The 114503-nt window shown below is 63.3% G+C and carries 108 protein-coding genes, 3 tRNA genes and 1 pseudogene (1 of these 112 running past the window's edge); 47 read left to right on the plus strand and 65 right to left on the minus strand.

The window, feature by feature from the left end; genetic code table 11:
* From J7347_RS08880 to J7347_RS08890, 3 genes are all read left to right on the plus strand, one after another.
* Positions 1-690 (plus strand): TrbI/VirB10 family protein (locus J7347_RS08880; protein WP_280635700.1); only part of this gene is annotated, 690 nt, incomplete at its 5' end.
* On the plus strand, positions 687-1664 hold the full coding sequence (gene virB11 / locus J7347_RS08885; protein ID WP_209161746.1) for a P-type DNA transfer ATPase VirB11: 978 nt from the start codon (positions 687-689) through the stop codon (positions 1662-1664). The genes J7347_RS08880 and virB11, both read left to right, overlap by 4 nt.
* A 2-nt stretch (positions 1665-1666) precedes the next feature.
* Positions 1667-2008, plus strand: coding sequence for a TrbC/VirB2 family protein (locus tag J7347_RS08890; protein WP_209161747.1), 342 nt, complete (start codon positions 1667-1669; stop codon positions 2006-2008).
* Between the two features lie 113 nt (positions 2009-2121).
* Here J7347_RS08890 and J7347_RS08895 read toward each other — a convergent pair.
* The 5 genes from J7347_RS08895 to J7347_RS08915 all read right to left on the minus strand — a co-directional run bounded on the left by J7347_RS08895 (position 2122) and on the right by J7347_RS08915 (position 5316).
* Positions 2122-2197: transfer RNA gene (locus tag J7347_RS08895), tRNA-Lys, on the minus strand.
* Entirely contained in the window at positions 2188-2688 is a 501-nt protein-coding gene (gene folK, locus J7347_RS08900; protein ID WP_245173981.1) for a 2-amino-4-hydroxy-6-hydroxymethyldihydropteridine diphosphokinase, read from the minus strand. Before folK ends, J7347_RS08895 begins: the two co-directional genes overlap by 10 nt.
* A gap of 35 nt (positions 2689-2723) precedes the next feature.
* Positions 2724-3599 carry an N-carbamoylputrescine amidase gene (gene aguB, locus J7347_RS08905; protein WP_209161748.1) on the minus strand — a complete coding sequence of 292 codons (876 nt, stop codon included), beginning with the start codon at positions 3597-3599 and terminating at the stop codon, positions 2724-2726.
* A gap of 10 nt (positions 3600-3609) precedes the next feature.
* Positions 3610-4377, minus strand: coding sequence for an SIMPL domain-containing protein (locus J7347_RS08910; RefSeq protein ID WP_209161749.1), 768 nt, complete (start codon positions 4375-4377; stop codon positions 3610-3612).
* A gap of 72 nt (positions 4378-4449) precedes the next feature.
* Positions 4450-5316: a class I SAM-dependent methyltransferase gene (locus tag J7347_RS08915; protein WP_209161750.1), complete on the minus strand. Its 867-nt coding sequence runs from the start codon at positions 5314-5316 to the stop codon at positions 4450-4452.
* 115 nt (positions 5317-5431) lie between these two features.
* Here J7347_RS08915 and msrA point away from each other — a divergent pair, with 115 nt between their 5' ends.
* Positions 5432-5971 (plus strand): peptide-methionine (S)-S-oxide reductase MsrA, encoded by a 540-nt coding sequence (gene msrA / locus J7347_RS08920; protein WP_209161751.1) that lies wholly within the window; start codon positions 5432-5434, stop codon positions 5969-5971.
* A gap of 2 nt (positions 5972-5973) precedes the next feature.
* Here the strand turns inward: msrA and J7347_RS08925 are convergent, their stop codons facing one another.
* Complete coding sequence (locus J7347_RS08925; protein ID WP_209161752.1) at positions 5974-7215, minus strand: RsmB/NOP family class I SAM-dependent RNA methyltransferase; 1242 nt, start codon at positions 7213-7215, stop codon at positions 5974-5976.
* 122 nt (positions 7216-7337) lie between these two features.
* Here J7347_RS08925 and J7347_RS08930 point away from each other — a divergent pair, with 122 nt between their 5' ends.
* Entirely contained in the window at positions 7338-7496 is a 159-nt protein-coding gene (locus tag J7347_RS08930; RefSeq protein WP_082851519.1) for a DUF1674 domain-containing protein, read from the plus strand.
* 30 nt (positions 7497-7526) lie between these two features.
* Here the strand turns inward: J7347_RS08930 and J7347_RS08935 are convergent, their stop codons facing one another.
* The 4 genes from J7347_RS08935 to J7347_RS08950 are packed head-to-tail and all read right to left on the minus strand — an operon-like array spanning position 7527 to position 13218.
* Positions 7527-8909 carry a cytochrome P450 gene (locus tag J7347_RS08935; RefSeq protein ID WP_067684353.1) on the minus strand — a complete coding sequence of 461 codons (1383 nt, stop codon included), beginning with the start codon at positions 8907-8909 and terminating at the stop codon, positions 7527-7529.
* Between the two features lie 38 nt (positions 8910-8947).
* Positions 8948-9976, minus strand: coding sequence for a ferrochelatase (gene hemH / locus J7347_RS08940; protein WP_067684351.1), 1029 nt, complete (start codon positions 9974-9976; stop codon positions 8948-8950).
* A gap of 9 nt (positions 9977-9985) precedes the next feature.
* Entirely contained in the window at positions 9986-12277 is a 2292-nt protein-coding gene (locus J7347_RS08945) for a molybdopterin cofactor-binding domain-containing protein (RefSeq protein ID WP_209161753.1), read from the minus strand.
* Positions 12256-13218, minus strand: a complete 963-nt coding sequence (locus tag J7347_RS08950) for an Mrp/NBP35 family ATP-binding protein (protein WP_209161754.1) — start codon at positions 13216-13218, stop codon at positions 12256-12258. Before J7347_RS08950 ends, J7347_RS08945 begins: the two co-directional genes overlap by 22 nt.
* Before the next feature lie 135 nt (positions 13219-13353).
* Between J7347_RS08950 and J7347_RS08955 the strand changes: the two genes are divergently transcribed.
* The 3 genes from J7347_RS08955 (at position 13354) to J7347_RS08965 (ending at position 17105) form a co-directional block, all read left to right on the plus strand.
* The gene (locus J7347_RS08955; protein ID WP_245173982.1) at positions 13354-14535 is read left to right on the plus strand and encodes a protease modulator HflK; all 1182 of its coding nucleotides are present in this window, start codon (positions 13354-13356) and stop codon (positions 14533-14535) included.
* A gap of 1 nt (position 14536) precedes the next feature.
* Positions 14537-15388, plus strand: a complete 852-nt coding sequence (locus J7347_RS08960; RefSeq protein ID WP_209161756.1) for a protease modulator HflC — start codon at positions 14537-14539, stop codon at positions 15386-15388.
* 193 nt (positions 15389-15581) lie between these two features.
* The gene (locus J7347_RS08965; RefSeq protein WP_082851524.1) at positions 15582-17105 is read left to right on the plus strand and encodes a Do family serine endopeptidase; all 1524 of its coding nucleotides are present in this window, start codon (positions 15582-15584) and stop codon (positions 17103-17105) included.
* Positions 17106-17201: 96 nt separating this feature from the next.
* Here J7347_RS08965 and J7347_RS08970 read toward each other — a convergent pair whose 3' ends face one another.
* From J7347_RS08970 to J7347_RS08990, 5 genes are all read right to left on the minus strand, one after another.
* Positions 17202-19307, minus strand: a complete 2106-nt coding sequence (locus J7347_RS08970; RefSeq protein WP_209162073.1) for a PBP1A family penicillin-binding protein — start codon at positions 19305-19307, stop codon at positions 17202-17204.
* A gap of 223 nt (positions 19308-19530) precedes the next feature.
* A complete protein-coding gene (gene msrB, locus J7347_RS08975) occupies positions 19531-19929 on the minus strand; it encodes a peptide-methionine (R)-S-oxide reductase MsrB (protein ID WP_209161757.1) in 399 nt (132 codons plus the stop codon).
* Between the two features lie 174 nt (positions 19930-20103).
* Positions 20104-20775, minus strand: a complete 672-nt coding sequence (locus tag J7347_RS08980; protein ID WP_209161758.1) for a glutathione S-transferase family protein — start codon at positions 20773-20775, stop codon at positions 20104-20106.
* 83 nt (positions 20776-20858) lie between these two features.
* Positions 20859-21353, minus strand: a complete 495-nt coding sequence (locus tag J7347_RS08985) for a hypothetical protein (protein WP_209161759.1) — start codon at positions 21351-21353, stop codon at positions 20859-20861.
* Positions 21354-21427: 74 nt separating this feature from the next.
* The gene (locus J7347_RS08990; protein WP_245173983.1) at positions 21428-21799 is read right to left on the minus strand and encodes a hypothetical protein; all 372 of its coding nucleotides are present in this window, start codon (positions 21797-21799) and stop codon (positions 21428-21430) included.
* Positions 21800-21920: 121 nt separating this feature from the next.
* On the opposite strand from J7347_RS08990, the gene J7347_RS08995 reads away from it, so the two are divergent.
* From J7347_RS08995 to J7347_RS09015, 5 genes are read left to right on the plus strand one after another with little or no spacing between them, the layout of a single operon-like run.
* Entirely contained in the window at positions 21921-23030 is a 1110-nt protein-coding gene (locus J7347_RS08995) for an S-(hydroxymethyl)glutathione dehydrogenase/class III alcohol dehydrogenase (protein ID WP_209161760.1), read from the plus strand.
* Positions 23030-23383: a cupin domain-containing protein gene (locus tag J7347_RS09000; protein WP_209161761.1), complete on the plus strand. Its 354-nt coding sequence runs from the start codon at positions 23030-23032 to the stop codon at positions 23381-23383. Before J7347_RS08995 ends, J7347_RS09000 begins: the two co-directional genes overlap by 1 nt.
* A gap of 26 nt (positions 23384-23409) precedes the next feature.
* Positions 23410-23805, plus strand: a complete 396-nt coding sequence (locus tag J7347_RS09005; RefSeq protein ID WP_209161762.1) for a VOC family protein — start codon at positions 23410-23412, stop codon at positions 23803-23805.
* On the plus strand, positions 23805-24659 hold the full coding sequence (gene fghA, locus J7347_RS09010) for an S-formylglutathione hydrolase (RefSeq protein WP_209162075.1): 855 nt from the start codon (positions 23805-23807) through the stop codon (positions 24657-24659). Before J7347_RS09005 ends, fghA begins: the two co-directional genes overlap by 1 nt.
* Positions 24660-24676: 17 nt before the next feature.
* Positions 24677-25294 carry a hypothetical protein gene (locus J7347_RS09015; protein ID WP_209161763.1) on the plus strand — a complete coding sequence of 206 codons (618 nt, stop codon included), beginning with the start codon at positions 24677-24679 and terminating at the stop codon, positions 25292-25294.
* 6 nt (positions 25295-25300) lie between these two features.
* On the opposite strand, the gene metW is transcribed toward J7347_RS09015, so the two are convergent.
* Both metW and J7347_RS09025 read right to left on the minus strand, forming a co-directional pair.
* Positions 25301-25894, minus strand: coding sequence for a methionine biosynthesis protein MetW (gene metW, locus J7347_RS09020; RefSeq protein WP_209161764.1), 594 nt, complete (start codon positions 25892-25894; stop codon positions 25301-25303).
* Positions 25891-26979: a homoserine O-acetyltransferase gene (locus J7347_RS09025; protein ID WP_209161765.1), complete on the minus strand. Its 1089-nt coding sequence runs from the start codon at positions 26977-26979 to the stop codon at positions 25891-25893. The genes metW and J7347_RS09025 overlap by 4 nt, the downstream gene beginning before the upstream one ends.
* Before the next feature lie 77 nt (positions 26980-27056).
* On the opposite strand from J7347_RS09025, the gene J7347_RS09030 reads away from it, so the two are divergent.
* Positions 27057-28172, plus strand: coding sequence for a histidinol-phosphate transaminase (locus J7347_RS09030; RefSeq protein ID WP_245173985.1), 1116 nt, complete (start codon positions 27057-27059; stop codon positions 28170-28172).
* Between the two features lie 6 nt (positions 28173-28178).
* On the opposite strand, the gene J7347_RS09035 is transcribed toward J7347_RS09030, so the two are convergent.
* From J7347_RS09035 to ftsE, 4 genes are read right to left on the minus strand one after another with little or no spacing between them, the layout of a single operon-like run.
* Positions 28179-28859 carry a lysophospholipid acyltransferase family protein gene (locus J7347_RS09035; RefSeq protein ID WP_209161766.1) on the minus strand — a complete coding sequence of 227 codons (681 nt, stop codon included), beginning with the start codon at positions 28857-28859 and terminating at the stop codon, positions 28179-28181.
* Positions 28856-29386: a YdcF family protein gene (locus J7347_RS09040; RefSeq protein ID WP_209161767.1), complete on the minus strand. Its 531-nt coding sequence runs from the start codon at positions 29384-29386 to the stop codon at positions 28856-28858. Before J7347_RS09040 ends, J7347_RS09035 begins: the two co-directional genes overlap by 4 nt.
* Entirely contained in the window at positions 29383-30351 is a 969-nt protein-coding gene (locus tag J7347_RS09045; protein ID WP_348521597.1) for an FtsX-like permease family protein, read from the minus strand. The genes J7347_RS09040 and J7347_RS09045 overlap by 4 nt, the downstream gene beginning before the upstream one ends.
* Positions 30348-31091: a cell division ATP-binding protein FtsE gene (ftsE, locus tag J7347_RS09050; RefSeq protein ID WP_245173986.1), complete on the minus strand. Its 744-nt coding sequence runs from the start codon at positions 31089-31091 to the stop codon at positions 30348-30350. The genes J7347_RS09045 and ftsE overlap by 4 nt, the downstream gene beginning before the upstream one ends.
* 144 nt (positions 31092-31235) lie before the next feature.
* Here ftsE and J7347_RS09055 point away from each other — a divergent pair, with 144 nt between their 5' ends.
* Positions 31236-32219 (plus strand): zinc-ribbon domain-containing protein, encoded by a 984-nt coding sequence (locus J7347_RS09055; protein ID WP_209161768.1) that lies wholly within the window; start codon positions 31236-31238, stop codon positions 32217-32219.
* A 116-nt stretch (positions 32220-32335) separates the two neighbouring features.
* Positions 32336-32422, plus strand: a tRNA-Leu gene (locus J7347_RS09060).
* Between the two features lie 60 nt (positions 32423-32482).
* On the opposite strand, the gene J7347_RS09065 is transcribed toward J7347_RS09060, so the two are convergent.
* The 3 genes from J7347_RS09065 to J7347_RS09075 form a co-directional block, all read right to left on the minus strand.
* Positions 32483-34555 (minus strand): EAL domain-containing protein, encoded by a 2073-nt coding sequence (locus J7347_RS09065; RefSeq protein WP_209161769.1) that lies wholly within the window; start codon positions 34553-34555, stop codon positions 32483-32485.
* A gap of 246 nt (positions 34556-34801) precedes the next feature.
* Positions 34802-36043 (minus strand): MFS transporter, encoded by a 1242-nt coding sequence (locus J7347_RS09070; RefSeq protein WP_209161770.1) that lies wholly within the window; start codon positions 36041-36043, stop codon positions 34802-34804.
* On the minus strand, positions 36040-38643 hold the full coding sequence (locus J7347_RS09075) for an alpha/beta fold hydrolase (RefSeq protein ID WP_209161771.1): 2604 nt from the start codon (positions 38641-38643) through the stop codon (positions 36040-36042). Before J7347_RS09075 ends, J7347_RS09070 begins: the two co-directional genes overlap by 4 nt.
* Positions 38644-38704: 61 nt before the next feature.
* Here J7347_RS09075 and J7347_RS09080 point away from each other — a divergent pair, with 61 nt between their 5' ends.
* Positions 38705-39343: a TetR/AcrR family transcriptional regulator gene (locus J7347_RS09080; RefSeq protein WP_209161772.1), complete on the plus strand. Its 639-nt coding sequence runs from the start codon at positions 38705-38707 to the stop codon at positions 39341-39343.
* Between the two features lie 107 nt (positions 39344-39450).
* Positions 39451-39825: a DUF4440 domain-containing protein gene (locus J7347_RS09085; protein WP_209161773.1), complete on the plus strand. Its 375-nt coding sequence runs from the start codon at positions 39451-39453 to the stop codon at positions 39823-39825.
* A 76-nt stretch (positions 39826-39901) separates the two neighbouring features.
* Here the strand turns inward: J7347_RS09085 and J7347_RS09090 are convergent, their stop codons facing one another.
* Together J7347_RS09090 and J7347_RS09095 are read right to left on the minus strand one after the other, a co-directional pair.
* Positions 39902-40138: a DUF2171 domain-containing protein gene (locus J7347_RS09090; protein ID WP_067684679.1), complete on the minus strand. Its 237-nt coding sequence runs from the start codon at positions 40136-40138 to the stop codon at positions 39902-39904.
* 241 nt (positions 40139-40379) lie between these two features.
* On the minus strand, positions 40380-40730 hold the full coding sequence (locus tag J7347_RS09095) for a hypothetical protein (protein WP_209161774.1): 351 nt from the start codon (positions 40728-40730) through the stop codon (positions 40380-40382).
* Between the two features lie 178 nt (positions 40731-40908).
* Here J7347_RS09095 and J7347_RS09100 point away from each other — a divergent pair, with 178 nt between their 5' ends.
* The 6 genes from J7347_RS09100 (at position 40909) to J7347_RS09125 (ending at position 44428) form a co-directional block, all read left to right on the plus strand.
* Positions 40909-41961 (plus strand): ribonucleotide-diphosphate reductase subunit beta, encoded by a 1053-nt coding sequence (locus J7347_RS09100; protein WP_067684683.1) that lies wholly within the window; start codon positions 40909-40911, stop codon positions 41959-41961.
* A 166-nt stretch (positions 41962-42127) separates the two neighbouring features.
* Positions 42128-42277, plus strand: coding sequence for a hypothetical protein (locus tag J7347_RS09105; protein WP_209161775.1), 150 nt, complete (start codon positions 42128-42130; stop codon positions 42275-42277).
* A 183-nt stretch (positions 42278-42460) separates the two neighbouring features.
* On the plus strand, positions 42461-42769 hold the full coding sequence (locus J7347_RS09110; RefSeq protein WP_209161776.1) for a zf-TFIIB domain-containing protein: 309 nt from the start codon (positions 42461-42463) through the stop codon (positions 42767-42769).
* Positions 42770-42895: 126 nt separating this feature from the next.
* Positions 42896-43462 carry a hypothetical protein gene (locus tag J7347_RS09115; protein WP_067684689.1) on the plus strand — a complete coding sequence of 189 codons (567 nt, stop codon included), beginning with the start codon at positions 42896-42898 and terminating at the stop codon, positions 43460-43462.
* A complete protein-coding gene (locus J7347_RS09120; RefSeq protein WP_209161777.1) occupies positions 43459-43752 on the plus strand; it encodes a PRC-barrel domain-containing protein in 294 nt (97 codons plus the stop codon). The genes J7347_RS09115 and J7347_RS09120 overlap by 4 nt, the downstream gene beginning before the upstream one ends.
* A gap of 151 nt (positions 43753-43903) precedes the next feature.
* Positions 43904-44428, plus strand: coding sequence for a hypothetical protein (locus J7347_RS09125; protein ID WP_209161778.1), 525 nt, complete (start codon positions 43904-43906; stop codon positions 44426-44428).
* A 23-nt stretch (positions 44429-44451) separates the two neighbouring features.
* Here J7347_RS09125 and J7347_RS09130 read toward each other — a convergent pair whose 3' ends face one another.
* Positions 44452-45090 carry a hypothetical protein gene (locus J7347_RS09130; RefSeq protein ID WP_209161779.1) on the minus strand — a complete coding sequence of 213 codons (639 nt, stop codon included), beginning with the start codon at positions 45088-45090 and terminating at the stop codon, positions 44452-44454.
* Between the two features lie 108 nt (positions 45091-45198).
* Here J7347_RS09130 and J7347_RS09135 point away from each other — a divergent pair, with 108 nt between their 5' ends.
* From J7347_RS09135 to J7347_RS09160, 6 genes are all read left to right on the plus strand, one after another.
* Positions 45199-45501, plus strand: coding sequence for a hypothetical protein (locus J7347_RS09135; protein WP_209161780.1), 303 nt, complete (start codon positions 45199-45201; stop codon positions 45499-45501).
* Between the two features lie 75 nt (positions 45502-45576).
* The gene (argB, locus tag J7347_RS09140; RefSeq protein ID WP_067684699.1) at positions 45577-46509 is read left to right on the plus strand and encodes an acetylglutamate kinase; all 933 of its coding nucleotides are present in this window, start codon (positions 45577-45579) and stop codon (positions 46507-46509) included.
* 74 nt (positions 46510-46583) lie between these two features.
* The gene (locus tag J7347_RS09145; protein ID WP_067684701.1) at positions 46584-46877 is read left to right on the plus strand and encodes a YggT family protein; all 294 of its coding nucleotides are present in this window, start codon (positions 46584-46586) and stop codon (positions 46875-46877) included.
* Positions 46877-47770: a bifunctional methylenetetrahydrofolate dehydrogenase/methenyltetrahydrofolate cyclohydrolase FolD gene (gene folD / locus J7347_RS09150; RefSeq protein WP_067684703.1), complete on the plus strand. Its 894-nt coding sequence runs from the start codon at positions 46877-46879 to the stop codon at positions 47768-47770. The genes J7347_RS09145 and folD overlap by 1 nt, the downstream gene beginning before the upstream one ends.
* A gap of 4 nt (positions 47771-47774) precedes the next feature.
* Positions 47775-48560, plus strand: coding sequence for a hypothetical protein (locus J7347_RS09155; RefSeq protein ID WP_156502168.1), 786 nt, complete (start codon positions 47775-47777; stop codon positions 48558-48560).
* A gap of 1 nt (position 48561) precedes the next feature.
* Complete coding sequence (locus J7347_RS09160; RefSeq protein ID WP_067684707.1) at positions 48562-49197, plus strand: MarC family protein; 636 nt, start codon at positions 48562-48564, stop codon at positions 49195-49197.
* A 4-nt stretch (positions 49198-49201) separates the two neighbouring features.
* On the opposite strand, the gene J7347_RS09165 is transcribed toward J7347_RS09160, so the two are convergent.
* Together J7347_RS09165 and J7347_RS09170 are read right to left on the minus strand one after the other, a co-directional pair.
* Positions 49202-49807 (minus strand): LON peptidase substrate-binding domain-containing protein, encoded by a 606-nt coding sequence (locus tag J7347_RS09165; protein ID WP_067684709.1) that lies wholly within the window; start codon positions 49805-49807, stop codon positions 49202-49204.
* A 10-nt stretch (positions 49808-49817) separates the two neighbouring features.
* Positions 49818-50732 (minus strand): tetratricopeptide repeat protein, encoded by a 915-nt coding sequence (locus J7347_RS09170; protein ID WP_067684711.1) that lies wholly within the window; start codon positions 50730-50732, stop codon positions 49818-49820.
* Positions 50733-50990: 258 nt separating this feature from the next.
* On the opposite strand from J7347_RS09170, the gene J7347_RS09175 reads away from it, so the two are divergent.
* A tRNA-Gly gene (locus tag J7347_RS09175) sits at positions 50991-51065 on the plus strand.
* A 377-nt stretch (positions 51066-51442) separates the two neighbouring features.
* Here the strand turns inward: J7347_RS09175 and J7347_RS09180 are convergent.
* Complete coding sequence (locus tag J7347_RS09180; RefSeq protein WP_209161782.1) at positions 51443-52708, minus strand: hypothetical protein; 1266 nt, start codon at positions 52706-52708, stop codon at positions 51443-51445.
* A 271-nt stretch (positions 52709-52979) separates the two neighbouring features.
* Here J7347_RS09180 and J7347_RS09185 point away from each other — a divergent pair, with 271 nt between their 5' ends.
* From J7347_RS09185 to J7347_RS09215, 7 genes and pseudogenes are all read left to right on the plus strand, one after another.
* Positions 52980-53555, plus strand: coding sequence for a hypothetical protein (locus tag J7347_RS09185; protein ID WP_209161783.1), 576 nt, complete (start codon positions 52980-52982; stop codon positions 53553-53555).
* Between the two features lie 2 nt (positions 53556-53557).
* Positions 53558-54244: a recombinase family protein gene (locus J7347_RS09190; protein WP_209161784.1), complete on the plus strand. Its 687-nt coding sequence runs from the start codon at positions 53558-53560 to the stop codon at positions 54242-54244.
* A gap of 262 nt (positions 54245-54506) precedes the next feature.
* On the plus strand, positions 54507-55472 hold the full coding sequence (locus tag J7347_RS09195; protein ID WP_209161785.1) for a hypothetical protein: 966 nt from the start codon (positions 54507-54509) through the stop codon (positions 55470-55472).
* A gap of 284 nt (positions 55473-55756) precedes the next feature.
* Positions 55757-56239, plus strand: a complete 483-nt coding sequence (locus J7347_RS09200; RefSeq protein ID WP_209161786.1) for a hypothetical protein — start codon at positions 55757-55759, stop codon at positions 56237-56239.
* A gap of 117 nt (positions 56240-56356) precedes the next feature.
* Positions 56357-56531, plus strand: a pseudogene (locus J7347_RS13310) (50S ribosomal protein L7/L12); the annotation flags it as partial.
* A gap of 137 nt (positions 56532-56668) precedes the next feature.
* The gene (locus J7347_RS09210; RefSeq protein ID WP_209161787.1) at positions 56669-57934 is read left to right on the plus strand and encodes a cell envelope integrity protein TolA; all 1266 of its coding nucleotides are present in this window, start codon (positions 56669-56671) and stop codon (positions 57932-57934) included.
* 89 nt (positions 57935-58023) lie between these two features.
* Positions 58024-58557 carry a hypothetical protein gene (locus tag J7347_RS09215; protein ID WP_209161788.1) on the plus strand — a complete coding sequence of 178 codons (534 nt, stop codon included), beginning with the start codon at positions 58024-58026 and terminating at the stop codon, positions 58555-58557.
* A 1117-nt stretch (positions 58558-59674) separates the two neighbouring features.
* On the opposite strand, the gene J7347_RS09220 is transcribed toward J7347_RS09215, so the two are convergent.
* The 9 genes from J7347_RS09220 to J7347_RS09260 all read right to left on the minus strand — a co-directional run bounded on the left by J7347_RS09220 (position 59675) and on the right by J7347_RS09260 (position 71916).
* Positions 59675-60055, minus strand: a complete 381-nt coding sequence (locus tag J7347_RS09220) for a very short patch repair endonuclease (RefSeq protein WP_209161789.1) — start codon at positions 60053-60055, stop codon at positions 59675-59677.
* 83 nt (positions 60056-60138) lie between these two features.
* Positions 60139-61401: a hypothetical protein gene (locus tag J7347_RS09225; RefSeq protein ID WP_209161790.1), complete on the minus strand. Its 1263-nt coding sequence runs from the start codon at positions 61399-61401 to the stop codon at positions 60139-60141.
* A complete protein-coding gene (locus J7347_RS09230; RefSeq protein ID WP_209161791.1) occupies positions 61391-62932 on the minus strand; it encodes an AAA family ATPase in 1542 nt (513 codons plus the stop codon). Before J7347_RS09230 ends, J7347_RS09225 begins: the two co-directional genes overlap by 11 nt.
* Positions 62929-64098: a DNA cytosine methyltransferase gene (locus J7347_RS09235; protein WP_209161792.1), complete on the minus strand. Its 1170-nt coding sequence runs from the start codon at positions 64096-64098 to the stop codon at positions 62929-62931. Before J7347_RS09235 ends, J7347_RS09230 begins: the two co-directional genes overlap by 4 nt.
* A 1024-nt stretch (positions 64099-65122) precedes the next feature.
* A complete protein-coding gene (locus J7347_RS09240; RefSeq protein WP_209161793.1) occupies positions 65123-67615 on the minus strand; it encodes a DUF5906 domain-containing protein in 2493 nt (830 codons plus the stop codon).
* Positions 67616-67707: 92 nt separating this feature from the next.
* The gene (locus J7347_RS09245) at positions 67708-67938 is read right to left on the minus strand and encodes an AlpA family phage regulatory protein (RefSeq protein ID WP_209161794.1); all 231 of its coding nucleotides are present in this window, start codon (positions 67936-67938) and stop codon (positions 67708-67710) included.
* Between the two features lie 143 nt (positions 67939-68081).
* Positions 68082-68831: a hypothetical protein gene (locus J7347_RS09250; protein WP_209161795.1), complete on the minus strand. Its 750-nt coding sequence runs from the start codon at positions 68829-68831 to the stop codon at positions 68082-68084.
* Positions 68804-69493: a site-specific integrase gene (locus J7347_RS13315; protein ID WP_245173987.1), complete on the minus strand. Its 690-nt coding sequence runs from the start codon at positions 69491-69493 to the stop codon at positions 68804-68806. The genes J7347_RS09250 and J7347_RS13315 overlap by 28 nt, the downstream gene beginning before the upstream one ends.
* A gap of 884 nt (positions 69494-70377) precedes the next feature.
* On the minus strand, positions 70378-71916 hold the full coding sequence (locus tag J7347_RS09260; RefSeq protein ID WP_209161797.1) for a DASS family sodium-coupled anion symporter: 1539 nt from the start codon (positions 71914-71916) through the stop codon (positions 70378-70380).
* 169 nt (positions 71917-72085) lie between these two features.
* Between J7347_RS09260 and J7347_RS09265 the strand changes: the two genes are divergently transcribed.
* Positions 72086-74302, plus strand: coding sequence for a TonB-dependent receptor (locus J7347_RS09265; RefSeq protein ID WP_209161798.1), 2217 nt, complete (start codon positions 72086-72088; stop codon positions 74300-74302).
* Positions 74303-74371: 69 nt separating this feature from the next.
* On the opposite strand, the gene J7347_RS09270 is transcribed toward J7347_RS09265, so the two are convergent.
* Genes J7347_RS09270 through acs form a run of 8 tightly spaced genes read right to left on the minus strand, consistent with a single transcriptional unit; the run spans position 74372 to position 84872 of the window.
* Complete coding sequence (locus tag J7347_RS09270; RefSeq protein WP_067678674.1) at positions 74372-74830, minus strand: DoxX family protein; 459 nt, start codon at positions 74828-74830, stop codon at positions 74372-74374.
* 44 nt (positions 74831-74874) lie between these two features.
* On the minus strand, positions 74875-76059 hold the full coding sequence (locus J7347_RS09275) for a saccharopine dehydrogenase NADP-binding domain-containing protein (RefSeq protein WP_209161799.1): 1185 nt from the start codon (positions 76057-76059) through the stop codon (positions 74875-74877).
* Positions 76060-76105: 46 nt separating this feature from the next.
* Entirely contained in the window at positions 76106-76660 is a 555-nt protein-coding gene (dcd, locus tag J7347_RS09280; protein WP_067678668.1) for a dCTP deaminase, read from the minus strand.
* 55 nt (positions 76661-76715) lie between these two features.
* Positions 76716-77243 (minus strand): hypothetical protein, encoded by a 528-nt coding sequence (locus tag J7347_RS09285; protein ID WP_209161800.1) that lies wholly within the window; start codon positions 77241-77243, stop codon positions 76716-76718.
* 49 nt (positions 77244-77292) lie between these two features.
* Positions 77293-80505, minus strand: coding sequence for a bifunctional proline dehydrogenase/L-glutamate gamma-semialdehyde dehydrogenase PutA (gene putA, locus J7347_RS09290; protein WP_209161801.1), 3213 nt, complete (start codon positions 80503-80505; stop codon positions 77293-77295).
* Between the two features lie 50 nt (positions 80506-80555).
* Positions 80556-82043: a glycerol-3-phosphate dehydrogenase gene (gene glpD, locus J7347_RS09295; protein WP_209161802.1), complete on the minus strand. Its 1488-nt coding sequence runs from the start codon at positions 82041-82043 to the stop codon at positions 80556-80558.
* A 1-nt stretch (position 82044) separates the two neighbouring features.
* The gene (mtnP, locus tag J7347_RS09300; RefSeq protein ID WP_209161803.1) at positions 82045-82926 is read right to left on the minus strand and encodes an S-methyl-5'-thioadenosine phosphorylase; all 882 of its coding nucleotides are present in this window, start codon (positions 82924-82926) and stop codon (positions 82045-82047) included.
* On the minus strand, positions 82923-84872 hold the full coding sequence (gene acs, locus J7347_RS09305) for an acetate--CoA ligase (protein ID WP_209161804.1): 1950 nt from the start codon (positions 84870-84872) through the stop codon (positions 82923-82925). Before acs ends, mtnP begins: the two co-directional genes overlap by 4 nt.
* 126 nt (positions 84873-84998) lie before the next feature.
* Here acs and J7347_RS09310 point away from each other — a divergent pair, with 126 nt between their 5' ends.
* Positions 84999-86474 carry an ATP-binding protein gene (locus J7347_RS09310; protein WP_209161805.1) on the plus strand — a complete coding sequence of 492 codons (1476 nt, stop codon included), beginning with the start codon at positions 84999-85001 and terminating at the stop codon, positions 86472-86474.
* 1188 nt (positions 86475-87662) lie between these two features.
* Here J7347_RS09310 and J7347_RS09315 read toward each other — a convergent pair.
* The 4 genes from J7347_RS09315 to J7347_RS09330 all read right to left on the minus strand — a co-directional run bounded on the left by J7347_RS09315 (position 87663) and on the right by J7347_RS09330 (position 93722).
* Positions 87663-89612, minus strand: coding sequence for a ribonucleoside-diphosphate reductase subunit alpha (locus tag J7347_RS09315; protein WP_245174015.1), 1950 nt, complete (start codon positions 89610-89612; stop codon positions 87663-87665).
* Positions 89613-90208: 596 nt separating this feature from the next.
* On the minus strand, positions 90209-91108 hold the full coding sequence (locus J7347_RS09320; protein WP_209161806.1) for an alpha/beta hydrolase: 900 nt from the start codon (positions 91106-91108) through the stop codon (positions 90209-90211).
* 24 nt (positions 91109-91132) lie between these two features.
* A complete protein-coding gene (nadB, locus tag J7347_RS09325) occupies positions 91133-92716 on the minus strand; it encodes an L-aspartate oxidase (protein ID WP_209161807.1) in 1584 nt (527 codons plus the stop codon).
* 43 nt (positions 92717-92759) lie between these two features.
* On the minus strand, positions 92760-93722 hold the full coding sequence (locus J7347_RS09330; RefSeq protein WP_209161808.1) for an ABC transporter ATP-binding protein: 963 nt from the start codon (positions 93720-93722) through the stop codon (positions 92760-92762).
* Positions 93723-93804: 82 nt separating this feature from the next.
* On the opposite strand from J7347_RS09330, the gene J7347_RS09335 reads away from it, so the two are divergent.
* From J7347_RS09335 to J7347_RS09350, 4 genes are all read left to right on the plus strand, one after another.
* Positions 93805-94089, plus strand: a complete 285-nt coding sequence (locus J7347_RS09335) for a zinc-finger domain-containing protein (RefSeq protein ID WP_067683674.1) — start codon at positions 93805-93807, stop codon at positions 94087-94089.
* 62 nt (positions 94090-94151) lie between these two features.
* A complete protein-coding gene (tldD, locus tag J7347_RS09340; protein ID WP_209161809.1) occupies positions 94152-95573 on the plus strand; it encodes a metalloprotease TldD in 1422 nt (473 codons plus the stop codon).
* 88 nt (positions 95574-95661) lie between these two features.
* Positions 95662-96066, plus strand: a complete 405-nt coding sequence (locus J7347_RS09345; RefSeq protein ID WP_209161810.1) for a hypothetical protein — start codon at positions 95662-95664, stop codon at positions 96064-96066.
* A 6-nt stretch (positions 96067-96072) separates the two neighbouring features.
* The gene (locus J7347_RS09350) at positions 96073-96624 is read left to right on the plus strand and encodes a DUF924 family protein (protein WP_209161811.1); all 552 of its coding nucleotides are present in this window, start codon (positions 96073-96075) and stop codon (positions 96622-96624) included.
* On the opposite strand, the gene nth is transcribed toward J7347_RS09350, so the two are convergent.
* The 3 genes from nth to J7347_RS09365 are packed head-to-tail and all read right to left on the minus strand — an operon-like array spanning position 96614 to position 99170.
* Positions 96614-97270 (minus strand): endonuclease III, encoded by a 657-nt coding sequence (nth, locus tag J7347_RS09355; protein ID WP_209161812.1) that lies wholly within the window; start codon positions 97268-97270, stop codon positions 96614-96616. The two genes, J7347_RS09350 and nth, sit on opposite strands and share 11 nt — an antisense overlap.
* Positions 97271-97273: 3 nt before the next feature.
* Positions 97274-98407 carry an alkene reductase gene (locus J7347_RS09360; protein WP_209161813.1) on the minus strand — a complete coding sequence of 378 codons (1134 nt, stop codon included), beginning with the start codon at positions 98405-98407 and terminating at the stop codon, positions 97274-97276.
* Positions 98408-98465: 58 nt separating this feature from the next.
* The gene (locus J7347_RS09365; protein ID WP_209161814.1) at positions 98466-99170 is read right to left on the minus strand and encodes an endonuclease III; all 705 of its coding nucleotides are present in this window, start codon (positions 99168-99170) and stop codon (positions 98466-98468) included.
* A 77-nt stretch (positions 99171-99247) separates the two neighbouring features.
* On the opposite strand from J7347_RS09365, the gene J7347_RS09370 reads away from it, so the two are divergent.
* Positions 99248-100006: a carbonic anhydrase gene (locus J7347_RS09370; RefSeq protein WP_245173988.1), complete on the plus strand. Its 759-nt coding sequence runs from the start codon at positions 99248-99250 to the stop codon at positions 100004-100006.
* Positions 100007-100057: 51 nt separating this feature from the next.
* On the opposite strand, the gene J7347_RS09375 is transcribed toward J7347_RS09370, so the two are convergent.
* The 4 genes from J7347_RS09375 to J7347_RS09390 form a co-directional block, all read right to left on the minus strand.
* The gene (locus tag J7347_RS09375) at positions 100058-100282 is read right to left on the minus strand and encodes a hypothetical protein (RefSeq protein WP_209161815.1); all 225 of its coding nucleotides are present in this window, start codon (positions 100280-100282) and stop codon (positions 100058-100060) included.
* Positions 100273-101847, minus strand: coding sequence for a glutamine-hydrolyzing GMP synthase (gene guaA, locus J7347_RS09380; RefSeq protein WP_209161816.1), 1575 nt, complete (start codon positions 101845-101847; stop codon positions 100273-100275). Before guaA ends, J7347_RS09375 begins: the two co-directional genes overlap by 10 nt.
* 381 nt (positions 101848-102228) lie before the next feature.
* Positions 102229-103794 (minus strand): class I adenylate-forming enzyme family protein, encoded by a 1566-nt coding sequence (locus J7347_RS09385; RefSeq protein WP_209161817.1) that lies wholly within the window; start codon positions 103792-103794, stop codon positions 102229-102231.
* Between the two features lie 92 nt (positions 103795-103886).
* Complete coding sequence (locus tag J7347_RS09390) at positions 103887-105272, minus strand: L-serine ammonia-lyase (protein ID WP_209162081.1); 1386 nt, start codon at positions 105270-105272, stop codon at positions 103887-103889.
* A 122-nt stretch (positions 105273-105394) separates the two neighbouring features.
* On the opposite strand from J7347_RS09390, the gene gyrB reads away from it, so the two are divergent.
* Complete coding sequence (gyrB, locus tag J7347_RS09395; RefSeq protein WP_209161818.1) at positions 105395-107950, plus strand: DNA topoisomerase (ATP-hydrolyzing) subunit B; 2556 nt, start codon at positions 105395-105397, stop codon at positions 107948-107950.
* Between the two features lie 7 nt (positions 107951-107957).
* Complete coding sequence (locus J7347_RS09400) at positions 107958-108695, plus strand: M50 family metallopeptidase (RefSeq protein ID WP_209161819.1); 738 nt, start codon at positions 107958-107960, stop codon at positions 108693-108695.
* Between the two features lie 3 nt (positions 108696-108698).
* On the opposite strand, the gene J7347_RS09405 is transcribed toward J7347_RS09400, so the two are convergent.
* From J7347_RS09405 to J7347_RS09435, 7 genes are all read right to left on the minus strand, one after another.
* On the minus strand, positions 108699-109364 hold the full coding sequence (locus tag J7347_RS09405) for a hypothetical protein (RefSeq protein ID WP_209161820.1): 666 nt from the start codon (positions 109362-109364) through the stop codon (positions 108699-108701).
* Positions 109365-109451: 87 nt separating this feature from the next.
* On the minus strand, positions 109452-110066 hold the full coding sequence (locus J7347_RS09410) for a hypothetical protein (protein ID WP_209161821.1): 615 nt from the start codon (positions 110064-110066) through the stop codon (positions 109452-109454).
* Positions 110050-110712, minus strand: a complete 663-nt coding sequence (locus J7347_RS09415) for a lysophospholipid acyltransferase family protein (RefSeq protein ID WP_348521600.1) — start codon at positions 110710-110712, stop codon at positions 110050-110052. The genes J7347_RS09410 and J7347_RS09415 overlap by 17 nt, the downstream gene beginning before the upstream one ends.
* Complete coding sequence (locus tag J7347_RS09420; RefSeq protein WP_209161822.1) at positions 110700-111515, minus strand: hypothetical protein; 816 nt, start codon at positions 111513-111515, stop codon at positions 110700-110702. The genes J7347_RS09415 and J7347_RS09420 overlap by 13 nt, the downstream gene beginning before the upstream one ends.
* A complete protein-coding gene (locus J7347_RS09425) occupies positions 111512-113119 on the minus strand; it encodes a carboxyl transferase domain-containing protein (RefSeq protein WP_209161823.1) in 1608 nt (535 codons plus the stop codon). Before J7347_RS09425 ends, J7347_RS09420 begins: the two co-directional genes overlap by 4 nt.
* A gap of 253 nt (positions 113120-113372) precedes the next feature.
* Positions 113373-113678, minus strand: a complete 306-nt coding sequence (locus J7347_RS09430) for an alkylphosphonate utilization protein (protein ID WP_209161824.1) — start codon at positions 113676-113678, stop codon at positions 113373-113375.
* Positions 113675-114503 carry the 3' portion of an isovaleryl-CoA dehydrogenase gene (locus J7347_RS09435; RefSeq protein WP_209161825.1) on the minus strand. It continues 341 nt past the right edge of the window, so the window shows 829 of its 1170 coding nt (coding positions 342-1170); its start codon lies beyond the right edge, outside the window; it ends in the stop codon at positions 113675-113677. Before J7347_RS09435 ends, J7347_RS09430 begins: the two co-directional genes overlap by 4 nt.

Consider the following 114503-nt stretch of genomic DNA (forward strand, 5'->3'; position numbering starts at 1 on the left):
CCCCGCCCCGCCGACCCCGCACCCTATCGCGAAGCCTTCGCGCCCCGGCAGACACCACCCGCGCCCGCTGCCACACCCACACCGCCGGATGCCCCGGTGAATACCTCGGGCGAGGCCGCCGATCGCATCATCGCCGGACGCTTCCGCAACCCGTCCTTCACGGTGCCGCAGGGCACCGTCCTCCCCGCCGTACTGGAGACCGCGCTCGATTCCACCCGGCCCGGCGCGGTGCGCGCGCTGGTCCAGCGCGATATCCATTCCTTCGACGGATCGCGCGTGCTGATCCAGCGCGGATCGCGCCTCTACGGCGAATATGAAGGCGGGATCGAACAGGGCCAGAACCGGGCGCTGATCCGCTGGACCCGGCTGATCCGGCCCGACGGCGTGACGATCGCGCTCGATTCCCCCGCGTCGGACCCGCTCGGACGCGCAGGCGTGAAGGGGAAGGTCGACGGGAAGTTCCTGCAACGGTTCGGCGGCGCGATCCTCCAGTCGGTGCTCGATATCGGCGTCGGCGTCGCCACCCGCGAGGCGACGGGAGGCGTCGTGGTGGCGCTTCCCGGAAGCAGCCAGACTGTCACCGGGCGCAGCGGACCGCAGGAAATCAAGCCAATCCTCAAGGTCCACCACGGCACCAGCGTTTCCGTGTTCGTCGCGCGCGATCTCGATTTCTCGAGCGTCGATTCGTGACGGCAGAGACCGGCTATTACCTCGACAGCTTCCTCGCACCGCTGGCGCCGGTGCTGGCGCGCAGCGACGTCACAGACATCTACGTCAACCGCCCGAACGAGATCTGGGTCGAGAGCCTGGGCGGCAGGATCGAACGGCACGAGGTGACAGGCCTCGCCGAACCCGACCTTGCAAGGCTGGCGCGCCAGATCGCGGCGTTCGGCGCGCAGGGCATCAATCGCAGCCATCCGCTGCTGTCCGCGACCCTCCCCGATGGATCGCGCGTCCAGATCGCCGCGCCGCCCGCCACGCGCGGCGGCCATGCGCTCGCGATTCGCCGCCACATCGCTTCCGACATGGCGCTGGCCGATTGGGCCGATAGCGGGGCGTTTTCTGCGCTGACCGGCGGCACCGAGGTCGAGCCCTTCGCCGGGCGCACGCATCGCACGATCGCGTCAGACGAAGCCGAGACGGTCCTGCGCGATGCAGTGCTGGCGCGCCGCAACATCCTGGTTTCGGGCGGCACCTCCACGGGCAAGACCACGTTCCTAAACGCCCTCCTCGCCGAAGTCCCCATGACCGAGCGCCTGATCCTGATCGAGGATGCCGAGGAACTACGGATCGCGCATCCCAACGCGGTCGGCCTGATCGCCGTGCGCGGCAAGCTGGGCGAAGCCGATGCGAGCGCGGAGGACCTGCTGATCGCCGCCCTGCGGATGCGGCCCGATCGCATCATCCTCGGCGAATTGCGCGGCCAGGAAGCCTTCACCTTCCTGCGCGCGGTCAATACCGGCCATCCCGGATCGATCACCACGATCCACGCCGACAGCCCCCATCGCGCCATCGAACAGCTGGTGCTGCTGGTTCTACAGGGAGGCTCGCCCTTGAGGCGAGAGGATGTGGGCCATTACATCCTCCAGAGCGTGGACGTCTTCGTCCAGCTCGAACGGCGCGACGGAAAGCGGCGGGTCCAGCAGATCATGATGGCGGAATAGGGATGTTCGACGCGCCCGCGACCAGTCCGCTTGCCGATGCCGTGGCCTGGGCGACCGATCTCGTATCGGGCAGCCTCGCCGTCGGCCTGTGCGTGATCGCCGTGGCGCTGGTCGGTTTCGCGGCGCTGACGGGCCGCATGCCGATCCGAATGGGTGCACGCGTGGTGCTCGGCTGCTTCGTCCTGCTGGGCGCGCCGGTGATCGCGAGCGGGCTGTCGGGGTTCTGGCAGGATACGGCATCCGCCCCGCCCCCCGCGCCGCAAGCCATTCCCACCGACCAGCGCGAACCGCTGCCGCAAGCGACCTATGATCCCTATGCGGGCGCATCGATCAGGCGGGACTGACGGCCCGCGATCTAACGGCACGGCGGACCGAGGCAGCCCTTCGTCTATCGTAGTGCTGTGGAGCGGCTCGCAAAACCTGCGGCGCACTCCTCGTGATGACGGGGTCAGAAAAATGGTGAGCCCTGCTGGGTTCGAACCAGCGACCTACTGATTAAAAGTCAGTTGCTCTACCGACTGAGCTAAGGGCCCACGCGCGCGGCTTCGACGCGGTTGGTATGGCGCGCCCTAGGGAGCGGGCGCGGGGCGGTCAAGCGGGTCGATAGCTGACGCAGCGTTCGGCCCGAAAAAGGATCGCGCCAGTGGGGGGCGATCGCGGCTGCGGGGGCGAGCACGAAGGGGCGGGTGCGATAGGCCGGATGGGGTATCGTAAGCCGATCGGAAAGGAATACGCCGCCGTCCCAGAGGATCAGATCGATGTCGAGCGGGCGGGCCCGCCAGCGCTGGCCTTGCCGGCGGCGTCCAAAGGCGCGTTCGATAGTCTGAGCCCGTAACAGCAGATTTTCCGGGTCCAGATCGCTCGACACCACGGCTGCGGCGTTGGCGTAGCGGCGCTGCGACGGGCCGATGGGTGCGGTCGAGAGAATGGGCGACACGGCCTCCACCCCGATGCCCGCATCTCCGAGCGCTTCGAGCGCAGCCCTGATGACCGCATGCGGGCCGCCGATGCCCGGCACGCGCATGTTCGATCCCAGCGCGACAAGGTAGCGATGCGCGCTCAGATATCCTCGCAGAGACGCCCGTAGAGCTGCGGGCGGCGATCGCGGAAGAATCCCATGCCCGCACGATGAGTCGCCGCCCGGTCGAGATCGAGCCGCGCGGTCAGCACGCCGGCTTCATCCCTGCCGTATTCGGCAAGGTAATCGCCCCATTCGTCGGTAATGAAGCTGTGGCCGTAGAAGCTCTGGCTGCGATCCGCCGGGCCTTCGTGGCCGATGCGGTTGGCGGCGGCGACGGGCATGCAGTTCGACACCGCATGGCCCACCATCGCGCGCCGCCACATGCGGCTGGTGTCGAGATCGGCGTCATAGGGTTCGGACCCGATCGCGGTGGGGTAGAGCAGGACTTCGGCCCCCTTCAGCGCCATCGCCCGCGCACATTCGGGATACCATTGGTCCCAGCACACGCCGACGCCGATACGTGTCTTTCCGCCCTCACAAGCGATGTCCCACACCTTGAAGCCGTCGTTCCCTGGGCGGAAATAATATTTCTCCTCGTATCCCGGCCCATCGGGAATGTGGCTCTTGCGATAAGTGCCCATGATCGCGCCATCGGGGCCGATCATGGCGAGCGTGTTGTAATAATGGTGCCCATCCCGCTCGAAGAAGCTGGTCGGAATGGCGACCTTGTGGCGCGCGGCAAGCTCGCGCATCGCGGCGACGCTTTCGTCCTGATCGGTCGGACGTGCGCGAGCGAACAGCGCCTCGTCCTCCTCGCGGCAGAAATAGTCGCCTGCGAACAGTTCGGGCGGCAGGATCAATTGCGCGCCTTCGCCCGCCGCCTTTTCGACCAGTTCGGCGACGGCGGCGATGTTGTCGGCAGGCTCGGGCCGGGCCAGCGGCAATTGCAGGACGGACAGGGTCAGCGCTCTCATGCGCGCCGAATTAGGTTTCGCGCAGCGCGAAGTCCACCTGGATATAGACGTCCGAGCGCGTGGTGCCGACCATCATCGAGGGCGAGCGGGTGGGTATCCGCGATCGCGGCGGCGGAGGCAGTGCGACCGGCGGCGGCGCAGCGGTTTGTTCTACCATGGCGTCGCTCATGGCTTCCGCCCCGCGCAGATAGGTCTGCCCCTGCATGCCGCCCGCATCGCGGATGTAGAGCACTCGGCTCACCTCCATCCCCGCAGCCTTGGCATAGGCTTCGGCCCTTTTGCGCGCGGCCTTGTAGGCGTCGGCATAGGCGAGATTGGCGGTCGCCTCGGGATCGGTCATCGACAGAGAGGGGCCGGAGACGATGTTCGCGCCCGCTTCTGTCACGGCCGTCACCGCCTCACCCGCGCGATCGGGATTGCGCATGGTGACTTCGACCACATTGGCGGCCTGATACTGGCCCTTTCGGTCGCCATATTCGACGCGCCTGACAGTGACGGCGCGGGTCTGGATGTCCTTTTCCGCCACGCCGAGCTCGCGCAGGGCCGTCACGATTTCGGCGATCTTGTCCTGATTGGCCTCGCTGGCGGCGCGGGCATTGGCGGCAAAGGTTTCGATTCCGGCCTGGAACTGCGCCTGGTCGGGCCGCGATTCGGCCTGGCCACTGGCGCTGACGGACAGCAGCGTTTCGCCATGATCGACGCCGCGCGCTTCATCAGACCGATCGCCGCAGGCCGCCAGAGCGAGCGGTGCAGCGGCCACGAAAACAAGGCGTTTCATACAAAATCCCCCAATGTGATAGTGTCACACCGGGGGATCTGCACTCGGTTTACTGAACGATGGCTGACAGGATCAGCGCTTGCGGAACAGCAGCGTCATCCGGTCGCTCTCGCCGATATTCTCCAGTTCCGGCTTCTTGCCGCCCCAGCTCGGCGGCATCTGCCAGACACCGCCTTCGTGATCGGCGCTGTCTTGCGGATTGGCATTGATGTCGCTCATGCCGACGAGTTCGAAGCCGTGCGCTTCGACCAGCGCGATCACGTCTTCCTGCCGCAGATAGCCGTTGGCGCCGGTGGTGTAATCGCCCGGCGCATCGGATTTGGCGCGGTGCTGGACGATGCCGAGCATCCCGTCATCCTTGAGAAGGCCCCGCATCCGCATCAGCTCGGTATACATCGCGCCGGAGCGCAGAAGATTGTGCATCTCGCGAAAGACGAGGACGCGGTCGACCTGGCCCTTCAGCTCTTCGGGCACGTCCTGCGAACCATAAATCGACATCTGCGCGCCCGCGCCATCCAGACTCGCGGTAGTCTCCGCCGCGACCTTCAGAAACGCTTCGGGAAGCCCGCCGAAATAATTCGCGAAGCGCTCGCCATCGGCGGCAGCGGGATCGGGCGTCAGGCCGATATAGTTCCCCTCCGCACCCAGATAGGGCACCAGCACGCGCGTGTACCAGCCGCTCGCGGGCATGTAGTCCACCACGGTCATGCTCGGCTTCACCTCGAAGAAATCGAGCGTTTCGAAGGGGTGGCGGTATTGGTCACGGGCGCGATCCTCGGCCCGGTTCTCCATGGCGAGGGCGCGGGTCAGCGCGGCGGGATGGGCGTGGTCCATCGCCATCGAACTAGCGTGCGAGCCCATTTCGTGGCCGGAATGGTCCTGAGCGGCAGCGGGCGCGGCAAACGCCGCGAAAGCGCAGGCGGCGAGGTGAATACGCATAGAAATCTCTCCCTGATCGATGGGTTCGGCTTGTGCCTGCCGCGCCGCCCTCTGACAAGCGCCCCCTGACAAGCGCGGCTGGCGTTCCTATCTCCCTTCGCGAAGGAGATTACGAATGGCAAAGCAACAGGCGATCATGGCAGGCGGGTGCTTCTGGTGCACCGAAGCGGTGATGAACGACGTGATCGGCGTGGACGAGGTCGAGAGCGGCTATATCGGCGGCGACGTGGCCGACCCGACTTACAAGCAGGTGTGCAGCGGCAATACCGGCCATGCCGAGGCGGTGCGGGTGACGTTCGATCCCGACCGGATCACGCTGGCCGACCTTTACGACGTGTTCATGGGCACGCACGATCCGAGCCAGCTGAACCGGCAGGGCAACGATGTCGGCACCCAGTATCGCAGCGCGATCTTCCCCTTGGACGATGAACAGCGCAGCGAAGCCGAAGCCGCGATCGAACGCTGGAATGCCGAGCACGACAAGGACGCGGTGACCACGATCGAAGGTCCGGCCGAATGGTATCCGGCGGAAGACTATCACCAGGAATACTGGACCGGCGAAGGCCAGCGCAATCCCTATTGCCAGGCGGTGATTCCGCCCAAGCTGATGAAATTGCGCAAGAGCTTCCAGAAATATCTGAAGGAAGATGCCTGAGGCTATTGGGCCGGGGCGCGCCAGCGGGCGATGAAAAACCCGTCCATCCCGCCCTGGTCCGACAGCATGCCGGGATCGGTGCGCAGCCAGCCTTCTGAGGTCGGCTGCACACCATCCGGTAGCTCGTCCGGCGTGATCGGAACCGGATCGAGCGCGACGCGCGCGGCCTGATCCTCGCCTTCCTCGCGCTCCAGCGAGCAGACCGCGTAGACCAGCGTTCCGCTGGGTTTCAGCCAGCTCTGCGCGCGCTCCAGCAATGCCGTTTGCAGTTCGGTCAGTTCCTCGATCTGGCGCGGGCCGATGCGGTGGAGCACATCGGGATGGCGGCGCGCGGTGCCGGTGGCGGTACAGGGCGCATCGATCAGAATCGCGTCGTAACGGTGCTTCGGCTCCCATTTCAGCGCATCGGCGCGGATCGTCCCGGCGGAAAGACCGGTGCGTTTGAGGTTGGCCTTGAGGAGATCGAGCCGCCGCTTCGAAATATCGAGCGCGGTCACTTTCCACCCCTGCGCCGCGAGTTGCAGCGTCTTGCCCCCCGGCGCAGCACACAGGTCGAGCGCAGTGCGGCCCTCCCCTGCCCCGAGCAGGCGCGCGGGCAGGGATGCCGCCAGATCCTGCACCCACCATGCACCGTCCTCGAAACCGGGTAGCGTCTCGACTGCAGCACCGCGCGGCAGGCGCAGATGGCCGGGCATCAGGCTGTCTGCGGCGAGCTGGGTCTTGAAATGCTCGGTTTGGGCGGAATCGCGCAGCGTCAGGTCGAGCGGGGGCGGCTCGGCCAGACCGGCGGCGATGGCTTGCGCCCGCTCGCCCCAGCGCGCGGCGACTGCATCGGGAAGCGTCGGCGCCTCGGGCAGTTTCGCTTCGCGCTTGGTCAGAGTCGAGAAGACGCCGTGCGCCAATCGGCGTGGTCCGCCAGACAGCAGAGGAAGCCCGGTCGCGATCACGGCGTGGAGCGGCGTACCCAGTCGCAGCCATTGCGCCAGCATCAGCCGCAGGACCTGCCGCGCTTTCGCATCGTCGGGCAGATTCTGGCGCGTGGCGCTGTCGATCAGCGCGTCGAAATCGATCGCCCAGCGCAGGGTTTCGCTCGCAATGGCGCGGGCGAGCGCCTTGTCCTCGAACTTGCGGATGTCGGAGGTCGCCGCGCCGAAAGCGACATCGAGCGTCTCGCCCCGCCGGAGAACGGCATCGAGCAGGCGAAGCGCGGCGCGGCGCGCGTGGATACCGGGGGGTTGAGCCATGGCGCTGCCCCTAAAGCATCGCGCGAATAAGTGGGAACCGGTTTTTCGCGCAATGCTGTAAAGCCGATGCGGCACCAGGGGCTACGCTTGAAACTTCGCGCCAGCCTGCGCATTTCACCATTATGGAAAAGCGCGCCACCAAACGTCCCGAAGCTTTCGAGAAGCCCGCCCACTGGACGAGCGAACCGCCGCCCAAGCCGGAAAAGCCGGAGATGGACGAGGAACTGAGCCCGACGCGCTATGGCGATTGGGTAAAAGACGGCATCGCGATCGATTTCTGATCGCTTGCAAGAAATCCGGGGTCTTCGGGCCTAAAGCGGGCGAAGCGTGATCTTCAGGCCGTCCTTGGGCTGCGGGATCGGCCAGGCCTGCCATTCCGGCTCGTAACCCGGCTCGACCTCCACGCGATACCGCGTCAGCATCTGCGCCATCAGGATCTTGATCTGCATATAGGCGAAGTGGAGCCCCAGGCACATATGCGCGCCGCCGCCGAAGGGCACCCAGGCGTATTTGTGCCGCGCCTTCACCGCCTCGGGCGTGAAGCGCAGCGGATCGAACCGGTCCGGATCGGGCCAGTGTTCTTCCATGTGGTGGACAAGGTGCGGATTGATCCCGACCCGCGCGCCCGCCGGGATGGTGTAGCCGCCGAATTCGAAGCTCTTCAGCGCGCGGCGCGGGATCGAAGGCACCGGCGGGACCATCCGCAGCGCTTCCTTGAACGCCATTTCGGTCAGCTCGGGCTTGGCCAGATCCTCGTAGGCCAGACCGCCGCCATCGTTCGTGATCGCGCGCAATTCCTCGCGCAGCCTGTCCTGCCAATCGGGATTTTTTGCCAGCAAGTGCACCAGAGACGTCGCACTCGACGTGATGGTGTCGTGCGCCGCCATCATCAGGAAATTCATGTGGTCGACGACCGCTTCGACGCTCATCAGGCTGCCGTCTTCGAATTCGGCGGTGGCGAACTGGCTGAACATGTCCTGCCCGCCTCCCTCGGCCCTGCGGCGTTCGGTCTCGCGGGTGAAATAGTCGACGAGGAAGGCGCGGCCATCGACGCCCTTCTTCATCTTCGTGAAGGGCAGCGGGCGGCGCACCGGCGCGATCGAGGCCTGGACCATGTCGATGAAGGCCTGATTGATCCGGTCCGCTTCCGGCCCGAACGGCAGGCCGATGAAACTGTCCGCCGCCAGATCGAGCGTCAATTGCTTGATGGCGGGATAGAACTCCATATCCCCCGCACCCCACTCGTCCATCCGCGCGGAAATCCCGCGATTGAGGCTGTCCGCATAATGCCGCATGGGGCCGGGCTTGAACGCGATCGACAGCGCGCGGCGATCGGCGCGGTGATGGTCGAAATCGAGCAGCATCAGCCCGCCGGGAAACAGGCGATGCAGCACCGGGCTCCACCCCTGATCGCTGGAAAAGATCTTCGCCCGGTCGAACAGCATCAGCTCGTTCGCCTCCGCCCCGATCAGTGCGACGTGCCAGCCGCCCATGGTATGGACCTTGTAGACGGGGCCATAGGTCTCATACATCCGCCGCGCGAAGGCATGCGGATCGGCAAGCTGATTGAACGTGTGGCCGACCAGCGGCCAGCCTTTTTCGCCCTGAATGTGGTCGAGCGCTTCTTCCGGCAGGCTGTCGCGCCAGCTTTGTGGCGTGAATTCGACCGGCTGATGCGGTGCTATGGTGGCCATGGCTCTCTCCGGATTACTTACACATGTGTAAGCACCTCTCAGCCGGGAATCCACCCCGCCAGTTCGCGCCGCAACAGCCCCTCCAGCATCGTCAGCCCGGCATCCGAGGTGTTGAGGCAGGAAAGCGCCGCGAAATGCTCGCCCCCCGCTTCCTTGAACTGATCGCGCCCCTGCATCGCCAGTTCCTCCAGCGTTTCGAGGCAATCGGCGGAAAAGCCCGGCGCGGCGATGGCAATGCGCCTGGTACCCTTCGCGCCCTCTTCGGCCAGCACCGTGTCGGTCGCGGGTTCGAGCCATTTGGCGCGCCCGAAGCGGGACTGGAAGGTTGTGCGAAACCTTAAGTCAGGCCGGTTCATGCGCGCTTCCAAAAGCCGCGCGGTCTTCTGGCAATGGCAGTGATAGGGATCGCCCAGATGCAATGTCCGCTCCGGCATGCCGTGAAAGCTCAGCATGAGCAGTTCGGGTTCGAAATCGAGCGCATCCAGCTGGCGCGCCAGATCATCGGCCAGGGCATCGATATAGAGCGGATCGTCGTGATAGGGTGGCAGCGTGCGCAGGCTCGGCTGCCAGCGCATTTTCGACAGGGTTTCCCCCGCCTTGTCCACAACCGTCGCCGTCGTCGCCGCGCAATATTGCGGATAGAGCGGGGCCAGCAGAATGCGCTCGCAGCCCGCATCTTTCATGGCGGTCAGCCGCTCGGGGATCGAGGGATTGCCGTAGCGCATCGCCCAGTCGACCGTGACGCCCTCGCCCAGCCGCGCCTGCATCTTTTCGGCCTGCGCCTTGGTGATCGCGGCCAGCGGCGATCCGTCCTCGGTCCACACCTGTTGGTATGCATGGGCGCTTTTCTTGGGACGGGTGTTGAGGATAATGCCGCGCAGGATCGGCTGCCACGCGATCGCGGGAATTTCGACCACCCGCTTGTCGGACAGAAATTCGCCGAGATAGCGCTTCACCGATTTCGCATCGGCTCCGTCGGGCGTGCCGAGATTGACGATCAGGACGCCGATTCTGCCGGAACGGACGGGGGGATGGTCTGCGGGGAGGGTTTGGGGCTGCCAGGTCATGGCCTCGCTCTAGAGCCCTTCCGACAGGAGCGGAAGCCGTCGGAAGCGCAGGCCGGTCGCCGCGTGCAGCGCATTGGCGATGGCGGGCGGCGCCACTGCGACGCCGAGCTCGCCCGGATCGAAAGGCGCTTCCTCACTGGCGAGGAAATCCACGCGCAGGTCCGGCGTATCGCCAAGCGTCGGCAGCATCAGCGCGCCGAGGCGGCGATTTTCCGGCATGCCGTCGCGATAGACCGCGCTCGCCCCGGTGGCGAGCGAGAGGCCGAAGATCAGCCCGCCCTCGATCTGCTGGCGCGCGAGATCGAGATTGGGAATGCGGCCGATATCCGCGACCGCCGACAGGCGATCGACGCGCACGCCGCCCTCGCCCAGCCGCGCCTGCGCGACGCAGGCGATGAAGCCGCGCGCTTCGCCAAACGCCATGCGGATCAACGCCAATCCCTGCGAGGTGCCTTCGACGCCGCCATCCCACTCGCCGAGCCGCGCCGCCGCGCGCAGAACCGTGGCGGCGCGCGCATCCTGGCCGAGCAGCGACAGGCGATAAAGCAGCGGATCGCGCCCTGCGATTTCGGCCAGCTCGTCGAGGAAGCACTCGGTGGCAAAGCCGGTATAGGCGGCGGAATTGCCGCGCATCCGGGTGGTGGGCAGGTCGATCGTCACCGGGGCGTGATCGACCACGACATTCGGGATCGCATAGGGCGGCACCGCCCCTTCGCAGGCGAGCGGATCGGCCTCGCCCGCCGCCGCCTCGATCGCGGCCTCGACGGTGCGATCGTCGAACAGGCGTGCGCCGAATTCGCGCATGGTGGCAGGCATTGCCAATTTCGCGCGCCACGCTACCGGCTGGCGATCCGTATTGGGGTCGAGCCGGGCGCTGAGCGCGATGGCGGCAGGCGTGCGCGGCGGCACTGCCTTGAATTCCTCGCCGCGCGGCCATGTCAACTGCACCGGGCGGCCTACTTCGCGCGCGATCAGCGCCGCCTCAATCGCGTGCATGCTCTCCAGCCGCGCATCGAAGCTGCCGCCTGCCGCCACCGGATAGATCGCCACGTCGCGTTCGGACAGGCCGATCGCCTTCGCCGCGACCCGGCGCGCGGCGGCAGGAGCCTGGCTGGCGATCCAGAGTTGCAGCCGTCCGTCGCGATACAGCGCAGTGGCGCTTGCAGTCTCGACCGGCGCGTGGAGCGCGGGCGCGATGTCGTAACGGCGGGTGAGCGTGGGCGTCTGCATCGCCTCGGTATCGCCCAGCACCGTAAGACGCTCGACATCCGTGCGCTCGAGCGCCTCGCCCAGGGTGGTCTCGACCGCGTCGCTTTCCACGCCACCCGGCCCCGCAAAACGCGGTCGCAGCCTGTCGAGCGCCCTGTCCGCCTTCCACCAGCTATCCGCCACTGCCGCGAGCCAGAATTTCGAGCGCACGAGCGCCACCAGCCCTAGACCGCGCGCGGCCTCCTCCTCGAACCCGACCAGTTCGCGCATTCCCCAAGCCCCGTGCCTGATCGAGACATAGACCATGCCGGGCAGGCGTATATCGCCCGCGAAGGGGAAGCTGCCATCGACCTTGGCGGGCAGGTCGAGGCGGGGATAGGCGCTGCTTGCCGGAACATCGCCGGGCAGCGGTTCTTCCATCGGTGCCTGGGGCCGCAGCGGGGGTGGATCGGGCGGCGTCATCCGCGCGGCTTCCGCCGCCAGCTCGCCGAAGCGAGCGCGCCGCTGCCCATGCGTCACGATCCCCTCGGCGACCTCGCATTCCTCCCACGCGACGTCCCAGCGCTCCGCCGCCGCCATCGCCAGCATCGCCCGCGCCGCCGCGCCCGCCGCGCGGCAATCGCTTTCGAAAGCGGCCAGCGTGCTGCCCCCCGCCGTGGCGGCGAACGGTTCGGAGCGGGCGAAGCGGTTCGCGAGGAAGCTGTCGGGCTCACCCGCCAGATCGGGCAGCGCGGACCAGAGCGGTGCCCATTTCGCCGCCAGCGGAATATTCGCCTGCGCGCCATTGGGCGGCACGGGGGCGACCGCGACCTGTCCCCAGGCCGCGCCCATCTCCATCGCCACGATCTGCGGCAACAGCGTGGTCACGCCCTGCCCCATTTCGAGCTGCGGGACCGCGACCGTCACCACACCGCCCTCGTCCACGGTCAGCCAGGCGCCGAAGCCATGTTCCTGCGCGCCGGGCTCCAGCGCGCCGGAATAGCTGCGCGGCCAGACATACCAGGCCAGCAGCAATCCGCCGCCCGCCGCAGCGCCTGCGATGAGGCCGCGCCGCGTGATCGCAAGACCGCTCAGCCGTTCGCGGCCAGCCACGCGGACAGTCTCTCGGCGATGGCGGAGAAGGGCTTGGCATGCACGCCGTCGCTCGCCGCCGGAGGCGCCCCTGCATCGCCGCCTTCGCGGATTTCCAGCGCCAGCGGAATGCGGCCGAGGAAGGGCAGGTCGAGCTTTGCCGCCGCCGCCTCAACGCCGCCCGCGCCGAACGGATCGGACAGCTCGCCACAATGGGGGCAGACATAACCGGCCATGTTTTCGACCAGGCCGATCACCGGCACGCCCGCCTGATCGAACAGATGGCCCGCGCGCACCGCGTCTATCAGAGCGAGATCCTGCGGCGTCGAGACGAGCACCGCGCCTGCGGGCTTGAACTTCTGCAGCATGGTCAGCTGCACATCGCCCGTGCCCGGCGGCAGATCCACGATCAGTATCTCGGTCTCGCCCCAATGCGCGTCGATCAATTGCGACAGCGCATTGCCCGCCATCGGCCCGCGCCAGGCGATCGCCTGCCCCTGCTTGACGAGATGCCCCATCGACAGCACCGGCACGCCGAAGCGGCTTTCGACCGGGATCAGCTTGTTGTCCTTCGCTTCGGGCTTGGCATCCCGCGTATCGAGGATCATCGGCTGCGAAGGGCCGTAGATATCGGCATCGACCAACCCGACCTTGTGGCCGGACCGCTGGAGCGCGATCGCGAGATTGGCGGCGAGCGTCGATTTACCCACGCCGCCCTTGCCCGATCCCACCGCGATCAGGCGGCGCGCGGTCCGCTCGGCAGTCTGGATCACCTGGACCTCGTCCACGTCCTCTCGCTCCGACAGAGCCTCGGTCAGTTCGGCTTCGATCCGCGTGCGCCCGGCGGCGTCCAGACCGGCGGCGTCGAGCACCACCAGAGCGCGCCCCTTGACGATGCGGGCCGACTGGACCCGTGCCGCCAGAGCGGCGGGAAGCGATGCGACGATATCGGTTTCGGCCATGGCTGAGCGCGTGTATCATCGAAAACGGCGGCACAAGTCCTGATTTTCGCCCGCCCCCCTGTTTTTCCTCGGCGCGATACCTATAAGACAGGCATGCGACTTTTGGACGGGTTCGGCGACAGGATCAGGCTGGCAATGGCTGGCAAGGACAACCCTTGGGGCAAACCGCCCAAGGATGGTGATGGCGGTTCCGGCAAGGATGACGGGCCTTCATCGGAAACGCCGTCGGGCGACAAATCGCGCGGCCCCCGTAATCCGTGGCTTCCGCCCGGTGGTTCCGGCAGCGGCGGCGATCGGCCCGGATCGCGCCGTCCCGCCAATATCGAAGACATCTTCAAGAATCGCGGCCCCGAAGGCCCGCGCCGCCGCAGCGGCGGTCCGGGCGGCCCCGGCGGCCCCAATTTCCGCATGCCGCAGCGTCCCAATGGCAAGAGCTGGCTGCCGCTGATCATCGGCGGTCTGGTCGCGCTGCTCCTTGTGGCCACCAGCGTCCATCTCGTCGGACCGCAGGAAAAGGCGGTGGTCAAAACGCTCGGCAATTACACCCGCATGCTCGATTCCGGCCTCAAGGTGACGGCGCCCTGGCCGATCGAAACGGTCGAGATCGAGGACGTGGAAGGCGTGCGCGCCGTCCAGGTGCCCGAAAACCGGGCGCAGGCGAAGCTAATCCTGACGGGCGACCAGAACCTGGTCGACCTTTCCTATATCGTGCGCTGGAACATCAAGGATCTGGCGGGCTTCAAATTCAGCCTCGCCGATCCGATCGAAACCGTTCGCGAAGTGGCCGAAGCGGCGATGCGCGCCTCGGTCGCGGAAAAGACACTGGACGAGACGTTCTCGGGCCAGGGCCGCGCGGAAATCGAACTCGACGTGCGCGAGCGCATGCAGCGCGCGCTTGACGCTTATAATGCCGGGATTACCGTAATCGGTGTCGAAATCGACAAGGCCGATCCGCCCGCCGATGTCGTGGATGCCTTCCGCGATGTGTCGGTGGCCGAACAGAACGCCGATGCGGCCCGCAACCAGGCGCGCGGATATGCCCAGCAGGTGCTCGCACAAGCCGAGGGTGAAGCCGAAGCGTTCGACAAGGTGTACGAGCAATACCGCCTCGCCCCCGAAGTGACGCGCCAGCGCCTCTATTATGAAACCATGGAGCGCGTGCTGAGCCAGACGGACAAGACCATCGTCGAGACCGACGGGGTTCAGACCTATCTGCCGCTGCCCGAAGTCAATCGGCGCCGCAGCGCAAACGGCGTGGGTCCGGTGGCGCCGCCATCGCAATCCAGTGGGCCGCAAGCCAACACGGGAGGGCAGTGACATGACCCGTCTCTGGAACAATCACCGCACCGGGGTCATCATCGCGCTGGCCGTAATGCTGATCCTCGTCTTCACCAGCCTCTACGTCGTCGGAGAGGAAGAACAGGCCGTCGTCATCCGCACCGGTGAGCCGGTCGGGGTGGCGAATACGCCGGGCGGCGAGAAGGGTGCGGGCCTCTATGCTCGCGTGCCGTTCCTCGACAGCGTACGAAAGGTCGACAAGCGCCTGCTCGACCTCGAAATGACCGACGAGGAAGTGCTGTCGAACGACCAGCAGCGCCTGCTCGTCAACGCATACGCCCGCTTCCGCATCGTCGATCCGGTCCGCATGGTCGAACGCGCCGGGACCACCGATGGCGTGCGCGTGGCGCTCGAACCGATTCTCAATTCGGTGCTGCGCCAGGAACTGGGCCGCCGCACCTTTCAGGCCATGCTGACCGCCGAACGCGGGTCCGCGCTCGCCAATGTGCGCGCCAATCTCGACCGGCAGGCCCGCCAGTACGGGGCACAGGTGGTGGACGTGCAGATCAAGCGCACCGACCTGCCCGATGGCGCACCGCTGCAATCGGCATTCCGCCGCATGGAGTCGGATCGTGAACGCGAAGCGCGCACCATCCGCGCCCAGGGCGGCCGCGATGCGCGGATCATCCGCGCAGAAGCGGACGCGGAATCGGCCCGTATCTATGCCGAAGCCTTCGGCAAGGATGCGAGCTTCTACGATTTCTACCGCGCCATGCAGAGCTACGATTCGACCTTCAGCCCGGCCCGCGAAGGCGAAGGGCCGAAGGGGGATAGCAACATCATCCTGTCGCCGGACAACGAATATCTGCGCCAGTTCCGCGGCGAGAATTGATCGTCGACGCCGGTCGGGCCCGGTTCGCGTTTCGTCGAGCGTACCGGCCCGATCCCGCGAACATTCAATCGCGGTTCAGCGCCCGAGGCGTGAAATCGGCTAATTCGGATACCGACAGGACACTTCGGATACCCGGCGCGTTGAGCCGCTATCCGGTCGAAGCCAGATAAAGGAAGAAGAGGACGTGAAGCCTGTGCGATATGCCTATGGATTGACGAGTGCCCTGTTGGTGGGCGGAGCCGCGCTTTCGCTGGCGACCGGCTATCCCGCCGGTGCCCAGGTCGCCCAGAACGACGACAGCCGGATGTCCAGCATGGTGCCGCGCGCCGGAGCGCCTGCCAGCTTCGCCGATCTGACCGCCCAATTGCAGCCTGCCGTGGTCAACATCTCCACCCGCCAGCGGGTCGAGGTCGCGAACAACAATCCCTTCGCGGGCACGCCGTTCGAAAACATGTTCAACCAGCGGCGCGGCAACCAGTCGCAACCGCAATATCGCGAAGGCCAGTCGCTGGGTTCGGGCTTCATCATCTCGGCGGACGGCTATGTCGTCACCAACAACCACGTCGTCAGCCCGCGCGGGCGCGGCACGGTGGAAGAGATCACGGTGACCATGCCCGACGGCACCGAATACGAAGCCGAAATGATCGGCACCGATGCCGAATCCGATCTCGCAGTGCTGAAGATACAGCGCCGCGAAGCCTTCCCCTTCGTGAAGTTCGGCGATTCGAGCCAAGCGCGGGTCGGCGATTGGGTGGTCGCGATCGGCAATCCCTTCGGCCTCGGCGGTACCGTGACGAGCGGAATCATCTCCAGCGTCCTGCGCAACACCGGCGCGGGCGCCTACGACCGCTATCTCCAGACCGATGCCAGCATCAATCAGGGCAATTCGGGCGGTCCGCTGTTCGACATGCAGGGCAATGTCATCGGCATCAACAACGCTATCCTGTCGCCTTCGGGCGGCAGCGTGGGCATCGGCTTCGCCATCCCGGCGGAAACCGCCGCGCCCATCGTCGCCCAGCTGCGCGCCGGTCAGGAGATCGAGCGCGGCTATCTCGGCGTCAGCATCGCGCCGGTCGATAACGATACGGCGAGCGCCGTCGGCATCCCGCGCAATCGCGGCGAGATCGTCCAGGGCGTCCAGTCCGACGCCGCCGCCGAGCGGGCCGGCATCCGCGCAGGCGACATCGTGCTGAGCGTCAATCGCCGCGAGGTTACGCCGGAACAGACCCTGTCCTTCCTCGTCGCCAATATCGATCCCGGCACCACGGTGCCGATCGAACTGATCCGCGACGGTCAGCGCCGCACGGTCAACGCCACGATCGGCCGCCGCCCCAGCGCCGAAGAACTGCGCCAGCAGCAGATGTTCGAAGGCGACGAGCAGGAAGAAATGCTGCCCGACGAAGGCGACGGCACGGTGGTGGAAGAACGGCTCGGCCTCCAGGTCGTGCCGATGACGCCCGCGATCGCGCGCCAGCTGGGTCTGGGTGCGGACGTGCAGGGCCTCGCCATCGCAGGGGTCGACCAGAACTCCGACGCAGCGCGCAAGGGACTGACGCGCGGCGATGTCATCATCAGCGCGAATTATCAGGAAATCTCGACGGTTGCGCAGCTGGAAAGCATCATCGCCGGTGCGCGCAGCGAAAACCGCGATGCGGTGCTGCTCCGCATCCAACGGCGCGGTCGCCCGGCCGGTTATATAGCGGTTCGCTTGCGCTGATCGCCGAATACGACAGCCGAAACGAAGAGCCCCGCCAGCGATGGCGGGGCTTTTTTGTGGCCGAAGCTCTATGCAAAGGCGGACGGCAACGCGTCGTTAGTATTCCCTGGCCGGCGGCGTGGGGCTCGGGCGCGGCGGGGGCTGGGTCGTGCCGCCGCCACCGCCTGTCGCGCGCCTCAGGAAATCGTCGCTGGCGGCAGACGGGGCGCCCTCGTTCGGTTGCTGGGGAGGGCGCGCGGGCTGACGCTGCGGATCGGTCGCGGGAACGGCGCGGCGGCGGTCCGCTTCGCCCACGCCGGGCTCTCCCTCGACCGGGAAGGGCGCACCTTGGCCCGGCGGCGGCGCACCCCGGCCCGGCTCGATCAGATTGCCCTGCTCGTCGATGAAATAATAATCGTCCGGATCGCCGAAGAATTGCTCGTCATCCGGCTCCATCTGCCATTCGGGCAATTGCAGCTCGGTCTCGAACTCCTCGACCGGGCGGTCCTTCACGGCATAGCGCATGAAAGCGGCAAAGGCCTGCGCAGGCGCGCGCCCTCCTTGCAGGCTGGCGACGCGGGCATTGTCGTCACGCCCCATCCACACCCCCGTTGTCACACCGCTCGAAAAGCCGACGAAATAGCCGTCCTTGTTCGAATTGGTCGTGCCGGTCTTGCCCGCCACAGGCCGCCCGATCTGCGCCGCCCGTCCGGTGCCGGTATTGACCGCGGTCTGCAACAGGTCCGTGATCCCAGCCGCGACATAGTCCGGCACCAGCTGGACCGGATCGCTGCGTTCGTGCTGATAGAGCAACTCGCCGTCCGAAGTGGTCACCTTGAGAATGCCATAGGGTTCGACCGACTGGCCCCCTGCCGACACGCCGGCAAAGGCGCGCGTCATGTCGATCAACCGCACTTCGGACGTGCCGAGCACCATCGACGGATAGGTCGAAATCGGCGTGGTGATCCCGAACCGGCGCGCCATGCTGGACACCGTGCCGAAACCGACTTCATTGCCGAGCTGCGCGGCGACGGTGTTCTTGGAATAGGCGAAGGCGGAGCGCAGATCCATTTCGCCCGCGAAACCGCCGCCCGAATTGCGCGGGCTCCACCCGTCGATCGTGACCGGCGTATCGACCACGCGATCCTCAGGCGTGTATCCGGCCTCGAGCGCGGCGAGATAGACGAACAGCTTCCACGACGATCCCGGCTGGCGAACCGCGTCCGTCGCACGGTTGTAATTGGTCTCGACATAATCGGTCCCGCCCACCAGCGCGAGCACCGCCCCGTCGCGGTCCATGCTGACGAGAGCGCCCTGCGCGCCCTCGGGCGTGTTGGCCTTGATCGACGCGGTGGCCGCGCGCTGCATACCGGTGTCGAGCGTGGTCCAGACCTCGATCGGCTCGAAGGTTTCGGGCAGGAGAAGGTCGAGTTGGGGCAGCGCCCAATCGGTGAAATAGCGTACCGAGTTCTGTCCGGTCTCTTCCTTCAGCTTCACGGCGGAGGGATCGATCGTGACGCTGTCTGCGATGCGGCCCTGTTCTTTCATCAGGCGCAGCACCACGCCCGCGCGGCTGACGGCGGCATCGACATCGGCGGTGGGAGAATAGCGGCTGGGCGCCTTGACCAGACCGGCGATGATCGCCGCTTCGGCGGTGCTGAGATCGGTCGCCGGATGGCTGAAGAATTTGCGGCTGGCGCTGTCGATCCCGTAGGCTCCGCCACCGAAATAGACCTTGTTCAGATAAAGCTCGAGGATCTGCTCCTTCGAGAATTTCCATTCGAGCGCCATCGCCAGCACCGCTTCGCGCAATTTGCGGTCGAGCGTGCGGTTGGAATTGAGGAACACGTTGCGCGCAAGCTGCTGCGTAATCGTGGAGGTGCCGCCGATCCGCTCGTCCCCCGTCACGCCTTCGATGATCGCGCCGGTGAGGCGCACGGGATCGATGCCGAAATGCGACTGGAAGCGCTGATCCTCGACCGAGATCATCGCATCCTTCATCACCTGCGGTATTTCGGAGGAATCGAGCCATTCGCCGAAGCTCGGGCCCAATTCCACGATCTCGCTGCCGTCGCGCGCGCGCACGACGATGGTCTGGCCGACCTGAGTGGCCTGCAATTGATAAAAGCTGGGCAGCGATCGGGCGGCAAAGGCAACCGCCAGCGCGGTGAAAAGCAGCACGAGCAGAACCGCCATGCCACCGCCGATGACGAGCCGCCGCATCCACAGCGCCCAGCCGCTTGGCTCTTCCTTGGTACGTTTGGCCGCCGCTGCCCGATTGCTCGCGCCGCCTTTGCCGCGTCGGCTATCGTTGCGTCTCGCCAAAACCCGTCACCCGTCCTTACCTGCGATCCGCATGCATAGGCGAGTTGTAACTTTCGGTGAACGGCTAAGTTGCGAAACGCCCCCGAACTTTCGCTCCCGAATGTTCAAAGGCGACGCATAATCAGTCCTCGGGCTCGAAATCCAGAGAGGCGCTGTTGATGCAATAGCGCAGGCCATCCGGCCCCGGGCCGTCCGGAAAGACATGGCCCAGATGGCTCTCGCACTTGGCGCAGACCACTTCGGTGCGGCGCATGCCAAGGCTGGTGTCGCTGTGTTCCTCAACCGCGTCGCCATCGGCGGGCGCGGTGAAGCTGGGCCAGCCGGACCCGCTATCGTATTTGTCCTCGCTTTCGAACACAAGCTGGCCGCAGGCGGCGCAGTGATATTCGCCCGCCTGCTTGTTCTTCTCGTATTTGCCGGTGAAGGCCCGCTCAGTCCCCGCTTCGCGCAGGATGTGGTACTGCTCGGGCGAAAGCTTCTCGCGCCATTCGGCGTCGGTGAGTTCGAGTTTGTCGGTCATGGGATACTCCTTGCCCCTACAACCGACCAGAAAGCCGCCGGTTTCCGTAGAATTGACAATCCCCAGAACGGTCCGCGACCAGCGGACCGCGAGCGCGACCGCGCGCCCGCAGGTGCCCGACCAAAGGGAGGAACAGCACCGAGGAAACCGGCAAAGGCCGGTTCGCCCCTCAAACTACCCATCCACCATCGCATAATGCGATGGGGGGGGAACCCCTTCCATCTTCTCGGCCAGAAGGGGCCGGAAGCTCGGGCGGCTCTTGAACACGGCGTACCAGCCGCGCGCCTGATCGTGGCCGCGCCAATCGATCCCGCCGAGATAATCCGCCACCGAAACCTGCGCCGCGGCGGCGAGGTCCGCCAGGCTCATGGTCGAGCCTGCCAGCCAGCTGCGATTGTCCACCAGCCAGTCGATATAGTCGAGATGGCCGTGCGCGCGCTTCATCGCTTCGCGCAGGATGCGGCCATCGGGCGGCTGGCGCAGCACCAGGCGTTTGGTCATCTTTTCGTGCAGCAGCGGCGCGACCACGTCGGCGTAGAAATTCTCTTCGAACAGAGCGACCAGCCGCCGCGTCTCGGCCCGCGCCAGGGCGCTGCCCGCCAGCATGGGCGATCGTTCGACCGTCTCTTCGAGATATTCGCAGATCGCCCGGCTGTCGCACAGCGCGATGTTGCGGGCCCTGTCTTCCAGCACGGGCACGCGCCCGGCATCGTTCAGGCGCCACAGATCGTCGCCCTCATCCCACGGTCGGCGCTGGACCAGATCGTAGGCTATGGATTTCTCGCCCAGCAGGATGCGGACCTTGCGGCTGAACGGGCAAAGGGGGAATTGGTGGAGTGTCCACATAACGAATGCGCCTTGCCGCAAGTGTGGGCGATAATCCACACCCCAACGCGCGGGGAATCAAATTGATGCGCGAAACGTCCGCGTCAGTCGCGCGGCAGGGCGCTCTCGACTCGATCTTCCAGAGTGCGAACCGCATCGCGCAGGACCGGGAGAAGCGCGGCAATCCCGTCGCTGGCATCCGCCATCCGATCCATCGCGCGCGGCAATTCCTGCGCCACCCGCGCGGTGACCTCACCGGCGCGAGGGCTCATCCGGCGCAACGTGAGATCGGGATCGACCGGGCGGCGCGGCACATCCGCCGCATCGGCGGTGGCTTTGGCGAGCGGCTCGATCAGCGGAGCGAGCGGCATATCGAGCAGTATCTCCGACAGCACAGCGACGGTCGCAGCAACTTCGTTTTGTGTGCGCGGATCGGACAGGCGCTGCGACAGCGATTCGAGCGGCGTTTCACTTTCGGGCGCGGCCGCGTCGAAATCCGGCAGGACGATCGCGGTGTCCGCTCTCACGTCAGCATCCGCCTGGGCCGCGACGGGCGCGGCGAAGAGGGCGAGAGGCAGGGCCAGGATTACAGGGCGCATAGGGGACGACTCGATTGTTCGGGACTGTCGGAAACTATCGGACCATCGGCGTGAACCCGGCCTGACAGCGCGTGTCAGAGGCCCGACAGGTCGAGCAATTGGAGGCAGGCGGGCATCACCGCCGACAGGGCTTCGGGCCCGCCGCGCGCCAATTCCTGCGTTTCGCGCATGGCGAGACTGGTGACGAGGTCGCGCGAGAACCGCGGATCTTCCATCAGCGCGGCCATGAACCGGACGAAGAATTCCTTCCCGCGCGGATCCATCGCCGGATAGGCCAAAGCGGCGGGATCGCCCGCCTGCTGTCCCTGCGCCACGAGCGCGAAGGCCACACCGCAGCGCAGCCCGGTCGTCTGTTCGAGCGAGAGCTGCGGCGCGTCGGCGGCGGGAGGAGCCGGCTGCGCGGCGAGAGTGAGACTTGCGGCGGCGGAAGCGAGAAGCGACATCATGCCCTCCCCCTAGCGATGCCGCGATGAACCGCCAACGACAAGCGGCGCGGCGTTGCGCGCATCCATTGCTCCTGTATCTTTTCGCGCCTAGGTGCGGGGCGAAAGAGGAGACCACACGCTTATGAAAACCCGCGCCGCCGTCGCCTTCGAAGCCAAGCAGCCGCTCGAAATCGTCGAACTCGATCTCGAAGGCCCCAAGGCGGGCGAAGTCCTGATCGAAATCATGGCGACGGGCATCTGCCACACCGACGCCTACACGCTCGATGGGCTGGACAGCGAAGGGCTGTTCCCAAGCGTCCTCGGCCATGAAGGTGCCGGCATCGTGCGCGAAGTGGGCGCTGGCGTGACCAGCGTGGTGCCGGGCGATCACGTCATCCCGCTCTACACCCCCGAATGCCGCCAGTGCAAAATGTGCCTGTCTGGCAAGACGAACCTGTGCAGCGCGATCCGCGAGACGCAAGGCAAAGGCCTGATGCCCGACGGGACGACGCGCTTCAGCTACAACGGCAAGCCGATCTATCACTATATGGGCTGTTCGACCTTTTCGAACTTCACCGTCCTGCCGGAAATCGCGGTCGCCAAGATCCGCGAAGACGCGCCCTTCCACACAACCTGCTATGTCGGCTGCGGCGTGACGACGGGCGTGGGCGCGGTGGTGAACACGGCGCAGGTCAAGCCGGGCGACAATGTGGTCGTGTTCGGATTGGGCGGCATCGGATTGAACGTGATCCAGGGCGCCAAGATGGCGGGCGCGGACCGGATCGTGGGCGTCGATATCAACAACGACAAGAAGACCTGGGGCCAGCATTTCGGCATGACCGATTTTGTGAACCCCAAGGAAGTGGACGACGTGGTCGCCACGCTCGTCGCCATGCTCGACGGCGGGGCGGATTACAGCTTCGACTGCACCGGCAACACCACTGTCATGCGCCAGGCGCTGGAATGCTGCCACAAGGGCTGGGGCACCTCGATCGTGATCGGCGTGGCCGAAGCCGGCAAGACGATCGAAACCCGGCCCTTCCAGCTGGTGACCGGCCGAAACTGGCGCGGCACCGCGTTCGGCGGCGCCAAGGGCCGGACCGACGTGCCGAAGATCGTCGACTGGTACATGGACGGCAAGATCCAGATCGATCCGATGATCACGCACGTCCTGAAACTGGAAGAGATCAACAAGGGCTTCGACCTGATGCATGCGGGCGAAAGCATCCGCAGTGTCGTCGTGTTCGACTGATGGGAGCCAAGGTTTCCCTGACGGACAAGTTCGCGACGTTCAGCGAGATCTGGGCGCCGCGCATCGTCGCCCGCTATGAGGGCCACGAGGTGCGCATCGCGCGGCTCGACGGCGAATTTGACTGGCATGCGCACGATCACGACGAATTGTTCCTGTGCCTCGACGGCACGCTCGACGTCGAATTCCGCGACCGGACGGAGACGCTTGGGCCCGGCGAACTACTCCTGATCGGGAAGGGCGAGGACCATCGCCCGGTCGCCTCGCGCGGCGAAGTCAGGCTGTTGATGCTGGACCCCGCCGGATCGCCCAATACCGGCGATCACGACACCGCGACGGTCGCGGTCGACGCCTGATTCACAAGCTCAAGAGGAGAAACGCAATGTTCAATCACATCATGATCGGCACCAACGACATCGCAAAGTCGAAGGCGTTCTACGAAAAAGTCCTGGCCGTGCTCGGCGGGCGCAATGCGATCGACAACACCAGCGCCAGCGGCCACCAGCGCGCGATCTTCATCCATGACGGCAACACCTTCATGCTGACCCAGCCGATCGACGGCGAAGCGGCGACGTGCGCCAACGGGATGACCATCGGCTTCAAATGCGATTCGCCCGAACAGGTGAAGGAACTGCACGACGTGGCGGTCGCCAACGGCGCGACCAGCATCGAAGGCCCTCCCGGACCGCGCGACGCCGGACAGCTCGGCACGATGCACCTTTCCTATTTCCGCGATCTGGACGGCCACAAGATCTGCGGCATCCACCGCGAAGCCTGATCGCCATGGAAACGCTGAGCCACAACCGCTCGCACGAGGGCGTGCAAGGTGTGTATTCGCACGCCTCGCAGGAAACGGGGACCGAGATGACATTCTCGGTCTTCGTGCCCCCGCAAGCCGCCGAACTCGCGGCTGGCGCGAAGCTGCCAGTGCTGTGGTATCTTTCGGGCCTGACCTGCACGCATGCCAACGTCACCGAGAAGGGCGAATACCGGGCGGCCTGCGCCGAACACGGTATCGTCTTCGTTGCGCCCGACACCTCCCCGCGCGGTGACGACGTGCCCGATGCCGAAGACGAGTATGATTTCGGCAAGGGCGCGGGCTTCTATGTCGATGCGACCGAAGAGCCCTGGGCGAAAAACTACCGGATGCGCAGCTATATCGAGCGCGAACTGCCCGACCTGATCGCGGCGGAATTCCCGGTCGACATGCAGCGTCAGGCAATCACCGGTCATTCGATGGGCGGCCACGGCGCCTTGACGATCGGCCTGCGCAATGCGGATCGGTTTCGCTCGATCAGTGCGTTCAGCCCCATCGTGGCGCCCACGCAGGTGCCGTGGGGCGAAAAGGCGCTGGGCCGCTATCTGGGCGACGACCGGGATGCCTGGCGAGACTACGACGCGGTCGCTCTGATCGAGGACGGCGCGCGGCACGACCATATCCTGGTCGATCAAGGCACGGCGGACAATTTCCTCGACGAGCAGCTCAAGACGGGCCTCCTCGCAATGGCCTGCGCCAAACAGGGCATGGAGCCCACGATCCGCATGCAGGAGGGGTACGACCACTCCTATTATTTCATCTCCACCTTCCTGGCCGAGCATGTCGCCTGGCATGCGGAACGCCTGCGCGGCTGAACGCGGGGACCGCAACGATGCTCGAATTCTTCCGCGCCAATCAGGGGCTCATCAGCGTCCTGCTCAGCATGGCAATGCTGGTGGTCTGGGTGGTCTATCTGCAGATCCTGCTGGTCCAGGTACGGGCCTCGCGCCGCTCGTCCATCCTTATCACGCGTGCCGCCGGACGGGGCATGCGCAGCCGCTGCCTCGTCACCAATATGAGCAGCCAGTCGCTTTACGTCACCAGTCTGATCGGCATTCTGCATGCAGGCGACAAGCAGATAGAGATCGCGCTGACCGATCTGCGCGAATTGCCCGAGGATCTGGGCGCCGATCCGCGCTCGACCATGCGGCAGGGCAGCCTTTCGACCGGTCAGTATCTCGATATCGGCCATTTCGACGATATCCTCGAAGTGATGCTGCGCGACGATGAAGCCGCCGGGCTGGAGCGTGAGGACGTGGCCCAGCTCGATCTGATCGTGGTGGCCTTCTACGCGCCCGAATCCCTGCCCGTGGGGGCGCGGCGCAGTTTCCAGTTCCGGTGGGAATCGCCCAGCGGCACCCGCGTCCAGCCGAGCAGCCTCAGGACCGAACAGATCCGCGGGCGTCGCCAGCGCAAGCGCCTTTTCCAGGCCGTCGAACGCCATATGTGAGCGCCGTCAGGCGAGTTCGAACACCGCAAATTCCGCGCGCAGATTGGCTCCCGCGCCGCCGATAGGCCGCTTGCCTGAAAAGAACCATTCGCCTTCGATACGCGCGCCCTTGGCCCGCGCCAGATCGCGGAAATCCGCCACCGTCACATGGTGGATGTTCGCCGTTTCGTACCACGTCACCGGCAGGGCGCGCGTTACCGGCATCCGCCCGCCGAACATCAGCGCAGCGCGCGTGCGCCAGTGGGCGAAATTGGGGAAGCTGACGAAGGCCCGCGTGCCGACGCGCAGCAATTGTTCCAGCATCCGGTCGGGCCGCGCCGCGGTCTGCAATGTCTGGCTCAGCACCGCATAGTCGAAGCTCGCATCGGGATAATCGGCAAGGTCGCGATCGGCATCACCCTGCACCACGCTGAGGCCGCGCGCCACGCAGCGTTCGACGCAGGCTCCGTCGATCTCGATCCCGCGCACGTCGCAATCCTTGTCGCGCAGGGCCAGCATCAGCGCCCCGTCGCCGCAGCCTATATCGAGCACCCGGCTACCCGGCGCGACCTGCCCGGCGATGGCTGCAAGATCGGGTCTTAGACCAGAGGATCGGCTCATTCGACGAACCCCTTCACCACCCGGTCCAGCGCGGGCACGTCGAGCAGGAAGCTGTCATGCCCGAACGGCGCCGACAATTCGACGAAGCTGACCGGCGCGCCCGCCGCATTCAGCGCGTGGACGATATGGCGGCTTTCCGCCGTCGGATAGAGCCAGTCGCTGTCGAAACTGACCAGACAGAACCGCGCCGGACTGCCCGCAAAGGCCTGCGCCAGCGATCCGCCGTGCTCCTCCGCCAGATCGAAATAATCCATCGCCCGCGTGATATAGAGATAGCTGTTCGCATCGAAGCGGCGCGTAAAGCCGCTGCCCTGATAGCGCAGATAGCTTTCGACCTGGAAATCGGCATCGAAGCCGAAGCTCTTTTCCGGGCGATCCTGAAGATTGCGCCCGAATTTTGCGGTCAGCCCATCTTCCGACAGATAGGTGATATGCGCCGCCATGCGCGCCACGGCCAGCCCGTTGTCGGGCGTATCGGCGCTGTAATAGTCGCCCTGACGCCAGTTGGGATCGGCCATGATCGCCTGCCGCCCGAGTTCGTGAAACGCTATGTTCTGCGCCGAATGGCGGCTGGTCGAAGCGATCACGAGCACGCGCTCCGCCCGATCGGGCCAGTTCGCCGCCAGGCTCAGCGCCTGCATCCCGCCCATCGATCCGCCGACCACTGCGTGCAGCCGCTCGATCCCCAGCGCGTCGAGCAGGCCGACAAGGCCGCGCACCATGTCGCGCACGGTGATGACAGGAAAGCGCATGGCATAGGGCGCACCGTCCGACGCGATACTGGCCGGGCCGGTGGAGCCCAGACAACTGCCGATGACATTGGCGCAGATGACGTGATAGCGATCCGTATCGATAGGCTTGCCCGGCCCCACCATCCGTTCCCACCAGCCGGGCTTGCCCGTCAGCGGATGGGTGCTGGCGACATACTGATCCCCCGTCAGCGCATGGCACAGCAGGATCGCGTTCGACCGGTCGGGCGCCAGTTCGCCATAGGTTTCGTAGGCGATGCGCGCCTCTGCCAGCGTCCCGCCCCCGTCGAGCGGCAGGGGATCGGGCAGGGTCAGGTTTTGGGGTTCGAAGCTCAAGCGAGGGGTTCCAGCAAAAACGTGCGGGGGCTCCTCTAACCTTTCCTCCCAAGCTTGTCGAAGGACTGCTTTCCGTTATGGCGAAACCCATCATGGCCGACCGCCCCACTCCCAAGCCGTGGATCGACGCGATCCATCCCTATGTCCCCGGCAAGGCGAAATCCGCCGACGGGCGCGAGCTGATCAAGCTGTCCGCGAACGAGAACCCGCTGGGATGCAGCCCTGCGGTGATCGACGCGCTGGCATCCGCCCATTCGCCCGCGCTCTATCCTGATCCCGACGCCAAGGAATTGCGCGCGGCGATCGGCGCGCTGCACGGGATCGATCCGGCACGGATCGTGTGCGGTACGGGTTCAGGCGAGCTGTTGCATGGCGCGGTGCAGGCCTTTGCGGGAACGGAGGACGAGGTTCTGTTCTCGCGTTATTCCTTCTCGCTCTATCCCCTGCTCGCGCACAAGGTCGGGGCCGAGCCGGTGCTGGCGGAGGCGAAGGATTACGGCGCCGATGTCGATGCGCTGCTCGCCGCCTTGAGCGAGCGGACCCGCGTCGTCCTGCTCGACAATCCCAACAATCCGATCGGCAGCTGGCTCGATGCGAGCGAAGTCGCGCGGCTCCATGCGGGGCTGAGGCCGGATATCCTGCTGGTGGTCGATCAGGCCTATGCCGAATTTCTCGCGCCCGATATCGACGATGGCGGCATGGCTCTGGCGGCGCGCCATGACAATGTGCTGGTCACGCGGACCTTTTCGAAAGCCTATGGCATCGCGGGCGAGCGGGTCGGCTGGGCCACCGGCGCGCCCGCACTGGTCGATATGCTCAACCGCCTGCGCGGCGCATTCAACGTGACGGGCGGGGGCCAGCGCGCCGCGCTTGCCGCGATCGAGGATCAGGATTTCGTTCGCGCGACGCAGGAAACGAACGCTCAAGTCCGGACACGCTTCGCCGACCGGATCGCAAATCTCGGCAATCACGGCCTGTCCGTCGTGCCGAGCGAGGCGAACTTTTCGCTTGTCCTGTTCGAAGGGGCCTTGCGCGCGGAGGCCGCGATGGGCGCGCTTGCCGATGCAGGCTATGCCGTGCGCCACCTGCCGAGCCAGGGGCTGCCCCATGCGCTCAGAATCACGATCGGGACGCAGGCGCAGATGGACGAGGTCGCCGCCATATTGCAGCGCGAGGCCGAAGCCGCAGGCTAGCCCGCCCTACCCGTTCAGCGCGTTGATTTCGGCCAGTACCCGCTGTTCCACCTCGGCGCGCGGCAGGCCGGGAGGAATGGGCTCGCCGAAGCGGTAGGTGATGGTGCCCCGGCGCTTCAGCCCGCGATGGTAGATCGGCCCGCTATCCACCGCGACGGGGACCACGGCCAGCCCAAGCATCTTGTAGAGCCCGGCAAAGCCCGATTGCAGCGCCCGCACCTCGCCATGCGGCACGCGCGTTCCTTCGGGAAAGATCACCAGCGGCCGTCCGTCCGCGTTCAGCGCCTTGGCCGATCGGATCATGGCGCGCAGCATGGTCGCCCCCGCCTCGCGCGAAACCGGCACCAGTCCATAAGCCAGCGCGGCCCTGCCCCATCCGGGTATCGAGAAAAGCTCCTGCTTGGCGAACACGGCGGGCGTGTCGAACAGGGTCGGCGCGTCGATCGCTTCGAAGAAGCTTTCATGCTTCACCGCATACAGCACCGGCTCGTCCAGCGGTGCGCCTTGGATCTTCAGCTCGACGCCCAGCAGATTGACCACGCACCAGCGTTGCAACCCGCTCCAATTGCTGACGCGGCGGCGGAACACCTCCCACCCGAACGGGATCGACAGCAGCGCCGCCGATGTCACCACGATCGAACCGAGGTAGAAGACGAGGTAGAACGCGATATTCCGCAGCACGATCATGCCGGTATCCCCTGCGATACCGTCGCCAGCAGCAGCTTGTTGTATTCGAGGAATAGCTGACGGAAATCGGGATCGGACGGCACCGCATCCTCCACGATAGTCACATCCTCGGGCAGCGCGCCGCGCATTTCCGATGCCGCGCGGCGCATGTGCCAGTCGGTGGTGACGAGACGAACGGTCTCGACATCGTTATCCTTCATCCACTGCGCCGCCTCGCCCGCATTGCTGCGCGTATCGACGGCAAGAAAGCCGAGCGTCACGCAGCATTCCATCTCGCGATCCGTCACGTCGAATTCGGCGGCGAATTCGCCCGGCTTCACCTCGGGATCGACGCCGGAGACCAGCATGCGCCGGGCATCGCCTTCGCGCAGAACCTCCAGCCCGCGCGGAATGCGTCCGCTGGCGCCGGTGGGCACGATCACCGCATCGGTCTGCGCATCCTCGAGCGGCTGCGGCAAAGTCACCGCGAACCCGATGAAACCGAGCGCGTAAGCGAGAACGACGAAGGCGGCGAAGCGAAGGATCACGGCATCTTTCCGAGCGAAGCCAATACCGTCATTCGCGCGGTGAGCAAGGCGATTGCCGCGCCCGCCACCGGAACGAGAGCGAGCAGGAGCCAGTCGACCGGGTCGAGGCCTCCGCCAGCCACCATGCCCGATTCCAGCGCGGCGAACTGCGCGCCGAGCACTTTCAGCGCAATCGCGCCGAGCACCAGGCCCACCGCCCCGCCGATCGCGGCATCGATGATGGCCGAACGCTGGAAGATGCGCGCGATCTGCCCATCGGTACCGCCCAGGAGATGCACCACCTCGATCGTTCCGCGATTGGCGTTGAGCGCATTCCTCGCCGCCAGCCACACGGCGGCCGCGCTGGTGAAGGCGAGCAGTACGATCAGGCCGAGCGCGAGCCAGCGCAGCGCCGAAATCGCATCGAATACCGGGCCCAGCCACTGGGCCTGCGCATCCACCCGCGCATCGGGCGCGATCGGGCCGAGCGCGGCACGCAGATCGTCCAGAGTACGCGCATCCGCCGCGCCGCTCAGATCGACGTCGATAAGCGCGGGCAGCGGCACCGCCTCGCTGCGGACGCCGCCGCCCAGCCACGGTTCGATCAGCGCCTGCAATTCGGCATCGGGCACGCGGCGCATGCCCTGCACGATCTCCATATCCTCCAGCGCGGCAAGCGCCCGGCGCGTCTGCGCATCGCGCAGGGCCGGATCGGCTTCCACGATCTGGACCGTCACGCCGCCGGCCAGATCGCTGCGCGCCTGCGCGGCGAGATTGGCCATGGCGAGCGCCCCGCCCGCCGCCAGCACGGTCAGCGCGACCATGATCGCGATCACCCACGGCATCGGCCCACCCAGCCGGGTACGCGGCAGCATCTGCGACGCGGCCCGGCCGCGAAACGGCGCCAGCCCGCGCTCCCACGCCCGCGCCGCGACCGAGGATCCGGCAGGCGGATTTGCGTTTGGCAGGAAAGACGGGCGCTTCACGCGTCCTCTCCCGACAGCTCGCGACGGGGCGGAAAGCGCAGCGCGCCGGTGGGATCGGACAGATGCCCCTTGTCGAGCCGCATGATCAGCGAATCCGGCACTTTCTTAAGCAGCTGGACGTCATGCGTCGCGACCACCACGGTCGTCCCCAGACGATTGAGCGCTTCGAACAGGCGGATGAGCTTCAGCGCCATTTCGGGATCGACGTTTCCGGTCGGCTCGTCCGCGACGAGGAGATCGGGGCGACCAATCACGGCCCGCGCGATCGCAACACGCTGCTGCTCGCCGCCCGAAAGCGTCGCCGGGCGCGCATCGGCGCGGTGGCCGAGACCGACCCAGTCGAGCATGTCGAGCACGGGCTGCGTCAGGTCGTCCTCGCGCACGCCCGACACGCGCAGCGGCAGCGCGATATTGTCATAGGCGGACAAGTGATCGATCAGGCGAAAATCCTGGAAAACCACGCCCAGACGGCGGCGGAAGGAGGGCAATTGCGCGCGCGGCTGGGTGATTACATCGCGTCCGAACATGCGGATCGCGCCGCGCGACGGGCGCTGCGCGAGATAGAGCAGTTTCAACAGCGAGGTCTTGCCCGCCCCGCTCGCGCCGGTGAGGAAATAGAACCGGCCGGGAAACAGGGTGAAGGACAGATCGCTCAAAACCTCGCGATCCGTGCCGTAGCGAAGGCCGACATTGTCGAAGCGCGCGACTTCTTCCTCGCTCCGGTTCACAGCGCGGTTCATCGCGCCAGCCCGCCCATTTCACCCGAACACATCATCCGTCCGGCGCTATAGCGGCGCATCGATGTGGAAAAAAGGCTGCATAGGGCCTGTGTTCACGGTGGCACACTTGTTGCGATTCGCGCACGGGTCTAGGAATGGTCCGTCATGATAATCGCCTGCCCCGCCTGCGCCACGCGCTACGTCGTGCCCGACAGCGCGATCGGCGTGGAAGGCCGCACGGTCCGCTGCGCAAAATGCAAGCATAGCTGGTTTCAGGACGGCCCCGAAATCGCGACCCCCGAAGCGGGTGCGAACCGCGCGGGCGATACGGCCCCCGGGACTGGCCCCGCTCCGGCCTCGCCTGCGCAAAAGCGGGAGGCGGTTCCCGCGTCCTCCTCGCCCGAAGCAGACGCGCGCCCCCATTTCGGCGATGCGCCACCCGCCGCGCCGCGAAACGCCCCGCCCGCGGCTGCGACAAACCCTTCCGCCGACAAGCGAACGGACCCGTCGCAGCCGAATGCGCGCGATAGCGCTGACGACAGCGAACCCGATTTCTCGTCCGCATCCGATCGCGATGAATCCGATGCCGATCCGGCGGCCATGGGACCGAGCTTCGACGAGGGCGATCCGCCCTACGGCGCCCTGCCCGACGCGCCACCGCGCCCCATAGTCTATGACGACACGGTCAGCCAGTTCGATTACAGCCCGCCCTTCCGCCCGCGCCGCAATTACGTCAAACTGTGGACCTGGGCGGCGGGGATCTTCGCCATTCTGGCGCTGGGCACGGTCGTGGCTGCCAACACGTTCGGCCTGCCATCCTGGATGCCCGTCGATCGGCCACTCTTCGCCGTGGCGGAGCCCGATCTGGAGCTGGAATTCCCGGTCGAGGAGCAGGAGCGGCGGACGCTTCCCAACGGGACCGAATATTTCGGCGCGCGGATCATCGTTACCAACACCGCCCGCGAAACGCGCGACGTGCCGCCGATCCTGATCGTCCTACGGGACGGGCGCGAGCGGATCGTGTTCAGCTGGGAAGTCACGCCGCCGCAAGCGTCGCTGGCCCCGGGCGAATCGATGACGATCAACGAAGCGATGACCGATGTGCCGCGCTCCGCCGTCTTCGCCGATATCGGCTGGGCTCCGCGCTGAACGCGCCCGCAGGGGGCCTGGCGCACACCACCTGTCCAAAACGCTTGCGGCACCCCCGCACCGCTGCTAGGGGCGCGCTCCTACCGACGCGGGGGCCAGCGCCCCCACGGTCATGTGCGGTCGTGGCGGAATTGGTAGACGCGCAACGTTGAGGTCGTTGTGGGCGCAAGCCCGTGGAAGTTCGAGTCTTCTCGACCGCACCATTTCCGGTCAAAAGGGGGCACTGTTCCCTCTGACCGTGCAATAACGGCAACGCCGTCAGCCTATTGCCGGGAAAAACGATTCCCTAATTCGGCGAATGCCGGAAGGCTCTTGAGCCCTGCGTCAGCCCGACGATTTGCAGGATGCTGTACATGGCTGTCCAGCCACGCAAGCAGGTTCGCAATGTCCATCGGTCGCGCAAAGGCATAGCCCTGCGCCAGTCTGCATCCCATGCTTTCCAGCGTCAGGCAGTCTTCGGCCGTTTCGATTCCTTCGGCGATGCATTCCAGATCAAGCGTTTTGCACAGGCCCATGATCGCGGTCACGATCTTTTTGACGCCCGGCTCGTCCAGCTTGCACACGAAGCTGCGATCGATCTTGATCTTGTCGATGGGGAGCCGGCTGAGATAGCTCAGGCTCGAATAGCCGGTGCCGAAATCGTCGAGCGCGATCGAGATCCCCATGCCCCGCAGGCGGTGGATATGGGCAATCGCAGTATCGTATTCGCGCATCAGCGCGGTTTCCGTAATCTCGAACGTGATGCGATCGGGAGCGACACCATGACGTTCGATGGCCGCAATCAGCCCATCGATAGTGCTCGACCTCCCGATGTCGAAGGTCGAAAGATTGAATGACAGGCCGACGTCTTCGGGCAGCTTCGCCATGCTCGCCAGCGCTTTTTCGAACAGCGTCGTGGTAATGCTCTTCATGAGGTTCAGGCGCTCGCCCGTATCGATGAAGCGTGTCGCATCTACGCGGCCGATCTGAGCGTTGTTCCATCTGGCGAGAGCCTCGACGCCGCGCACCTTCGCGGTGGTCAGATCGAGGATCGGCTGCAGCGCGATCTCCAGTTCGTCCGCAAGGTCGGCGCCCAGCAGGGCCGCTTCGAGTTCGCTGTCGGTGCGCAGGCGCGTTTCGAGATCCAGCGTGAAGAAGGCAAAGGTGCCGCGCCGATCCGCCTTCACGTCGTACAGCGCATAGTCCGCGCGATCGAACACCGAATTCGCGGTCGCTCCGGAATAGGGGAAGGTCGCAAACCCGATGGAACATCCCACCGACAGGCGATGGCCGTCGATCTGGAACGGTCGATTGAGCAAGGCGATGACGCGTTCCCCGATCGCCTTCGCAGCGGTCTCGTCGTCTTCGATCAGGAGACCGAATTCGTCACCGCCAAGGCGAGCCACCAGCAAGCTGTCGCTGCGCAACGATCGCAGGCGTTGGCCGACCGCGACGAGCAATTTATCGCCTGCGGTGTGGCCGTAAATGTCGTTGACCTGCTTGAAGCGATCGAGATCCAGCACTCCGACCACACACTCCCGCTCTGCCTCGGCAGAGCGCGCGACCCGGTCTTGCAGATCGCTCAGAAACAGTCGCCGGTTGGGAAGACCCGTCAGCACATCCGTCATGGCGAGGCTGGCATTCTCGCTCGCCAGGCTTTCCGCCTCGCGGCGGCGCATCGCCAGTTCGGCCCGCGATGTGATCAGCTCGGTAAAGTCCTCATGCGCATTGAGCGAGACGCGGATCATCAAGGTGGTGACCATGGCCGCGATCAGGGCGATCAGCAGGAAGATCTCGCTCCCGACGAATGCCTGGTAGATCATATAGGGCACCATCGTCGTCAGATGCACCAGCAGCGCGGCCTGCGGCAGATGCATCAGGCAGAAGATGCAGCCGATCGCGGTCATGATCAGACAGATCGTCACGCCCGCGCGCTGGAGGGGACCGCCGGACGCATCGAGCAGAAACGCATATCCGAGATAAGAGAGGCAGATCGGGAGAACCGCCAGAGTGGTCCGGCGCAGAAGCGCCTTGGCGTCCGACACGCTGATTTCGGACGGGTCGGGAAGAAACCACAGCCACCACACCATGCGGGTGGTGCAGACAGCCACGAACAGTCCGGAAACCAATCCGACAATCAGGCGAGGCGCGCTGTCCGCCGTGAGATACACGCTCGCCGCCGCGATGATGACCAGCAGCAGATACAGCAACGGTACCTGACGCTTGAGATTGGCGTATTGGCCGATCAGGACTTCCGGATCGTCCGAAAAAGCCCAGCTTTTCGGCTTGAGCCAATGCGCATCGACCCATCGCCTGCGCGCAATTGGCGCGCTTGAACGCTCTGCCTGTCGTGACATTGGCTGTCGTGACACTACCTGTCGTGACACTGGGAATAAGCCTCCGGTTCGCGACCCCGGAACCTCCAGTTTATAGCAGGTTTACGAACAAGGACTTAAATCCGAGGCTACACCCAGGCAAGGTCTATCGACCCGCCCCCCGCCGTAAGCAATTGGCGCGACGTGGCTTTCTTCAAGCTGAGGTCAGAGCCATCCGGACACGGCCGAAATCATCCCGACGGGCCGTACGCGACCGCGTCCGGACGCCTATTGCGCCGACATGTCGGCATGCCCCCGCTTCGGGATCGCGAGATAGGAGACGAATGCCGCACCCATCACGCCGGCCGCTATCGCCAGAGCGAGATCGTAGGATTGCGTGGCGTCGTAAAGCGTGCCGAAGCCTACGATGCCGAGAGCCGTTCCCAACAGCGAAATCGTCAACAGCAGACCGAACAGGAGGCCGAAGGAATCGCGCGGAAATTGCTGGGCGACGAAGAAGCCGATCGCATCGACTTCCATACCCTGCATCAGCCCCACGAAAACCATCGCAGCGATCGTCATCCAGGCGGGCGCGCCCGAGAGGAACATCAGGCAACCGGCAGCCGCGATCAAAGTGACGCTCGCTGCGATATAGCGGGCATCGCCGCGGTCGAACAGCCAGCCGATGCCCACCCGCCCGACCAGCACGACGATAGCGTAGAGAGAGATCAGCGGCGCCGTGTCCGTCACGCCGTTGAAGAGCAGTAGCGGTTCCAACTGCGTCAAAACGCCGGATGTCGGGACATTCGTGCAGAACACCGAAACGGCAAGAGCGACAAAGGCGCGCGAGCGGATGATCGACCAGATGCGCCGCTTCGAAGCCGGATCGCTTTCTTTTGCCATCGGTTCGGGCACGATCGGCTGATCCTTGTCCGTGCGGTCCTTCATGAAGACCAGGATCACCGGCGCGCCGACACCTATCGCCAGCGCGGCAAGCGTCAGATAACCGCCCATGATGCCATGCGATGCCAGCATATAGGCGATGAGCGGCGTAAACAGCAGCGCACCGATGGAGGCACCCGCCGCCATGATGCCCAGCGCCTGTCCCTTCGCCCGGTCGAACCACCCGGTGATGACGCGCGAAAACGTCAACGCAGTCGCACCGGGGGCCACGACGCCCAGAAGGGCCGACAACACGACGAATTGCCAGTACGGCCCAGTGACCTGCGACAGGGCGGCGAAGACCAGACCGATCGCAATGGTGCAGATCCCGGCGACGATCCGCGCGCCGTAGTGGTCCGCCAGGCGTCCGATCAGCGGCGCCGACAAGGATCCGAGCAGGCCGAGCGCTGCCCCGGCGGAAATCTCGCCACGGGTCCAGCCGAACGTTTCGGACGCGGGCACGACGAAAAGGCTGGAAGTGTAGAAATAAAGTCCGGCCCCCACGCCGATGCCGACATGGCCGCTCGCCACGATATGCCAGCCGCGCTGCCATTCCTGCCGGGTCGAAAGGGCCGTGGGGGAGGTCACTCGGGCCGATCGCTGGGGAAATCGAGAGCACGTTCGCGGATCCAGTCCGCAACCGTATCCGGCTGTGTCACGGGGATCATATGCCCGCCCTCGATCAGTGTCAGATCGGCTCTGGGTACGGCTGCGACGAAAGCCTCGCCCTGCGCTTCCGGGTCGAGCACCGGATCGTCGCGACCGAACAGGACCGATACCGGCATCTCCAGCGACGGATAGCGCGCGACCATACTGGGCAGATCGGCGGGCGCTGCGTTCAGATCGGCGCTTGCCGCCTGGAAATTGCCCGGACGGGCCAGCAAGGCCCCGCCGCCACGGGTCGCAAAATCATCGGGCGCTGGTTCAGGGGCAAAGGCGGCTTGCGCGCCCTTCTTGCCGCGCAGCATCATCATCGGGGTAGCCAGAGTCCACGCCACGGCGAGCCGTGCTGTGGGCGAGGCAATGGCGAGCCCGTCGAACGCCTCCGACACTTCGTCCATCGGGTGCGTGAGCGGAGCCAGTAGAGCGAGACCGCCGACCTGGTCGGGCCGATCGAGCGCGAGAGCGAGCGCGACCGCGCCGCCCAGCGAATGGCCGACCACGAGCGGGCGGTCGAGGCCCAGCGTCTGCAAGGCATCGCCGATATGCGCCGCCTGGCTGCGGATCGTGGCGCTGTCGATCGGGTCGGAATAACCAGAACCCGGCCGGTCGATCAGGATCACGCGATGATCGCTCGCCAGCTTGTCGAGCAGCGCATAGGAGAAATTGCGCATCTGTCCGGCCAGGCCGTGGATCATCACGATCGTCGGGCCGGATCCGACGTCGCGATAATGAACGCGCTTGCCGTTGACGCGGACGAAGCGGCCATCGGCCGGAACCGCTGCCTGCGCCCGCGAACGCGACAGCGCGGCAAACCCCACGAGAGCAGCGCCCCCTACCAAGCCCGCCAGCGCGGCACCGCCGCCGATCCGAGCCGCCAGGGCAAGCGCCGCCCCGGCGCCGCCGGAGGACGCACTGCGTTTAACGCCGCGCCGGGCGATCAGTGCGGCAGCCGAGGCTCCGATGCCGGAAGCTGCGGCCACGGCCACCGGTTTGCGATTGGATGTGGGGGCCACCGCATCATCCAGAACCTGCCCGGCTTCGATGAAATGCATCGTGCCGTCGGCGACGGGCGAGAGCTTGTGCGAGGCCAGATCGAGCGCGTAATTCTGGTGCACTTTCCACGGTGCTTCCGATCCCTGTTTGGGCAGCACCTTGGCCGCACGCTGGACATAGCCCGAGGTGAAATCGAGCATCGGCTCGGGCTCGATCCCCAAATGAGCGGGCCGCGGCAGGCAGGCCACCTTGTCATGCGCGTCGAGGTAATTGATCAATCGACAGGCGTGGCGCGCAGACAGGTCGCATTTCAGCGTCCAGCTGGCATTCGTGTATCCGAATGCGAGCGCCATGTTCGGCACCCCTTCCAGCATCATGCCCTTATAGACCAACCGGTCGGCAGGATCGACGCGTTCGCCGTCCACGAACAGTTCGACTCCGCCCACCATGGTGAGCGTAAGCCCGGTGGCGGTGACGATGATGTCAGCGGGCAATTCCCTGCCCGAAGTCAATGCGATGCCCTCGGGCGTGAAACGCTCGATCGTATCGGTGACGATTTCGGCATCACCATTGCGGATGGTGTCGAACAGATCGGCATCGGGCACCAGGCAGATGCGCTGGTCCCACGGATTGTAGGACGGCTCGAAATCGCGCTCCACAGGGTAGCCCTCGGGAAGCTGTTCGCGCACGCCATCGAGGATGGCGGCCTTGACCTTGGCAGGCTTGCGCCGCGCATAACCGTATGTCGCGATGCCGAGACCGACGCTCTTCCACTTGGTAATGCCGTCGGCGAGCGCCTTGGGCAGATGTTCGTGCGTCCAGCGGGAAATCGCATCTTCCGACGGACGGGCGACAATATAGGTCGGCGAGCGCTGGAGCATGGTAACCTTCGCGGCGGTGCGAGCCATCGCCGGCACCAGCGTTACCGCCGTCGCACCGCTGCCGATCACGACCACGCGCTTGTCGGCATAATCCAGATCTTCCGGCCATTGCTGCGGATGGACGATCTCGCCCCCGAAACTCTCCGCGCCCTCGAAATGCGGCGTGTGGCCGCCTGCGTAATCGTAATAGCCGCTGCCCATATAGAGGAACGAGCAGGCGACATGACGCGTCTCGCCATTTTCCTCGATCTCCAGCACCCACTCGGCATTTTGAGTGGACCAGCGCGCCGCCACCACCTTGCAATCGAAGCGGATGTGCCGATCGATACCGAATTTCTGCGCGGTATCGACGATGTAATCGCGGATCGCCTCGCCATCGGCGATGGCGCGATCGCTCGGCCAGGGGTGGAAGGGAAAGCCCAGCGTATACATGTCCGAATCCGAACGGATGCCCGGATAGCGGAACAGATCCCAGGTGCCGCCGATCGCATCGCGCGCTTCGAGGATCGCGTAGCTCTTGCCGGGGCATTCGGTGGAAACGCGGTAGCCCGCATCGATACCGGAAAGCCCAGCGCCCACGATCAGGACATCGAAACGCTCCGAGATGTCGGCAGAAGAAGGGGTTTGACGTGTTTCGGCGGCACTGGCCATTTTAGCGTTCCATCGGCAAGAGGAAGTCGGATCGCTCCGATCTGGAAATAGGTGTTATCACTTGGCGAAGGCGACGACAAGCGCAACCGGGCAAGGCCGTACTTATGGCGGGCAATCGTCCGGCGAGCGACGGGCCGAACGGCAGGAGCGGCTGATCAGGGCGGCCGTCGATACCTATGGCGAACAGGGTTATCGCCGTACCACGGTGGCGGACGTCTGCCGGGCGGCCGGCCTCACTCCGCGCTATTTCTACGAATCCTTCGCCAACAGCGAGGCGCTGTTGATCGCGGCTTACGAAGCGGTGACCCGGATTGCCCTGGAAACCGTGCAGGCGGCAGCATCCGGGTTGGGCGAAACCGAGCGCGAAGCGCGCCTGGAAGCGATGCTGCGGGGATATTACACCTTGCTACGCGAAAAGCCCGCAGCCGCTCGCGTGTTCGTAACGGAAATGTCGGGCATCAGCGCCGCGGTGGATGCGGCTTTCGAACGGGGGCTTGCAGAATTCGCTCGAGTGCTGGCTCTGACTCTCGATCCCGATGGGCGCAAGACCGGCGCGAACGTGCTGCGCGAAACGGGCGCGATGCACGGGCTGCTCGCGATCGCCCGGATCTGGATCGCCCACGGTTGCAACGAGCCGGTCGCCGAGGTGGTGGCAATCGCCAAGCCGTTTTGCCGGATACTGGTCTCGCAGGACGCCTGACCGGTTTCGGACAGGCCGAGCCACAGCTTGTCTCGCGCGATCGGGTGTGAACCGCATGGCTCTTCGACCGTTGCCTGATCGAACGGACATTATCGAGGAGACCATCCGTGAACGACGAACGCATCTGGGAATTCGAGCGCGAATTGTGGCTGGGAGGCGGCGACGTCTACCGGGAAAAGGTGTCGCAGGACTGCGTGATGGGCCTGCCGCAGCAGCCGTTCCTGTTCGACCACGAAGCTGCCACCAGGGCGGTCGAAAGCACGCCGGTTTGGAGCGAGGTCGAATTCGCGGACACGCGCGTGACGCGGCACGACGAAGGCCTGATCGTCATCGGTTACCGCGCGCATGCGAAGCGCGAGGGGAGCGATTATCATGCGGTCTGCACCAGCACGCTCCAGCGCCTCGAGCATGAGAACTGGGTGGTGATCCAGCATCAGCAGACACCCTTCGGCATCGAGGTGAAGGACCCCGACGCGGCCTGACTTGCCGCCGCCGGACGCGAAAAACCCCGCCGGTCGCGAAACCGGCGGGGTTTTTCATGCTCTATTGCGAGGCGGTTCAGGCGTTCGCCTTGTTCCCCAGCCCGGCAGGAATGCGTGCGCCTTCCTTGAGATAGATGCGGTTATCGTCGATCTTTTCGACATCATCGACCGGGATCATGTGGTGGATGCTGTCCGCGCTGTCGGACTTCGTCAGCTTGATGTTGTCGCCTTCGACATCGTCGACCGTGCCGACGTGCTGGCCCTTCGAATCGGCGATTTCCATGTGTTCCTTGATGCGGATCTTCTCGAACATAAATTACCCTTTGGTATAAGTTGCTTATACCTGAACAACGGGTCGCCTCGCGGACCGTTCCTCGGTTCGTCGCCGCCCAGCCACGGCCTGGTGACAATCGGGCGGAAACCGGGCCGCGGCTCCCGAATCAGCATTCCGGGCCAAAGAAAACGCCCCACCGGGGTCGGCGGGGCGTCGGGGTGCGGGCTGGCCCGCAAAGGGGAACGGGCCGGACCCGTCCTGCCCCAAACGTGTGCGGCGATCAGTCGCCCGAGATCGGGCGATTGCCGTCCGCCTTGGCGCGCGCTGCCGGATCGGCGGAGGTTTCGCCCACCGCGTTGCCGCCGCCCTTGGTGCCGTTCTTGGCCCCGTCGGTCGCGATGTCCTGTTCCATCTGGCCTTCGCGGTCCTTGCTGTTGCCGTAGGCGACCTGCGACTTGTTTTCCTCGGGGCCATCCTTCGAATCGCCCTTCGACGCGCCCGCCTGCTGTTCCTGTTGGCGCGCTTCGCCTTCGCGGTGACCGGTGCGGTCCGGCTCGCCCGGGGCGCGCTCGTTCGAAAGCGTCACGTCGCGGCTGTCCTTGGGCTCGTATTGTCCTTCATAGGTGCTCATTGGAAAAATTCCTTTCACCCGCTCAACGCCCGCGCCACCCACAGCGTTCCGCGCAATGCAACCCCGCCGGTCGCAAATTCTCCCCGGCTTATCCCCGCCGAATCACCAAATAGCGGGTTCGAAAATGCGCCCGGATGCTCTATATGTTCCGGTTCACACGAAGACCCGGAGACACAAGATGTCGTTGCTCGAAGCCCGCAAGACCTACAAGCCGTTCGAATACCCCTGGGCTTACGAGTTCTGGAAACGTCAGCAGCAGATCCACTGGATGCCGGAAGAAGTGCCGCTGGGCGAGGATTGCCGCGACTGGGCGCAGAACCTCACCGATCACGAGCGCAATCTGCTCACGCAGATTTTCCGATTCTTCACCCAGGCCGATGTCGAGGTGCAGGATTGCTACCACGAGAAATACGGCCGGGTGTTCAAGCCGACGGAAGTGAAGATGATGCTCGCCGCCTTCTCCAATATGGAGACGGTGCACATCGCCGCCTATTCCCACCTTCTCGACACGATCGGCATGCCTGAAAGCGAATACGGCATGTTCCTCGAATACGAGGAGATGAAGGACAAGCACGATTACCTGCAGGAATTCGGCGTCGACAATGACGAGGATATCGCCCGCACGCTGGCGATGTTCGGCGGCTTTACCGAAGGGCTGCAGCTGTTCGCCAGCTTCGCCATGCTGATGAACTTCCCGCGCTTCAACAAGATGAAGGGCATGGGCCAGATCGTGAGCTGGTCGGTGCGCGACGAATCGCTGCACTGCGAAGGCATCACCCGCCTGTTCCACGCCTTCTGCGCCGAGCGCGACTGCCTGACCAAGGCGGTGAAGGAAGACATCATGGACATGTGCCAGAAGACGGTGCGCCTGGAAGACGCCTTCATCGACCTCGCCTTCGAACAGGGCCCGGTGACGGGTATGACCGCGAAAGAGATCAAGCGCTACATCCGCTACATCGCCGACTGGCGGCTGGGCCAGCTTGGCCTGCAGCCGATCTACATGGTGGAAGACCACCCCCTCCCCTGGCTCGCCCCGCTGCTGAACGGCGTGGAGCACGCCAATTTCTTCGAAACCCGCGCGACCGAATATTCCAAGGGCGCGACCAAGGGGAACTGGCAGGACGTCTGGTCGAGCTTCGACAAGCGCAACAAGGCGCGCCCCGCCAACGAGGAAGCGGATGCGGACGATCAGGGTCCGGGGCTGTTCGGGGACGTCGAGGCGGCGGAGTAATTCTAGGCCGGGGCTTGGTTCAGGTAATCTGGCGCTGCGCAGCTCCAGGGTGCCCTGGCCCATTCCCCGCCCGTACTGGCGCAAAGGCAGAAACCGTAATCTCTTCCATAGCTTGAGTGAGTGCGAGCCGGGTATTTTCCCACTCGCACCAACCAAGGACTACACCATGGATCAGAAGAACCAGAAGCCCGCCCAGAACCAACAGGGCGATAAGGGCAAGTCCGACCACGATGCGCAGCAGCGCCAGCAGAACGAAGGCGGTGCAAGCCAGAAGAGTGACGACAAGTCGTCTGAGACCCCGCGTCAGCCCAAGTAAGCGCTGAACCCAATGCGCCGCCCGTTACCGGCGCCAAGCGACGGCCGCTCCTTCGGGGGCGGCCGTTGTCGTTGTGGGCATAGGCGTGCAGCGGCGCGTGCATCATCGCCGCACGGTTGCGCTTGATAGCGGCACGCAGACCAACCACTTGCGAAAACGAATTCGACCCTGAGAGGATTTCACATGCGAACCGAAGCCGAAGTCGCCGCCATGCCGTGCCCCGTCTGTGCCGTCCCGCTCGCCATGAGCGATCGGCAGGGGGTCGAGATCGATTACTGCCCGCAATGCCGCGGCGTGTGGCTCGACCGCGGCGAGCTCGACAAGATCATTGAGCGTAGCGGCCCGCAAATGGGCGGGGGCCAGTCCGGCGGTCGCGCCCGCCCGGCACCCAGCTACGCCCAGCATGGCGGCCACGGCCATTCGGGCTATGGCCATGGTTACGGCAAGCCGCAAAAGCGCAAGAAGAGCTTCCTCGAAGAATTGTTCGACTGACCTGGTGGCGAACGGCTCGGACCGCTTGCGAGATCTGCTAATTCCTTATTTTTTCGGAACTTTCCGGTAGCCCATGGGCTCTAGCTGTGTCGACACTATCCGTCGGCGCGACAGACAGGGACCAACATGGCAGAAATTCCGGTAGAGAAGAAATCCAACCTGTCCTGGCTTTGGTGGCTGTTGCTGCTGGCCGGGATTATCGCCCTTCTCTGGGCGATCTTCGACAATGACGATGACACGCCCGACGTGCTCGAAGAAGATACCGCCATCGTCGCAAACGACGCCGCGACCGACGTCGAAACCGTCGATCCGGTCGACACCGGCATGGCGGCTGACGCGACCGGTACCGTCGTGACCTTGGACGCGCTGTCCTCGCTCGGCGATCGCATCGGCGACGATGTCAATCTCGACACCGTTCCGGTGAATCGCGTGATCGGCGACATGGGCTTCACCGTGGGCGAAGGCGCCAACGAAACGCTCATCCGCTTCGACCAAGTGCAGACGCCCGAAACCGCTCGTGAAGGCCTGATCGACGTCAATCCCGGCTCGACCGTGTCGCTCGCCGGCAACGTTCAGGCGCTCGACCTTTCGAACATGCCGCAGTCGATCCAAGCCGATCTGGAAGGCGGCAACGACGCCTATATCCGCGCCGCGCGGGTGAATGTGCAAAATGGGGGAGTAAACCCGCGATGAAACATGATGACCGCTTCAACGAATTGACCGGCCTGTCCGATTGGCAGCTGGAAAACGAAGATCAGGACATAAGGGGCTGTCCCGTGCGCTCGCGCACCGGCGAGAGCTACGGCAAGATCGAGGATATGCTGGTGGACAAGGACGGCGAACGCGTCGTCGCCGTCCGCATGGACGATGGTCGCCTGGTCGGTGTCGAACATCTCGACATCCACGACGATTCGGTGACGTATCGCGATACCGGACCGGCGGCGGACACCCGCTACACGCGAGTTCGCGCACGCAGCGTCTGATCGATCACGCGCTACACTACGACAAAGGGGCTCCGGAGCGATCCGGGGCCCTTTTCGTGTGGGGCGTCTTGAGAAGCCCTGCGCAGGATCGCGGCAAGCAGATCGATGAAAGCATTTTCCTACATCGTGCGAATCTGCTTCATCCTGTGCGATGCAGCGTACTTCTCCCGATCCTGTCGAAACCGGCGATGGAGCCGCGGCCCGCACCCGCCGCCGCCTGCCCGCCTTCCATCCCCTGCCCTGCGCCCGGCATGACGGGTGGACGGCGGCGCGTCAGGCGGATTTCATCGGGATGCTCGCCGAAACGCGCTCGGTCGAAAAGGCGGCGCGGGCGGTCGGGATGGGGCGGGAAAGCGCCTATCGCCTGCGCCGTCGGGCCGGGGCGGCGGGCTTCGCCGCCGCATGGGACACGGCGCTGGGGGTGGCGCATGATGCCGTGGACCTGGCGAGTACGAAAGCCACAGGGCTCGCGCCGTATGAGCGGATGAAGCGCGGGCTGGTGCAGGTGTGGATGCATCGCGGGCGCTATCGGGGAAGCACTTGTAAACCGGACATAAATGCCCTGCTTCAACATCACGCGGCGATGGAGCGCGCGGCGCGGATGCTCGACGAAAGCGGGCGGGAGCTGTCCGGCTTAGAGCCCGCCGATCGTGTCAACGCCCGGCATCCGGCATGACGGCGCCGCGCGGCCCTGCCGCCTCACCAGCCCCAGGCCGGCGGCGGCGCGGCAACCGGGCGGGCCGCGTCGAACGCGACGCGGAACAGCCGGGTCGGATCGTTGCGGCGCGTCAATTGGTAGGCGAAGCGCGCATCGGGCTCGCCCGCCGGATCGACCTCGACGCGCCAGACATTGGTGAGCGAGAGGTCCAGCCCCTCCCGCTCGAACAGCGCGATCGAATAGGGATCGACCGGGAAATCCTGCGCGCCCGGCGTCCCCTGATCCGACGTATCGCCGCCATACTGCGTCACCGCATCCACGCTCCCATCGGCATGGCGGTGGTCGTGTTTCAGCCGCAGCCCCTCGGCAGTGCGGCTGACCAGCCAGGTGCGGCTGCGGTCCCACCCGCCGGCCTTGTCCGCATCCTCGATATGGAAGGCGATCGCGATGCGGGCGGGCGTACACTCGGCCCAGTGGGCCAGCATCCGCTTGCCGCGAAACGCTTCGTCGCGCGCATCCTCGGTGGCGAGCGAACCGGCATAGGCGTTCCCGCAATGGCTCTCCAGAGCGTCCCAGAACGCCTGCTGCGGTGCGGGCAGCGGCGGCGCGGAAGGCGCCTCGGCAGTAGCGACACAGGCCGACAGGGGGAGGAGGGCGGTAAGAAGAGCGGCACGGTTCATGGGAGGCGAGCCTAGAGCCGACGAAACAAGAGGGGAAGACGGATCGTGGAACGCCCGCCGCGCCCGGTCATTATTCCTGAAAGCGACCAAACAGGAGATTTTCGCACCATGTCCGATCCCGTTCCCGATACCAATCCGTCCAGCCGCTGGTTCTGGGTCGGCCTGATCGTCCTCCTGGCGGTCGCCTCGATCATCTTCTTCCTGAACGCCGACGGGGACGAGGAAATCGAAACGATCCCCGACAGCGCGATCACCACGCAGGAAGAACGGCTGAACACCGACCTAACCTCCGACACAGCCGAAGGGCTGGAGCAGGTGCGCGGCGCCGATGCCGAGAATGTCCAGGCGGTCGAAAGCACGACCGAAACACAGACCGGCGTGACCGATCTGACCGAACCGCCCAGCGAATAAAGCGGAGCCCTTTCCGGGCGACCCATCGCACGCTAAGCGCCTGCCTTCACCCACCACGAAGGCAGGCGTTTTCGCATGAGCGGCACCATTCCCGATCCCGACGATCTCCACACCAAGGCGGCGACGCTGATCGAGGCGCTGCCCTATTTCCAGCGCTATGCCGGGCGCACCTTCGTAGTGAAATATGGCGGCCACGCCATGGGCGACGAACAGGCGGCGCGCGAATTCGCGAGCGACATCGTGCTGTTGAAAGCGGTCGGCATCAATCCGGTGGTGGTCCATGGCGGCGGCCCGCAGATCGGCGCGATGCTGAAGAAGCTCGGCGTGGAAAGCACCTTCGTCGACGGCCTGCGCGTCACCGACAAGGCGACGGCCGAGATCGCCGAAATGGTCCTGTCGGGCGCGATCAACAAACAGCTGGTCGGCTGGATCGCGCGCGCCGGGGGCAAGGCGATCGGCCTGTCGGGCAAGGACGGCAATCTCGTAACCGCGACCAAGCTGGAACGCACGGCGAAGGATCCCGACAGCAATATCGAACAGGCGCTCGACCTGGGCTTCGTGGGCGAGCCGACGCTGGTCGACACCGCCGTGATCGACACTGCCATTGCGGCAGGCATGATCCCGGTGGTCGCGCCCATCGGCAGCGGGGCGGACGGGCACACCTACAACATTAACGCCGACACTATGGCCGGCGCACTCGCCGCAGCACTGGGCGCGGCGCGACTGTTCCTGCTGACGGATGTCGCAGGCGTGCTCGACAAGCAGGGCGACCTCCTCACCGATCTCGACCCTGCCGACATCGCCCGGCTGCGCGAGGACGGGACGATCGGCGGCGGCATGATCCCGAAGCTGGAAACCTGCGTCCACGCGGTGGAGGGCGGTTGCGATGCCGCCGTGGTCCTCGACGGGAGAGTGGCGCATGCCATGCTGCTCGAATTCTTTACCGAACAGGGCGCGGGCACGCTGATCCGCGCAGGGGTGGAAGAGGTCGGCGCCGCGCCCCGCTAGGCCTTCCCTACACGGCTTCGCGCCTGTAAGCGGAGCCTCACGAAACTGCACCAAACCCAACGGACGGGACCGGCATGCAAGCGCTTTACACCATCTACGAAATCGTCGCGATGCTCACCAATGTGCTGGTGATGCTGATCATCATCCAGTTCATCATCGGGCTGCTGTTCGCCTTCAATGTGGTGAACAGCTCGAACGAATTTCTTTCGGGCGTCTATATGGCGATCAACCGCCTGCTCGATCCGGTGCTGCGCCCGATCCGCAATATCCTGCCCAGCACCGGGGCGATCGATTTCTCGCCGCTGGTCCTCATCATCCTGTTGCAGGTCGTGCTGATCGTCCTCGACGGTGTGATCAAGAGCGTCTGATGGCTGCGGACCGGATCGACGGAAAGGCTTTCGCCGAAAAGCTGCGCGCGCGCGTCGGCGAACAGGCGGCGAAGTTCGAACAGGCAGCAGGGCGCAAGGCCGGGCTGGCCGTGGTGCTCGTGGGCGAGGATCCTGCCAGCCAGGTCTATGTGCGCAGCAAGGGCAAGGCGGTTCTGGCCGCCAATATGAACGGCTTCGAACATCGTTTGGCCGAAGATACGTCGCAGGAAGATCTGCTCGCGCTTGTCGAAGCGCTCAATGCGGACGATGCCGTCGACGGCATCCTCGTCCAGCTGCCCCTGCCCGCCCATCTCGACGATCAGGCGGTGATCGCCGCGATCGATCCGGACAAGGATGTGGACGGGTTCCATATCGCCAATGCCGGTCGCCTCGCCGTGGGCCAGACGGGCTTCGTGCCCTGCACCCCGCTCGGCTGCATGATGCTGCTGGCCGATCGGCTGGGCGATCTGTCGGGAATGGAAGCAGTCGTGATCGGACGCTCCAACATCGTGGGCAAGCCGATGGCGCAGCTCCTGCTGGATGCGAACGCCACTGTCACCATCGCGCACAGCCGGACGAAGGATCTGGCGGGCGTGGTGCGCCGCGCCGATATCGTGGTCGCCGCGGTGGGCCGTGCCGAGATGGTCAAGGCCGACTGGCTGAAGCCGGGCGCAACGGTGATCGATGTCGGCATCAATCGCCTGCCTGCGGGCGAAGGTGAGGAGCGCGGGCGGCTGGTCGGCGATGTCGACTATGGCCCGGCAAGCGAGGTCGCCTCCGCGATCACGCCCGTGCCCGGCGGCGTCGGCCCGATGACCATTGCCGTCCTGCTGCGCAACACGCTGGTCGCAGCCTACAATCATGCCGGGCTCGACCAGCCGGAAGGCCTCTGAGGCGATGCGCGCCCTCGCGACATTCTCTCTTCTCGCGGGCTGCTTCGCGCTTGCCGCCTGTGCGGCGGGGCCGCGCGTTCCCCGCTATACCGAGCGGTTCGAGCGAGAGGTCAGGACCACCGCCAATCCCGGCAGCGTGGCCGCGCGTGACATCGCCTTTGCGCGGGCCGCGCGCGACGACGGTGGACCGAGCGCCTTCGATGAATTCGCCGCAGCGGATGCCGTGATCCACGATGCGGAGGGGCCGATCGATGTAGCGGCCTACTTCGCTCGCCGATCCGCATCCATGCCGCCCCGGCAATGGACGCCGCAGGCGGTCTGGTCGAGCTGCGACGGACAGACCGCGATCTCGCAAGGGAAATACGCCGATCCGGACGGGCAATGGGGCTATTACGCCACCGTGTGGGAGCGGCAGCGCGATTACGATTATGCCTTCGCCTACCACATCGCAGCGCCCGATGCGGCCCTGACCGCGCGCGAGAATGCCGAGCGCGATGCGCGGCCCACCGGCGACGATGTGATCGTGGTGCGCGCGATTCCGATGATTACCGGAGAGGTCGCCGATTGTCCCGGTGAAGACGCCTTGCCCTCGCCCCTGCCCGCCCCCGCCATGGAGGAAGGTAGCCGGATCGGCGGCGAGAGGTCGAAGGACGGCACGCTTGCCTGGCGCTGGGTCCAGGGGGCGGACGGGCGCCGCAGCTTCGTCGCCAGCCATTGGCAGGGCGGGAGCTGGAAGCAGGCGACTCGCTTCGAAATAACCGCCGATGGTCGCTACGAGCGGGACAACTGATATGGCCGAACTGTTTCTCTCCGCTTTCGTCACGCTGTTCGTCGTGATCGATCCCCCCGGCTGCGCGCCGATCTATGCGGGCCTCACCAAGGGTGCGAGCGCGGTCCAGCGGCGCAACATGGCGGTACGCGCCTGCCTGATTGCGACCGCGATCCTGCTGGTGTTCGCTCTGTTCGGCGTCGATCTTCTGGCCGCGCTCCATATCGAGCTCGACAGCTTCCGCATCGCCGGCGGGCTGATGCTGTTCTGGATCGCGTGGGAAATGGTGTTCGAAAAGCGCACCCAGCGGCGCGAGGAACGGGCCGAGAAGCTCGCCGCGCAGCATGCCAATACCCCCGAAGTGGAGGACGTCTCGGTCTTCCCCATGGCCATGCCGATGCTGGCCGGGCCGGGTGCGATCGCGGCGATCATGCTGCTGATGCAGGAAGCGCCGGGCCTCGAAGGCTCTCTGGTGGTGCTGGGCGCGCTGTTGACCGTGCTGGTCATCACCGCGCTCGCCCTGATTGCGGCGGGGCCGCTGATGCGGCTGTTCGGCGACCGGGTGGAAGCGGTGGTGACGCGCTTGCTGGGCGTCTTGCTGGCGGCGCTCGCCGCGCAATATGTGATCGACGGTCTGCGCGGCTCGTTCGGGCTCTAGAGCCCTATTGAAGCGTGACGCGATCGTCCCCGCCGTCGCGCAGGGCGAAGAACTGCATCAGCTGCACCAGCAATTCGCATCGCTCGCCAAGGCTGTCCGCCTCCAGCAACGCCTGCTTGGCCGCAACATCGAAGGGCGCGATCTGCGACACGCCGTTGATGAGCGACTGATCGTCGAGGCGATCGACCGAATCCCAGTCGACGCTGTATCCCTGCATATCGGCGAAACGACGCGCTTCGAATTCGAAGCCGGCGCGCTCGACGCTGGAAAGCACCTCGTCCTCGTCATCCTCGATCGCTTCGGCTTCGATCTGGCGGAACGCGGTGGTGACGTCGAGCTCGCGGATCATCCGGAACCGCGCCTCGCCTTCCAGGACGAGGTTGTAGCGCCCATCGTCGAGCGCTTCGACCTCGCCGATCCGGCCGATACAGCCGACCTCGTATAGCGGCGAATCATCGCCGCCGCGCATCGGCTGGATCATCGCGATCCGCCGGTCGCGGGCCAAAGCGTCGCTCGCCATGGCGCGATAGCGCGGCTCGAAGACGTGGAGCGGCAATTGCAGGCCGGGGAACAGGATCGCTCCGGGCAAAGGGAAGATGGATAGCCTCAAGCTGCGCCGCCTATCCGAACAGGATTCGCGACAGTCGCCGCCTTGTGGCGACGACCCATGGATCTTCGAGGCCGACCGCTTCGAAGATTTGCAACAGCTTTGCGCGCGCGGCCCCGTCGTTCCAGGCATTGTCCGCCTCGATCATGGCGAGCAGCTCGTCCGCCGCATCGTCGCGCCGACCGGCCGCGAAAGCCGCCTCGGCATAGGCCAGCCGATCGTCCATCGCGCCACCCTGCGCCTTGTCCTTCAGCGCGGTCAGCTCGCCCTCGTCGGGAGCGTTGGCAGCCAGATCGAGCGCGCTCTGCGCCGCTTCCAATTGCGGATCGTCGACCAGCGCCGGGTTGGTCCGCGCGGCGGCGAGAGCGGCCTTGGCGTCATCGATCCGCCCCGCTTCGACCAGCGCACGTACAAGCCCGGCCTGTGCCGCGCCCTCGTCGGGTTTCATGTCGACCACCTGCATGAAGATGGCCGCCGCGCGTTCCGCGTCGCCTTCGGCCAGCACCTGTTCGCCCATAGCGATGAATTGCGCGACATCGGGCTGGCCGTTCGCCTGTTCGCCCGCCGCACCCGGTTCGACGGGCAGCTGACTCAGCAGCTGGTCGAGCGTCTGCTTCAATTGCGATTCGCTGCGTGCATTGGTCAGGTCGGCGACCGGCTGGCCCTGGAACATGGCGTAGACGGTGGGAATGGAACGGACCTGGAACTGGCTGGCGATGAACTGCTCTTCATCGACATTCACCTTGGCAAGGACCACGCCCTTGTCCGCATAATCGGCCGCCACCTTTTCCAGCACCGGCGTAAGCGCCTTGCACGGCCCGCACCATTCCGCCCAGAAATCGAGCACGACGAGCTTCGTCATCGACGGCTCGACGACCTCGGTGCGGAAGCGGTCCACCGCCTTCTGTTCGTCGAGATTGAGACCCATGCTCGCCACTGCGGTAATCCTTTCCTGCGCGTTCGTTCGCTGTATTCGGCCCCATGTGGGGCGTTTCGAGCCGTTGTGAAGGGCGGGACGCCTCGGGGCAAGGGCCGCGAGGGGGCCAGGCGGGCGCGCGAGGACGAGTGTATGGTGCGCTTCGTTGCTCGCCACGCATTTTTGCCTTGCACGGTCCGAAACCCGCTGCTAATCGCGCGCCTCCCCACGGTGATGGGCCCCAAGGGCACGCACCGGGAACGTCAGTGAGCGGGCGTAGCTCAGGGGTAGAGCACAACCTTGCCAAGGTTGGGGTCGGGCGTTCGAATCGCCTCGCCCGCTCCATTTTCCCTATATGTTTGAGTGTTATATGGCCTCCCTCCGGGGGCGGTATGCGTGTGTAAGCGTTGCGGGGTAACGCTGGGGTAACCGAGAGCCTGCGGTTGCAGTGTGGTCGCTTGCCCTGAGGGTAAACGCGCCGCCACTGAGCGAACAACTCTATGGCGACTTAGTCAGCTGTTGCCTTTGCTACCTGCATGGGAGGGATCGTGGCGCTAGCGGGTAAGCTGACGCAGCCTGCTGATTGGCGGAACGAAAAGCGTTTTACCGAGCCGGTAAACGATCTTTGCAAATGACTATGGAGTACCCAAAACGGTCTAGGCCATGCAGCTTCGTGCCCTTATCGTGTGCCAGAAGCTAGACTGAGGCCCTGGGGTTTGGAATCATGGGCGTTGGAGATAACGCATGCGTGAAGAGCACCGAAGATAGTACAGAAAGTACGGATCGACGATATCCAGAACGTCTTCGTCCCATTCCAATACTGGATTGGTCTCGATATTGGCAGCCAGACCCGGCAGTTGCTCTAATGCCGACGCAACGCTTGATCCCGCTGGTGCATCGTCAACGCAAACCTCCCGAGTTCTGGAATAAATATCATCATATGGAAAACTGAGGCGAGGGGGATCGCTCGCGATTGCTAGCAATATGCAGCGATAGACATCGCCGGACGAACCATCAGTGAAATTAAATTGCGTTCGTGTGGTGCCGCGCTGCTTTGGTCCGTTATGCAATGCCTCAAGCAAGGACGAAAAATCAGTCGTAGTAGACGCCTGCTCTAAAATGTTCGGAAGGTCACTTCCAGTTAAAGTGATGGCCTGCGGGCGACAATACGTGTCGTGGACGTCTAGTTTTAGACAAGCTTGCAGGCAGATTTGCTGCATCAACTGAGGCGATCCAAATGACTCAGCAGCTATTTTGCAGACTGAGTCCTCGTCTAGCTCAACATTTAATTGTGAAAATCCCTGATATGCGATCGCTTTTAGTTGCTCGGTTGACCAATAAGCAAAGTCGATACCATGAACACGCCCGCGTAATTCCGTATTCCCTCGGACCACATCATCGGCGCGATGGGGCACCGATGCGGTACAAATACTGACGCCACGCTCTGCCGCTTCCTTTATATGGCGGCCAATATCCTGCTGTATATCGCGCGGCATATAATGGAAATCGTCTATGAAAAGGACAAAATCGCTCTCCGCAATTTCTTTGACCACTTGGTCAATGCCGTTTCTTTCCGAAGTAATTTCGGTAGTTCGTTCATAGTCGTAAGTAGCTTTTGCGCCAGCTCGGCCCTCCGCTTCGGCGACCCATTTGCCGATTTTTGCAGAGCCCTCGGCGTTTAATTCTGCACCTGTGGAGTGGCCAGTTGTTTTTGAGATTTGAGCGGGGGATTCCATCCAATTTAATACTCGATCCCAAAGCATTTCAGCTGACTTTATTCCTGCACCGTAAATGGTGATTAGAAGATCAGGGTCGACCACCTTTTTGACTAAGACGGTTTTTCCGGATTTGGACGGGCCGGATAACGAAACAATCATACCTGGCGTTTTGATAGCGCCGATAAGCTGTTTTTCGAGATTCAAATCTCCGCGATCCACATATGTGGTCGTTGGGACGCCTGTCGGTTTGAAAACTTCGTATACATCCATTGGCATTCTCCCAGCTGTTACATGGCGCGTCTTATTCACGCGGTCCAGGTAGAAGACAAAACACGTTATGCATAAATCGCCGCATACGCGATTTCGAGAAACTTTTCGGCACGCTCACCGACGCCCCAGCCGACCCCCACCCCTATACCCCGCCAAGGTACCATACGCCCCGGTGTATCAATTAACTTCTAAATCAGGGACGCCGTCACTTTCAATTCTCTAGACCCATGGCATCGAGCACGAACCATGAACCTGAGATTTGGAGAAAGTGATGGGACAGCCGGACGACACGACGACCATGCCGATGCGAGCGACGCGGTCAGGCGTTAGTCGCAAAATGCTTACCCGGAAGGCACTTAATCAGCGTTTGCCAGACGGCGAGCCTCTAGAAGCCAGCTTTCCATCTGCAAAAAACGTGACAACCGAACAGTCTGCTGATCCTTTTAGCGCCCCTACCAGCGCACCAGCCACCGCGCTTGCCCAACAGCCACTGGTGCAAGCCGAATGGTTAAGTGAGGACGAGACAGCCTTTCAGACCCTTCTAGCCAGGCGCAAGGCAGCAGGGTACCAGCGCCGCGGACGAGACCTATCGGACCAAGTGCTCAAGCCAGGTGAAATCAAACCAAACCCGGACACGATAGTTGCGACTATCGTGGCACTGGTCACCGAGCGTGGCGAGCTGATGCGCTGTGAACTGCTAACGGCAATGGCAACCGCAACCTTCCCGCATCCTAGAGCAAAGCCGGCCGACGCGAGTTGGTGCCAAGGCTACGTTGCCGGGGCCATCCGTAACGGGTTTCTGGCCGTCGCACCGCCGCCCCCCGTCGATGCCGAGCAGGAGGGCTGACCATGCAGATCGTGTCATACCTGCGGGTTTCTACCGCCCGCCAAGGTTCGTCCGGGTTGGGGCTTGAGGCGCAACGTGCAGCGGTTGCGGGCTTTGCAGCTGCTGGCGCTTGCACCGTTGTCTCTGAGTTCGCGGAGGTTGAATCTGGGGCGAAGAATAGGCGCCCCCAACTTGCAGCGGCACTTGCGGCTTGCAAACTCCACAGGGCTACGCTGGTCATCGCCAAGTTGGACCGGCTCGCTCGCAACGTGGCCTTCATCGCAAATCTGATGGACGGCGGTGTTGAGTTTGTTGCCTGCGATCTGCCGCACGCGAACCGGCTGACACTCCACCTGCTAGCGGCGATCGCAGAGCATGAGCGCGAGATGATAAGCCAGCGTACTAAAGCGGCTTTGCAGGCTGCCAAGGCGCGCGGCGTACGGTTGGGCAACCCCAACGGTGCGGCGGCCCTGCTAGATGGCTGCAAGACCGCTGCACGGGCCAGCGCAGCAGTGCGCCAGGCAAAGGCCGCCCGGCATGCGGCAGCGGTTGCGCCGATAGCGTTGAGCCTTGCGAAGGATGGCCTGAACAACCGGGAAATTGCACGGGAATTGAACCGTCGGGGCGTCCCCTCTCAATCGGGGAATGGCTGGTATGCAGAGCAGGTCAGGCGGACCCTACTGCGCTTGCAGGTCAGCCTTGCCGCGTAGGTGCTGCTGGCGAAACAGAGTTGAGCTGCCCCATTGGACCGTCTTCGTCATCGCGTTCTTCGCTATCCTGCATATCATCTAGGGATGATGGCGTCGGTTGCCGGGACTATGGGCCGGTGGGAGCCGGATAACTGTCCGCTTTTGGCGTGACTCGCGCTGGGCATCGACGGACTTTGAAACGGACTTTAAAAAAAGAAAAACGGGCAGCCGGGCGCTGTCCAAGGAGCTTGTGTCCGCCCACTAATAATGGCCTTATGATCGGATGGAAGATCAACGCCGTCAGGAACTCCAAGCGCGCAGGAAAGCACTGCAAGAAGAGCTTGCCAGTCCGCTGCGTGAGAGTGCGATTTCAGACGCGCTGCGCGAGGCGGCGGTGCCCTTCGAACTGTCACAAGTGGGTCTTTGGACGCCGCCCTATCTTGGAATTTCTTCTTCGCGCATCGACTGGTCTCGCTCGCCAGCTCCTGCGCGCACCTTTCCGTCGGAAACCCTTGAAGACCGCGTCTTTGCGGCGCGCTCGTTTCTAGGGGAAGTCGCAGCTCCTAGCGACAAGCTCCATTTTTATTACGAGTACAACTACACATCGCTTGATATGCTCGCTGCCGATGCACTTCGTGCCCTAAACGTACTCATGAACTCCGATAATGAGATCTGGATCACGGCGCGGCCCGCGAACTGGCTGATCGAGATTTACCGATACGGCGAGGCACGGCTAGCCCTCCCCTATGATCCGAAGCCCGCCGAACAGGAGGCACAACTAGCCCGTCAGTATTCGCATGTTGGGGGTCTGGTCGATACCCTTCGTGCAGCGGGAATTAGTGTTGACCTCTTTTCGCGAGAAGACCCCGCTGGGCCTGAACAGCCCCGAGGACCGGTCATGCATAAATGGAGGGAGCGCAAGAGGACTGTCGGCATTCCGGTGGCGCGTGGTGATTATGCAGGGCTTGCAGATAGGCTATGCCAATTCTTCGCGGAGAATGCTCTTGAGATCGACGATATTGCCATTGATCCGGGCATAGTCGAAGCTCCGATCCTAGTGGCTTCCTGCGCCGAAATACTGGCGCATCCCAAGCCCATAATGGCATTGATGGAGTTGCGAAAGGCGGAGCAGTCCTCGCCTGTGGCTAACAATACCATTACCATATTCCCAAAAGACGGAAGTTGGGCCATTAAGATCGTTGGTGACGGGCCAAGATGGAAAGTTGAGACAACCAGAGAGCGTGCCTAACGTCCATCTCCTGCACATTGAAGTAGTGTTTATGCTGAAGCGCTGCCGAATATGATCAACGAGGGGACCTTTTGCATACGAGCCCCGATACGAGGTCCAATGGTTTAACTGCGATAATGCGCAAAATGATCGCCCGGTTTAAATTCGAAGAGAGACTCGCCCGTCTGCGAGCCGGCGTGCCTAAAAGTTAGGATGGGTTCGTTTCCGACCTTCGCGTGTTTCGTTGTCCGCCGACTACAGACTAATAATGCAGAACGCCGTATCGATATCGAAGGAACAACTCTATGAAGCGCATGCTAGCCCTGGCATTGATCTTACCAATCTCCTGCCCCGCCACCGCCCAGGTCAGCGTTATGGTGCGGATCGATCTCACTGACCTCGCGACTGAGAAAAACGTGCCAGACTCACTTGAGAAAGTGCAAGAGCGCGCTGCTGCCATTGGAGGTGAGTGGGAGACTTTGTTGGCTAACGATACCACCTGCGGCGGCGGGGCCGTCGCCATCGCGCGAAGCATGCGCGATCGACGGTATTTCCTAGTTACAGGTAAGAAGACCGCTGCTGAAGCCAATACAGAAGCCATGCGCGAGGCCAACGAATTTGTGAAAGCGAACAGGGGCTGGATCACGTCCGCAGGGCCAAGCTGGTTTAACAAGAATGCTTATCGTCAGAGCGCGGATGGAATGGAATGGGTCCTCCAAGAGACGGTAGGTATGAATCGCTGCGATATGGACACAAACGAGGGCAGGGCCATGGGCAAACGAGGGTGAGCGCGCAAGGTACGCCTGACGAGACTGCGACAAGGCTCCCTGCCCGGCTCGCTGACGAGCTGCCCTGAGGCGGCGGTGCCGGTAAGGCCACGGTCGAAAAAAGAGCTAGATGCTTTCCTCACCGGCGACGACGGCAAGAAGATCTAGGTGAGCGTAAAGTCCCCGCCATCACCTGCCTGGACCAGGGCGAAGCGAAGGCGCGCCCAAGGCGCTCAGCGACGTCGACAAGGACAAAGCCGAAGAGATCAAGAAGAAGATCGAAGACGCCAGCGGCACCGTCGAGCTGAAGTGATTTTCTGACTTCTCAACGGTTTCGTCCGGGAGTAATTGAGAAGGGCGGTGCCGCGAGGTGCCGCCCTTTTCGTGCCGGCTTGCAATAGTTTTTAATAGCAGATCGCAAGGGGTATACTGCATTGGTGGAGAACGGAAATGTTCGTACGCACGCTAATAGCCTTTTGCGTAACCTTGAGCGCATTTTGCAGTTTCTCCACATCGGCCCAAAATGCTGACTCATCCAAACAATATGACAAAGATACGAACGGATTTTATTTCTGTTACGATTATTCAGGGCAAGGTGCTAATTTTACGAAGACAGTTTCGAATGTTGCTCAAGGCTCTGTCCAGTCAATCTTTGATGCCGACATAAGTGAAAGCGTGCATGGTTATGATCCCGCAGGCAAAGAGATCGCCGAGCTGGACGATTACAAGCGCAACGACGGCCGTCAATTCGCGGATTGCACGGTCGCGTTTGATGATGCACAAATCCAGAGAATGTGGGACCGAGCCCAAGATTGGGATGGCCCACGCCGGACTGCAAACGTCTCCAATCTAACACCTTCTGCTCCCAAACGCCGTAGCGCGATCGCCCGCTGGCCCAGCGCCGGTAGTAAGGGCGGCTACACCCAGGCCAGCATCGGCGTCGATTACCGTTTCATCGCCTGTTCGGGCGAGATCGTCATGGCCTATGCCATCGATCCCAAATCGGTGAAGGTCGGGCCGAGCTACACGAAGAGCGATTTCGCCACCGTTTCCACGGCGGGCAAGCCGGTCCCCTCGCCATCCGCCATCACCCTGCGCGGCACGATCCGTTTCGACCTTGCCAGCGATCCCTCCAATGTGGTCGGTCGGCGCTTCGCCTCGCAGAAGTTCTACGACGAGTTCGCCGGAGACTCGCTCGGCGATGGCTGCTTCACCGGCCAGACGCGCTCGATCGGCAGGATCGCCGATCTCGTCGGGCCCCGCCCGGCGAAGGGCGAGGTCGAAGCATTCCTGGCAGGGCTGGAGTTCATCAACCTGACGGCGGGCGACGGGCCGCTTATGAACGCGGCACTCGATAGCAGCGTCCGCGATCCTGATGCCAACCGTTTGGCCAAGGAGCGAGCGGAAGCCCAACGCTTGGCTGCCGAAAAGGCCGAGGCGGAGGATCTGGCTCGACGCTGGGCGGAAACCGAGCGCAAGCGTGCCGAGATCGAAGCGCGCGCCGCCGCCGAGCGCAAGGCCCATGCCGACGCGGTCGCCAAATACGAGCGCGATCTCGCGGCTAAGAAGGCGGCGGACGAGAAATACGCCCGCGACGTTGCGGCCTTCGAAGCGGAAACCCGCCGCGTGAAAGCCTCGCGCGCCGAGTACGAGCGCAAGATGAAAGAATATCGGGAGGCGATCGCCAACGGGGCGAAGCCTGCGAAACCGCAGTAGTACGGAAAATGTGAGGCTACGTGGACGGTCCCGCCAAGAACCAGCGGCTATCCGACACCCTTTCATCACTTTTCGGTAGAGGCTCTATAATGACAAAAATGCCGAAGAACTCGAAGTTCGCAATTCCCCTGCTAGTGGCCCTGCTTTTCGTCGGCACACCTCTTCGAGCGGAGCCGGTCAACCTCAACATGAAGGTGATGTGCCTAATCCACTATGGCGATCAGCCCAGGCCTCCTCAGGTTACGCCAATTGTCGATCTGAAGTTTCAGGCGGTGAGCAAGGAGTCGGCTGAAGGGGACAGGTTTAGTGCACCCCTTTGGGCTGTTGGGCCCATGCTCCGTGAGAAAGGAATTCGTTTCTACAAGGCGCATTGCGTTTCCAAAGACACCGTAGAGGGTGTTAAAAGCAGCCTGGAAAATTACACATCCAGCTTAGGCTACAGCATGAAAGGTGCTGTCGAAATGACAAGCGAAAGCTTTTTCCCTCAGCTGCTAGACAGGATGTACCGGTCCGCGAAAAGCTCCGTCGTGGGCATGAAGACCCCGCTTTCCCGCGAGGGTTACAATTACAAAACAATTGAAAGCGCAATGCCGGGCGTCCCGAAAGTCGAACTCGGCAAATAGTGTCGCGTCACTTCCCGTTGGGCCGTAGAAACACGATTTAAAGACCGTGGCGGCAGCATGCTCTTCGCGGCTGCCGACGTTCGCCCCAAGTGGAAGCAGCGAAGGGCCGCTTCCAGGCTCTGCCGGCCAGGCATTAATGACGGGACTGAGGGCGCGAAGTTGAAGTGTGATCGAGCCAAACGCGAATGGCCGCTGTTGGATCGGAAGCGGAATGGCATCCTTGAGCACCGTTCAAACCAAACCGGACGAATATCAAAGGGCGCCCAGCAGGTCCTCACTCGATCCGTAGGAAACAAACGTCGAAATATTTCGCTGCAGTCACCGAGGCCAGGAACCTCCCCCGGGAGTATACTGCCTCAAGGTACCATAAGCCCGAGACCCTACAGGGTGTGGCTCATCGCGTCCAACCGGGACTGAAAGCCTGACACACGAACCGTAACGTCCGTTTGGGCTGGTGTGTCAGCTGCTACGGTTCACACGGAGCGCCTAGGTCTGCCTTTTGTCCGACAGCGGATTTGCCGGTTTGGGAGCTTCGAAGTTAGACAGTTGCCGTTTGTTGCTACGTACGGTGGGCACGAGGCCGGTCTCATATATTCGCGGTCTGATCAACCATTTGCTTAACCGTTCTCTGACAGCAAAAGCCTCGATTTCGCCCGGAATTTCTAGCTCACAGCGGGCTTGAGGATACAACGGTTTTCGACAAATCTAATCTCCTTGTGGGAGTCAGGCTTCAGATAGCTAGTTCTGGGTATCAAACTCGCTTGCGACCGGCCAATCAGTTTGCTCGCCCACGTATCCTTTGGATCGGCACCTTTAAACTATCGACTGTCGGCAATTCGGCGTTAATCTTGGAAACCGATGGGATAATAAAGGCAAGTGCGGGGAACACGTTGCAAGGAATTAAATTAGATGCGCTCACAGCCCCTCAACGCGATGCTCTCCGACGATTTGAGCCCGGCGTGCAGCGAACCGCATATCCCGATATTAACCCACGAACTGCGTCAGCACTTTGGTCTAAGGGGCTCGTCAAAGGGGTGAGACGCAGCGATAAATGGTATTTCCTTTTGACCGATTTAGGTGTCTCGATGCGACGACTGGTCTGATCTTTGGCAAGCATTCATCGCCGAACGAAAGTAGCTGTTTCCATGACGATCTCAGCCAGTCGGTTCGGACGCTTCAACTCACATTCCCAAACGATCACAGCAGTCCATTCAACCTCGCGCAATTCGCGTATATTTCGGGTGTCGCGGTTCTTATTCCTTCGAAATTTCTCCGCCCAAAAGTCGGTTCGTGTTTTCGGCATTCTGGCCTTTGGACACATATCATGCTGATGCCAAAAACAGCCATGCACGAAGATCGCCAAACGGGCGCTAGGAAAGACAATGTCAGGCTTGCAGGGGAGGCTCTTGGCGTTCAGCCGATAACGCAACCCTTGGGCGAATAAAGCTTGGCGAAGGCAAATTTCCGGGGCGGAGTTTCGGCTCGGAACTCTTGACATCGCACGCGTTGTTGAAGGCGACGGCTCTGGACCGCTTCGAAGTAGGCGCTCAAGCGATAGCAAGGGTCACCTCTGTCCACCAATCACAAGAAGTCCTGGCGCCGCTGCAGCATTCTTCTGACGTTTTCGACATACTTCCCGATCTCGGCCTCAGGGTCAATTGAAGCGAGGTCAAACCTAAGATTGTGGAGGCGCTTACCGGAGGATGTAGTACCCATAAACCGCGACCCTTCGTTTCCCGTAGTGGGGGATACAAAGCCGCCGACGTCCAAGCCCATTACGTCCATAAACGACAACACCTCGTAGCGGTCTTGCTCGCTGATCTCTGGCTTATACTTAGCGTCGAGGATGGCGCGTGCAACGCCATCGCGTTGGATGATCATGTCCGGGTGTACGCTGTACTTTCCACCATCTGAGAAGAAGGGGTGAGGCCTTTTCCACCCATCATAAATCTTGTAACCCTCGCGCTTTAGCCCGTCAGAAAGCTCACGGCGCAAGTAGGCTTCAAAAACTTCCGAGACGTCGATGATCAATGAGTCCAGCCTGAGTCTTCCGCTCGCATCTACATCGGGAATCTCCCCGCTTAGTACAGCATAGGCTGACCAGAGGGCATCGGCATAATCAGGGCGCACACTAGCTTGTCCCGCGAGCAGGTTTGCCAGTTCCGCCATCAAATCATACCGGCTGGATGGCCACGCAGGAATGCTGTCGAAGACCGCGTAGGCTTGCATCGCCTCGCCTAGCACATCCGAGCGGCGCTCATTACGCCGGTACCACTCAACGACTAGTCGCAACGCTTCCTTGATCGCAAAGTTGTCGATCGTCCAATCGGTAAGCACAGTCTGATCAAATTCGTGACGATATCGGATGCCTTTCGATGCGTGACGGCGCACCGTTTCGGCAGCCAGAAAGCGACCTCGCCAGGGCACTTTGGTGACTGGTCGTTCGTAGCGTTTGATGAGTCCTCGCTTGCTCAAAGCCGCGCTTTGTTCTGCCAGAGACCGACCGAAAATTCTCTCGACGTTGCTGACCCGAATAAACTTCGAATCGTACCCGCGTGCAAAGCCAGCGATCGCGGTAGGCGCCCTCTGCGATCGGGCTAACATGAGTGAAAGATTGCTGATGCTGGCGCGTGGAACGACGCGAACTGAGATTTGCGGTGTGAGCGGGATGAGGCCCACGAATTTAGTAGTTCGCAGGACTACCTGACCACGCTTGAAGGAGGCCGATAGGTAGCCTTTCGCCACAATCCGCGGATCGATTTGGAGTTCGCCCTCGCGCATAAGCGCCGCTAGACGGACACTGACTTCGCTGAACTCTTCACACTCGATGATTTCAGTTTTCATCCGCCGCGCCTTCGAGGCGTCTGATCAAGGCCTGAAAACTGCGTTCAAGGTTCTCGATATCGCCTTGATTACTCAGGGCGAGAGCGATCTCGGCCGCGTGTCTGAGCCGATATCGCCAGACTAAGAGCAGATCGTCAATCGACGCCACCCGAGCGAAATAGCTGTGGCCAAGACCGAATGGCAGGAGCCGCTGGATGGCGTCAAACCAATCTCCGATCAAACCAACTTGCTCAGGATCGAAACCCTTCGCATCCTCGAGCAAAAGCTCCACAATCTCGCGAGAAGGCTCCACGTGAATATGATCAAAACGGCGAACGAACGCCGCATCCGCTTGTGCGATACTGCGGTCATACGGATTCATAGTTCCGAGCAGAATTAGATTTTTCGGAATGTGATGCGGCTTTCCGGAGAATGGTAATTGAAAAATTTCTTCACGGTAATCCTGCTCGATGTAGGTCAGCAATTCTCCGAAGACACGAGCCGGGTCGCCTCGGTTTATTTCATCCACGATGACCACGACCAAGCGTCCCATGTTGCTTATGGCGTCAGCTCGCGTGCACGCCTCCAAAAATATTTTACCTACAACCTGGTAACCGGAGCGCGCTTCCTCGTTGGGCCGATACCCTTCGACAAAATCCTCATATCCATAACTCGGGTGGAACTGGACGCGGAAGATGTCGCGGTCCGGCTCTTCCACCAAATGCTTTGCAATGCGTTTGGCATAGTAAGATTTACCCGTTCCGGGGGTGCCGGAAAAGATAATCCCCGAGGTTCCGAAACGCAGTAGCTTCTGCACTTCCGTGAGGATTGGGTCGTCGAGGTCCATCTCTCCCGGATATTCCGGAAGCGATGCAATGCCGGCGGCGGTCCGCACATCCTGCACAAGAGACCCAATGATTGCAGTTTCGTAATCCTGATCCGTTTGAGAATCTGCGAAGATGCGTTCGCTTTCTTCATCGTGGAAGACGAAAATGCGCTCGTAATCTTGATCGCGTTGAGGGAACTCTGCTCGAAACCTTGCCTCAAGGGTTCGAGCGGTCGCATTGTCCGCAAACTCCTCTCCGCGAAATAGGAGCGCCGCGACGTCAACCACTGGCACGCGGGAGCTCGCTCCTCCCTTGCTTAGGACCTTGTCTCGGAAAATCTCCGCATAATTTTCTGCTAGCTCCCATTCCTCTTTATCGTCGACACGAGTGACAATGGCGCCCTTCCATTTTCCAGCGAAAGTGTTCTTTCTAATGGTCGCCGAATTGGAGTGCGGGAAACCTTCTTCCGCGAACCGAAGCGTGACAGGATTGAAGTAGGGCTTACCCGCTTCCGCCTTTTTCAATCGAAAATATTTGTCCCAGAAATCGAATTCGTTGGGCGTCTCGTTAAATTGGATTGGTTGGTCTGCTGTCCCCACTCCACTGCTCAGCAGCGCCAAAAGAGGGAACAAATGCGTTGACCCCTGCGCATGAACGCGACTCTTCCAATCGGCCAGATTTGTCAGAGCGAGGGAGACTCGGTCAGCGCGTATCTTTTGCATCATGCCACTTGGTACTGCTGCTCCGGCCGAAGGTCATCCCTTAGATTCTCGATGATATGCGCCCCGATGGCTCGGGCCAGTAATGGAGGCACGGAATTGCCAATCTGCCGAGGAATCGCCGCTCCTACAAACTCGTATCGGTCTGGATAGGACATAAAACGTGCAGCCTCTCTATGGGAGATCGATCGATCCTCATTCGGATGCAAAAAAGGACCAGAGGCGACATTCTTGTAGTTGCAGGTGATGGTATACGAAGGTCTCTCGGTGGAGAGGCGGTGATATAATGTGGTGCAATCCCTGCGAAGTTCACCATTGGAGATCCTCCGCATGCGTTTGAAGCGGTCAGGCAGATGATTCACTGGCACGGCGCGCAGGCCCTCACCCTGGCCGATGAACTTCGCGAGTTTTGACGCTTGAGCCGATAGCGGACGGCCGACGTGCATCGAAACTTCAGTGGGAGCGCCTGACCTACAATAAACCTGATAAGGCCCTTGCGGTGGTGTATGATAGGGGCGGCTCTCTCGTGTATAGTCCTTCCCAATAGAGGGCAAATCGCCAATCGCTTGCTCTACTGTGACGTACGGACGCAACCCTTCGGCACTTTCTCCGTGCGTCGGCTGCGGAAAGGTGAGGGGGATGTTGTCATCGCAAGTGCCCATAAAAAGGATGCGATGTCGGAGCTGAGGAACCCCGTAATCAGCAGCGACAACTTGAGCGAAATTCGAGCGATAACCGATCTCTTCGAACGCTGCTTCGATCTGACGTCGGAACGCGCCTTTGTTGTATGTGAGCATGCCCCTGACGTTCTCCATCAAAAACATGCGCGGCCGAAGCTCATCGACCAGTCTCACAAAGTGCTTAAACAGGAAGTTGCGCGGATCGTCCTGCATCCGCTTGCCGTGAGTGCTGAATCCTTGGCAGCTCGGCCCGCCTGCGACTAAGTCGATCCGATCGGCTCTCGACAGCTCAAGGATCTCCGCACCGGTAACAGTGGAGATATCCTTTTCGATAACAGGGACGCCCGGATGGTTATGCCGATACGTAGCCGCGGCGTGCTTGTCGAAATCAATCCCTACCCTCGGACAAAAGCCAGCCTGCCTCAACCCCTCACTCAGGCCACCGGCCCCACAAAATAAATCGACAACTGACGGACCTGAGCCATCTGACATGCTAACCCTCCTTCGCGTTTCGTTTGCGGGATGCCTAACATTTGGAGTCGCGGAGAACAAGACTGGAACGCCTGTCCGAGCATGATAGTTCCGTATCCGGCGCGAGCAACTTTCTTACCCGCTCAGTCTCTTCCGAAATGTCAAGTTATCATCTTTTTCTCATTCGTATCGCCGATGCGCTGGCCAGCCTCGATGATCAAATTCCGATGCGTTCGGCGAAGATACACGCGGTCTCGATATCGACGCTTAGATAGCGAAAAATGTGTTCGATCTAGGGTTACCCAGCAGAATCTGAAGCGCGCGTAGGTGTACGGTGGTCCTGACGAACATCGCCGCCTTGGCGCAGCGCATCGGGTGCGCGCCATAGTTTTCTCCGCGTAGTCAGTGGGTGTGACCCATTCGTCCACGAGCCGAGCGTATTAGCGCGTTCTTATCGAACGGATGAGATCAAGAAGACTAGGAAAGGGTTCACCATTCCACATGGCCGGGATTGGCTATAGAGAAGAAAAGGCGCGGACAGGCCTGCCTCGACACAAAGCGGCCATGAATGCATGCGGCCTTTTTAACCGATTTTGAGAGAAAACGGCGATTGTCGCAATGATAGGGATCAGTGCGCAAAGCTGACCTAATCGATCAAGCTGCGTCAGCTGGTCTCAAGGCTTTATCGGCCAAACCTAAGCTTCACCACGCCTGCCGTGTGCACCAGCCGAGGTTTTCCCATGGGGGTGATGTCGTAAACGACGCAAATTTGGCTGGAGGAGGCTCAAGTCGGGTGATGTGAGCGGCTATGTCGCTGCTCGGAATTACGATCTAGTCTTGACCGCAACTTGCGATCGAAAAATCAATCTTCCTCCGCTGTGAAGCTCTAAAAACCGACCTGCGTTACCACCCCGCCACTAGCTAGGAACGGCGAGCCGTTACGCTAGTACGTTAGATAGCCCGCAAAATACTCAATACAAAAAATACCAGCAAAATTTTGCACGTATGTAAATGGGGTACTAACGTATTAGCGTAACAGACCTACCTAATTTGGGATCTCGAACCCGCTTTTTTCTACGAATAAGCGGCGAGCTTCTTCTAACGGCGGAAAAGGATAGCATCTCACCTGTCGCGGTCCATTAATTTGCTCCTCTCTCCTGGGCTTACTCTCAAAGCCCGATGGCATATAGCGGGCTAACTTGTTCTTGATCCGCTGATCGTCGCCCCGATGACCATGCCTTTTGGCGAAGGCGGTATAGTCTGCAATCACTGCCTGCACCGGTACCCATTGTACTTCTGATTCTCTCCAAGGGTAACTCCCTTGGCCGGTTTCCTCGGATAAGATGTCGATCCCATCCTCCAAGCGCGAGTAGTACCACGCCATCACCGGGTCGTTGGAAAGGTTCAATCGCTTTTGTCTTCGCAACGCTTCGGTCTCCGGAATGGCCTCGGGGTTCCATCCAGATATGTCCCTGGCCAACAGCTCACCGAGCATTGCCTCGTAACCTCCATTCTCCATCTGTTCGACAAGCTCGCCAAAATACCGTCTCCGGGAGTCGGGGTCGCCCTGGTGCGGATTTATGACTTCAAAAACCGCGTACCGACGATCTGAACCGTCTGCACGGACTACTTGATCGTTGTTAGAGGTCATAATGATCCTCAAATGGCTCGGCCCACGCCATGCGCTAAAAAACTTCTCCTCGTATCGAAGCGTGTGCGCAGTAATCAGGTCCTTCAGCGTGCCGTCGGCGGCGCGGTTCTGTGGTGCGAATGCTTCTTCGACACCCAGCAAAAGCGTTGATTCGAGCTGGGCATTGAACTTGGATACAAAGTCATCCGCGATAGACGTGATCCACACGTGGCTGCCAAACAGATGTCCAAACAGAACGGTGATAATGCTTTTCCCGGCACCTTTCGCGCCTTGGAACACCAGCGCTGTGCCAACGGGCCGTTCCAACCGCTGCACTCCGAAGGCCATCCAATTGAATATGTACTCATATCCGGTCTCGTCTTCTTGTGCGACGTTGTGGAACAGGTGGTCCTTGAGTTTGGACCAACCCTCCGGATTGGCGACAGGCTCCACCGCAAAGCCTGTCCACGTATTCAGCTCATTCCGGCCCAGCTTACGCCCAGGTGCAAAATAGATGGCGTCGTATTGCCGACGTAGCCCGGATTCGAACCACAGCCTGCCCAAAGGCATGCTTTTGTTTTTGCGCGGCCTGTCGTCCTCGCCCAGAGGAAGCGAAATCTTCCAAACCAGCTTTTCGACAAAGTCAGATTTCTTCAAGAACGTGAGGGAGAACCGCATAATCCGAGGATCGTACTGCTCCCAGATCACGACGGTCTTTGCACCGCGCGTTACGACTGCGTGGTTCTCGTTGATCTCCTCAATGCTAGCTCGGACGAACGCTTCTTTATCAAGCTCGAAGTTCTTGCCATCCTCACGCGTGCGGTCGCAAACCTTCCGCAGGAGCCACGCAAGCGCAGGACCCTTGAAGGGCGCCTGCTCAGCGGTGAAACTGACCCATAACGAGTCAGGCTCGCCCGCCTTGTACTTGTCCTCGCTGGTTCTGGACCAAGTATCAAAGAGCGAGAGCCCATCTGCTCCGAAGGCATGGTAAAGGCATCGGGCAATCTGGACCCACTCTAAGCGGCTCATACCCGCGTCCAATTCCGTGAGCGCGTCCGCCACTGCTTCTTTGTCGACTTTGGAATAGCCAACCGGGTGTCCAAGAATGCGGCTTTGTGCAGCCTTGTTACGAGCGTCTGAAGACCCTTGCTCTAGCTCGGCTGGCGACAAGGTGCGGGCGGTTTCAAGCAAATGTCGCAGCGGGTATTTCTCGCGCAACTCAACGGGCACTTCATCGGCCAAGTCCCATTTCTCGTCGAACTCAGCTGGCACATCGACAAATGCCGCTGCTTCCGCGCCAACCCTGAGCGCAAGTGCCGCAAGCAGTCGGCTCGCCTTGCGGCCGGCGATGTCGTTGTCCGGCCAAATAACGACCTGCCGACCTTCAAGCGGGGTGAGGTCGGTACGCCGAACGCTTGCAGCGCCAGACATCCAGGTCACCACAACGTAATCGGGGAAGAGGATTTGGGCGGCCTCCGCCGCCTTCTCTCCCTCGACGACCAGCACGGACGAATTGGGGCGCTCGGCAAGCTCATGCAGATTATACAAAGGGCGTTGCCCATCGATGGCGGAGAAGCCGAACAGAGGCAGGCCATGCTTGTCCTTCCCATAATAGCGAAGGGGGCGAATTTCTTTGGGCTCGGAGGCGTGATCAAAACGGAGCACTGCCTGGATTATCTCGCCTTCAGCAGATTTATACTCGTAGACGGTCGGCTGAAATCCAGCCGCAAGAAAGCGATCAATCTTTTTGCGCTCCTTTCCCTGAAGAACTTGAAGGATATCTGCTCCCGCCCATCCAGTGGGAAAGGGTACAATCGCGCCATCGGTAACTGCACCGCCGCTACGACCGAGTTCGATGCGAGCCTGCACTGTAAGAGTTTGAATATCACTGTTTGTTGAATTGTTCATGACGTGTTCTCCCGCCGCCAGCTCACCGCTGGACGTGCGTTTCATTCGAATGTGGGTGAAAGGGATCTCCGACCGACTGCCGGAGACCAAGCTCAGTCGCTGGTGCTGTGCCAGCCGAGCGGATCGCGAAGCCAAGCTTGGACGTCTGCCTCGCGCCAGGCCACGCGGCGCCCAGCGGGCGTCAGTTGGATTGGCTTAGGGAAGGTGCCAGCTGCAACGCCTCGGTAGATCGAGGCTCTCGACAGGCTATTTAGGCGCTGCACTTCGCGAATGTCGAGAAGCCGGTTGCTTGCGGTGTTTGAGATCGATCCCTGATCGGTCATGTCACTTCTCCGAACTGCCGGAATTGGTGACAGACCAGCTACAGCGATGCGCCCAAGATTACGAAAGTTTGAGCGGCAAGAGAATGCCGGGATCGTTGAGGAAACTTTTGCTGCTGAGCGGCCCCCGTCCGAGAGAGCTTCGATCACGACTTGTCGACGGCACTCCAGGCACTGCAGAGCTCATGCAGCCCAAAGACGATCCCGCATTGGGTAAGAATGTCCGAAACGAACCCCTCGCATTTGCCTTGGAGGAATTGGCGATTATTCTCATCTCGAACCGCCTTCTCCTTCAAAGATGACATCGACCAAGAGTGACCTTCCGTCCCGCGCCAGTAATGTCGACAAGCAGCGACCGCGCGCCTTAAAGTCACATTCGGCATCGGACCTTTCAAAAGTTTATTGCGCACCGGTATTGCCTCTAGTTGAGACAAGGCTAGCTCGACTCCTTTGAAATCAGCTGCGCCGAAAAACTGCAACAGGCTGCCAATTTCAGGGGGAACGGTCAGATCCTTCGGATCTCCAAGATCCAGATCGAAGATGGCTTCGAGCAAAGGGGGATGGAGATTCACTACGGCGTCGAAACGCTTCAAGTCCTCGTCGATGGCATTGATGATTTTCAAAGCTTGGGTTGCGTGATCACGCAGCCGGAGGGCAATTGCGTGACCGTCGCTGCGCCTGGATGTCGAAGCTGCTGCTTCTGGGTCACTGAAAGGGCGATACTCTTCCCCTTCCTGATCGCGGCAAGAGAGGGCCACCAGATATTCCGTTAGATCGTCAAAGGCATCGGCGTTCTTGAGCTTATAGAAGCCAGCGATCGCTTCAAACGTTTCGGAGAGCAGTGTTCCTTCGAGAGAGGGGCGTGTAATTACAGGTTCAGAAGCATCATCTCCCATTTCTCCAATGCCTCTCGCTTCTCGACCAGGTACTCGTGCCGGTTATATATCCGATCCACCTTGCCGTCTTCATGGTTCAAGACTTTGCGGGCAACCTCGCGCGGTACACCTAACTCGGCAAGCTTGCTGCGCACCGTGCGGCGGATGTCGTGAATGGTCCAGCCGCTGGTGTCGGAAAGCTGATCGAGCTGACGCTTCACCTTGGCGAAATTGCTGCTAGGTGATTTCCCGCCGGTTGTGCTGAAGACATAGCCGTCATCCTCGAAGCGCGGCCTTCGGGCTAGTTCAGCGAGAATAGCCTGGACGCTTTTTGTCAGCGGCACGGTATGGGGCCGGTCTTTCTTCACCTTTTCACGAGGAATTGTCCAAATCTCGCCAACAATTTCGCCCCAACGGATTGTCGAAACCTCGCTACGGCGCTGACCGGTTAGAAAGAACACTCGGTACATCTCACCGTACGGGCTGGGCAGTTGATAAGTGGCGTCCCAAACGGCAGCAATTTCCTGGTCCGATAGAACCCTATCACGCTCCACAGTTTTGGCAGGGGGCCGGATTCGCTCACATGGGTTAACCTCCAGAATGTCGCGATCCACCGCCCAATTGAAGACCATTTTCAGATATCGCAGCAGGTTCACTGCAGCCTGAGGTTTGCCCCCGGCCATAATTCCGTCGATTACCTCGATTATCTCGCGCTTGGTGACGGTTTCGACAGGCCGTGTTCGTAAACGCCGGAGGGCGCGGTGATCCAATGCTCTACTGATATTTCTCCAGGAGCGAGCGTTGGGCTTCAGATGCCGCTCCGTGTAAAGCTCTACCAATCCGGCATAAGTGAGTGGCGTTCGATGCGCTGTGGTGGGCTCCCTGGGCGTTAGTCCAGCCGCAGCGTTGCGTAACAGTGCTAAGGTTGCTGAACGAGCCTCATGGAGAGTCACCGATGGGTAACGACCAATTGTAGGACGCTCCAGGCGCCCCCCGGTTCGGACCATCGCAGAGAAAGTTTTGGTGCCACGCTTGGTAACCCTAAGCTGCAAGCAAGGGCACAGTTCGTCCGTAAATTCCAACCGACCATGGGTAGGCGCGAGATAGGGAGACTGGAGCCATCTGTCGGTAAAGCGGTGCTGAGCCATTTCTGCTTCCCTTGATTAGGAAAGCAATCGTGATAATGCAGTTAGGAAGTCAGCTGCAATAGCTATGGCAGGCGAACCAAATTACAGTAGATGTCTCAGGCGATATCACATGTTTTCACTTATGATCAAAACGGATCGCAGATTTATTTTTGAGCACAACCCAAAAGCGGACTGGGGTATTGTTTCGGGTAACTCGAACATAAGATTGCATGAGATCGGTAAGGATGACTTGATACAAAAATATCCTTCCTCGAGTGATCAACGATACTTATTAGGCCGGTATGAGCACTCTATATAAATAGTTGCCAAGGTTGGGGTCGGGCGTTCGAATCGCCTCGCCCGCTCCATTTCCAAAACATTCGGATGATATCGGCGCAGCCCTTCGGGGCCCGGCGCGCGCCGTTCCGCCGTTTGCGCCTCTAATAGATCAGCCCCATCGCCCAGCCGCCCAGCAGGTAGCAGAAGCCTGTGATGAGCAGGATGCCGACGACGTTCAGCCAGATGCCGCCCTTGGCCATCTGCGCGATCGTGACCGATCCGGTGCCGAACACGATGGCATTGGGGGGCGTGCCGACCGGCAGCATGAAAGCGCAGGTCGCGGCCAGCGCGACCGGGATCAGCAGGCTCATCTGGTCCATTCCGATGCCCGCCGCCACGCCTCCCAGGATCGGAACGAAGGTGGCGGCGGTGGCGGTGTTGCTGGTCACTTCGGTGAGGAAGATGGTAAGCGTCACCACAGCTGCGACCAGTAGGATCGTGGGCAGCGCCTCAAGTCCCGCGACCTGCGCGCCGAACCATCCGTCGAGCCCGGTTGCCGCAACCGCGCTGGCAAGGCTCAGGCCGCCGCCGAACAGCAGAAGCACGCCCCATGGCAGGCCGTTCTCGGCATCGCGCCAGTCCAGCACCATCTCGGTCCGTCCGCGTGCAGGGATGAGGAACAGCGCGATACCCGCCCCGATGGCGATCGCGGTGTCGTCCAATTCGCCCAGCCAGGGGGCGGTGGCGGCGATGGAGGGGATATCGGCAAGGATACCCGGCACGATCCACAGGAACGCCGCCGCGCAGAACACGAACAGGACCGCGCGCTCGCCCTGACCCATCGGACCGAGCTTGCGGATCTCGTCTGCGATCATCGCTCGCCCGCCGGGTATTTCGGCGAGCGAGAAGCTGTAGAGGAAGCGTGTCATCAGCACCCAGGAAACGAGGATGAAAACGAGCGCCAGCGGCGCGCCGATCATCATCCATTCCAGAAAGCCGATGTCGCGTTCCAATTCGTCCGCGGCATAGCCAGCGACGATGGCGTTGGGCGGACTGCCGAGCAGCGTGCCGAGCCCGCCGATACTGGCCGCCCAGGCGATGGCGAGCATCAGGCAGACGCCGAACCGGCGAATATTCTCGTCTGGCAGCGCGGCGATATCTTCGTGGCTCTCCAGCGGCGCCCCTTCGACGGCGGCACTCTTTTCGACCAGCAGGGCGAGAAGGGACAGGCCGATCGGCAGCATCATCAGCGTCGTCGCCGTGTTCGACACCCACATCGAGAGAAACCCGGTCGCCAGCATCATCCCCAGCACGATCCGACGCGGTTCGGCGCCCACGCGCTCGAGCGTAAGCAGGGCGATGCGGTGATGCAGCTGCCATTTTTCCATGGCGATCGCGATCAGGAAGCCGCCCAGAAACAGGAAGACGATCGAACTGGCATAGGGCGCCGTCGCCTCTCCCACGGTGATCGCAGTAAGAGCGGGGATGAGCACGATGGGCAGGAGCGAGGTCGCCGCAAGCGGTATCGCCTCGGTCATCCACCAGATCGCCATCAGCGTGGCAATCGCAGCGACGAAGCGAGCGTCCGGCGGAAGGCCCTGCGATCCGCCCAGCGCCAGCCAGACGACAAGCGCAGCGATCGGGCCGAGAACGCGCAGGCTCCAGATAAGGCGCGCGGAACGCCCACTGTCAGATGTCATTCCAAGTCCCTCCCGTGGTCGCCAGCTATGGCGCGACGCGGTCGGGGCGCAAGAAATTTCGATTGCCGTGCAGGTCGGGACTCGCAAGCCATGCCGTTCGTCACCGTCCGATCTCCTTTGGGCGAAACAAGGCTTGCACCGCGCGTTCGGATCGCTAATGGCGCGCGATATGTTGTATCGTTCAAACCACTCGCCACTCCGCGCCGCGTCTTCGCTCGCCGCGCTCGCTTTCGCTCTCGCCGCCACGCCCAGCTTCGCGCAGGCACAGACACAGACACAGACACAGGCACAGCCGGCCTCGGCCGATACCGACAGTGCCCGGTCCGCTGGCGAGGACGATCTTCACAATCGCCAAGTCGGTCCCGACGGCGTCATCGTCGTGACCGCGCCCGGCCTGGAACAGCTCGACGTACTCGCCGGCACGTCGCTTGTCGAAGGGCGCGAATTGCAGCGCGAGATGAATGGCCAGATCGGCGAAATCCTCGCAAAGCAGCCGGGCGTGTCCGCCACCAGCTTCTCGCCCGGTGCCTCGCGCCCGGTGCTGCGCGGCTTCGAAGGCGAGCGGGTCAAGGTGCTGATCGACGGAATCGGCGCGATCGACGTGTCGAACACCTCCGCCGACCACGCCGTCTCGGTAGAGCCGCTGACTGCCGAGCGGATCGAAATCCTGCGCGGCCCCGCGGTCCTTCTCTACGGGAGCCAGGCCATCGGCGGTGCGGTGAACATCATCGACAAGCGCATCCCGACCCGCCGCCTCAACGAACCCTTCCATCTCGACGTCCTGGCCGAAGCCGACACCGCCTATGATCTGAGAAGCGGGGCCGCCTCGCTCGATTTGCCTCTGGGCGAGTATTTCGTCGCCCATGTCGACGGGTCGTATCGCAACACCAATGACCTGGAGGTGCCCGGCTTCACGTTGTCGCCCGCCTTACGCGCGGACATCCTCGCCGATGTCGCAGAAGAGACCGCCGAAGGTAATCTCGAAGAAGCAGCCGAATTGCAGGAAGCCGCCGACCAGCGCGGCATCCTCCCCAACAGTTATACCGAAACCTATTCGGTGAATGGCGGCCTCACCCTGTTCGCGGGCGAGAGCAATCTGGGCTTTTCGGCAGGCTATTACGACAGCGCCTATGGTGTTCCGGGCCGTCCGGGCACCGGCCATGCGCATGGCGATGAAGGGGGCGAGGAAGGCGAAGAAGAAGGCGGCGAAGAGCAGGTATCGATCGGGCTCAAGCAATTTCGCGCCGACATGCGCGGCGAACTCGCACTCGGTGACGGCTTCTTCTCGATGCTGCGAACGCGGGTCGGCTATTCGGACTATACCCACACCGAATTCGAAGGGGACGAGGTCGGCACCGTGTTCGACGTCGCTGGCATCGAGGCGCGCGCCGAGCTGGTTCAGAACGACAGCGGCCGCCTCGGCGGAACGCTGGGCGTCCAGTATTACTACCGCGATTTCGAAGCGATCGGGGACGAGGCCTTCGTCGCGCCCAACCGCACCGATCAGTTCGCGATCTTCGCGCTCCAGGAATACGATCTCGACTTTTTCCAGATCGAAGGCGCCGCGCGCTACGAAATGGCGAATATCGAATCGGTCCCGCTGGGCGTCGAACGCGATTTCGACCTGTTCTCGGGCGCGCTGTCGCTGGTCTACGAGCCGGGCGGCGACGACCGCCTTCGCATCGGCATCACCGGATCGCGGGCCGAGCGCGCACCGGGCGGCGAGGAATTGTTCGCCAACGGCCCCCACATCGCCACGCAGGCCTTCGAGATCGGCAATGTCGATCTGACCAAGGAAAGCGCCTGGGGCCTCGAAGGCTTCGTGCGCGGCGAGGTCGGCCCGGCGACGGTATCGGTCTCGGTGTTCCAGAACTGGTTCGACGACTACATCTTCCTGCAAGCCACCGGCGCGGAAGAAGACGATCTGCCGGTCTTCCAGTATCTCCAGTCCGATGCCGACTATTTCGGGATCGAAGGCGAGGTGAAACTGCCGCTGGTCCAGTCCGACCGCTTCACGCTCGGCGCCGATCTGCGCGGATCGTATATCGAGGCCAAGCTCGACGACGGCACCCCGCTGCCGCGCATCCCGCCATTCAGCGCCCTTGCCGCCCTCGATGCAGGTTTTGCCGGGATCGACGGTCGGGTCGAGGTGCAGTATTTCGGCGAACAGGACGAGATCGCGCCGTTCGAGACGACCACCGACGATTTCACCTTCGTCAACGCCTCGCTGGCCTTCAGCCCCTTGCGCGGAAACGATCTGGTGCGCGTGATGGTGAAGGCGGACAATATCTTCGACGTCACCGGGCGCCGCCATGCCAGCTTCACGAAGGATTTCGTGCCGCTGGCAGGCCGCAATTTCAAAGTCAGCCTGCTCGCCAGCTTCTGACGATAGCCGGTCGGAAAACCCGGCAACGCCAATCCCGATCGGAAAGGCGGCGCCGGGTTTCTATCGCTCTCAGTCGGTCGGACGCTCGACCGCGCCTTCCGCCCGACCTTCGGCGCGAGCCGCTTTCAATTCCGCTTCCATCCGCTTGTCGCGTTCGGCCACCGTGCCGATCCTGCCGCGCACCTGGCCATAGGCGAACACCATCAGCAACCCGCCGATCACGGCAAGGTTCTTGAGCGCCGCCTGCGCCTGGGCCGGGTCGGTGACCTGGTAATGGAACAGCACGATCGTGATCGCGGTAAAGCCGGCGAGAACCACGGCGGCCAGCCGCGTCATGAACCCGCTCGCCAGGATCAGCCCGGCAACGATCTCGAACACGCCGGTCGGCATAGCGAGGCTGCCGGGAAGGGTCGTCTGCGCCGTGATGTATTCGGCGGTCGAGGCCGGATCCATCACCTTGTTGAGGCCGGCCAGAATGAACAGCAGCGCGATACAGATTCGCCCGGCGATCGCCGCGATGGTAGCCATGAAGTCTCTCCCCGTTTGGTCAGGGACGGATCATGGCACCGCGCTCAACCTTTCTCCAACTGGAAAGTGAGCGCGGCGTGTTCGCGCAGGCGCTCGACGAGCGCTTCGCCCAGGAAACTGCCCGGCGTCCCGACTCCGCCAGGCTCGTCGCATTGCAGCAAGGCCATGCCGGTCTCGCCCAGCATCCGGCTGGTCGATCCGTAACCCGGATCGTAACGGCCCTTGACCGCGTAATGCATCCGCTTCCCATCGGGCCATTCGCCCACGAAGACGAGATCGTAATGGCCGTTCTCGCGTTCTTCGGCACTCGGGCCCTCGCCGGGTTTGGGCGGCTTCGCGCCGAAGGGGTTCTTGAGCATTTTGGTCACCGCATCGGCGGCGGCCTTGCCTGCCTCGCCGGGGCTGGTCAGCATCATCTCATCGTAACGGAAGTCTTTTCCGTAGGGATGGCCGCGCAGGTAATTGGTGCGGTGGACGTTCTTCGTATTGATCGAGGCCATGATGAAGGGCGCGGCCCATTTGCCCAGCTCGTCCTCGTAATGCGGGATCAAGCCGTTGGGCTGGTCCGGCCCTTCGAAACCGGGCGTCAGGGCGAAGGGATCGTTGAGGATCTTGATCAGGGATGGCTTCTTCGCCGCCGCCTTCATGGTCGCACCGAGGCTGGCGGCGGTCCCGCCCGAAAACGTCCCCTGCATCGCGCGCACCCGGCCTTTCACACGCGGCGCGGGACTGCCGTTCTGTGCCTTGCCTTCCTTCTGGAGCATCAGCACGCCGAGATCGAAGGGAATCGAATCGAACCCGCTCGAAAAGCAGATGCGCGCGCCTGTCTTCTTGGCGGCTTCGTGATGGAGCGCGATCTGTTCGTGCATCCAGGCCGGTTCGCCGCAAAGATCGGCATAATCGGTGCCCGCTTTGACGCAGGCGGCGACGAGGGCATCGCCGTAGAGCTGGTAGGGGCCGACCGTGGAGAGCAACACGCTCGTGCGCTCGCACATCGCATCGAGCGAGGCGGTGTCCTCCGCATCGGCGACAATCAGAGGGGTGGAGGACGGCGCACCGATCTCGTCGCGCACCCGTTCCAGCTTGCCCGGATCTCGGCCCGCCATCGCCCATTTCGGCGCATCGGCGGCGCTCCCATATTCGCGGACGAAATGTTCGGCGACGAGGCGGCCCGTGTAACCGGTCGCCCCATAGACCACGATATCGAATTCGCGTGCGGATTTGCTCATCATCGTTCTCCCTGTAGCGCCTGAATGCGCGCGGGGAGCTTTCGAGTCAAAGCCTCGGCAACGTCACCCCGCGCTGGCCCATATATTTGCCCGCCCGGTCGCTGTAAGTGACTTCAGGCCGTTCGTTGCCCTGCAGGAACAGGAACTGGCACGCGCCTTCATTGGCGTAGATCTTCGCAGGCAGCGGCGTGGTGTTCGAAAATTCGAGCGTCACATGCCCTTCCCAGCCCGGCTCCAGCGGGGTGACGTTCACGATGATCCCACAACGCGCATAGGTGCTCTTGCCGAGGCAGATGACCAGCACGTCTTCGGGCACGCGGAAATATTCGACCGTGCGGGCGAGCGCAAAGCTGTTTGGCGGGATCACGCAGACATCGGTTTCGCGATCGACGAAGCTGTTGGCGGCGAAATCCTTGGGATCGACCACCGCGCTGTCGACATTGGTGAAAATCTTGAATTCGGGCGCGACGCGCGCATCGTAACCGAACGAGCTGAGCCCGTAGGATATACAGCCGTCGCGCCGTTGCGCTTCGACGAAGGGTTCGATCATGCCCTCGTTCAGCGCCTTGTCGCGGATCCATTTGTCGGAGAGAATCGCCATGTAGGCGTGATCGCCCATGCTAGGCCGGCGGGCAAGCGCCGGCCATCAGTTACCCTCAGTCGATCTGGGCGGCACCCAGTTGGGGGTTCATCGCGGTGACGTGATTGAGCCAGGCCTTGGGGCGGCGCAGCATGTTCTTCGGATAGTCGACACGGACCCCCACCATCTCGGCGATCGCCCCGACGAAATGGATGCAATTGCGCGTGTCGAGATCGTAATATTTGCCCGGCGCGTCGCGCCAGCGGAAGACCTCGCGCCGGATGTCGTGATATTTGGCATCGTCCACCGTCACAGTGAAATGGCGGTTGGTGGAGCGGACGTATTTGTCCTTCTCGGTCATCACGATGTGTTTGACCGGCCCGGCGAGCACGGCGGGCCCAGCGCTCTTGGCGGAGAAGCCGTAATTCTCCTTTACCGGGGTGCCGTCATCCAGCGTCCCTTCCATCGAGATGAAGGTGTGGGGATAGCGCCCGAACAGCACCGACCCGTCGAAGCTGTGGAAGGTCACCCGCACCTCGGCTTGCGCGGCGGCGGCCCAGAAAAGGGCGGTCAGGGCGAGAACGAACTGGGTCAGGATACGCATGATGCGCGTCCTAACCCGTTCGTGTTTGAACCTTCAATGAAAAGGCGCGTCAGAGCGATGCGAGCAGCGTTGCATTGCCGCCCGCCGCCGTGGTGTCGATGCAGACCACGCGCTCGGTCGCAAAGCGCGCGACGTAATGCGGGCCGCCCGCCTTGGGGCCACTGCCCGACATCCCCTCGCCGCCGAAGGGCTGGCTTTCGACGACCGCGCCGATCTGGTTGCGGTTGACGTAAAAATTGCCGACCCGCGCCCTCGCCTCGACGAATTCGCGCGTCGCTTCCAACCGGCTATGGAGCCCCATCGTGAGGCCGTAGCCGGTCGAATTGATATCTTCGACCACCTGGCCCAGCTGATCGGCGCGATAGCGCACGACGTGCAGGATCGGCCCGAAATTCTCGCGCTTCAAATCGAGGATCGAATCCATCTCGATGATCGTCGGCGCGACGAAGCATCCGGCGGCCAGCCCCTTGTTGAGCTTGCGCCGCCAGACCTGGCGTCCGTTCTTCTTGCGCCGGGCGACATGGCGTTCGAGCGCGGCCTTGGCGTCGGGATCGATCACCGGGCCGACATCGGTGGCGAGATCCTGCGGATCGCCGATCGTCAGCGCTTCGAAGGCGCCGCGGATCATCGTCAGCATCTCATCAGCGACGTCTTCCTGGATATAGAGCGTGCGCAGGGCCGAACAGCGCTGGCCCGCGCTCTGGAACGCGCTTGCAACGACATCGCGCGTGACCTGCTCGGGCAGGGCCGTCGAATCGATGATCATCGCGTTCTGGCCGCCGGTCTCGGCGATCAGCGTGGCGATCGGCCCTTCACGTGCGGCGAGCCCGCGATTGATCGCCTGCGCCGTGGCGGTCGATCCCGTGAAGGCGACACCCGCGATGCGCGGGTCGGACGTGATCATCTCACCGACCTCGCCAGCGCCGGGCAAGAGCTGGAACACTTCGGGCGGAATCCCCGCTTCATGACACAGCCGCACCGCGAAGGCGGCGATCAGCGGCGTCTGCGGTGCGGGCTTTGCGACGACGGTATTGCCTGCTGCGAGAGCCGCGGCGGCAGGGCCGATGAAGATCGCCAGCGGGAAATTCCACGGGCTGATCGTGGCGAATACGCCGCGCCCGGCCATGGTCAGCCGGTTTTCCTCGCCCGTCGGGCCCGGCAGCATGATCGGCTCGGCGAATTGCCGCCGCGCCTCGACCGCGTAATAGCGCAGGAAATCGACTGCTTCGCGCAGTTCGAGCACGGCGTCGGGCAGGGTCTTGCCCGCCTCGCGCTGGCACAACGAGAGAAATTCGTCGGTATGATCCTCGAACAGGTCAGCCGCTTCTTCCAGCAAGACCGCACGGCGCTCGCCCCCGAAAGCGTTCCAGCGCGGCTGGATTTCGAGCGCGCGGGTGATCGCATTTTCGACCTCGTGCGGCAGTGCATCGCGCCGCGTTCCGACTTCGTCGTTCAGATCGTGCGGCTTGTCGATCGGGGCGATCTCGCCCTCTTCGTCGCTCATGAAAGTGGGCTGGGCGTGCCAGTGCTTCTCTTCGAGCGCTTCCAGACGCTCCATGAGCGGTTCGCGCACCAGCGGATCGGCGAGGTCGATGCCGGCGCTGTTCACGCGATTGGGGAAAATGTCCTTCGGCAGAGGGATGTCGGGATTGCGGCGCGGCGCCATCGCCGCCAGCTCAGCGACCGGATCGGTGGCGAGATCCTCGGCAGGGACATCGACGTCCGCCATGCGATTGACGAAGCTGGAATTGGCCCCGTTTTCGAGCAGGCGCCGCACCAGATAGGCGAGCAGATCCTTGTGGCTGCCGACCGGCGCATAGATCCGCACCGGCGTGCGCGCATTGCCCTCTTCCTGGGCGAGAGCGCCGTAGATGTCCTCGCCCATGCCGTGCAGGCGCTGAAACTCGAATTTGGGCGTATCCTGCCCGCTCGAAGCTGCGCGCCCTTCACGCTCGGCCAGCGACTTGATCGCGCTGACCGTGTAGGCGTTGTGCGTGGCGAAGGCGGGATAGACCAGATCGCCCGCCGCCAGCAGCCGTTCGGCACAGGCGAGATAGGACACGTCGGTCGCGATCTTGCGCGTGAAGACAGGGAAATCCTTGTAGCCGCCGACCTGACTCAATTTGACTTCGGTATCCCAATACGCGCCCTTCACCAGCCGCACGAACAGCTTGCGCCCATGGCGCCGTGCCAGCTTGGCGGTCCAGTCGCACAGCGGAACGCCGCGCTTCTGATAGGCCTGGATGGCGAGGCCGAAACCGGTCCAGCCGCCCGCCTTGCCGTTCGCGAACAGGCTGTCATCGGCCACCAGCGCTTCAAACACGTCGAGCGAGAGGTCGAGGCGTTCGGCTTCTTCCGCATCGATGGTGAAATGCATGTCGGCATCGCGCGCCCGGCTCGCCAGAGCGTGTACGATCGGCACGAGCGCAGCCACGGCGGCATCGCCATGCATGAAGTCGTATTTGGGATAGAGCGCGGACAGCTTGACCGAGATGCCCGGCGATGTGGTCAGCCCCGATGCAGTTTCGCGCGAGAGGCGATCGATCGCCTGTTCGTAGGATACGCGGTAGCGTTCGGCATCGTCGAAGGTCATCGCCGCTTCGCCGAGCATGTCGAAGCTGTGCGTGAGGCCGCGCGCGCGCTCGGGCTGGGCGCGCTTCAGCGCTTCGTCGATGGTGCGGCCGAAAACGAACTGGCCGCCGAGGATGCGCATCGCCTGAAGCGTGGCCTTGCGGATCACCGGTTCGCCAAGGCGGTTGACCGCCGCCTTCAAAGTGCGCCGCATGCCCTTCTGGCTTTCCAGCGGGCGCTCCAGCACTTCGCCCGTCAGCATCAGCGAGAAGGTGGCGGCGTTGACGAAGGTGCTGCTGCTTTCGCCGAGATGTTCGCGCCAGTCGATATCGCCGATCTTGTCGCGGATCAGCGCATCGGCGGTCTGCGCATCGGGCACGCGTAACAACGCCTCGGCGAGACACATCAGCGCTATGCCTTCTTCCGTAGCGAGGCCGAATTGCTGCAGGAAGGCGTCGATCCCGCTCGCCTTGCGCTTGCGCGCGCCTTCCACCAGCCGGACCGCCAGAGCGTGCGAATTTTCATGCGCCTGGCTGACGGCGCGCGCCTGGTCGAGACGCTCCGCGATGCAGGCTTCTTCCTCCATCCGGTAGGCCTGTCGCAACACCGTCCTGTCGAGCGGATCGGAAGCGATCGCGCGCGTGGTGGCGCGGCTGGACGAGGCGGGCATGTGCTGAGAATGGACGTTCATGCGTGAGCATGTGGACCCCATGAGGGTCGCAATCAAGCGAAGTCGACTCCCTATCGAGGGTCTTGGGCCTGCGCGGCGAACCACGCGTCGATCCGCGATGCCGCAGCGTCCGGCACATGCAGGCCGAGCTTGCTGCGCCGCCAGAGCACGTCTTCGGCGGTGCGGGCAAACTCCTCGCTGGCAAGATAGCGCAGCTCCGCTTCGTAAAGATCGCCGCCGAAATGTTCGCCCATCCGGTCCATCCCGTCCGCCGTTCCGATCACGCGGTCGATCCGCGTGCCGTAGGCCCGGACCAGACGGCGCAGGAGCTTGGGCGGCAGCCAGGAATGGCGTTCGCCCGTGCGCTTCAGAAACTCCTCGAAATCCGCCATGTCGCCGCCCGGCAGCGGCGCATCTTTCGTCCACGCATCGCGCATCGGCAGATGGCCGGACAGTTTTTCGAGCGCGTGTTCGGCGAGCTTGCGGAACGTGGTGATCTTGCCGCCATAGATCGACAGGATCGGCGCGGCGTCCTCTTCGGCGTCCAGTTCGAACACGTAATCACGCGTAACGGTCGAATCGCTGTCGGCGTGATCGTCGTAGAGAGGGCGCACACCCGAATAGGTCGAGACAATATCTTCTTCCGCGATGGACGTGCGGAAATATCCGCCCACCGCTTCGCGCAGATAGGCGCGTTCTTCCTTCGATATGGCGACCGTGCCGGGATCGTCGTCGAACGCTTCGTCCGTCGTCCCTATCAGCGTATAATCATGCTCGTAGGGGATCGCGAACACGATCCGCCCGTCCTCCTGCTGGAAGATATAGGCATGGGCGCCCTTATAGAGGCGCGGCACGATGATGTGGCTGCCCTTGACCAGCCGCAAGCGCGCGGGCGTCCCCCTGCCCAACGCCAGCCCTGCGATCCCGTCAACCCACGGCCCTGCGGCGTTGACCACCGCACGCGCTTCGACGACCCGCTCCTGCCCGTCCGGCTCACGCAGGGCGGCGATCCAGCCATCGGCAGTGCGTTCCAGCCCGACGCATTCGGTGCGGGTCAGGATCTCCGCGCCCAGTTCGCGCGCATCCATCGCCGCGAGCACGGCCATCCGCGAATCCTCGACCCAGCAGTCCGAATATTCGAAGCCGTGGGTCAGGCGGTCCTTGAGGATCGCGCGATGCGGCGCTTTTCGCAGGCTCACCGAGCGGCTGCCCGGCAGCGTGCGTCGCCCGCCGATCCGGTCGTAGAGGAACAGGCCCAGTCGCAGCATCCAGCGCGGGCGCAAATTTTTATCGTGCGGCAGGACGAAGCGAAGCGGCCACACGATATGCGGCGCGGCCTTCAACAGCACTTCGCGTTCACGCAAAGCTTCGGCGACGAGGCGGAATTCGTAGGTCTCGAGATAGCGCAGGCCGCCATGCACCAGCTTGGTGCTGGCGGACGAGGTATGGGCGGCGAGATCGTCCTTCTCGCACAATGTCACCTTCAGCCCGCGCCCGGCGGCGTCGCGGGCAATCCCCGCGCCGTTGATCCCGCCACCGATGACAAGCAGATCGCGCAAATCAGTTCTCCGACCCGTTCAGCACTCGCCCCGCCACCGCGTCGAGCTTGGTCATCAGCGTAGCATCGCGCTGCTCGGGCGCAGTGATGATCGCGTATTCGAGCGCGGTGTCGATCGGCGATGGCTCGCGTCGATCGGGCAGGAGGGCACACAGTTTCTCGATCGCCTTCCTCGCTATCTCGCCATTGGCGTGCATGGTTTCGAGGATGTCGGAGACGTCGACGGCGGCTTCCTTGTCGCGCCAGCTGTCGTAATCGGTGACCATGGCCATTAGGGCATAGGGCAGCTCCGCCTCACGGGCGAGCTTGGCTTCGGGCATGCCGGTCATGCCGATCACCTCGGCCCCCCAGCTGCGATAGAGCTTGCTTTCGGCGCGAGTCGAAAATTGCGGGCCTTCCATCGCCAGATATGTCGCGCCGCGCCGCACCGTGCCGCCCGCGCGTTCCACTGCGTCGGCGGCGAAGCCGGACAGGCGTGGGCAGACCGGATCGCCCATCGAGACATGCGCGACCAGGCCGCTGTCGAAAAAGGTCGAAGGGCGGCCCTGCGTGCGGTCGATGAACTGGTCGACCGCCGCGAAATGGCCGGGCGCGAGCGACTCCGACAGCGAACCGACAGCCGAGATCGCCAGCAGATCGGTGCAGCCCGCGCGCTTCATCGCGTCCACATTGGCGCGCGCGTTGAGCTGTCCGGGCAATATGCGGTGTCCGCGCCCGTGGCGGGGCAGGAAGCGCACCTTCACGCCCGCGATCCGCCCGCACAGGATCGCGTCGGACGGCTCACCGAAAGACGACTTCACGTCGATCCACTGCTCGTCTTCGAGCGAATCCACGGCATACAGCCCCGATCCGCCGATGATGCCGATGACCCATTCCTCGCTCATCGCGCTGCATTTCCTCTACGGGTTTCGATCAGATCGTCGACGATTCCCGGATCGGCCAGCGTCGAGGTGTCGCCGAGCGAGCCGTATTCCTGCTCCGCGATCTTCCTGAGGATACGCCGCATGATCTTGCCGCTGCGCGTCTTGGGCAGAGCGGGCGTGAAATGGAGATGGTCGGGCGTGGCGATCGGGCCGATTTCCTTGCGCACCCATTGGCGCAGTTCCGCGTCGAGATCGTCGTCCGGCTCCTCGCCCGCGTTCAAGGTGACGTAGCAGTAGATGCCCTGCCCCTTGATGTCGTGCGGATAGCCGACGACGGCGGCCTCGGACACTTTGGGATGCAGCACCAGCGCGCTTTCGACCTCGGCCGTGCCCATGCGGTGGCCCGAGACGTTGATGACGTCGTCCACCCGCCCTGTGATCCAGTAATATCCGTCCGCGTCGCGGCGACACCCGTCCCCGGTGAAATACTTGCCCGGATAGGTGCTGAAATAGGTCTGCACGAAACGGTCGTGATCGCCATAGACGGTGCGCGCCTGGCCGGGCCAGCTCTTCGCGATGCACAGATTCCCCTCGGCCTTCCCCTCCAGCACCGCGCCGTCATTCTCGACCAATTGCGGCACGATCCCGAAGAAAGGTTTGCCCGCACTGCCCGGCTTCATGTCGTGCGCGCCGGGAAGCGTGGTGATCATGATCCCGCCCGTTTCGGTCTGCCACCAGGTGTCCACGATGGGCGCCTCGCCCCTGCCGACATTCTGGTGATACCAGCGCCACGCTTCGGGATTGATCGGCTCGCCCACGCTGCCGAGCAGGCGGAGGCTGGAGAGGTCGTGCTTTTCCACATGGCCCGTGCCCTCGCGCATCAGCGCGCGGATCGCGGTGGGGGCGGTGTAGAAGATATTGACCCGATGCTTCTCGCACACCGCCCAGAAGCGGTCGTGGTCGGGGTAGTTCGGCACCCCTTCGAACATCAGCGCGGTCGCCCGGTTCAGGAGCGGGCCGTAGACGATGTAGCTGTGCCCGGTGACCCAGCCGATATCGGCGGTACACCAATAGACCTCGCCGGGGCGATAATCGAAGACGTGGCGAAACGTCGTCTCGGTCCACACGGCATAGCCGCCGGTGGTGTGGAGCACGCCCTTGGGTTTGCCGGTGGATCCGCTGGTATAGAGGATGAAAAGCGGATCCTCTGCCTTCATCGGCTCGCAGGGGCATGTGTCGGAAACGCCGTCCGACAATTCGTGATACCAGTGGTCGCGGCCCTCGACCATCGCGATATCGCCGCCGGTATGGCGCAGCAACAGCACGGCCTTCACCGACACCTTTTCGAGCGCCGCATCGACATTCGCCTTCAACGGGATCCGCTTGCCGCCGCGCAGGCCTTCATCGGCGGTGACGATCCAGTCGCTGCGGCAATCGTCCACCCGGCCCGCGATCGCTTCCGGCGAGAAGCCGCCGAAGATCACCGAATGCACGGCCCCGATCCGCGCGCAGGCGAGCATGGCGCAAGCGCCTTCGGGCACCATCGGCATGTAGATCGTGACGCGGTCGCCCTTCTGGACGCCCATCTTTTTGAACGTGCTGGCCATCCGCACGACTTCGCGCTGCAGATCGGCATAAGTGATCCGGCGCACCTCGTCAGCGGGATCGTCGGGCTCGAAGATCAGCGCGATCGCGTCGCCATGCCCGTTTTCGACATGGCGATCGACGGCATTGTGGCAGATGTTGAGCGTCCCGTCGGAAAACCATTTTATGTCCACCGGATCGAACGACCAGTCCGCGACGGTGCGTGGTTTATCGATCCAGTCCAGCCGCTCGGCCTGATCGGCCCAGAAACCGTCCGCATCCTCGATGCTGCGCGCATAGAGCGCTTCGTAATCCTGCGCCGAGCATCGCGCATCGTCCGCCTCTGTCCGGGGCCGCTTCACCCATTCCGCCTGATCCGCCATTCATCGTTCCTCTCGCCCGGTTTTGCGTACCTCGCCTGCGAACCGCAATCCGATGATCGGGTCAAGCACTGGATAAATCGCGCATGCGGCTTTGCCTTGCCCGCGCAGGCCTCTATCCCGATTCGCGTGAGGGCGCAGATCGAAATCGGCAGGCAGGCGGGCGGGCAGACCGTCCCCGTGGACGTGGAGGAGCTCCTCGCCACGCGCCTGCTCGTCCAGGGCAATTCCGGCTCGGGCAAATCGCACCTCCTCCGCCGCCTGCTCGAACAGAGCGCGGGGCTGGTTCAGCAGGTGGTGATCGACCCGGAAGGCGATTTCACCAGCCTCGCCGACGAATTCGGCCATATCGTGATCGACGGCGGCGCCCACACTTCGCGCGAGATCGAAACACTGGCCGCGCGCATCCGCCAGCATCGCGCCTCCGTGGTGCTGGCACTGGACGAGCTGGAGGTCGAACAGCAAATCCGCTGCGCCGCGCTGTTCCTGACCGCTCTGTTCGATGCGCCGCGCGAACACTGGTATCCCGCGCTCGTGGTGGTGGACGAAGCGCAGATGTTCGCGCCCGCCGCCGCTGGCGAGATGGCGGAAGATACGCGGCGGATGACCCTGTCCGCCATGACGAACCTGATGTGCCGGGGGCGCAAGCGCGGCCTTGCCGGGATCGTTGCGACGCAGCGTCTGGCGAAGCTCGCCAAGAACGTCGCCGCCGAGGCGTCCAACTTCCTGATGGGGCGCACCTTTCTCGATATCGACATGCAGCGTGCCGCCGACCTTCTCGGCATGGACCGCAGGCAGGCCGAGCGAATCCGCGACCTCCAACGCGGCCATTTCCTGGGCCTCGGCCCCGCGATCAGCCGCAGCCCGGTCGCGGTCGAGATCGGATCGGTGAAGACGGGCGGCAAGAATGCGTCCGAAGGGCTGATGCCGCTGCCCGATGCGAGCGATGGCGAATTGGAAGCATTGCTCCACACCGATCTCGCCCAAGCTGCCGCCGAACCTGCGCCGCCGCCGCGTCCTGCCGCCCCTCCCCGCCCTTCGGTGGAGATCGAACAGGCGATCGTAGCAAGCACCGCCGTGGAGCGACCGGCACCCGGCGATGCCGAGGTGCCGGATGCCGGCTCGGCAACTCCGGCCCCTTCGCCGGAAGACGCCGACGAAGGGCTCGAGCGGATCGTGCGCGAGCTGGCGATGGAGGATGGCGCGACCTTCCAGTCCACCACGGCGCTGTTCCGCAATTTCGCGGTCCGCTGCCGCCAGGCGGGCGTGCCCAGCGCGCATATCGACATGATGCAGTTCCGCCGCCTGTTCGCCTATGCCAGCACCGGGCTCGACAGGCTGGAGTCGGGCAAGCGCGAGAGGATCGAGGAACTCGCACAGGCCGTGCCGGAAGACGTGCTGGCACCCTATCTGACGCTGGCCGTCAATGCGGCATTGGGCCGTACCTCGCCCGACGAGGACGAGCTGGCGCGCGCCTATGGCAGCTCCTCGCCCAGCCGCATCCGCCGTCTGCTGGACCATCTCGAACGCCAGGGCCTGATCGTGGTGCGAGAAGATTTCGGCGGCGAGCGCACGGTGACGGTGGCAGGGCTAGAGACTGCTTGACAAAAATTCTTGAAATCCTCGCGACGCAGCAGAATCTAACTTCGTGAATGCGGCTGATAAATTTCCTGAAGAGTTGGTATCACTTTCCAACGCGTGTCAGCAGCACGTAAGATGCTCTTAGGCACTGTCCGAGTTGCATACGGCGTGTGAAACAGATTTTCGAACTCACTTATCGCAAAGTCGGTCGATACGAGACTGTCTGAAGCGAGATGACAATCCTTATAGCGCTTGCCTGAATCGCAACCGCACCACTCGTCTGGCAGGAATTCCTGTCTGCGGTAATGTGCACCTACGCCTATTTGCCTCCCCGGCCAGCGGCCTAAGAGCCAGCGATGCCAGCTTTTCACTGCCCAAAGGGAATAATGGTCGGCCAAGGGCAAAATGCCGTCATCCGGCGTCCACGCCTTACTTTCTCGAGTGAACGCGCAAACAGAGGCGTCGGGAAAATTAGTATGCTTGAGCGGGAACGGCTGGCGCCCGCCGTTTGCTACGCTAAAAGCCCAGGCTTTCGGCCAGATTTCCTTCCTCAATGGAAGCGCGATGACAAAGTGGGCTTGTGGGCCATCTGACCCGAGAGGTCGGGTTTTGATGATAACCCACAAGCCCTTTTCGTCCTCCAAGCTTATGGCTTTGTAGTGTCGAACCAGAAGCCGAAATCCAGTTCCGTAAGCCGCTTCGATGGCAGCGGAGCCGAAGGGCTCGGCTTCACCAGTCGGCCTCGATCGGGACGACGTGGACCGTCGTTTCCGCGATCGGGCTGCGGGTCCGTCCCGGGTGTATGTTGAGGGGGCATTGTAAATCACCTCGCTTTCAGTTGGCGGGTTGAGTCCAACGAAGCCATCATCAAAAACGAGAGGAGAGGCGCCATGATCAATTGCTCGCCCTAAGTGGGCTAAGCGACTGATAGTGCTTTTGGAAAATGCGGGCTTTCCACAGTCTTTCAACAGCATCCTCACGGCTCCTTCCGCTCGAAATCATGCGACTTCGAGTTGACCTGACCGCCGGTTGATGCGAGGCAAGACTTGCATGCGGGCCTCGAACGCTCCGGCGTTCAGCTTGCAGGGGGGCGGGGTTCTTAGCGGGAACCTGCCCCCCAATTATTTTTGCGAGCCACTGACTCGCATTCACCTTCCTAGCCTATAATCTTAATCAACCCGAGTCCGGGTCAGCTAGGTTATCAACGTTTCCTTACTGGCAGGCGAGGCATTCCTCGTAATCGGTCTGCTCGCCCGCTCCGGCCATCAGCTCGTACTTGGCGGCGTCGGCGGTGTTGTCGGTCTCGACCCCGCCGGCAAAGCCCGCGCGCTGCACGCTCTTGGAGCGCAGGTAATAGAGCGACTTGATGCCCTTCTCCCACGCCTGGAAGTGCAGCATCATCAGATCCCACTTGTCGACATCGGCGGGGATGAAGAGGTTCAGCGACTGCGCCTGATCGATGAAGGGCGCACGGTCGGCGGCGAATTCGAGCAGCCAGCGCTGATCGATTTCGAAGCTGGTCTTGTAGGTCGCCTTTTCTTCCGCGCTCAGGAAGTCGAGATGCTGGACCGATCCGCCCTTTTCGAGGATCGAATTCCACACATTGGTCGAATCCTTGGACTTGTCGCGCAGCAGCTTTTCCAGATACGGGTTCTTGACCACGAAGCTGCCCGACAGGGTCTTGTGCGTGTAGATATTGGCCGGGATCGGCTCGATGCAGGCGCTGGTGCCGCCGCAGATGATCGAGATCGACGCGGTCGGCGCGATCGCCATCTTGCAGCTGAAGCGCTCCATTGCGCCCATTTCTTCCGCGTCCGGGCAGGGGCCGCGTTCCTTGGCGAGGACCATGCTGGCCTCTTCCGCCTTCGCGCTGACGTGTTTGAACATCTTCAGGTTCCAGACCTTGGCCATCGGGCTTTCGAAGCCGATGCCCTTCTGCTGGAGGAAGGAGTGGTAGCCCATGACGCCCAAGCCCACGCTGCGTTCGCGCCCGGCGGAATATTTGGCGCGCGCCATCTCGTCGGGCGCGCGGTCGATATAGTCCTGCAGCACGTTGTCGAGGAAGCGCATCACATCCTCGATGAACTGCTTGTCGCCGTTCCACTCGTCCCATTTTTCGAGGTTGAGCGAGGACAGACAGCAGACCGCGGTGCGATCGTTGCCGAGATGATCGCGGCCCGTCGGCAGCGTGATTTCCGAACACAGGTTCGACGTCGAAACCTTGAGGCCGAGATCGCGGTGATGCTTGGGCATCATCCGGTTCACCGTGTCGGAGAAGACGATATAGGGCTCGCCCGTTGCGAGGCGGGTTTCGACCAGCTTCTGGAACAGCGAACGCGCATCCACGGTCTTGCGGACCGATCCGTCCTTGGGGCTGACGAGATCGAAGGATTCGCCCGCGCGGACGGCCTCCATGAATTCGTCGGTCAGCAGCACGCCGTGATGCAGGTTCAGCGCCTTGCGATTGAAATCGCCCGACGGTTTGCGGATTTCGAGGAATTCCTCGATCTCGGGGTGCGACACGTCGAGATAGCAGGCCGCCGAGCCGCGCCGCAGCGAACCCTGCGAAATCGCGAGCGTGAGCGAATCCATCACGCGGACGAAGGGGATGATGCCGCTGGTCTTGCCGTTGAGGCCCACCGGCTCGCCGATGCCGCGCACCTGGCCCCAATAGGTGCCGATGCCGCCGCCGCGCGAAGCCAGCCAGACATTCTCGTTCCAGGTGCCGACGATGCCTTCCAGGCTGTCCTCGACACTGTTGAGATAGCACGAGATCGGCAGACCGCGATTGGTGCCGCCGTTCGACAGCACGGGCGTTGCGGGCATGAACCATAGGCGCGAAATGTAATCGTAAAGGCGCTGGGCGTGGTCCTGATCGTCGGCATAGGCATCGGCCACGCGGGCGAACAGGTCCTGAAACTCCTCGCCGGGCAGCAGATAGCGATCGATCAGCGTTTCCTTGCCGAATTCGGTCAGCAAGGCATCGCGGCTGCTGTCGGTAACGACATCGAAGCGGCGATCGTTGATCTTCTTCGAATCGTCGACCGGTTCGGCAGAGGCCTTAACCGCTTCCATCATCGCGCCGGCCAGCGCCGCATCGGCCTTTTCCGAGATCGCCGCCGTGCCGACCAGTTCTTCGCTACCGCTGTCGGAAGCCTGCATATCGATTGCCTTTCCGGATGCGGGGCTGGGGGCAGAGGCAGGTACGGGGGAAGGCGCGTCCGAGACCGTCGCCATATCGTCCTGCGTCGTGTCCAGTTCCATCGCGTCCTCGTTCCTGAAATCCATCGCTCGTCCTCGCCCTTCGTCTGGTGTCGCGTCCGATCGTGCGTGAGCCGATGTTCCGCATGTGTTCGATTCGGCGAGCCACACCCGCCTAGCAATATTCGGGGGCGGAAGGGGCATGAAACTTATCCCCTTTTTGCCCACAGGGCCCGATCGAGACCGAACGGAACTGGCGCCTGCCCCATATGGGTCCGGCGGTCGCAATCGCTAGGTCTAGTGGGTCCCCCCGGGTGCCCGACTACCAGATACTGAATCAGACCGGGTCGAGGCGCAAGAGGGTGAAGGGCAATTTAACGCTTGCGGAGCCTCTGGCGAGGCGGTGTGTCATCACGCTGCAACGCCGCGACGCGTGGACCAAGCTGGACTCGGGCGAAGCGCAAGGGCGAAAATGAATCCGTGAAAAAATTTTTGCGGGCAAAAGGCCCTCTCGCCCGGTTGCGCAGCGATCGAATCCGGACCCGCAATTATCGAATCTACCCCGGCGCTGAAACGCTCGCACGGGCATGCCCGCCGATCGCTCCCGCCAGCTCGTCGACCAGTTCCGGCGGCAGGTCGTGGCCCCAGCCGGGCAGGGTACGGATCGTCGCATCGGGAATGCAGGCGGCGGTGTCGCGTCCGCCCTCGCAGGGGACCAGCGGATCGTCCTCGCCATGCAGGACCAGCGTCGGCACGGAGATCCCGCGCACCATCTTTCGCCGATCCCCATCCGCCAGAATCGCGGCGAGATGCCGCGTCCCGCCTTCGGGATAGAAGCTGCGGCGGATGCTCGCCTGGACGCGTTCGCGCAGCCGCTCTTCCTCTGCCGGGTAGGCGGGGCTGCCGATGGTGCGCGCCAGATGCATTCCATGCGCGACCAGAGCCGCCTCTTCGGTGCTGTCGGGCCGCTTGACCAGCGCCTGCAACGCCTCCTTGCGCGCAGACGGCAGCTTGGGATTGCCGGTGGTCGAGAAAATCTGCGTGAAGCTGAGGCAGCGATCCGCATGGTCGGCCGCGACATGCTGCGCGATCATCCCGCCCATGCTCGCGCCCACGATGTGCGCGCGGTCGATATGAAGCGCATCCAATAGCCCGACCGCATCCTCGGCCATGTCGGCGAGCGTGTAGGGGACTTTGGGCGTCAGCCCGATCTTCTTGAGCAGCGTCAGCTTGACCGGACCGGGCGCTTTGTCTCCCGTGAACTTCTGGCTGAGCCCGACATCGCGATTATCGTAACGGATCACGCGAAAGCCCTGCGCCACCAGCGCCTCCACCAGCTCGTCCGGCCACAGCGTCAGCTGCGCACCGAAGCCCATGATCAGCAACATGGCCGGATCGGAGGGATTGCCGTGATCCTCGTAATGGATCGTGACGCCATTGGCTTTTGTTTCGGGCATGAGGGGCTCTCCTTCGGTTCGGCGCTATGGCACCAGGACGGTGTCTTTCGCCACCGGATCGGTCTCCGGATAATCCAGCGTGAAATGCAGCCCCCGGCTTTCGTGCCGCTTCAAAGCGCTCTTCACGATCAGTTCGGCGGCCTGCAGCAGGTTGCGCAGTTCGATGAGGTCGGTCGTCACGCGGAAGGCGCCGTAATAATCCTCCACCTCCTGCTTCAGCATGGCGATGCGGTTCTGGGCGCGTTCGAGGCGCTTGGTGGTGCGCACGATTCCGACATAGTTCCACATGAAGCGGCGGATTTCGGTCCAGTTCTGCTTGATGACCACCTCTTCGTCCGAATCGGTGACGAGCGTATCGTCCCATTCGCGGATCGCGGGCGGCTCCTCCAGCGTGTCCCACCGATCGAGAATGTCGCGCGCCGCCGCTTCGCCGAAGACGAAGCATTCGAGCAGGGAATTCGAGGCGAGGCGGTTCGCCCCGTGCAAGCCGCTTTCGGTACACTCGCCCGCCGCCCACAGGCCCGGCAGGTCTGTGCGCGCGTCTAGATCCACCACCACCCCGCCGCAGGTGTAATGCTGTGCGGGAACGACCGGGATGGGCTGCGTCGTCATGTCGATGCCGAGGCCGGACAGCTTCTCGTCGATGGTGGGGAAATGCTCGCGCACGAATTCGGGCGGCATATGGCTGATGTCGAGATGGACGTAGTCGAGTCCGAAGCGCTTGATCTCGGCATCGATCGCTCTTGCCACCACGTCGCGCGGGGCCAGCTCCATGCGTTCGGGATCGTAGAATTCCATGAAGCGCTTTTTCGTGCGCGGATTGATCAGCCGCCCGCCCTCGCCCCGCACGGCTTCGGTGATGAGGAAATTCTTGACCTCGAGATTGTAGAGGCAGGTCGGGTGGAACTGCATCATCTCCATGTTGGAGACGCGTGCGCCCGCGCGCCAGGCCATCGCGATCCCGTCGCCCGTGGCGCCGCGCGGCGCGGTCGAGAACAGATAGCAGCGCCCCGCTCCGCCTGCCGCCAGCACGGTTGCCCGCGCGACATGGCGTTCGACCCGGCCCGTCTCCTCGTTCAGCGCATAGGCGCCCCAGACGCGCCCGCCGCCGGAGAATTTCTCCGCATTGCGCCCGGTGATGAAATCGATGCAGCTACGGCCCGGCAACAGAGTGATGTTGGGATTGGCCTGCGCCGCGTTCAGAAGCGCTTCCTGCACCGCCCAGCCGGTCGCATCGTCGACGTGGACGATGCGGCGGTGCGAATGGCCGCCTTCGCGCGTCAGATGCAGATGGTCGCTTTCGCGGTTGAAGGGCACGCCCAGTTCGCTCAACCGGTCGATACTGGCGGGCGCGCGTTCGATCACGAATTCCACCGTCTCGCGATCGTTCAGCCCAGCGCCCGCGATCATTGTGTCGCGGACATGATTGTCGAAGGTGTCGCCCGCATCGAGAACGGCGGCGATGCCCCCTTGCGCCCAGGCTGTCGACCCGCCGGTGAGCGAACCCTTGGCCAGCACCACCACCTTGCGGGTTTCGGCCAGCGCGAGCGCGGCGGTCAGCCCGGCGGCGCCGGACCCGATGACGAGGATGTCGTGCTGGTGTGTCATCCCCGCGTCATGGCGCGGAGCAACGGTGCCCGCAAGCGGCGCATCAGGCCTGCGCGGTCAGCTGGACGAACACGTCTTCCAGATCCGCCTCGCGCGTGGTCACATCTTCGATCGCATAGCCATGCTGCTGGATCAGCGAGAGGACTTGGCCCGCCGTGGTCGCATCGCGATCGTAGGTCACGTCGAGGCGGCGCGGCTCCACCACCTCCGCCTTGACGAAAGCCTCTTCCATGATCGGTCCGGCCAGATCCTTGTCGACGGAAACCGACACGATCTTCTCGCGCGCCATGCCGATCAGTTCGCGCGTGGGCTTGTTGGCGATCAGTTCGCCGTGATTGATGATCGCAATGCGATCGCACAATTGTTCAGCTTCTTCGAGATAGTGGGTGGTCAGCACTATGGTGACGCCCTGACCGTTCAGTTCCAGCACCAATTCCCACAATTGGCGGCGCAGTTCGACGTCGACGCCCGCGGTCGGCTCGTCCAGCACCAGGATCGGCGGGGAATGCACCATGGCCTTGGCGATCAGCAGCCGCCGCTTCATCCCGCCCGACAGCGTCCGGGCATAGGCATCGCGCTTGTCCGACAGGCGCACCGCTTCCAGCAATTCCTCGCTACGCCGCTCCGCCTTGGGGATGCCGTAGAAGCCCGCCTGATTCTCCAGCACTTCGAAAGGCGTGAAGAAGGGGTCGAACACGATTTCCTGCGGGACGATCCCGATCGATCGCTTGGCGTTGCGGCGCTGGCGATCGATGTCGAAGCCCCAGATTTCCGCGCTGCCATCGGTCTTGTCGACCAGTCCGGCGAGGATGTTGATCAGCGTGGACTTGCCCGCGCCATTGGGGCCGAGCAGGCCGAAGATGCCGCCTTCGGGCACGTCGAAGCTGACGCCCTTCAAAGCCAGCTTGCCCCCGCCATCACTGTCTTTGGCGCTGTCCTTCGCGCCATAGCGCTTCACGAGGGAATCGATGCGGATCGCCGGTTCGCCGGTGGGTTCTGGAGCCATGGCCCGCGCCTTACGGCGGATATCGCGGGCACGCAAACCATGCGCTTGCGCGGGGCGGGCCGAGCATTTATCGCCTCCTGCCATGAACACCGCCGAAAACGCCGCGCCCTACACCGCACCGCCCGAGATCGTGAAGGTCGAAACCCGGCGCGTGTGGTGCGATGGCGCCAGCGATATTCGCGGCGGCCCGAATTATCGCCCGGCGGCGCTGGGCCATCCCAAGGTCTATCTCGAAATCGACGAGCACGGCTATGTCGATTGCGGCTATTGCGACCGGCGCTTCGTGCTGGAAGGCGGCCCGGCGGACGGCGTGGACCCGGCGATGCTTCGCGATATCTCCGAAGGCGGCGATCCGGGCCACCGCTAAGCGGAGCGGGGCGTGCTTTCGTCCCCCTATCGGTCGGGCCGCGCAGTGCCTACATAGGTGGCATGACTCCAGCCACCGATCCGCATGCCCTGCTCTATCGCCAGATCGATCCCGACGGGGTGTTGCGCCTTACCGCCGATCTCCTCGCTCCGTGCGACGATGGCGAGCTCTATCTTCAATTCTCGGCCTCCGAGGCCTTCGCCTTCGATGACGGACGCCTGAAGACCGCCGATTACAGCCGCGATTCGGGTTTCGGCCTGCGCGGCGTATCGGGCGAGACGACCGGCTTCGCCCATGCCAACGAGATCAGCCACAAGGCCATCGCGCGGGCGGGCGAAACCCTGCAATTGCTCGATCCGGGCAAGCAGCCTGCGGTTCTTCCGCCAGAGCGGACCAACCGCCATCTCTACACCGATCTGTGCCCGCTCGATCTCGTGCCGTTCGCCGAAAAGGTGGCGCTGCTCGAGAAGATCGATGCAGTCGCCCGCGCGAAGGATCCGCGCGTCGCGCAGGTCAGCGCCAGCCTTTCGGCCAGCTGGAGCGTGGTCGATATCCTGCGGCCCGATGGCTTTACCGCGCGCGACATTCGCCCGCTGGTGCGCCTCAATATCGGCATTGTCGCCGAATCGAATGGTCGGCGCGAAAGCGGCAGCTTCGGAATGGGCGGGCGCTATCTCTACGACCGCCTGTTCGATGAAGGACAGTGGATGCGCGGCATCGACAAGGCCGTGAGCCAGGCGCTCGTCAATCTGGACAGCGTGGCCGCCCCGGCGGGGGAGACCACCGTGCTGCTCGGCCCCGGCTGGCCCGGCGTGCTGCTGCACGAGGCGGTCGGCCACGGCCTCGAAGGCGATTTCAACCGCAAGGGCACCAGCGCCTTTTCGGGCCGGATCGGCGAGCGGGTGGCCGCCCCCGGCGTTACGGTAGTGGACGATGGCAGCATTGCGGAACGGCGCGGCTCGCTAAGTATCGACGACGAGGGCACACCCACGCGCGAGACCGTGCTGATCGAGGACGGTATCCTGAAGGGCTATATGCAGGACCGGCTGAACGCGCGCCTGATGGGCGTGGAGCCGACCGGAAACGGCCGCCGCCAGAGCTACGAACACGCGCCCATGCCGCGCATGACCAACACGTTCATGCGCAGCGGCGAGGACGATCCCGCCGAGCTGCTCTCCCGCGTCAGGGATGGCATTTACGCCACCAGCTTCGGCGGCGGGCAGGTCGATATCGTCAGCGGCAAATTCGTGTTCGCCTGTACCGAGGCCTACAAGGTGGAGAACGGTAAGATCGTCGCCCCGATCAAGGGCGCGACGCTGATCGGCGACGGGCCCAGTGTGCTGACCCGCGTTTCGGGCATCGGCGACGACATGGCGCTCGACGAAGGGGTCGGCGTGTGCGGCAAGGGCGGGCAGAGCGTGCCGGCAGGCGTGGGCCAGCCGACGCTGCTGATCGACCGCCTGACGGTGGGCGGCACCGGTTGAAGCCTGCGCCCAATGGCATAGCGGATCGGAAACTCAGCCCGGGTTCAGGCATTTTGAGGTATACATCGCTTCCATAGGAGAACCGATCATGTCCCGCCTGTCCTCACTCGCCATCGCCGCTACCGCTGTAACCCTCGTCGCTTCCCCCGCTTCCGCCGAACGCAAATCGGGCGAAGAGAAGCTGGCCGAGATGATCGACGGCCGTGTCGCGGGCGAACCGCAGAGCTGCATCAACACCTTCCAGAGCCGCCCGCTGACCGTGATCGACGACACGGCGATCGTCTATCGCAGCGGCGACACGGTATATGTCAATCGCACCCGTGCGCCGGAAACGCTCGATGAGGACGATGTGCTGGTGATCCGCAAGTTCGGAACGGGCAGCCGCCTCTGCCGCCTCGACCAGATCACGACGCGCGACCGGCTGACCGGGTTTTACTCCGGCAACATCTTCCTGACCGACTTCGTCCCCTACAAGCGCGTCGAACAGAACTGATCGGCAATGGCTGCCGTCGCCCGGCCCTGGGCGCGAGACCTGCTTTATGTCTGGTTCGAACGCCTTGGCCCGTCCGACTGGTTCGGCGGCGTTGAGAAGGTCGACGATCTACTCGCACGCCGCTTCGAGCATGTGCTTCACGCGATGGGATCGCAGCCGGCATATGACTTTCTCGGCGATCGAACGATCGCCCGCGCCGCGATCCTTCTGTTCGATCAGGTGTCGCGCAATCTCTATCGCGACAGGGCGCAGGCCTTTGCTTGGGACGATCTTGCGCTGTCCCTAACTCATGCCGCGCTTCGCCGGGGCTGGCTGACCGGCCTTTCGCGGTCCGAAAAGCAATTCCTGCTCATGCCCCTGATGCATAGCGAAGCAATCTTCGATCAGGAATTGAGCCTGCGCCTGTTTGCGCGGCATGTCCCCGGATCGCTCGGCTTCGCAAAAGCGCATCACCGCATGATCGCACGCTTCGGCCGATTTCCGCATCGCAACGAAGCGCTTGGACGGACAAGCACCGAAGCGGAAAAGCGCGCAGTGGCGGCAGGCTTCAGTTGGTAGCGCGCGTCGCGGCGTAGAATTCGCAACAGGCGTTGACCGGACAGGCCGGACATTTCGGGGCGCGGGCCGTGCAGACGCGCTTGCCGAACTGGATCAGCCAGAAATGTCCGTCGCGCAGCGCCCATTCCGGCGTGCGCTCTTCCAATTGCTGCGCGGTCCGATCCGCCGTCTTCGCATCGGTCAAGCCGATGCGGTTGCAGACCCGGTGCACATGCGTATCGACCGCGATCACGTCCTTTCCGAAGGTGAAGCTCATCACGATATCGGCGCATTTGCGCCCGATGCCGGGCAGGCTCATCAGCCCCTCTCGGCTGTCGGGCACCACGCCGCCATGCTCCGCCAGCAAAGCCTCGCAGAAGCGGCGGATCGAGCGGGTCTTGTTGTTGTAGAGCCCGCACGGCTTGATGGCGGCGGCGATGTCCCGGTCGTCCAGCTCCAGCATCGCCTCCGGCGTCGTCGCCAGCGCGAACACCGCCCTGCTCGCTTTCGCCGTGTTGCGGTCGAGCGACTGGGCGGACAGCATGCATGAAATGCAGGACCGGAACGCGTCGGGCTGACCCTTGGGGCCCTTCGCGTCCGGAGTGCGCCCCGGCATTTCGTGCGAGAGGATGCGATAGACGCTCTCTACCGCCTCATCGTCCAGCATGGCTCAGGCCGGGAGGGGATCGTTTACCTGCTCCAGGCTGGGATAGTCGGTATAGCCTTCGGCCCCGCCGCCATAGAAGGTGCTTTCGTCCGGTTCGTTATAGGGGCCGTCCTGCGCGATGCGGGCGGGCAGATCGGGATTGGCGAGGAACAGGCGTCCGAAGGCGACCGCATCGGCATGGCCCTTCTCGATCCACTCGGCGGCTTCGGCAGGTTCGAAATTGCCATTCGCGATGAATGTGCCGTCGAAGGCTTCGCGCATCGTCTTCAGGATTGCGTCGCCGCTCTGATCCTTGCCCTCGCCGGTATGCGAATTGGGGCGAATGACGTGGAGATAGGCGAGCCCCTTTCCGGCCAGCGCTTTGGCGGCGGCGGGATAGGTCTCGTCCGGATTGGCATCCTCGGTGCCGCCGGGGCCGCCCTGCGGCGACAGGCGCACGCCGACGCGGTCCGCGGGCAGCTCCTCGCACACCGCCGCGACCACTTCGCGCATCAGGCGCAGGCGGTTGTCGAGGCTGCCGCCATATTGATCGTCGCGGTTATTAGTTTCGGAGCGGATGAACTGGTCGATCAGGTAATTGTTGGCGCAGTGGACCTCGACCCCGTCGAACCCGGCCTTCGCGGCGCAACGGGCGGCGTGGCGGTAATCCTCGATGAGGCCGGGGATTTCGTCAGTGCGCAAGGCGCGCGCCTCTTCGAACGGCACTTGCGGCCCGTCTTCGTGGCGATCGCCCACGAAGGCTTCGCCCTCGGGCGTCCAGGCGCTGGCGGAGACGGGCTTGCCGCCATCGGGCTGAAACACCGAATGGCTGATCGCGCCGACATGCCATAACTGGCAGAAAATCCGTCCGCCCGCCTCGTGCACTGCGTCGGTCACGACCTTCCAGCTTTCGACCTGGCCATCGGTAAAGATGCCCGGTGTCCAGGCATAGCCCTGGCCCTGCTGGCTGATCTCCGTGGCTTCGCCCACGATCAGGCCTGCACCAGCACGCTGCGCGTAATAGAGCGCGTGGAGGCCGGTCTGTTCGTTGGTCTTCGCTTCGGAACGGCTGCGGGTGAGCGGCGCCATGACGATACGGTTGGGCGCTTCGAACGCACCGAATGTGACGGTGTCGAAAAGGGGGGCATTGCTGGGCATGGGAACTCCGATGACTGTTAGCCACCCAACGGCGGAGCCGGGCAGAGCGTTCCGGTGCTCAGGTCCGGGCCAGCCCCGTCGCGCAGAGCGAGCAGGCGGCGCAGGCCGCACAATCGGGCGCGCTGGGCCTGCACCATGTCTGGCCGAGCTTTTTCATCAGCAGATGATGCTCGTCGAAATCTTCGCCCGACCAATCGTCCGGCATGGCGGGCATGATCGCGTCGAAAGCGCGCGCGGTGGTCGCCTTGGGCGGCACGAGGCCCATGCGCTGGAGAATGCGGGTGTGGTGCGAATCGAGGACGATGGTGCGCCGGTCAAGCGTGCTGGCGTTCATGATGCCCGCCGCGATCTTGCGTCCGATGCCGGGCAAGCGTTCGAGCCAGTCCATCGCCTCGCCGGTTTCCGTCTCCGCAAGATGGGACAGATCGACCGCCCCGCGCTGTTCGATCAGCGCGGTGAGGCTCGCCTTTAGGCGCTCGGCCGCAATGTTGGGATAGGTCTGCGTCGAAAGCCCCGCCTGCAATTCCTGAACCGGCGCCTCGGCCACCGCCTCCCACGAACCGTAGCGGGTCAGCAGGCGGTCGGTCGCGGCATTCGAAACCGGCGACTTCGTGCGCGCGCCGATCACGCCCTGCACCAGCACCCATTCCGGCTCGCGCCAAGCCGCCGCCGCTCGCTCGATCCGCCCGAAGCGCTGGATCAGCAGCGCCTGAAGACGGCGCAAAGTGTCGGTGCGGGGATCGGCAAAAAGGGATCGCGGCAAATTTGCAAGCTCCGGTGGGATCGCTAGGGTCGGGTTTGAACGGTAACAACTCCGAACTTCATGAAAAGGGATCGACCATGCACGATACAAAGTCCGACCACGCGCTCGAGAATTCGAGCCGACGGAACTTCATGGGCACGGCCGCCCTCGGCACGGCGGCGATGGCGATGGCCGGATGCGCCAGCGCCTCGGCACAGCAGACCGTGGCAGCGGCAGCCGCGCCGATCGACACCAGCAACCTGACGCCGGATCAGGCGCTCGCCATTCTTCAGGAAGGCAATGCCGCTTTCCTGCGCGGCGAACAGCGCTCCGGCATCTCGAACGCGCAGCGGCGACTCGAACTGGCGGAGGGCCAGTCGCCCTTCGCGGCCTATGTCACTTGTTCGGACAGCCGCGTGCCGCCCGAATTGCTGTTCGGGCGAGGACTGGGCGAACTCTTCATCATCCGCAATGCGGGCAACACGGTGGACACGGTCGCGCTCGGCAGCATCGAATATGCGGTCGGCGTGCTCGGCGTGCCCCTCGTCGTCGTGATGGGCCATGAAAGCTGCGGCGCAGTGAAGGCGGCGGTCGACGTGGTGAAGAACAATGCCACCTTCCCAGGCCAGATCGGGCGCATGATCGAACCGATCATCCCCGCCGTGCTCGCCTCTCGCGAAAACGGAGCGATCGATCTCGACAATGCGGTGCGCCAGAATGTGCGCCGCGTCGTCTCGCAATTGCGCAACCAGACCGATCCGCTGATGCAGGAACCGCTGGCCGAAGGACGATTGAAGGTTGTCGGCGCCTATTACGATCTCGACACCGGCGCGGTGGATTTCTTCGACCGCGGTTAGACGCTCGGAGAAAAGAAGCGGTTTTCGAACGGTTTGGCTGCGAGACGCCGGTCAGGCGTTAGCGCGGTAATTCCGTTCGAAGACCGCCTCGCGCTCGGCCTTTTTCATGCCCGCCGTCTCCTCGACGAAGCGGTTGCGGTCCTCGCGCGTTTCGAACACCCAGACGCAGACGCTGTCGGGCCCGTGGTAGATTGCCTTTAGCTCGTCATCCACGGCGCACAATTCCTGCGGCATGGCGACGGGGATGCAGAGCGAGGTCGGAGGCGTTATTCCCACTCGATCGTGCCCGGCGGTTTCGACGTGTAGTCGTAGGTCACCCGGTTGATGCCCTTCACCTCGTTGACGATCCGCGTGGCACACTGGGTGAGGAAGCTGGCGTCGAAGGGGTAGACGTCCGCCGTCATCCCATCCGTGCTGGTCACCGCGCGCAAGGCGCAGACGCTGTCATAGGTGCGGTGATCGCCCATAACGCCCACGGTCCTGACCGGGAGCAGCACGGCGAAGGCCTGCCAGATCGCATCGTAGAGCCCGGCCTTGCGGATCTCGTCGAGATAGATCGCATCCGCCTTCCGCAGGATGTCGCAACGCTCCTTCGTCACTTCGCCGGGAATACGGATGGCCAGGCCGGGTCCGGGGAAGGGATGGCGGCCGACGAAGATTTCGGGCAGGCCCAGCTCGCGGCCCAGCTCGCGTACCTCGTCCTTGAACAGTTCGCGCAACGGCTCGACGAGCTTCATATTCATCCGCTCGGGCAGGCCGCCGACATTGTGGTGGCTCTTGATCGTGACGGATGGGCCGCCGGTGAAGCTGACGCTTTCGATCACGTCGGGATAGAGCGTCCCCTGCGCGAGGAAATCCGCGCCGCCGATCTTCTTCGCCTCCTCCTCGAACAGGTCGATGAAGGCGCCGCCGATGAACTTGCGCTTCTTTTCGGGATCGGTCTGGCCCGCGAGGCCCGAGAGGAACATCTCTTCGGCGTCCACATGGACGAGCGGGATATTGTAATGGTCGCGGAACAGAGTGACGACCTGTTCGGCCTCGTTCATCCGCATCAATCCGTGGTCGACGAAGACGCAGGTCAACTGGTCGCCGATCGCTTCGTGGATCAGAACGGCGGCGACGGCGGAATCGACACCGCCCGACAGGCCGCAAATGACCTTTCCATCGCCCACCTGCTCGCGGATTTCCGCAATCTTGGTGGCGCGGAATTCGGCCATGGACCAATCGCCGGCGAGGCCGCAGACATGGCGCGCGAAATTGGCGATCAGCTTCGCCCCATCGGGTGTGTGGACGACTTCGGGATGGAACTGGACGCCGTAATATCTGCGCGCCTCGTCCGCGATCACCGCGAAAGGCGCGCCATCGCTGGTGGCGACGATCTCGAACCCGTCGGCAAAGCGCGTGACCTTGTCGCCATGGCTCATCCAAACCTGATGGCGCTCGCCCTCCTCCCATAGACCGTCGAACAGCGCGCAGGACTTGGTAACCGTGAGGAAAGCGCGGCCGAACTCGCCACCTTCACCCGTTTCATGGCCGGGGCGGACCTCGCCGCCCAATTGGTGCGTCATGACCTGCTGGCCGTAACAGATGCCCAGGATCGGCAGGCCGCTGTCGAACAGGCACTGGGGCGCGCGCGGGCTTCCATCCTCGGGCACGCTGGCGGGCGATCCGGACAGGATGATGCCCTTGGGCTTTATGCGGGCGAACGCTTCTTCCGCCATGCTGAACGGCGCGATTTCGGAATAGACGCCCGCTTCGCGCACGCGGCGCGCGATCAGCTGCGTCACCTGGCTGCCGAAATCGACGATAAGGATGGAGTCGGGGAGATGCTCTGGGTCCATGGGCGAGCCGTTACCGCCAAGGTGCCGACCGGTCCAGAGAGAGGGCGCGCTCTTTCGCCGAAGCTTGATTGCAAGAAACGCAACCGCATTTGGCGTTTTCTCACTTTCGTTCGCAGGGGTGCAACATTATTTCGCACTCCAGACGCCGATCCGGTCCTCCCATTGCGATCGGCTCCTGCAGGAAATTCCGCTTCAAGGTGCATCGCGCCGGCGGCATCCTGGTCCTCCCTTGCGGGGCAAGAACGGTCGGAGCCTCCTCTCCCCCTGATGCCCGACCGGTCTCGCAAGGCGCTAGGCAGCGAGTAGAGACGCGGCCGCCGAACCCTCTCCCCCCTACCCCATCGGCGCCGCGTCTCGAAAGCGCGTACGCCGCCTTGGCAGCTATTCCGGCAGGCCGCGGCGCTCGGCTTCGGCGCGCAGTTCGGTTTTCAAAAGCTTGCCGATATGGCTTCGCGGCATATCGTCGATGGCGTGCAATTGCGCGAGCCGCTGGGTCTTGCCGAGCCGGGCATTCACTGCGGCGAGGATCGTTTCCGTATCCGGCGCATCTGCGCCCAGCCGGACGAAGCCGACCGGCGTCTCTCCCCATTTGCGCGAAGGAACGCCGATAACTGCGGCTTCGGCGACGCCTTCTTCCTTCTCGAGCTCGGTTTCGAGATCGACGGGATAGATGTTGAACCCGCCCGAAATGATCATGTCCTTCGCGCGGCCGACCAGTTCGACGAAACCGTCCGCATCGACGCGCCCGATATCGCCCATCCGCTGCCAGACCTCTCCCGTTGCCGGATCGGTCCAATAGCCTTCCTGCGTCTTTCCGGGCTGGTTCCTGTAACCGCTCATCATCGTGGCGCTGCGGCCCACCAGATTGCCTGCCGTTCCGGACGGCGCTTCGCGATCGTCGTCGTCCAGCACCTTCACTTCGCTGCCCGGCGCAGGGCGACCGACCGTGTGCAGCTTGTCCAGAAACTCGTGCGCGGGCAGCAGGCAGACGAGGCCGCCTTCGGTCATGGAATAGATCTCGATCAGCGCGCCGGGCATGCGCGCCAGAACCTCGCGCTTCAACTCGGCGGAGAAGGGCGCGCTGGTGCAGTATTTCAGGCGCAGAGCGGACAGGTCGGCATCGTCCAGCCCCGGCGCGTCCATCAGCCGCTGATACTGGACCGGTACCAGCATGGTGACGGTAGTGCGATCCTGTTCCGCATGGGCCAGCCAGCGTCCGGCATCGAACTTGCCCACCACTCTCACCATTCCGCCCGCCAGCAGCGGGGCGAGGAAGGCGACCATGGTGGTGTTGGAATAGAGCGGCGTCGATGCGAGCGCGCGCACCTCCAGCCCGCTCGCGCAATAGGAATTGGCGGTGGAGGCGAACTGCGTCCAGCGCATGCCGTGCGAATGGACGATGCCCTTGGGCGTGCCCGTGGTGCCGCTGGAATAGATGATGTTGAAGGCGTCTTTCGGCTCGGGCGCGAAGGCAGGCGCGCGCGTTCCGGCGGGTGCCATCCACTCGTCCAGCCCTTCGTCGAGGACGATCCGCGTCAGCCCGGCAAAGCTGTCTTCACCCAACTCGCTCAGCTTCGCGCGGTCGATGAAGATATGCGCCGCGCCCGAATCGCGCGCCATTTCCGCCAATTGTTCGGCGCTGGCGCTGGTCGTCAGCGGCGCGGCGACGCCGCCAGCCCGCACCGCCGCGAGGAAGACCAGCGCGTAGGGTATCGATGAGGCGCCGAGGATCGCCACCGCCTGGCCGCGCTCCAAACCTTCTTCGACAAGCCGCGCCGCGATCCGCTCGATCCGGTCGGCCATCTCGGCCCAGCTCAGCGCGCCGGTTTCGTCCCGCAAAGCGATTTGCTCGGGCTGCGCTTCGGCCCAGGCGGCCAGCGTGGCGGAAAAATCGCCGAAGGCTTCGGCGAGGCGGTCGGCAGTGGCCGGAATCGAAGTGTCTCCCATGCGCGCACCGTACCCGCCGGGCGCGCCATGTCGAGCGTTTCAGCCGTAAAGCGGTAGATCGCAGGCGACAGTCCGGCCGCGCACGATCGCCGTCAGCATTCGATGACGTTTACCGCCAGCCCGCCCTGGCTCGTTTCCTTGTACTTGGTCGACATGTCGAGCCCGGTCTGGCGCATGGTCTCGATCACCTGGTCGAGCGTGACGCAGCTTTCGGCGGCCGTACGATGAAGCGCCAGCCGCGCGGCATTGACCGCCTTGACCGCACCGATGGCATTGCGCTCGATGCAAGGCACTTGCACCAGCCCTGCAACCGGGTCGCATGTCAGGCCCAAATTGTGCTCCATCCCGATTTCCGCCGCACTGGCGACTTGCTCGGGATTGGCACCCCACAATGCCGCCAGCCCGCCCGCCGCCATCGAGCACGCCACGCCGACTTCGCCCTGGCAGCCCATCTCGGCGCCCGAGATGCTGGCCCGCTGTTTGTAGAGCAGCCCGATCGCGCCCGCCGTCAGCAGGAAGGTGCGGCGGCTTTCCTTGCAATCCTTTTCATCGGCGGTCTTGCAATAGAAGCGCATTACCGCCGGGATGATGCCCGCCGCCCCGTTGGTGGGCGCGGTGACGACGCGGCCTCCGGCGGCGTTCTCCTCGTTCACTGCCATGGCATAGCAATTGAGCCAGTCGAACAGCGATTCGCGCTCGTTCGATTGCGGCTGGGCGGACAGTTTGTCCCACAGATCGGGCGCGCGGCGGCGCACCTTCAATCCGCCGGGCAGGATGCCGCGCTGCGACAGGCCGCGATCGATGCAGCCATCCATCGCCTCGGCCACCCGGTCGAGCCCCGCAATTGTCTCGTCGCGCGAACGCATCGCGTCTTCGTTGGCGAGGACGAGGTCGGCGATGGCGCTATCCTGCGCTGCGCACAGGCCGAGCAGCTCCGCCGCCGAGCCGAAGGGGTGCGGCACGCTCGCGCCGGTGCGCACCCGATCGTCCTTGGGTTTGCGCTGCAATTGCGCCGCGCTCGCCACGAAGCCGCCGCCGGTCGAATAATAGGTCCGCTCAAGCAGAACCGCGCCATCGGCATCGCTCGCGCTCAGCCGCATGCCGTTGGGATGGAGATCGGGAATGATGTGCCCGGCCAGGTCGATATCGCGCGCTTTCTCGAACCCGATCGCGTGCTTGCCCCCCAGCGCGATCTGCCCGGTTTCGCGGATGGTCTCCAGCGTCGCAGCCGCCTCGTCGGGATCGGTGCGGTCGGGGCGGAAGCCTGCAAGGCCGAGGATGGTGGCATCCACCGTCCCGTGCCCCACGCCGGTCAGCGCCAGCGATCCCTGCAATTCCACCGCGACCCGCGCCGTCCGCTCCAGCAGGCCCGCTTTTTCCAGCGCGCGCACGAAGCGCACCGCGATCCGCATCGGGCCGACCGTGTGCGAGCTGGAGGGGCCGATGCCGATGCGAAAGATGTCGAGAATGGAAAGCATGCCGTAACGGCACGTGGCGCTGTCGGCACGTCCGGTCAAGCGATCAGAAGGGTGAGCGGGCAAGATGGGGAAAAGCCCCCGTAAACTTTGTCAAAGGCCCTCTATGCGCCTATATACTGGATATGGACGAGAACACCCCAGCGACGCCGGAAAACGGCGCATCCGAGACTCCCAATTCCGCAAAACGCAACGGCCAGTACGGCGCCGATTCGATCAAGGTCCTGAAGGGCCTCGACGCGGTGCGAAAGCGCCCGGGCATGTATATCGGCGATACCGACGATGGCTCGGGCCTCCACCACATGGTGTTCGAGGTTTCGGACAATGCGATCGACGAAGCGCTGGCGGGCCATTGCGACCTCGTCCTGATCGAATTGAACGCCGACGGGTCCGTGTCCGTCGAGGATAACGGGCGCGGCATTCCGGTCGATCTTCACAAGGAAGAAGGCGTATCCGCTGCCGAGGTCATCATGACCCAGCTGCACGCGGGCGGTAAGTTCGAGAACACCAGCGACGACAATGCCTACAAGGTGTCGGGCGGTCTCCATGGCGTGGGCGTCTCGGTCGTCAACGCGCTGTCGGAATGGCTCGAACTCGTCATCTGGCGCGACGGCAAGGAACACTGGATGCGCTTCGAGCATGGCGACGCAGTCGAGAGCCTGCGGGTCGTGGGCGATGCGCCGCCGGTGGAATCAAACGGCGACGAGAACGGGCTGAAGAAGGGGACGCGCGTCACCTTCAAGGCCAGCGAGGACACGTTCAAGAACGTGACCGAATTCGATTTTGACAAGCTGGAGCACCGCTATCGCGAGCTCGCTTTCCTCAATTCGGGCGTGCGCATCAAACTGCGCGACAACCGGCACGAGGAGCCGCTGGAGCACGACCTGTTCTACGAAGGCGGGATCGCGGCCTTTGTCAAATATCTCGACCGCAACAAGCAGCCGCTCGTCGCCGAACCGATTTCGGTGAGCGCGGAAAAGGACGGGATCGGGATCGACGTCGCGCTGCAGTGGAACGACAGCTATTACGAGAACGTCCTCACCTTCACCAACAACATCCCGCAGCGCGACGGCGGCACGCACCTCGCAGCCTTCCGCGCCGCGCTGACCCGCACGCTCAACAATTACGCGACCGCCAGCGGATTGATGAAGAAGGAAAAGGTCACGCTCTCGGGCGAAGATATGCGCGAAGGGCTGACCGCCATCGTTTCGGTCAAGCTGCCCGATCCCAAATTCGGATCGCAGACCAAGGACAAGCTGGTCTCTTCCGAAGTCCGCCAGCCGCTCGAATCGCTGATGGGCGAGAAGATGGGCGAATGGCTGGAGGAAAACCCCAACGACGCCAAGGCGATCATCCAGAAGATCATCGACGCCGCCGCCGCGCGCGAGGCCGCGCGCCGTGCCCGCGAAATGAGCCGCAAGGGCGCGATGAGCGTCGCTTCGCTGCCCGGCAAGCTGGCCGATTGTCAGGATCGCAATCCCGCCAATTGCGAACTCTTCCTGGTCGAGGGTGATTCCGCGGGCGGTTCCGCCAAGCAGGGCCGCGACCGCAAGACGCAGGCGATCCTGCCGCTGAAGGGCAAGATCCTGAATGTCGAGCGCGCACGGTTCGACCGGATCATTTCCTCGAAGGAAGTCGGCACGCTGATTCAGGCGATGGGTACGGGCCTGCGCGACGAATTCACGCTCGACAAATTGCGCTATCACAAGATCGTCATCATGACCGACGCCGATGTCGACGGCGCGCATATCCGCACGCTGCTGCTGACCTTCTTCCACCGCCAGATGCCCGAGATCGTGAAGGCCGGGCACCTCTTCATCGCGCAGCCGCCGCTCTACAAGGTGACGCGCGGCAAATCGGAAGTCTATCTCAAGGATCAGGCCGCCTACGATCGCTATCTGACCGAACAGGGCCTGCAGGGCCGCGTGCTGGAGACGGCGGGCGGCACGCGCGGGGCGGGCGAATTGTCCGAACTGGTCGCGCATGGCCTGCGCATGCGGAACCTGCTCGGCTTCGTGCCGCGCAAATACGATACCGACCTGATCGAAGCGATGGCGCTGGCAGGCGCGCTCGATCCCGAATTGTCCGATCGCAGCGAAGCGCTCGGCCGCGCCGCCGCGCATCTCCAGCTGGGCGATCCGGAAGCGAACTGGTCCGCCGACCGGCTTGAAAACGGCACGGTGCGCTTCCACCGCCTGTGGCGCGGCGTGACCGACGTGCACGAGATCGAGGGCAAGTTCCTCGACAGTGCGGAAGCGCGCAAGCTGCACCGCGTGGCGAGCGAACAGGCCGAAGTCTACACCGCGCCGGTGCGCCTGGTGAAGGGGTCGGAAGAGACGGTCGAGGAAGAGGTTTCGGACGAAAGCGAAACGGACGCTGCCGCCGATGCCCCCATGGCCGAAGACGGCGCGATCATCCTGCCGACCCAATTGCTCGAAGCGGTCCTGGCCGCCGGGCGCAAGGGCCAGAAAATCCAGCGCTACAAGGGCTTGGGCGAAATGAATGCCGAGCAGCTTTGGGAGACCACGCTCGATCCGGACAATCGCGCGCTGCTCCAGGTCAAGGTCGAGGATGCCGACGTCACCGACGAGATCTTCACGCGGCTCATGGGCGACGTGGTCGAACCGCGCCGCGAATTCATTCAGGATAACGCGCTTAACGTCGCGAATCTCGACGTTTGAGACCGATTTGAAGAACCCGATCGCGCCGGGATCACAGGCCGAACAGGTCGGGCGCCTGCTTCTCGCGGGCGCGCTGGTCCTGTTCCTGCCGCTGATCCCGTTCGGCGCGTACCTGCTCTATCCCTTCGTCATCCTGACGACGTGGTTCCACGAAATGGCGCACGGGCTGGCGGCGATGCTGGTGGGCTGGGATTTCCAGCGGCTGGTGATCCTGCCCGACGGTTCGGGCTTCGCCGAAAGCTTCACGCCGGTCGAGGCCGGACGCCTAAAGCGCGCGGTCGTCGCGGCGGCGGGGCCGCTTGGGCCTACCGTGGTGGGTTCGCTGCTGATCCTCGCTTCGGGCCGCCGCCGCAGCTGGCGCCCGGCGCTTTATGCCCTGGCCGGAGCGCTGATCGCATCGACCCTCATCTGGGTGCGCAGTTCGGTGGGCGTGATCGTCCTGCCGCTCGTGGCGCTGATCCTCATGGGTATTGCGCGCAGCGACAGGCCCAATCTCGAACGCTTCACGCTGCAATTCTTAGGCATCCTCGCCGCGCTCAGCATGCTGCGCGACTGGAATTACCTGTTCACCGAAAGCGCTGTGATCGGCGGGCGCCGTGTCCTGTCGGACACCGGCGCGATCGAGGCGGCGCTGGTCCTACCGCACTGGATCTGGGCCGGGCTCATCACGCTTCTGTCGGCACTCGCGATCGGAGCGAGCCTCAAGCACGCCCTCAAGGAAGACGGCAGCACCGCCCGCCGCTAGTGCTCAGTCCGGGCGCACCGGGCGACCGTTCGCAGTCATGCTGGCGGTATCGGCATCGCCGAAACTTTCGCCGTTGTGGTCTGCGACCGGGTCGCCCGCCCCATCGGCGCGATCGGTAGTGACCGACGTTTCCTCGACCGCATCGGCGACCAGCTCGTCATAGAGCTTCTCGTAATGGTTGAGCGCGCGGCGCATCTCCTCGGTCGTGGCATCCCCGCGCTTTTCGGCGATGTCGTGCCCGTCACGGTAATGGCGTGCCACGGTGCCATGATCGACTGTCAAATCTTCGTAACGCCGGTCGAAATCGCCCATCGGATAGCCGCGCGTATCCATCATGTTGGCGAGCAGGCGATCGCCGCGCAGCACCGCTTCCTGCGGGCTATCGACAAACAGCGCCTTCACATCCTTCCACTCGGCGGCGAAGCGATCGCGTTCGGCCACCGTCAGCGGGCGGATGTCGAATTCAGCCACGCGCTTCTGGCGCTCTTCCAGATTGCGCTCCGCATCGCTGCGCCCACCGACGCTGTCGACCGTGCGGTCGTATTCGTCGCCGAACTTTTCGCGCAGCTGGCTGGTCTTGCGGCGCCGCAGGACGAACCAGACGATGGCGAACACCGCGATCACCACGGCAATCACGACAAGCAATTGGATAAGTTCGGCTTCCTGCATGGCAACTCTCCTCATGCGCCGCCATCCGCCAGCGCTCGGGAGCAATACGCGCCATATGGGCGGAGCGTTCCGCCCGCTCCTTAGGGATCAGCGGACCGAGCGTGCGCGCAGCGCCAGCCAGGTCGCCAGGATCGGTCCGATCGCGGTCCACGCGGCAACCCACCAGCCCGCGCTGGCGGCGGCGATCCAAAGGCCCCACCAGATCAGCGCCATACCCCATCGCGCGCGCCCTGCCGTTCTGCGCGCCCGCAGCCCGTCGAGCAGGAAACCGAGCACGTAGATCCCCAGCCCGACCAGCGAGAGCCCGCTGACCGGCTCGATCGAAGAGGCCTGGATAATGCCGTATTGCACCGGACTCGCGACGAGGAACAGCAGCAGCGCCCGCCCCAAGGCGCGCAGTACCGCCTGCATGATGGGCGGTGAGGTTTCGTCCGCCGAAACGCCCATCGCCCCGGATGCCTGGGCCGTAAAACGCCCCGACACCGCAACCCAGAGTCCCCAAGCCACGGCCATACCTGCAAGCTGATTGGCAAGCGGTGCGGGCGCGGCCAGCTGGAACCAGCTCGCCCCGGCGAGCAGGACGATTCCCAAGCCCCAGGCCGCCTGCCCGAAAGCGAGGCGCGGCGCGAAGACGCCCAGAATCAGGGCCAGCCCCAACAGGATCGCCGCATTCGCGATTACGGATTCAAGTACGATCGCCATAATTCTCCCCTCTTGCGACGTCCGGCCCGCCCATCATCCGCGCGCTCTCTTCCAAAGCGAGGAATCGCGCGCAATCGGGCCGCTTCTCCCTGTAGAAGCTGGCGAGTTTTGCAAGATCGGCACTATAATCGCCGCTCGGCCATAACGGCTCGCCGATCCCGCCGCGCAGATTCTCGTGATCGACCCAAGCGGGCACGATCGGAACCTTCGCCGCCATCGCGATGTGATAGAACCCACTCTTCCATTCGCCCGATCCGCTACGCGATCCTTCGGGCGCAATCACCAGCGCGAGTTCGTCGGCGTGAGCGAAAGCCTCAGCGATCTGCTGGACATAATTCCCACCGCGCCGGCCGCGTTCGATCGAAATCCCGCCCATATCGCGCATGAAGCCGCCCATCGGCCATTTGAACAGCGTGTGCTTGCCGATGAAACCGGGCGGAATGCCCATTCTCTGCGCGGCGCCCAGCACGAAGATGAAATCCCAGTTCGACGTATGCGGCGCGCCGAGGATCACGCATTTGCGCACATCCGGCGCCGCCCCCTCGAACCGCCAGCCCTTCCAGCGATAGAGGCCAAGCAGAATACGCCAGACAAGGCGGGAAAGGAGCGAGGGCTTGCGCCTGCCGTCCATCGTCAATCCACCCACTCCACCCCGGCAATCTCGTCTACCCCGCTGATGTACCAACTCATAATCGCATAGGCGTCTTGGGCATCGAGCACCGAGCTGTGATACCCGGCATGTCGTGCATATTGCAGCCCCTCGGCCTGCGAAAGTCGGCGCTCGACTAGGAAACCACTGCCATCACACGTAGCTTGCAGGAACTCGAATTCGCTTCTCTCGAGAATCATAAATTCCTCTTCGCCGGAAGCGATCGCGGCCAGAGTTTGGCGAAGCGCTTTTTCGTCAAGCTCCACCGGCGCGCCACCCGAAATCTGAGCACTGACCGGCGACGAAATCCCTGTCGTCGCGGCAAGCCTATTAGGCTCGGCCATTCCAGTGTCGAATCGCGCACCAAGCGCATGCCGGATCGGATGTTCGGAAAAATCCTGACGATCGAAAAGAATCAGAACGCCGCCCGAAAACGCCAGTAAGGCAATTGCGATCGGAATAGCTCCCATTGCGTTCAGCGATCCCGTAATCGCGCCGTCGATGGCCCAGATCGCACCGGTCAAACCGCAGGAGACCAAAGCCAGAACTGCCGGAACAGCGAGCGACATCACCCATATTTCGCTCGCCCCAGCATTGCCGCGGACCCACGCCAGCACGCGAAAATGTGTTTCGGGATACTCCCATCCCAGACAGAAAAATGGGCCGACCGAAAGGCCACGCAGACCCGGCCTCATATCGAACCAGCCCCGGAGGTCGGCAGAGATTTTCTGGCGCGTTTCAAGGCTTCGCTGCGGCGCCGAGATACGCCAAATCCATTTGGCTCGCGGTGGGCGTGTCACATCCTGAACACGCCGAAGGCCGGGCGGTCGGCGATCGGGGCTTCGAGGCTGGCGGACAGGGCTAGCGCCAGCACGTCGCGGGTCTGGGCGGGGTCGATCACGCCGTCGTCCCACAGGCGGGCGGTTGCGTAATAGGGATTGCCCTCGTCTTCGTATTTCTGACGGATCGGCGCCTTGAAGGCTTCGGCCTCTTCCTCGCTCCAGCTGTCGGCGTCGCGATGGACGGTGGCGAGGACGCTTGCCGCCTGCTCGCCGCCCATCACCGAGATGCGCGCATTGGGCCAGGTGAACAGGAAGCGCGGCGAATAGGCGCGGCCGCACATGCCGTAATTGCCTGCGCCGAACGATCCGCCGATCACGACGGTCAGCTTGGGCACGGTCGCGGTGGCAACCGCGGTCACCAGCTTGGCACCGTGCTTGGCGATGCCTTCCGCCTCATATTTCCCGCCGACCATGAAGCCGGATATGTTCTGGAGGAACAGCAGCGGGATGCGTCGCTGGCAGGCCAGTTCGATGAAATGCGCGCCCTTCTGCGCGCTCTCGGAAAACAGCACACCGTTATTGGCGAGAATCGCGACCGGCATGCCCCAGATATGCGCGAAGCCGCAGACCAGCGTGCTTCCGTATTGCGCCTTGAACTCGTGGAACTCGCTGCCGTCCACGATCCGCGCGATCACCTCGTGCACGTCATAGGGTGCACGCACGTCATCGGGGATCAGGGCATAGAGATCTTCCGCGTCGAATTTGGGCGCGCGCGGTTCCTTTATCGCGATATCCGTGGCCGCGCCGGTATTGGCGCCGAGATGCGACACGATATCGCGCACGATGGTGAGTGCGTGCTCGTCGTTCTCAGCAAGGTGATCGACCACGCCCGATTTCTTCGCGTGAAGGTCCCCGCCACCCAGATCCTCGGCGCTGATCTCTTCGCCTGTCGCCGCCTTCACCAGCGGCGGCCCGGCCAGGAAGATCGTGCCCTGCTCGCGCACGATCACCGTCTCGTCGCTCATCGCGGGCACATAGGCCCCGCCCGCCGTGCAGCTGCCCATCACGCAGGCGATCTGCGGAATGCCGAGCGCGGACATATTGGCCTGATTGAAGAAGATGCGCCCGAAATGGTCGCGGTCGGGGAAAACCTCGGCCTGATAGGGCAGGTTCGCACCTCCGCTATCGACCAGATAGATGCACGGCAGGCGGTTCTGTTCGGCGATCTCCTGCGCGCGGAGATGCTTCTTGACCGTCATCGGGTAATAGCTGCCGCCCTTCACCGTCGGATCGTTGCACACGATCATCACCTGCCGCCCCGAAACGCGCCCGATCCCGCAGATCATAGAGGCGCCGGACACGTCGCCTTCATACATCCCGTTCGCGGCCAGTTGGCCGATTTCGAGGAAGGGCGAGCCGGGATCGAGCAGCCGCTCCACCCGCTCGCGCGGAAGCAGCTTGCCGCGCGACACATGGCGTTCGCGATGCCGCTCGGACCCGCCCAGCGCCGCTTCGGCGACCTTCTCGCGCAGGTCTTGGGCCAGCGAACGGTTGTGATCGAACCGCGCCTTGGCGTCAGGCGCCTCACGATCGAGCTTGGTGGTCAGGGTGGGTGCGGTCATTGAGCCTCTACGTTCGAGTGTCGAATTGCCCAATGCCGCCATGCGACCGAAAAGACAAACAGAGCGAACCCCGACTGCAAGAGCCAGGGGATCAGAAATTCCTCAAAGCCGATCGGCATGGTGTATCCATTTACGACGACATTGGACGCCATGATAGCTGTGCCGAGCATGATCGCCCATCGCGCGGGCAGCGCCGAGCGGTCCCCCTCCCCGTTGCGAGGAGGATTCAGGTCTTCCGCACTCCCATCGGTTCTCACCGCTTCTTCACGAATTCGGCGCGCAGGACGAGGCCCCTGATGCCGGGGTATTTGCAGTCGATCTCCTGCGCGTCGCCGGTCAGGCGGATCGATTTGATGAGCGTGCCCTGCTTGAGCGTCTGGCCCGCGCCCTTGACCTCCAGATCCTTGATCAGCGTCACCTGATCACCGTCCTGCAGCAGATTACCGACCGCGTCGCGCACTTCGATGGTGTCCGCCGCAGCCTGCTTTGCTGCGAGTTCGGAAGCGGGCATCCATTCGCCGCTCTCCTCGTCGTAGACGTAGTCTTCGTCGGCGCTCACCCAGCCGCCCCAATCAGTTCGCGGCCAATCAGCATGCGGCGGATCTCGTTTGTGCCCGCGCCGATGTCGAGCAGCTTGGCATCGCGCATGTAGCGCTCCACCGGCCAGTCGAGCGTGTAGCCTGCCCCGCCAAGCGCCTGGACGCTTTCGGCGGCCACGCGGAAGGCGTTCTCGCTCGCCAGCAGGATCGCGCCCGCCGCATCGAAGCGAGTGGTCTTTTCGGCATCGCAGTTCTTGGCGACTGCATAGGTGTAGGCGCGCGCCGACTGGAGCGCGACATACATGTCCGCGACCTTGGCCTGCATCAGCTGGAAGCTGCCGAGCGGCTTTCCGAATTGGGTACGTTCGCGCAAATAGGGAATCACCGTGTCGAGACACGCCTGCATCACGCCCAATTGCAATCCGGCGAGCACCACGCGCTCGTAATCGAGCCCGCTCATCAACACGCCGACACCGCCGTTTTCCGGGCCCATCACGTTCTCGTCCGGCACGAAGCAATCGTCGAAGACCAGCTCGCTCGTCGGCGAACCGCGCATGCCGACCTTTTCGATCTTCTGCCCGATCGAGAAGCCTTCGAAATCCTTTTCGATCAGGAAGGTCGTGATCCCCCGGCTCTTCGCTTCGGGATCGGTCTTGCCGTAGACGACCAGCGTATCGGCATAGGGCGCGTTGGTGATCCAGAACTTGGTGCCGTTGAGGCGATAACCGCCATCGACCTTTTCGGCCTTCATCTTCATCGAGACGACATCCGATCCCGCGCTCGCCTCGCTCATCGCGAGCGATCCGACATGTTCGCCGCTGATCAGCTTGGGCAGGTATTTCGCC

Origin of the sequence: Erythrobacter sp. A6_0, from assembly GCF_017744235.1 — a bacterium.
Lineage (GTDB): Bacteria > Pseudomonadota > Alphaproteobacteria > Sphingomonadales > Sphingomonadaceae > Qipengyuania.

Coding starts and splice junctions, on each gene's coding strand:
- J7347_RS09000 (WP_209161761.1), top strand. CDS start 23,030: ATGGGAGCCAAGGTTTCCCTGACGGACAAGTTCGCGACGTTCAGCGAG.
- ftsE (WP_245173986.1), bottom strand. CDS start 31,091: ATGAACCGCGCTGTGAACCGGAGCGAGGAAGAAGTCGCGCGCTTCGAC.
- J7347_RS09260 (WP_209161797.1), bottom strand. CDS start 71,916: ATGACATCTGACAGTGGGCGTTCCGCGCGCCTTATCTGGAGCCTGCGC.
- J7347_RS09330 (WP_209161808.1), bottom strand. CDS start 93,722: ATGGCTCCAGAACCCACCGGCGAACCGGCGATCCGCATCGATTCCCTC.
- J7347_RS09225 (WP_209161790.1), bottom strand. CDS start 61,401: ATGAAAACTGAAATCATCGAGTGTGAAGAGTTCAGCGAAGTCAGTGTC.
- J7347_RS09335 (WP_067683674.1), top strand. CDS start 93,805: ATGAACACCGCCGAAAACGCCGCGCCCTACACCGCACCGCCCGAGATC.
- J7347_RS09195 (WP_209161785.1), top strand. CDS start 54,507: ATGGAAGATCAACGCCGTCAGGAACTCCAAGCGCGCAGGAAAGCACTG.
- J7347_RS09315 (WP_245174015.1), bottom strand. CDS start 89,612: ATGCAGGCTTCCGACAGCGGTAGCGAAGAACTGGTCGGCACGGCGGCG.
- J7347_RS08935 (WP_067684353.1), bottom strand. CDS start 8,909: ATGGCCACCATAGCACCGCATCAGCCGGTCGAATTCACGCCACAAAGC.
- J7347_RS09245 (WP_209161794.1), bottom strand. CDS start 67,938: ATGACCGATCAGGGATCGATCTCAAACACCGCAAGCAACCGGCTTCTC.
- dcd (WP_067678668.1), bottom strand. CDS start 76,660: ATGGCGATTCTCTCCGACAAATGGATCCGCGACAAGGCGCTGAACGAG.
- J7347_RS09130 (WP_209161779.1), bottom strand. CDS start 45,090: ATGAACCGTGCCGCTCTTCTTACCGCCCTCCTCCCCCTGTCGGCCTGT.
- J7347_RS08890 (WP_209161747.1), top strand. CDS start 1,667: ATGTTCGACGCGCCCGCGACCAGTCCGCTTGCCGATGCCGTGGCCTGG.
- J7347_RS09180 (WP_209161782.1), bottom strand. CDS start 52,708: ATGGATGTATACGAAGTTTTCAAACCGACAGGCGTCCCAACGACCACA.
- guaA (WP_209161816.1), bottom strand. CDS start 101,847: ATGGACCCAGAGCATCTCCCCGACTCCATCCTTATCGTCGATTTCGGC.
- mtnP (WP_209161803.1), bottom strand. CDS start 82,926: ATGAGCGAGGAATGGGTCATCGGCATCATCGGCGGATCGGGGCTGTAT.
- J7347_RS09230 (WP_209161791.1), bottom strand. CDS start 62,932: ATGATGCAAAAGATACGCGCTGACCGAGTCTCCCTCGCTCTGACAAAT.
- J7347_RS09235 (WP_209161792.1), bottom strand. CDS start 64,098: ATGTCAGATGGCTCAGGTCCGTCAGTTGTCGATTTATTTTGTGGGGCC.
- J7347_RS08980 (WP_209161758.1), bottom strand. CDS start 20,775: ATGTGGACACTCCACCAATTCCCCCTTTGCCCGTTCAGCCGCAAGGTC.
- J7347_RS09410 (WP_209161821.1), bottom strand. CDS start 110,066: ATGGCGATCGTACTTGAATCCGTAATCGCGAATGCGGCGATCCTGTTG.
- J7347_RS09005 (WP_209161762.1), top strand. CDS start 23,410: ATGTTCAATCACATCATGATCGGCACCAACGACATCGCAAAGTCGAAG.
- J7347_RS09035 (WP_209161766.1), bottom strand. CDS start 28,859: ATGATCGTGCTGCGGAATATCGCGTTCTACCTCGTCTTCTACCTCGGT.
- J7347_RS09210 (WP_209161787.1), top strand. CDS start 56,669: ATGTTCGTACGCACGCTAATAGCCTTTTGCGTAACCTTGAGCGCATTT.
- J7347_RS09095 (WP_209161774.1), bottom strand. CDS start 40,730: ATGAGCACCTATGAAGGACAATACGAGCCCAAGGACAGCCGCGACGTG.
- argB (WP_067684699.1), top strand. CDS start 45,577: ATGAGCGGCACCATTCCCGATCCCGACGATCTCCACACCAAGGCGGCG.
- J7347_RS09100 (WP_067684683.1), top strand. CDS start 40,909: ATGTCGTTGCTCGAAGCCCGCAAGACCTACAAGCCGTTCGAATACCCC.
- J7347_RS09030 (WP_245173985.1), top strand. CDS start 27,057: ATGGCGAAACCCATCATGGCCGACCGCCCCACTCCCAAGCCGTGGATC.
- J7347_RS13315 (WP_245173987.1), bottom strand. CDS start 69,493: ATGGCCGGGGGCAAACCTCAGGCTGCAGTGAACCTGCTGCGATATCTG.
- metW (WP_209161764.1), bottom strand. CDS start 25,894: ATGAGCCGATCCTCTGGTCTAAGACCCGATCTTGCAGCCATCGCCGGG.
- J7347_RS08910 (WP_209161749.1), bottom strand. CDS start 4,377: ATGAAACGCCTTGTTTTCGTGGCCGCTGCACCGCTCGCTCTGGCGGCC.
- J7347_RS08925 (WP_209161752.1), bottom strand. CDS start 7,215: ATGGCTCAACCCCCCGGTATCCACGCGCGCCGCGCCGCGCTTCGCCTG.
- J7347_RS09185 (WP_209161783.1), top strand. CDS start 52,980: ATGGGACAGCCGGACGACACGACGACCATGCCGATGCGAGCGACGCGG.
- folK (WP_245173981.1), bottom strand. CDS start 2,688: ATGCGCGTGCCGGGCATCGGCGGCCCGCATGCGGTCATCAGGGCTGCG.
- J7347_RS09385 (WP_209161817.1), bottom strand. CDS start 103,794: ATGGGAGACACTTCGATTCCGGCCACTGCCGACCGCCTCGCCGAAGCC.
- gyrB (WP_209161818.1), top strand. CDS start 105,395: ATGGACGAGAACACCCCAGCGACGCCGGAAAACGGCGCATCCGAGACT.
- J7347_RS08955 (WP_245173982.1), top strand. CDS start 13,354: ATGGCTGGCAAGGACAACCCTTGGGGCAAACCGCCCAAGGATGGTGAT.
- J7347_RS09405 (WP_209161820.1), bottom strand. CDS start 109,364: ATGCAGGAAGCCGAACTTATCCAATTGCTTGTCGTGATTGCCGTGGTG.
- J7347_RS09390 (WP_209162081.1), bottom strand. CDS start 105,272: ATGCTTTCCATTCTCGACATCTTTCGCATCGGCATCGGCCCCTCCAGC.
- J7347_RS09240 (WP_209161793.1), bottom strand. CDS start 67,615: ATGAACAATTCAACAAACAGTGATATTCAAACTCTTACAGTGCAGGCT.
- J7347_RS08950 (WP_209161754.1), bottom strand. CDS start 13,218: ATGGCCGAAACCGATATCGTCGCATCGCTTCCCGCCGCTCTGGCGGCA.
- J7347_RS09275 (WP_209161799.1), bottom strand. CDS start 76,059: ATGAGCAAATCCGCACGCGAATTCGATATCGTGGTCTATGGGGCGACC.
- J7347_RS09370 (WP_245173988.1), top strand. CDS start 99,248: ATGCACGATACAAAGTCCGACCACGCGCTCGAGAATTCGAGCCGACGG.
- J7347_RS09425 (WP_209161823.1), bottom strand. CDS start 113,119: ATGACCGCACCCACCCTGACCACCAAGCTCGATCGTGAGGCGCCTGAC.
- J7347_RS08930 (WP_082851519.1), top strand. CDS start 7,338: ATGGAAAAGCGCGCCACCAAACGTCCCGAAGCTTTCGAGAAGCCCGCC.
- J7347_RS09055 (WP_209161768.1), top strand. CDS start 31,236: ATGATAATCGCCTGCCCCGCCTGCGCCACGCGCTACGTCGTGCCCGAC.
- J7347_RS09350 (WP_209161811.1), top strand. CDS start 96,073: ATGGCTGCCGTCGCCCGGCCCTGGGCGCGAGACCTGCTTTATGTCTGG.
- tldD (WP_209161809.1), top strand. CDS start 94,152: ATGACTCCAGCCACCGATCCGCATGCCCTGCTCTATCGCCAGATCGAT.
- J7347_RS08960 (WP_209161756.1), top strand. CDS start 14,537: ATGACCCGTCTCTGGAACAATCACCGCACCGGGGTCATCATCGCGCTG.
- J7347_RS09190 (WP_209161784.1), top strand. CDS start 53,558: ATGCAGATCGTGTCATACCTGCGGGTTTCTACCGCCCGCCAAGGTTCG.
- folD (WP_067684703.1), top strand. CDS start 46,877: ATGGCTGCGGACCGGATCGACGGAAAGGCTTTCGCCGAAAAGCTGCGC.
- J7347_RS09160 (WP_067684707.1), top strand. CDS start 48,562: ATGGCCGAACTGTTTCTCTCCGCTTTCGTCACGCTGTTCGTCGTGATC.
- acs (WP_209161804.1), bottom strand. CDS start 84,872: ATGGCGGATCAGGCGGAATGGGTGAAGCGGCCCCGGACAGAGGCGGAC.
- J7347_RS09105 (WP_209161775.1), top strand. CDS start 42,128: ATGGATCAGAAGAACCAGAAGCCCGCCCAGAACCAACAGGGCGATAAG.
- J7347_RS09155 (WP_156502168.1), top strand. CDS start 47,775: ATGCGCGCCCTCGCGACATTCTCTCTTCTCGCGGGCTGCTTCGCGCTT.
- J7347_RS09360 (WP_209161813.1), bottom strand. CDS start 98,407: ATGCCCAGCAATGCCCCCCTTTTCGACACCGTCACATTCGGTGCGTTC.
- J7347_RS08985 (WP_209161759.1), bottom strand. CDS start 21,353: ATGCGCCCTGTAATCCTGGCCCTGCCTCTCGCCCTCTTCGCCGCGCCC.
- J7347_RS09075 (WP_209161771.1), bottom strand. CDS start 38,643: ATGGCCAGTGCCGCCGAAACACGTCAAACCCCTTCTTCTGCCGACATC.
- J7347_RS08970 (WP_209162073.1), bottom strand. CDS start 19,307: ATGCGGCGGCTCGTCATCGGCGGTGGCATGGCGGTTCTGCTCGTGCTG.
- J7347_RS09220 (WP_209161789.1), bottom strand. CDS start 60,055: ATGTCAAGAGTTCCGAGCCGAAACTCCGCCCCGGAAATTTGCCTTCGC.
- J7347_RS09125 (WP_209161778.1), top strand. CDS start 43,904: ATGCAGCGTACTTCTCCCGATCCTGTCGAAACCGGCGATGGAGCCGCG.
- aguB (WP_209161748.1), bottom strand. CDS start 3,599: ATGAGAGCGCTGACCCTGTCCGTCCTGCAATTGCCGCTGGCCCGGCCC.
- J7347_RS09250 (WP_209161795.1), bottom strand. CDS start 68,831: ATGGGAGATGATGCTTCTGAACCTGTAATTACACGCCCCTCTCTCGAA.
- J7347_RS09120 (WP_209161777.1), top strand. CDS start 43,459: ATGAAACATGATGACCGCTTCAACGAATTGACCGGCCTGTCCGATTGG.
- putA (WP_209161801.1), bottom strand. CDS start 80,505: ATGAACGTCCATTCTCAGCACATGCCCGCCTCGTCCAGCCGCGCCACC.
- J7347_RS09285 (WP_209161800.1), bottom strand. CDS start 77,243: ATGCGTATCCTGACCCAGTTCGTTCTCGCCCTGACCGCCCTTTTCTGG.
- nadB (WP_209161807.1), bottom strand. CDS start 92,716: ATGACACACCAGCACGACATCCTCGTCATCGGGTCCGGCGCCGCCGGG.
- J7347_RS08915 (WP_209161750.1), bottom strand. CDS start 5,316: ATGCGTATTCACCTCGCCGCCTGCGCTTTCGCGGCGTTTGCCGCGCCC.
- J7347_RS09200 (WP_209161786.1), top strand. CDS start 55,757: ATGAAGCGCATGCTAGCCCTGGCATTGATCTTACCAATCTCCTGCCCC.
- J7347_RS09265 (WP_209161798.1), top strand. CDS start 72,086: ATGTTGTATCGTTCAAACCACTCGCCACTCCGCGCCGCGTCTTCGCTC.
- J7347_RS09115 (WP_067684689.1), top strand. CDS start 42,896: ATGGCAGAAATTCCGGTAGAGAAGAAATCCAACCTGTCCTGGCTTTGG.
- msrB (WP_209161757.1), bottom strand. CDS start 19,929: ATGACCGACAAACTCGAACTCACCGACGCCGAATGGCGCGAGAAGCTT.
- J7347_RS09015 (WP_209161763.1), top strand. CDS start 24,677: ATGCTCGAATTCTTCCGCGCCAATCAGGGGCTCATCAGCGTCCTGCTC.
- J7347_RS09135 (WP_209161780.1), top strand. CDS start 45,199: ATGTCCGATCCCGTTCCCGATACCAATCCGTCCAGCCGCTGGTTCTGG.
- nth (WP_209161812.1), bottom strand. CDS start 97,270: ATGCTGGACGATGAGGCGGTAGAGAGCGTCTATCGCATCCTCTCGCAC.
- J7347_RS09320 (WP_209161806.1), bottom strand. CDS start 91,108: ATGCCCGAAACAAAAGCCAATGGCGTCACGATCCATTACGAGGATCAC.
- J7347_RS09170 (WP_067684711.1), bottom strand. CDS start 50,732: ATGGGTCTCAATCTCGACGAACAGAAGGCGGTGGACCGCTTCCGCACC.
- J7347_RS08995 (WP_209161760.1), top strand. CDS start 21,921: ATGAAAACCCGCGCCGCCGTCGCCTTCGAAGCCAAGCAGCCGCTCGAA.
- J7347_RS09215 (WP_209161788.1), top strand. CDS start 58,024: ATGACAAAAATGCCGAAGAACTCGAAGTTCGCAATTCCCCTGCTAGTG.
- J7347_RS09145 (WP_067684701.1), top strand. CDS start 46,584: ATGCAAGCGCTTTACACCATCTACGAAATCGTCGCGATGCTCACCAAT.
- J7347_RS08990 (WP_245173983.1), bottom strand. CDS start 21,799: ATGATGTCGCTTCTCGCTTCCGCCGCCGCAAGTCTCACTCTCGCCGCG.
- J7347_RS09090 (WP_067684679.1), bottom strand. CDS start 40,138: ATGTTCGAGAAGATCCGCATCAAGGAACACATGGAAATCGCCGATTCG.
- J7347_RS09345 (WP_209161810.1), top strand. CDS start 95,662: ATGTCCCGCCTGTCCTCACTCGCCATCGCCGCTACCGCTGTAACCCTC.
- J7347_RS09110 (WP_209161776.1), top strand. CDS start 42,461: ATGCGAACCGAAGCCGAAGTCGCCGCCATGCCGTGCCCCGTCTGTGCC.
- hemH (WP_067684351.1), bottom strand. CDS start 9,976: ATGACCTGGCAGCCCCAAACCCTCCCCGCAGACCATCCCCCCGTCCGT.
- msrA (WP_209161751.1), top strand. CDS start 5,432: ATGGCAAAGCAACAGGCGATCATGGCAGGCGGGTGCTTCTGGTGCACC.
- J7347_RS09065 (WP_209161769.1), bottom strand. CDS start 34,555: ATGTCACGACAGGCAGAGCGTTCAAGCGCGCCAATTGCGCGCAGGCGA.
- J7347_RS09270 (WP_067678674.1), bottom strand. CDS start 74,830: ATGGCTACCATCGCGGCGATCGCCGGGCGAATCTGTATCGCGCTGCTG.